This window comes from Streptomyces sp. NPDC004721 (genome assembly GCF_053601495.1).
On sequence record NZ_JBSGBZ010000006.1, the window covers coordinates 1 to 115,343 of the forward strand.

The 115,343-nt window shown below is 70.1% G+C and carries 92 protein-coding genes and 3 pseudogenes (1 of these 95 running past the window's edge); 36 read left to right on the plus strand and 59 right to left on the minus strand.

The features are described 5' to 3' along the window. The first annotated feature begins 595 nt into the window (after nucleotides 1–595). The 3 genes from ACWEK3_RS06760 to ACWEK3_RS06770 all read left to right on the plus strand — a co-directional run bounded on the left by ACWEK3_RS06760 (nucleotide 596) and on the right by ACWEK3_RS06770 (nucleotide 4,108). A complete protein-coding gene (locus ACWEK3_RS06760; protein WP_453249082.1) occupies nucleotides 596–1,078 on the plus strand; it encodes a hypothetical protein in 483 nt (160 codons plus the stop codon). 261 nt (nucleotides 1,079–1,339) lie between these two features. After that, complete coding sequence (locus tag ACWEK3_RS06765; protein ID WP_453249083.1) at nucleotides 1,340–2,143, plus strand: class I SAM-dependent methyltransferase; 804 nt, start codon at nucleotides 1,340–1,342, stop codon at nucleotides 2,141–2,143. A gap of 171 nt (nucleotides 2,144–2,314) precedes the next feature. Continuing rightward, nucleotides 2,315–4,108, plus strand: a complete 1,794-nt coding sequence (locus tag ACWEK3_RS06770) for an FAD-dependent oxidoreductase (RefSeq protein ID WP_453249084.1) — start codon at nucleotides 2,315–2,317, stop codon at nucleotides 4,106–4,108. Nucleotides 4,109–4,283: 175 nt separating this feature from the next. Here ACWEK3_RS06770 and ACWEK3_RS06775 read toward each other — a convergent pair whose 3' ends face one another. Further along, on the minus strand, nucleotides 4,284–5,312 hold the full coding sequence (locus ACWEK3_RS06775; RefSeq protein WP_453249085.1) for a nitronate monooxygenase: 1,029 nt from the start codon (nucleotides 5,310–5,312) through the stop codon (nucleotides 4,284–4,286). Between the two features lie 37 nt (nucleotides 5,313–5,349). Further along, nucleotides 5,350–6,537: a YbfB/YjiJ family MFS transporter gene (locus ACWEK3_RS06780; RefSeq protein ID WP_453249182.1), complete on the minus strand. Its 1,188-nt coding sequence runs from the start codon at nucleotides 6,535–6,537 to the stop codon at nucleotides 5,350–5,352. Between the two features lie 151 nt (nucleotides 6,538–6,688). Here ACWEK3_RS06780 and ACWEK3_RS06785 point away from each other — a divergent pair, with 151 nt between their 5' ends. The 3 genes from ACWEK3_RS06785 (at nucleotide 6,689) to ACWEK3_RS06795 (ending at nucleotide 10,511) form a co-directional block, all read left to right on the plus strand. Then, nucleotides 6,689–7,540: a LysR family transcriptional regulator gene (locus ACWEK3_RS06785; protein ID WP_453249086.1), complete on the plus strand. Its 852-nt coding sequence runs from the start codon at nucleotides 6,689–6,691 to the stop codon at nucleotides 7,538–7,540. Between the two features lie 129 nt (nucleotides 7,541–7,669). Further along, nucleotides 7,670–7,939 carry a hypothetical protein gene (locus ACWEK3_RS06790; protein WP_453249087.1) on the plus strand — a complete coding sequence of 90 codons (270 nt, stop codon included), beginning with the start codon at nucleotides 7,670–7,672 and terminating at the stop codon, nucleotides 7,937–7,939. A 277-nt stretch (nucleotides 7,940–8,216) separates the two neighbouring features. Then, nucleotides 8,217–10,511: an FUSC family protein gene (locus ACWEK3_RS06795; RefSeq protein ID WP_453249088.1), complete on the plus strand. Its 2,295-nt coding sequence runs from the start codon at nucleotides 8,217–8,219 to the stop codon at nucleotides 10,509–10,511. 143 nt (nucleotides 10,512–10,654) lie between these two features. On the opposite strand, the gene ACWEK3_RS06800 is transcribed toward ACWEK3_RS06795, so the two are convergent. Then, a complete protein-coding gene (locus tag ACWEK3_RS06800; protein WP_453249089.1) occupies nucleotides 10,655–14,320 on the minus strand; it encodes a S8 family serine peptidase in 3,666 nt (1,221 codons plus the stop codon). Between the two features lie 418 nt (nucleotides 14,321–14,738). Continuing rightward, nucleotides 14,739–14,933: a hypothetical protein gene (locus tag ACWEK3_RS06805; RefSeq protein ID WP_453249090.1), complete on the minus strand. Its 195-nt coding sequence runs from the start codon at nucleotides 14,931–14,933 to the stop codon at nucleotides 14,739–14,741. 289 nt (nucleotides 14,934–15,222) lie between these two features. Between ACWEK3_RS06805 and ACWEK3_RS06810 the strand changes: the two genes are divergently transcribed. Next, complete coding sequence (locus tag ACWEK3_RS06810; RefSeq protein WP_450540403.1) at nucleotides 15,223–16,464, plus strand: Ig-like domain-containing protein; 1,242 nt, start codon at nucleotides 15,223–15,225, stop codon at nucleotides 16,462–16,464. A 58-nt stretch (nucleotides 16,465–16,522) separates the two neighbouring features. Here ACWEK3_RS06810 and ACWEK3_RS06815 read toward each other — a convergent pair whose 3' ends face one another. Then, nucleotides 16,523–17,284, minus strand: a complete 762-nt coding sequence (locus ACWEK3_RS06815; RefSeq protein ID WP_453249091.1) for an ABC transporter permease — start codon at nucleotides 17,282–17,284, stop codon at nucleotides 16,523–16,525. Beyond that, complete coding sequence (locus tag ACWEK3_RS06820) at nucleotides 17,281–18,255, minus strand: ATP-binding cassette domain-containing protein (RefSeq protein ID WP_453249092.1); 975 nt, start codon at nucleotides 18,253–18,255, stop codon at nucleotides 17,281–17,283. The genes ACWEK3_RS06815 and ACWEK3_RS06820 overlap by 4 nt, the downstream gene beginning before the upstream one ends. Before the next feature lie 269 nt (nucleotides 18,256–18,524). On the opposite strand from ACWEK3_RS06820, the gene ACWEK3_RS06825 reads away from it, so the two are divergent. Continuing rightward, nucleotides 18,525–19,172: a class I SAM-dependent methyltransferase gene (locus ACWEK3_RS06825; protein WP_450540406.1), complete on the plus strand. Its 648-nt coding sequence runs from the start codon at nucleotides 18,525–18,527 to the stop codon at nucleotides 19,170–19,172. Between the two features lie 155 nt (nucleotides 19,173–19,327). On the opposite strand, the gene ACWEK3_RS06830 is transcribed toward ACWEK3_RS06825, so the two are convergent. From ACWEK3_RS06830 to ACWEK3_RS06855, 6 genes are all read right to left on the minus strand, one after another. Then, a complete protein-coding gene (locus ACWEK3_RS06830) occupies nucleotides 19,328–20,530 on the minus strand; it encodes a Gfo/Idh/MocA family protein (RefSeq protein WP_450540408.1) in 1,203 nt (400 codons plus the stop codon). Nucleotides 20,531–20,642: 112 nt separating this feature from the next. Continuing rightward, complete coding sequence (locus ACWEK3_RS06835; protein WP_450540410.1) at nucleotides 20,643–22,865, minus strand: right-handed parallel beta-helix repeat-containing protein; 2,223 nt, start codon at nucleotides 22,863–22,865, stop codon at nucleotides 20,643–20,645. A gap of 112 nt (nucleotides 22,866–22,977) precedes the next feature. After that, nucleotides 22,978–24,435, minus strand: coding sequence for a M1 family metallopeptidase (locus tag ACWEK3_RS06840; RefSeq protein WP_453249093.1), 1,458 nt, complete (start codon nucleotides 24,433–24,435; stop codon nucleotides 22,978–22,980). Further along, complete coding sequence (locus tag ACWEK3_RS06845; RefSeq protein ID WP_453249094.1) at nucleotides 24,432–26,105, minus strand: extracellular solute-binding protein; 1,674 nt, start codon at nucleotides 26,103–26,105, stop codon at nucleotides 24,432–24,434. Before ACWEK3_RS06845 ends, ACWEK3_RS06840 begins: the two co-directional genes overlap by 4 nt. 50 nt (nucleotides 26,106–26,155) lie before the next feature. Further along, nucleotides 26,156–27,016 (minus strand): carbohydrate ABC transporter permease, encoded by an 861-nt coding sequence (locus tag ACWEK3_RS06850; RefSeq protein WP_361413059.1) that lies wholly within the window; start codon nucleotides 27,014–27,016, stop codon nucleotides 26,156–26,158. A gap of 91 nt (nucleotides 27,017–27,107) precedes the next feature. After that, entirely contained in the window at nucleotides 27,108–28,067 is a 960-nt protein-coding gene (locus ACWEK3_RS06855) for an ABC transporter permease (protein ID WP_453249095.1), read from the minus strand. A gap of 258 nt (nucleotides 28,068–28,325) precedes the next feature. Here ACWEK3_RS06855 and ACWEK3_RS06860 point away from each other — a divergent pair, with 258 nt between their 5' ends. The 6 genes from ACWEK3_RS06860 (at nucleotide 28,326) to ACWEK3_RS06885 (ending at nucleotide 38,133) form a co-directional block, all read left to right on the plus strand. Beyond that, nucleotides 28,326–29,396 (plus strand): hydroxyacid dehydrogenase, encoded by a 1,071-nt coding sequence (locus ACWEK3_RS06860; protein WP_453249096.1) that lies wholly within the window; start codon nucleotides 28,326–28,328, stop codon nucleotides 29,394–29,396. 68 nt (nucleotides 29,397–29,464) lie between these two features. Beyond that, complete coding sequence (locus ACWEK3_RS06865; RefSeq protein ID WP_450540418.1) at nucleotides 29,465–30,625, plus strand: LacI family DNA-binding transcriptional regulator; 1,161 nt, start codon at nucleotides 29,465–29,467, stop codon at nucleotides 30,623–30,625. 175 nt (nucleotides 30,626–30,800) lie between these two features. Next, nucleotides 30,801–32,204, plus strand: coding sequence for a M60 family metallopeptidase (locus ACWEK3_RS06870; protein WP_450540420.1), 1,404 nt, complete (start codon nucleotides 30,801–30,803; stop codon nucleotides 32,202–32,204). Nucleotides 32,205–32,421: 217 nt separating this feature from the next. Beyond that, nucleotides 32,422–33,750, plus strand: a complete 1,329-nt coding sequence (locus tag ACWEK3_RS06875) for a M60 family metallopeptidase (protein WP_453249097.1) — start codon at nucleotides 32,422–32,424, stop codon at nucleotides 33,748–33,750. A 20-nt stretch (nucleotides 33,751–33,770) separates the two neighbouring features. Then, the gene (locus ACWEK3_RS06880; protein WP_450540424.1) at nucleotides 33,771–36,167 is read left to right on the plus strand and encodes a polysaccharide lyase 8 family protein; all 2,397 of its coding nucleotides are present in this window, start codon (nucleotides 33,771–33,773) and stop codon (nucleotides 36,165–36,167) included. A gap of 61 nt (nucleotides 36,168–36,228) precedes the next feature. Further along, the gene (locus ACWEK3_RS06885) at nucleotides 36,229–38,133 is read left to right on the plus strand and encodes a DUF2264 domain-containing protein (protein ID WP_453249098.1); all 1,905 of its coding nucleotides are present in this window, start codon (nucleotides 36,229–36,231) and stop codon (nucleotides 38,131–38,133) included. A 15-nt stretch (nucleotides 38,134–38,148) separates the two neighbouring features. Here ACWEK3_RS06885 and ACWEK3_RS06890 read toward each other — a convergent pair whose 3' ends face one another. Continuing rightward, nucleotides 38,149–38,232 (minus strand): 50S ribosomal protein bL37, encoded by an 84-nt coding sequence (locus tag ACWEK3_RS06890; protein ID WP_372496954.1) that lies wholly within the window; start codon nucleotides 38,230–38,232, stop codon nucleotides 38,149–38,151. A gap of 176 nt (nucleotides 38,233–38,408) precedes the next feature. Here ACWEK3_RS06890 and ACWEK3_RS06895 point away from each other — a divergent pair, with 176 nt between their 5' ends. Then, entirely contained in the window at nucleotides 38,409–38,951 is a 543-nt protein-coding gene (locus ACWEK3_RS06895) for a GNAT family N-acetyltransferase (protein WP_450540427.1), read from the plus strand. 111 nt (nucleotides 38,952–39,062) lie between these two features. Here ACWEK3_RS06895 and ACWEK3_RS06900 read toward each other — a convergent pair whose 3' ends face one another. Beyond that, nucleotides 39,063–39,605 carry a DUF4262 domain-containing protein gene (locus ACWEK3_RS06900; RefSeq protein ID WP_450540429.1) on the minus strand — a complete coding sequence of 181 codons (543 nt, stop codon included), beginning with the start codon at nucleotides 39,603–39,605 and terminating at the stop codon, nucleotides 39,063–39,065. Nucleotides 39,606–39,993: 388 nt separating this feature from the next. Here ACWEK3_RS06900 and ACWEK3_RS06905 point away from each other — a divergent pair, with 388 nt between their 5' ends. Further along, on the plus strand, nucleotides 39,994–41,295 hold the full coding sequence (locus ACWEK3_RS06905; RefSeq protein WP_453249183.1) for an MFS transporter: 1,302 nt from the start codon (nucleotides 39,994–39,996) through the stop codon (nucleotides 41,293–41,295). A gap of 130 nt (nucleotides 41,296–41,425) precedes the next feature. Here the strand turns inward: ACWEK3_RS06905 and ACWEK3_RS06910 are convergent, their stop codons facing one another. After that, nucleotides 41,426–43,228, minus strand: coding sequence for a CocE/NonD family hydrolase (locus ACWEK3_RS06910; protein ID WP_453249099.1), 1,803 nt, complete (start codon nucleotides 43,226–43,228; stop codon nucleotides 41,426–41,428). 503 nt (nucleotides 43,229–43,731) lie between these two features. Continuing rightward, nucleotides 43,732–44,568, minus strand: coding sequence for a TIGR02452 family protein (locus ACWEK3_RS06915; RefSeq protein WP_450540432.1), 837 nt, complete (start codon nucleotides 44,566–44,568; stop codon nucleotides 43,732–43,734). Nucleotides 44,569–44,978: 410 nt separating this feature from the next. Here ACWEK3_RS06915 and ACWEK3_RS06920 point away from each other — a divergent pair, with 410 nt between their 5' ends. The 3 genes from ACWEK3_RS06920 to ACWEK3_RS06930 all read left to right on the plus strand — a co-directional run bounded on the left by ACWEK3_RS06920 (nucleotide 44,979) and on the right by ACWEK3_RS06930 (nucleotide 50,037). Continuing rightward, on the plus strand, nucleotides 44,979–46,232 hold the full coding sequence (locus ACWEK3_RS06920; protein WP_450540434.1) for a cytochrome P450 family protein: 1,254 nt from the start codon (nucleotides 44,979–44,981) through the stop codon (nucleotides 46,230–46,232). Between the two features lie 186 nt (nucleotides 46,233–46,418). Next, nucleotides 46,419–46,598: a hypothetical protein gene (locus tag ACWEK3_RS06925; RefSeq protein ID WP_450540436.1), complete on the plus strand. Its 180-nt coding sequence runs from the start codon at nucleotides 46,419–46,421 to the stop codon at nucleotides 46,596–46,598. A gap of 223 nt (nucleotides 46,599–46,821) precedes the next feature. Beyond that, nucleotides 46,822–50,037 (plus strand): alpha-L-rhamnosidase, encoded by a 3,216-nt coding sequence (locus tag ACWEK3_RS06930; protein WP_453249100.1) that lies wholly within the window; start codon nucleotides 46,822–46,824, stop codon nucleotides 50,035–50,037. Between the two features lie 73 nt (nucleotides 50,038–50,110). Here the strand turns inward: ACWEK3_RS06930 and ACWEK3_RS06935 are convergent, their stop codons facing one another. From ACWEK3_RS06935 to ACWEK3_RS06945, 3 genes are read right to left on the minus strand one after another with little or no spacing between them, the layout of a single operon-like run. Next, nucleotides 50,111–50,896 carry a 3-oxoacyl-ACP reductase gene (locus ACWEK3_RS06935; RefSeq protein WP_365775287.1) on the minus strand — a complete coding sequence of 262 codons (786 nt, stop codon included), beginning with the start codon at nucleotides 50,894–50,896 and terminating at the stop codon, nucleotides 50,111–50,113. 6 nt (nucleotides 50,897–50,902) lie between these two features. After that, nucleotides 50,903–52,300, minus strand: coding sequence for an aldehyde dehydrogenase family protein (locus ACWEK3_RS06940; RefSeq protein ID WP_453249101.1), 1,398 nt, complete (start codon nucleotides 52,298–52,300; stop codon nucleotides 50,903–50,905). A gap of 38 nt (nucleotides 52,301–52,338) precedes the next feature. After that, nucleotides 52,339–53,703, minus strand: a complete 1,365-nt coding sequence (locus ACWEK3_RS06945; RefSeq protein ID WP_450540442.1) for a glutamine synthetase family protein — start codon at nucleotides 53,701–53,703, stop codon at nucleotides 52,339–52,341. A gap of 75 nt (nucleotides 53,704–53,778) precedes the next feature. Here ACWEK3_RS06945 and ACWEK3_RS06950 point away from each other — a divergent pair, with 75 nt between their 5' ends. Both ACWEK3_RS06950 and ACWEK3_RS06955 read left to right on the plus strand, forming a co-directional pair. Further along, nucleotides 53,779–54,522 carry a FadR/GntR family transcriptional regulator gene (locus tag ACWEK3_RS06950; protein ID WP_450540443.1) on the plus strand — a complete coding sequence of 248 codons (744 nt, stop codon included), beginning with the start codon at nucleotides 53,779–53,781 and terminating at the stop codon, nucleotides 54,520–54,522. Between the two features lie 136 nt (nucleotides 54,523–54,658). Further along, nucleotides 54,659–55,360, plus strand: a complete 702-nt coding sequence (locus ACWEK3_RS06955; protein ID WP_384432105.1) for a gamma-glutamyl-gamma-aminobutyrate hydrolase family protein — start codon at nucleotides 54,659–54,661, stop codon at nucleotides 55,358–55,360. Between the two features lie 261 nt (nucleotides 55,361–55,621). Here the strand turns inward: ACWEK3_RS06955 and ACWEK3_RS06960 are convergent, their stop codons facing one another. The 10 genes from ACWEK3_RS06960 to ACWEK3_RS07005 form a co-directional block, all read right to left on the minus strand. Further along, complete coding sequence (locus tag ACWEK3_RS06960; RefSeq protein ID WP_390723449.1) at nucleotides 55,622–56,314, minus strand: FadR/GntR family transcriptional regulator; 693 nt, start codon at nucleotides 56,312–56,314, stop codon at nucleotides 55,622–55,624. Nucleotides 56,315–56,411: 97 nt separating this feature from the next. Then, nucleotides 56,412–57,653, minus strand: a complete 1,242-nt coding sequence (locus ACWEK3_RS06965) for an amidohydrolase family protein (protein ID WP_453249102.1) — start codon at nucleotides 57,651–57,653, stop codon at nucleotides 56,412–56,414. After that, entirely contained in the window at nucleotides 57,654–58,358 is a 705-nt protein-coding gene (locus ACWEK3_RS06970; protein WP_384089577.1) for an ABC transporter ATP-binding protein, read from the minus strand. Next, on the minus strand, nucleotides 58,342–59,088 hold the full coding sequence (locus tag ACWEK3_RS06975) for an ABC transporter ATP-binding protein (RefSeq protein WP_384432096.1): 747 nt from the start codon (nucleotides 59,086–59,088) through the stop codon (nucleotides 58,342–58,344). Before ACWEK3_RS06975 ends, ACWEK3_RS06970 begins: the two co-directional genes overlap by 17 nt. Continuing rightward, nucleotides 59,085–60,206: a branched-chain amino acid ABC transporter permease gene (locus ACWEK3_RS06980; RefSeq protein WP_453249103.1), complete on the minus strand. Its 1,122-nt coding sequence runs from the start codon at nucleotides 60,204–60,206 to the stop codon at nucleotides 59,085–59,087. The genes ACWEK3_RS06975 and ACWEK3_RS06980 overlap by 4 nt, the downstream gene beginning before the upstream one ends. A gap of 9 nt (nucleotides 60,207–60,215) precedes the next feature. Beyond that, nucleotides 60,216–61,100: a branched-chain amino acid ABC transporter permease gene (locus tag ACWEK3_RS06985; protein WP_384432090.1), complete on the minus strand. Its 885-nt coding sequence runs from the start codon at nucleotides 61,098–61,100 to the stop codon at nucleotides 60,216–60,218. A gap of 57 nt (nucleotides 61,101–61,157) precedes the next feature. Next, the gene (locus ACWEK3_RS06990) at nucleotides 61,158–62,345 is read right to left on the minus strand and encodes an ABC transporter substrate-binding protein (protein WP_453249104.1); all 1,188 of its coding nucleotides are present in this window, start codon (nucleotides 62,343–62,345) and stop codon (nucleotides 61,158–61,160) included. Beyond that, nucleotides 62,342–63,385, minus strand: coding sequence for a sugar phosphate isomerase/epimerase family protein (locus ACWEK3_RS06995; protein ID WP_450540453.1), 1,044 nt, complete (start codon nucleotides 63,383–63,385; stop codon nucleotides 62,342–62,344). The genes ACWEK3_RS06990 and ACWEK3_RS06995 overlap by 4 nt, the downstream gene beginning before the upstream one ends. Further along, a complete protein-coding gene (locus ACWEK3_RS07000; RefSeq protein WP_450540455.1) occupies nucleotides 63,385–64,476 on the minus strand; it encodes a sugar phosphate isomerase/epimerase family protein in 1,092 nt (363 codons plus the stop codon). Before ACWEK3_RS07000 ends, ACWEK3_RS06995 begins: the two co-directional genes overlap by 1 nt. Before the next feature lie 26 nt (nucleotides 64,477–64,502). Continuing rightward, the gene (locus tag ACWEK3_RS07005; protein ID WP_450540457.1) at nucleotides 64,503–65,054 is read right to left on the minus strand and encodes a 2-oxo-4-hydroxy-4-carboxy-5-ureidoimidazoline decarboxylase; all 552 of its coding nucleotides are present in this window, start codon (nucleotides 65,052–65,054) and stop codon (nucleotides 64,503–64,505) included. An 81-nt stretch (nucleotides 65,055–65,135) separates the two neighbouring features. Between ACWEK3_RS07005 and ACWEK3_RS07010 the strand changes: the two genes are divergently transcribed. Beyond that, nucleotides 65,136–65,417: a hypothetical protein gene (locus ACWEK3_RS07010; protein WP_453249105.1), complete on the plus strand. Its 282-nt coding sequence runs from the start codon at nucleotides 65,136–65,138 to the stop codon at nucleotides 65,415–65,417. A 74-nt stretch (nucleotides 65,418–65,491) separates the two neighbouring features. Here the strand turns inward: ACWEK3_RS07010 and ACWEK3_RS07015 are convergent, their stop codons facing one another. Further along, nucleotides 65,492–65,782, minus strand: a complete 291-nt coding sequence (locus ACWEK3_RS07015; RefSeq protein ID WP_453249106.1) for a EutN/CcmL family microcompartment protein — start codon at nucleotides 65,780–65,782, stop codon at nucleotides 65,492–65,494. A 156-nt stretch (nucleotides 65,783–65,938) separates the two neighbouring features. On the opposite strand from ACWEK3_RS07015, the pseudogene ACWEK3_RS07020 reads away from it, so the two are divergent. Continuing rightward, nucleotides 65,939–66,194, plus strand: a pseudogene (locus ACWEK3_RS07020) (IS1380 family transposase); the annotation flags it as partial. A gap of 64 nt (nucleotides 66,195–66,258) precedes the next feature. On the opposite strand, the gene ACWEK3_RS07025 reads toward ACWEK3_RS07020, so the two are convergent. The 5 genes from ACWEK3_RS07025 to ACWEK3_RS07045 form a co-directional block, all read right to left on the minus strand. Next, nucleotides 66,259–67,053, minus strand: a complete 795-nt coding sequence (locus ACWEK3_RS07025) for a hypothetical protein (RefSeq protein ID WP_453249107.1) — start codon at nucleotides 67,051–67,053, stop codon at nucleotides 66,259–66,261. A gap of 120 nt (nucleotides 67,054–67,173) precedes the next feature. Beyond that, nucleotides 67,174–67,530 carry a hypothetical protein gene (locus tag ACWEK3_RS07030; protein WP_450540465.1) on the minus strand — a complete coding sequence of 119 codons (357 nt, stop codon included), beginning with the start codon at nucleotides 67,528–67,530 and terminating at the stop codon, nucleotides 67,174–67,176. Nucleotides 67,531–67,624: 94 nt separating this feature from the next. Continuing rightward, nucleotides 67,625–68,080, minus strand: coding sequence for a hypothetical protein (locus ACWEK3_RS07035; RefSeq protein WP_450540467.1), 456 nt, complete (start codon nucleotides 68,078–68,080; stop codon nucleotides 67,625–67,627). 26 nt (nucleotides 68,081–68,106) lie between these two features. Further along, on the minus strand, nucleotides 68,107–68,340 hold the full coding sequence (locus tag ACWEK3_RS07040) for a heavy-metal-associated domain-containing protein (RefSeq protein WP_453249108.1): 234 nt from the start codon (nucleotides 68,338–68,340) through the stop codon (nucleotides 68,107–68,109). Between the two features lie 367 nt (nucleotides 68,341–68,707). Continuing rightward, nucleotides 68,708–69,460 carry a hypothetical protein gene (locus ACWEK3_RS07045; protein WP_453249109.1) on the minus strand — a complete coding sequence of 251 codons (753 nt, stop codon included), beginning with the start codon at nucleotides 69,458–69,460 and terminating at the stop codon, nucleotides 68,708–68,710. A gap of 580 nt (nucleotides 69,461–70,040) precedes the next feature. On the opposite strand from ACWEK3_RS07045, the gene ACWEK3_RS07050 reads away from it, so the two are divergent. After that, nucleotides 70,041–72,755: an AAA family ATPase gene (locus ACWEK3_RS07050; protein WP_453249110.1), complete on the plus strand. Its 2,715-nt coding sequence runs from the start codon at nucleotides 70,041–70,043 to the stop codon at nucleotides 72,753–72,755. 81 nt (nucleotides 72,756–72,836) lie between these two features. Here the strand turns inward: ACWEK3_RS07050 and ACWEK3_RS07055 are convergent, their stop codons facing one another. Both ACWEK3_RS07055 and ACWEK3_RS07060 read right to left on the minus strand, forming a co-directional pair. Beyond that, nucleotides 72,837–74,741 (minus strand): SMI1/KNR4 family protein, encoded by a 1,905-nt coding sequence (locus tag ACWEK3_RS07055; protein ID WP_453249111.1) that lies wholly within the window; start codon nucleotides 74,739–74,741, stop codon nucleotides 72,837–72,839. Nucleotides 74,742–75,120: 379 nt separating this feature from the next. Beyond that, a pseudogene (locus ACWEK3_RS07060) lies at nucleotides 75,121–75,543 on the minus strand (helix-turn-helix transcriptional regulator); the annotation flags it as partial. A 52-nt stretch (nucleotides 75,544–75,595) separates the two neighbouring features. Here ACWEK3_RS07060 and ACWEK3_RS07065 point away from each other — a divergent pair. Both ACWEK3_RS07065 and ACWEK3_RS07070 read left to right on the plus strand, forming a co-directional pair. Further along, nucleotides 75,596–76,018, plus strand: coding sequence for a VOC family protein (locus ACWEK3_RS07065; protein ID WP_453249112.1), 423 nt, complete (start codon nucleotides 75,596–75,598; stop codon nucleotides 76,016–76,018). A gap of 83 nt (nucleotides 76,019–76,101) precedes the next feature. Further along, nucleotides 76,102–77,128: pseudogene (locus tag ACWEK3_RS07070) on the plus strand (winged helix DNA-binding domain-containing protein). A 150-nt stretch (nucleotides 77,129–77,278) separates the two neighbouring features. On the opposite strand, the gene ACWEK3_RS07075 reads toward ACWEK3_RS07070, so the two are convergent. Next, the gene (locus ACWEK3_RS07075; protein ID WP_453249113.1) at nucleotides 77,279–78,481 is read right to left on the minus strand and encodes a serpin family protein; all 1,203 of its coding nucleotides are present in this window, start codon (nucleotides 78,479–78,481) and stop codon (nucleotides 77,279–77,281) included. Nucleotides 78,482–78,646: 165 nt separating this feature from the next. Beyond that, on the minus strand, nucleotides 78,647–79,225 hold the full coding sequence (locus tag ACWEK3_RS07080; protein ID WP_450540479.1) for a TetR/AcrR family transcriptional regulator: 579 nt from the start codon (nucleotides 79,223–79,225) through the stop codon (nucleotides 78,647–78,649). Between the two features lie 71 nt (nucleotides 79,226–79,296). Between ACWEK3_RS07080 and ACWEK3_RS07085 the strand changes: the two genes are divergently transcribed. Further along, nucleotides 79,297–79,890 carry a dihydrofolate reductase family protein gene (locus ACWEK3_RS07085; protein WP_453249114.1) on the plus strand — a complete coding sequence of 198 codons (594 nt, stop codon included), beginning with the start codon at nucleotides 79,297–79,299 and terminating at the stop codon, nucleotides 79,888–79,890. A gap of 81 nt (nucleotides 79,891–79,971) precedes the next feature. Here ACWEK3_RS07085 and ACWEK3_RS07090 read toward each other — a convergent pair whose 3' ends face one another. From ACWEK3_RS07090 to ACWEK3_RS07115, 6 genes are all read right to left on the minus strand, one after another. Beyond that, nucleotides 79,972–80,244, minus strand: a complete 273-nt coding sequence (locus tag ACWEK3_RS07090; RefSeq protein WP_453249115.1) for a hypothetical protein — start codon at nucleotides 80,242–80,244, stop codon at nucleotides 79,972–79,974. Between the two features lie 311 nt (nucleotides 80,245–80,555). Continuing rightward, entirely contained in the window at nucleotides 80,556–82,394 is a 1,839-nt protein-coding gene (gene asnB, locus ACWEK3_RS07095; protein ID WP_453249116.1) for an asparagine synthase (glutamine-hydrolyzing), read from the minus strand. 550 nt (nucleotides 82,395–82,944) lie between these two features. Next, on the minus strand, nucleotides 82,945–83,781 hold the full coding sequence (locus ACWEK3_RS07100; RefSeq protein ID WP_453249117.1) for a DUF2877 domain-containing protein: 837 nt from the start codon (nucleotides 83,779–83,781) through the stop codon (nucleotides 82,945–82,947). Next, nucleotides 83,778–85,238, minus strand: a complete 1,461-nt coding sequence (locus ACWEK3_RS07105) for a DUF1116 domain-containing protein (RefSeq protein ID WP_453249118.1) — start codon at nucleotides 85,236–85,238, stop codon at nucleotides 83,778–83,780. Before ACWEK3_RS07105 ends, ACWEK3_RS07100 begins: the two co-directional genes overlap by 4 nt. Before the next feature lie 41 nt (nucleotides 85,239–85,279). Further along, complete coding sequence (locus ACWEK3_RS07110; RefSeq protein WP_453249119.1) at nucleotides 85,280–86,860, minus strand: acyl-CoA synthetase FdrA; 1,581 nt, start codon at nucleotides 86,858–86,860, stop codon at nucleotides 85,280–85,282. A gap of 235 nt (nucleotides 86,861–87,095) precedes the next feature. Then, on the minus strand, nucleotides 87,096–88,652 hold the full coding sequence (locus ACWEK3_RS07115) for a PucR family transcriptional regulator (RefSeq protein ID WP_453249120.1): 1,557 nt from the start codon (nucleotides 88,650–88,652) through the stop codon (nucleotides 87,096–87,098). Nucleotides 88,653–89,023: 371 nt separating this feature from the next. Here ACWEK3_RS07115 and ACWEK3_RS07120 point away from each other — a divergent pair, with 371 nt between their 5' ends. Beyond that, a complete protein-coding gene (locus ACWEK3_RS07120) occupies nucleotides 89,024–90,301 on the plus strand; it encodes an amidohydrolase family protein (protein WP_453249121.1) in 1,278 nt (425 codons plus the stop codon). Between the two features lies 1 nt (nucleotide 90,302). Then, entirely contained in the window at nucleotides 90,303–90,866 is a 564-nt protein-coding gene (locus tag ACWEK3_RS07125) for a DUF1097 domain-containing protein (protein WP_450547100.1), read from the plus strand. Between the two features lie 115 nt (nucleotides 90,867–90,981). Here the strand turns inward: ACWEK3_RS07125 and ACWEK3_RS07130 are convergent, their stop codons facing one another. The 8 genes from ACWEK3_RS07130 to ACWEK3_RS07165 form a co-directional block, all read right to left on the minus strand. Next, nucleotides 90,982–92,685, minus strand: coding sequence for an ABC-F family ATP-binding cassette domain-containing protein (locus ACWEK3_RS07130; protein ID WP_453249122.1), 1,704 nt, complete (start codon nucleotides 92,683–92,685; stop codon nucleotides 90,982–90,984). Nucleotides 92,686–92,766: 81 nt separating this feature from the next. After that, on the minus strand, nucleotides 92,767–94,401 hold the full coding sequence (gene abc-f, locus ACWEK3_RS07135; RefSeq protein WP_453249123.1) for a ribosomal protection-like ABC-F family protein: 1,635 nt from the start codon (nucleotides 94,399–94,401) through the stop codon (nucleotides 92,767–92,769). A gap of 540 nt (nucleotides 94,402–94,941) precedes the next feature. Further along, complete coding sequence (locus ACWEK3_RS07140) at nucleotides 94,942–95,958, minus strand: MASE1 domain-containing protein (protein ID WP_453249124.1); 1,017 nt, start codon at nucleotides 95,956–95,958, stop codon at nucleotides 94,942–94,944. Between the two features lie 185 nt (nucleotides 95,959–96,143). Beyond that, the gene (locus ACWEK3_RS07145; protein WP_453249125.1) at nucleotides 96,144–97,475 is read right to left on the minus strand and encodes a PP2C family protein-serine/threonine phosphatase; all 1,332 of its coding nucleotides are present in this window, start codon (nucleotides 97,473–97,475) and stop codon (nucleotides 96,144–96,146) included. After that, nucleotides 97,475–97,864, minus strand: coding sequence for an ATP-binding protein (locus ACWEK3_RS07150; protein WP_453249126.1), 390 nt, complete (start codon nucleotides 97,862–97,864; stop codon nucleotides 97,475–97,477). Before ACWEK3_RS07150 ends, ACWEK3_RS07145 begins: the two co-directional genes overlap by 1 nt. After that, nucleotides 97,861–98,274 carry a hypothetical protein gene (locus ACWEK3_RS07155; RefSeq protein WP_450544591.1) on the minus strand — a complete coding sequence of 138 codons (414 nt, stop codon included), beginning with the start codon at nucleotides 98,272–98,274 and terminating at the stop codon, nucleotides 97,861–97,863. Before ACWEK3_RS07155 ends, ACWEK3_RS07150 begins: the two co-directional genes overlap by 4 nt. Nucleotides 98,275–99,289: 1,015 nt before the next feature. Next, on the minus strand, nucleotides 99,290–100,267 hold the full coding sequence (locus ACWEK3_RS07160) for an amidohydrolase family protein (RefSeq protein WP_453249184.1): 978 nt from the start codon (nucleotides 100,265–100,267) through the stop codon (nucleotides 99,290–99,292). Nucleotides 100,268–100,406: 139 nt separating this feature from the next. Continuing rightward, the gene (locus ACWEK3_RS07165; protein ID WP_453249127.1) at nucleotides 100,407–102,026 is read right to left on the minus strand and encodes an FAD-dependent oxidoreductase; all 1,620 of its coding nucleotides are present in this window, start codon (nucleotides 102,024–102,026) and stop codon (nucleotides 100,407–100,409) included. A gap of 294 nt (nucleotides 102,027–102,320) precedes the next feature. Between ACWEK3_RS07165 and ACWEK3_RS07170 the strand changes: the two genes are divergently transcribed. Both ACWEK3_RS07170 and ACWEK3_RS07175 read left to right on the plus strand, forming a co-directional pair. Continuing rightward, nucleotides 102,321–103,580, plus strand: coding sequence for a cytochrome P450 family protein (locus ACWEK3_RS07170; protein ID WP_450544641.1), 1,260 nt, complete (start codon nucleotides 102,321–102,323; stop codon nucleotides 103,578–103,580). Nucleotides 103,581–104,026: 446 nt separating this feature from the next. Continuing rightward, nucleotides 104,027–107,110 carry an NPCBM/NEW2 domain-containing protein gene (locus ACWEK3_RS07175; protein ID WP_450544594.1) on the plus strand — a complete coding sequence of 1,028 codons (3,084 nt, stop codon included), beginning with the start codon at nucleotides 104,027–104,029 and terminating at the stop codon, nucleotides 107,108–107,110. 117 nt (nucleotides 107,111–107,227) lie between these two features. Here ACWEK3_RS07175 and ACWEK3_RS07180 read toward each other — a convergent pair whose 3' ends face one another. The 3 genes from ACWEK3_RS07180 to ACWEK3_RS07190 form a co-directional block, all read right to left on the minus strand. Further along, a complete protein-coding gene (locus ACWEK3_RS07180; protein WP_453249128.1) occupies nucleotides 107,228–107,662 on the minus strand; it encodes a VOC family protein in 435 nt (144 codons plus the stop codon). A gap of 187 nt (nucleotides 107,663–107,849) precedes the next feature. Then, the gene (locus tag ACWEK3_RS07185) at nucleotides 107,850–108,332 is read right to left on the minus strand and encodes an AAA family ATPase (RefSeq protein WP_453249129.1); all 483 of its coding nucleotides are present in this window, start codon (nucleotides 108,330–108,332) and stop codon (nucleotides 107,850–107,852) included. 461 nt (nucleotides 108,333–108,793) lie between these two features. Then, entirely contained in the window at nucleotides 108,794–110,779 is a 1,986-nt protein-coding gene (locus ACWEK3_RS07190; protein ID WP_450544599.1) for a BTAD domain-containing putative transcriptional regulator, read from the minus strand. 237 nt (nucleotides 110,780–111,016) lie between these two features. Here ACWEK3_RS07190 and ACWEK3_RS07195 point away from each other — a divergent pair, with 237 nt between their 5' ends. Next, nucleotides 111,017–111,895 (plus strand): alpha/beta fold hydrolase, encoded by an 879-nt coding sequence (locus ACWEK3_RS07195; protein WP_453249130.1) that lies wholly within the window; start codon nucleotides 111,017–111,019, stop codon nucleotides 111,893–111,895. Between the two features lie 35 nt (nucleotides 111,896–111,930). Here ACWEK3_RS07195 and ACWEK3_RS07200 read toward each other — a convergent pair whose 3' ends face one another. Beyond that, complete coding sequence (locus ACWEK3_RS07200; RefSeq protein ID WP_453249131.1) at nucleotides 111,931–112,278, minus strand: VOC family protein; 348 nt, start codon at nucleotides 112,276–112,278, stop codon at nucleotides 111,931–111,933. Nucleotides 112,279–112,331: 53 nt separating this feature from the next. Further along, a complete protein-coding gene (locus ACWEK3_RS07205) occupies nucleotides 112,332–112,766 on the minus strand; it encodes a GNAT family N-acetyltransferase (protein WP_453249132.1) in 435 nt (144 codons plus the stop codon). Between the two features lie 213 nt (nucleotides 112,767–112,979). Here ACWEK3_RS07205 and ACWEK3_RS07210 point away from each other — a divergent pair, with 213 nt between their 5' ends. Continuing rightward, complete coding sequence (locus ACWEK3_RS07210) at nucleotides 112,980–113,525, plus strand: AAA family ATPase (protein WP_450544605.1); 546 nt, start codon at nucleotides 112,980–112,982, stop codon at nucleotides 113,523–113,525. Between the two features lie 40 nt (nucleotides 113,526–113,565). Here the strand turns inward: ACWEK3_RS07210 and ACWEK3_RS07215 are convergent, their stop codons facing one another. Continuing rightward, the gene (locus tag ACWEK3_RS07215; protein WP_453249133.1) at nucleotides 113,566–114,186 is read right to left on the minus strand and encodes a TetR/AcrR family transcriptional regulator; all 621 of its coding nucleotides are present in this window, start codon (nucleotides 114,184–114,186) and stop codon (nucleotides 113,566–113,568) included. 48 nt (nucleotides 114,187–114,234) lie between these two features. Here ACWEK3_RS07215 and ACWEK3_RS07220 point away from each other — a divergent pair, with 48 nt between their 5' ends. The 3 genes from ACWEK3_RS07220 to ACWEK3_RS07230 form a co-directional block, all read left to right on the plus strand. Next, nucleotides 114,235–114,786, plus strand: coding sequence for a GNAT family N-acetyltransferase (locus ACWEK3_RS07220; RefSeq protein WP_453249134.1), 552 nt, complete (start codon nucleotides 114,235–114,237; stop codon nucleotides 114,784–114,786). Nucleotides 114,787–114,966: 180 nt separating this feature from the next. Continuing rightward, complete coding sequence (locus tag ACWEK3_RS07225) at nucleotides 114,967–115,302, plus strand: hypothetical protein (protein WP_450544611.1); 336 nt, start codon at nucleotides 114,967–114,969, stop codon at nucleotides 115,300–115,302. Beyond that, nucleotides 115,275–115,343, plus strand: the 5' portion of a protein-coding gene (locus tag ACWEK3_RS07230) for a hypothetical protein (protein WP_450544612.1). Its footprint extends 81 nt past the window's final position; 69 of the gene's 150 nt are visible here — the first part of the coding sequence; it begins with the start codon at nucleotides 115,275–115,277; its stop codon lies off the right edge, out of view. Before ACWEK3_RS07225 ends, ACWEK3_RS07230 begins: the two co-directional genes overlap by 28 nt.

The window sequence follows — 115,343 nt, forward strand, 5'->3', positions numbered from 1 at the left end:
AACGGCGCCCCCGTCGCCACCGTCGGCCCTCACAGCGAAGCCAACGGCGTCAAGGTGCACCACACCAGGGGCGTCCACGTCAAGGACGGAGTCGTAGGCAGCTTCCGGGTGGTCAAGCGCCACCACGGCGAAGACTTCGACTTCTAAACCCAACCGCACCATGCGAACCACATAGAACCCCGGCCCGCCGTAATCGGGCCGGGGTTCCGGCCTCAGACCCCCTGGGGCAGCCAGCACATGGTGCCCACACCCGCCCCTTGCCCAAATGGTCCACGCACCTTGCACGCCATCCTAAAACCCGCCAGAAGGCGCTGCGAGGCCGCCCACGCCGACGTCCCCCCGCTTCACCGGTTCACCCCCAAGGGAATTCCCGCTGGAACACCCCACTTGGCGGCATTGCCCAGCAACGGCCACCGGTCTCCTTCGCAGCAGTCGGGTGAGCCCGAACGGGTGACGAAAGCGAAAAGCGCACCTCCGGTGCGGCTGCCCTCACCCGGCCCGTGACCGCAAGCAAAGCACACGGACCCAGGACACAGCGGCAAGCCACGCGACCACAGGGCACATTCCCCACCCAAGACACCTCGGGAAGACTCCTATGAACAACCGCCTGGTGGAGGACGCAAGCGACGACAACTACGTCATGGACATCCTCGACATCACCTGCACCCCCGCGCTGCCGCGCCTCGGACACCCAGTCCGCTGGGACATGGAGTGCTACCTCAAAGAGACGGTCGACCTGACCCAGGTCACCTGCAGGGTCATCATGAAGATCGGCCCCATGAAAATACTCGACAAGAGCTACAAACTGCCCGACCTGCTGGCACGCATGGGCACAAGCCTGTCGGGCGACGCCCAACCACCCGCCGGACCGTGGAAACAGACCTGGCACCTCCACATCCCCCAGACCGTGCCCGTGGCCAGACACCGACTCCACCTACGCGCCCACACAGCAGACGGCAAGAACTTCCTCGCCCTGGACATCCCCCTCGCCTTCAGCCACAGATGGACCACCTCCAGCGACAACATCGGCTCACCCAACCACCACGACTTCGGCAGAGACCTCAGCCAAGCCGTGTGACCAAAGCTCACACCCCCTGCACACACCATCAGCCGCGTGGCCCGCAACCTCACGAAACCTGTGGCCGCTCAGCCCACTCCCGCCCCACCCGGTGAGGTCTTCTCAGCACGTCACGCACCCGCAGCCACCCAGAGCGCCGGCCACGCCCCCGTCACAGTCATCCCGGTCGTGGAGGCAAGCAGCGCCTCCACGACCGGGGCAACCGTCGATGCTCCTGCGGACTCCCGAGGGAAGGCACCGTTGCAGTACTAGGCTGCGCCGATGGAACGCGAAACCAACGTGGCCGAGAGCGTCGCCCTGCCTGCAGGTCCGGCCCAGGCGAATGACTACGACAGCTTCGCCGAGGCGTACTCGACGGAAACCGAGAGCAACCTCGTGAACGCGTACTACGCGCGTCCCGCGATGTTGGCCCTCGCCGGAGACGTGGCCGGCCGCCGGATCCTGGACGCCGGCTGCGGCTCCGGCCCCCTGTCCGCTGCACTACGCGACCGCGGTGCCGTCGTCACCGGTGTGGACGCCAGCGCCGGGATGCTCGCGTTGGCCAGGCGGCGGCTCGGCGACGACGTAGCCCTGCACCTGGCCGACCTGAGCGACCCCCTGCCGTTCGACGACGGCGCGTTCGACGACGTGGTCGCGTCGCTGGTGCTGCACTACCTGGAGGACTGGGAGCCGACGCTGGCCGAGATACGGCGAGTACTCAGGCCCGGCGGCCGACTGATCGCGTCGGTGGACCACCCTTTCGTGGCCTACACGATCCAGGATCCTCGGCCCGACTACTTCGCGACCACCAGCTATACCTTCGACTGGACGTTCAACGGGCAGTCCGTCCCGATGAGGTTCTGGCGCAGGCCGTTGCACGCGATGGCCGATGCCTTCACCATCGCCGGCTTCCGCCTTGCCGTCATCAGCGAGCCGCAGCCCGACCCGGCCGCCCGTGAACTGTTCCCCGACGACTTCCATGACCTTTCAACCAAAACCAACTTCCTGTTCTTCGTCGTCGAGGTACCGCCGTCGGCTGCGGGCTCGGACGAACAGAGCTGCAACGGCGCTTGCCGTGACGCATGATCAGGCAGCTCAAAAGGCCGATACCCTCCACATCGCGGCCACCATCCGGCACGACACCGTCGTCACCGTTGTGTTTCCTTTCGGGTGATTCCTGCACCATTGTGAGGATGCAGTGGGTGACCGAACCACGACCTGTCGCGGAGTCCCCGCTCTCCCTACCCTCCCGTATCCATGACAACAGAACACCGGAAAACAACCCGCAGACGGTTCCTCACGGGTGCCGGGGGCACGGTGGGCGCCCTCGCCTTATGGCCGGACGCCGCCGCTGCCACTGCCTCCACCGGCAAACACGTCGCCGTCCTCGGCGGCGGCGTCTCCGGACTCAGCGCCGCCCATGAACTCGCCGAACGCGGCTACTCGGTCACCGTCTACGAGTACTACGACGTGCTCGGCGGCAAGGCACGCTCGATGAACGTCCCCGGATCCGGCACGGGCGGCCGTAGACCCCTGCCCGGCGAACACGGCTTCCGCTTCTTCCCGGGCTTCTACCGGAACCTGCCCGACAGCATGCGCCGCATCCCCTTCCCCGGCAACGCAAACGGCGTCCACGACAACCTGCGCGGCGGCACCGAGGCACTCTTCGCCCGCGAGGCGGGCCGCCCCGACCTTCACTTCCCCCTACGACGGGTCACCACCCCGCCCGCGCCCGGCGACATCACCCCCTCGTGGATCCGCGACCAGATCCTCTCCGTCCTCGACCTGGGCAGCCGGCTCCCCGCGAACGAGGCCGCCTACTTCGCCGACCGTGTCCTCGTCCACCTCACCAGCTGCGACGCGCGCCGCGAGGACCAGTGGGAGAAGACCTCCTGGTGGGACTTCATCCGCGCTGAACGGATGAGCGAGGAGTACCGCACGCTCCTCGGCATCGGACAGACCCGCAACCTCGTCGCCACCCGCGCCCAGGTCGCCTCCACCCGCACCGTGGGCCGCGTCATCATCGAGGCGCTGCTGCTGTGGGGCCTGCTGGGCCGCGGCATGGACGGCGACGCGGACATCGACCGGGTCCTCAACGCCCCGACCAGCGAGGCGTGGATCGACCCCTGGTCAGCACACCTGCGCTCGCTGGGCGTTCGGTTCGTTCTCGGCACCCAGGTACAGGAGATGCTCTTCGAGGGCGGACGTGTCACCGGCGTGAAGGTCTCGGCCCGTGACGGCAGCAGCGAACGCACCATCACCGCCGACCACTACGTCTGCGCCATGCCCGTCGAGCACGCCCGGCGCACCTGGGGCACCGCCCTGCGCGCGGCCGACCCGCAACTCGCCCGGTGCGACGCACTGCAGACGGACTGGATGACCGGTGTCCAGTTCTACCTGCGCACCCCCACGCCCGTCGTCCACGGACACATCAACTGCCTCGACTCACCGTGGTCCGTGACAGGGATCGCACAGGCGCAGTTCTGGGACGTACGGAACTTCTCGCAGGACTACGGCGACGGACGCGCCCACGACTGCCTGTCAGTCATCGTCTCGGAGTGGGACAAGCCGGGGATCCTGTACGGCAAGAAAGCCCGTGACTGCACGCGCGAGGAGATCGTCGAGGAGTGCTGGGCGCAGCTGAAGGACGCCCTGAACGACTCCCGCAAGACGACACTCACCGACACCGACCGGGTCGGCTGGTTCATGGACCCGGCCGTGACAGGCCTCGGCAGCCCCGACCCGCACAATCGCGAGCCGCTCCTCATCCACCCCACCGGCACGCTCTACAACCGCCCGTCGGCGAAGACCGCCGTACCGAACTTCTTCCTCGCCGGCGACTACGTCCGCACCGACGTGGACCTGGCCACGATGGAAGGCGCCAATGAATCGGCACGACGGGCCGTCAACGCGCTGCTCGACCAGGACGGCTCGGACGCCGAACGCTGCCGGATCTGGGAACTGTACCGCCCCCAGGAACTGGAACCCCTCAAACGCATCGACAAGATCCGCTACCGACTCGGCCTGCCCAACACCTTCGACCTGGGATGAGGAGGAAGTCCGCTGTCGCCGGCCCAGTGACGGCGGTACCGATCCATCGGCGGGCGGCGCCGCTGTTGTACCCGGCCAGTGGGTCGTCGGCGTTCAAGCGTGGGACAGCTCGGGATGGCTGGTTCGAGGCCCGGGTCGGCGGTGCCTGCCCATGGGTTCGATGCTCTCAGCCGACTCATAGCTGGTCCAAGAGGCGGGCGTAGGTGTCGACGGCGCGTTCGGCCTTCGCGTGGCGGTGCCCTGTTCCTGCCCACAGGTGGATCAGGCGTGTGTCACCGGCAGCGGTGGCCGCTTTGCGGAGTGGGCCGGTGAGGTGGTGGAGGGCGGGGTACCCCTCGGGGGCGATGGCGTCGTACTGATCAATGAAGTGGTTGCGCAGGGCGCGTGCGGGCCGTCCTGTGAAGGCGCGGGTGGTGGCGGTGGTGGCGAAGGCGGGGTCGACCAGGGCCGCCTTGTGCGGTGCGGATGCTCCGCTCTCGTGGGTGCGCAGCAGGGCGGTGCCGATCATGGCGGCTTCGGCGCCTGCGGCCAGCGTGGCGGCCACGTCGTCGGCGGTGGTGATTCCGCCGGTGGCGATGACGGGCAGGGCGACGGCGTGGCGCACTGCGGTGATCAGGTCGGTGAGCCGGATGGACTGGGGCGGTCGTGCGGGGGTGAGCGTGGCCGAGTGCCCGCCGGCGGCCGCTGCCTGGACGATCAGCGCGTCGACGCCGGATTCAGCGGCCAAGCGCGCTTCTTCGGCCGAGGTGACGGTCTGCAGAACGGTGCTCCCGGCGGTGCGGAGAGCGCGGACGACGGCGGGGTCCGGAATGCCGAAAGTGAAGGCCACCCAGGGGACGGGTGCGGAGGTGAGCAGGTCGATCTTGTCCGTCCAGTGGTCGTCGTCCTCGATCGGCTCCTCGGGCAGCGTGAGGCCGTAGCGGTTGGCCTCCACCTGCACCGCCCGTGCGTAGCGCCGGTATGCCTCGTGAGGGACGGGGACCGGGTTGGGGACGAACAGGTTGACGCCGAAGGCGACGTCCTGGGCGCGCGTGGTGTGGATCTGCCCGGCGAGTGCCTGTGCGGTCTTGTATCCGCCGGCGAGGAACCCCAGCCCGCCCGCGCGGGCGGCGGCGGTGACCAGTGCGGGGGTGCTCGGTCCGCCGGCCATCGGCGCTGCGATGAGAGGAAGGTCTGCTCCGAGGTCGGACAGCAGGGTGCTCACGACAACTCCTTCTGGAGGTAAGGCAGCGGCAGGGGTGTCAGGACGCCGTGATCATGGGGCCGAGGTGGTGCGGGAAGCGGACGCAGACGGCGGTGGACGCGACTGCGGCGGCGACGACCGTCGCACTGCCGAGCAGGAGCGCCTGGTGGTAGCCGTGGCTGAGCAGCGGGGCGGCGAGCAGCGGGCCGAGGATCTGGCCGACGCTGTATCCGGCGGTCAGCAGGGCTACGGCCCGGGGCACTTGAAGATGGCTTCCGATGGACAGGGCGATCGTGCTGACGCCCATGAATGTGGCGCCGAACAGTACGGAGGACACGAGCGCGGGCGTGGTGCCGCCGAGCAGCGCCGGCAGGGCGATGCCGATGGCCTGGATGGTCAGCGCGGCCGGTAGGAGGGCCGGCCTGGACCAGCGGCGGGCCAGCCGGGTCCACAGGGCGCACGAGGGAAGAGCGGCGAGGCCGACCACGATCCAGGCTCCGCCGCCGAGCCAGCCTTTGGCACCCTGTTGGATCGCGGCGACCAGAAAGGTACCGGCGACGATGTAGCCGATGCCCTCGAAGGTGTAGCTGGCGAGCAGCGCGAGGAACCAGCGGTGGGTGCGCGGCCGTTCGGCCTGCGCGACTCTTGCGGAACTGACGGTTTCCGGCTGCGGGGCCAGGGGCCAGGCGAGTGCGGTGAGCACGGCCGCGAGCGCGGCGCAGGTCCACCAGGCGGCTTGCCAGGTGGACGCGGCCTGCACGGCGACAACCAGCAGGCTGGACAGGGCGATTCCGGCACCGACGCCGCCGAAGGCCCAGCCGACCAGGTGGTGGGCGTGTGCGCGAAGGCGGGAGAGCATCGCGCTGACGGCAATCACGAAGACCAGCGCGCTGGCGGCACCGGCGATGAGACGCAAGCCGAACCAGGCGGTTCCGTCGTGCGTGACCGGCATGAGTGCCAGCGTCAGCACCAGCACGACGAGCGAACCCCGCAGTGCCGCGGCCGACCGTACGACGGCGGGGGCGGCGATGCCGGCCAGAGCGCCTGCGAGGTAGCCGATGAAGTTCGCCGTGGCCAGGTTCGCCCCGAGTGCCGGGGAGAGTCCGGCCTGCTCGTGCATGAGGGGAAGGATGGGGGTGTAGACGAACCTGCCGACTCCCATTCCCGCGGCGAGGGCGGCCGCCGCCTGGACGGCGATCGTCCACGGCGACTGCGTTCGGGGACGGGGCGGGGCCGATGACTTCACGGCTGCTGATGCCTTCACGGCTTGGGCGCCTTCCTGAGCGGCGTTCACGGGCCGACTTCCACGCTAGGCAGCGCACGCACGACTGTGAAATGCCGGATACGCTGCCGCTATGCGCCGCAGGCATGGATGCGTGGAGAGGGGTGCCAGGGGCATGGATGTCGAATTCCGTCACCTGCGGGCCTTCACGTCCGTGGCCCGTCACCGATCGTTCTCCCGTGCCGCCGAGGAACTGCTGATCACGCAGCCGGCGCTGAGTCGTACGATCGCGCAGCTGGAGGGGAATCTGAGCGTCCGCCTGCTCGACCGCTCCTCGCGTCACGTCGAACTGACGGACACCGGCGCGGAGTTCCTCGTCCACGCGGAGCGGGTGCTCGCGACGCTGGACGAGGCCCTTGCCGTGGCGAGCCGCCATGTCATGCTGCGGCTCGGTTTCAGCTGGCTGCTGCCCGACCCCTGGGCTCAGCAGGCCGTCAGCCGCTTCGAGGAGAGCACGGGGGCGTCGGTCGTCCTGACGCGGACCGACGATCCTCTCCAGGCGCTGCGCCGGCGCACCGTCGACATCGCTCTGATCCGGGGTGACATCGACGTACCCAGAGGGGCGCGCGCCGTGCACCTGTGCGACGAGCTGCGCGTCGCGGTGTGCTCCGAGCATTGCGATCTGGCCCGCATCGGTCATCTGGACTGGTCCGACGTGCAGCACTGGCCGTTGGTCGTGAACACGGTCAGCGGCACCACCGGCCCCTGGTCGTGGCCGGTGAACCAGCGTCCGGCCCAGATCATCGAGACGTCGAACTACGACGAGTGGCTGGAGACGGTGGCCGCCAACCGCGGGATCGGCATCGTCCCCGAGGTCGCGCAGCGCCGCACCCAGCACCCCGCCCTCCGCTTCGTGCCCCTCACCGACGCTCCGCCGAGCCCGGTCAGCCTCGTCTACCTGCCCGACGTCCAGCGCACGCTGATCCGCCGGTTCCTGGACACAGCCCTCCGGATGAAGACGGAGTGACGCACGTGGCGTCCTGCCTTTGAGCTGCATCCATGCCTGATATGCACACATGCGTCGGCCCAGGCATTTCAGACAAAGCTGGGCGGTCATTGCTGTCGGCGGTGACCGGACCTTGCGGCGAGGACCACGATGACCACGACGCGACGGTCCCGGCAGGAACGCGCGATCACCATACGGGGCGGCCCGACCGCCGTCATCGACATCGGCGACCTGCGCATCGCCAGCGATCCGACCTTCGACGAGCGCGGCCGCGGCCGGCGGGAAGCTGTCTTTCACCGGGTTGACCAGGACGAGCAGGCCGACCAGGCCGGCGATGAGCACGGGACGTCGGATGATGTGCCGCGCAATAATCTTCAAGCGCTGGCGTCCGCGGGCGCGGGTGACTTGTTCCCACTCTGACGCTGCCATGTCATCAGCCGAACGAGCTCGTGCATGGCCGGGTGCTGGCGCATCCGGTGCTGCGGCGTTCCTTGTCCAGCAGGTGGCCGACGACGGCACCCATCTCGTCTACGACTCTGCCGCCGGCGCCCTATCCGGATGTCAAGACGGACACTCCGTGGCCGCTGCCTGTGGCGTCGCCCCCGAGGTTCTCGCCCTACTGCGGCGCATCTCGGCTCAGGATGGATGGAAGACACTGTTTGGTTGCTGTGCCACCACCTCACCGAGGCGGATTGCGATGATTCAGATGCGTCGGTTCACCGCGTGGTTGCGCCGCCGGGATCCGGGGCTCGCCGCCATGCGGCGGGCGGCCAGGACCGCGGTGGTGATGCCGTCCCTCTTCGCGCTGTGCACCCAGATCTTCCACGCGCCGGTCACGGGTACCTACGCCGCGTTCGGCGCGTTCGCGATGCTCTTGCTGGTCGAATCCTCCGGCCCCGTGGAGCAGCGGCTGCGCGCGCATGCGGCGCTCGGCGCGGCCTGGCTGGTGCTGGTCTCACTGGGCACCCTCGCGTCGCAGTCGGTCTGGATCACGATTGCTGCGACGCTGGTGGTGGGCTTCGTCGTGCTCTTCTCGGGCGTGGTCAGCTCGGTCCTGGCCGGCGCCTCGACGTCGCTGCTCTTGGCCTTCGTCCTGCCGGTATCTGCGCCCGCTCCCCTGACCCAGCTGCCCGACCGGCTGATCGGCGTGGTGCTGGCGGCCGGGACATCCGTGATCGCGGTCTGGCTGTTGTGGGCGAGGACGCAGCCCGATCCGCTCAGCGCGCCGGCCGCCCGGGTCTGCCGAGCTGCGGCAGTGCAGTTGCACACCGATGCGGACTACTTCACGGGCCGTGCCGCCGGCCCCGCCTTCGGGGAATGCCGTGCCTGCGCCCAAGAGACCAGGTCGAGCACACAGAAGCTGCAGCAGGCATTCACCGCCACCCCCTACCGGCCCACCAGCCTGTCCACCGGGTCCCGGGCACTGGTCCGCCTGATCGACGAGTTGACCTGGCTGAGCGCAATCCTCGCCGAGGCCGCCCCCGCCGTCGAGGACGGTTCGACGGGCACTCTGCAGTCCTCAGTGGTGCGCAGGGCCGCTGCCGGCGTACTGGATCTGGCGGCGGAGATGCTCGATGACCCGCGCATGACGCCGGGCCGCCTGCGCGCCGGGGTGGAGGAGCTCCGTCATGCATTGACCGCGCTGGAGGACGGGGCGGTCAACCGGCTGCCGATGCCGGACGGCGACGCCGGTGGCAGGCATGGCCTCGACACCTTGGTCGACAGTCTCGACGTCACCTTCCGGGCTCAGGAGGTGGCCTTCGTCGTCCTGCAGATCGCCCAGAACGTCGACATCGCCCGGACCGCCGATCACCGCGGCTGGCCGGACCGGCTGCTCGGCCGCGAGCCCGGCTCCCCGGCCGGTCGCCTGACCAGTGCCACGGAACGCGCCGCCGCACATGTCGAGCCGCACTCCGTATGGCTGCACAACAGCATCCGCGGCGCCATCGGCCTGGGCATCGGCATCGCGCTGGCCGACGCGACCGGCATCCAGCACGGCTTCTGGATCACGCTGGGCACCCTGGCCGTGCTGCGTTCCAACGCTCTCAGCACCGGGCAGAACGTCTTCCGTGCCCTCGGCGGCACCCTGGCCGGCTCGATCCTGGGCGCCGGTCTGCTCCAGCTCATCGGACACAACACGACCGTGCTGTGGATCCTGCTGCCCGTCGCCGTGATGGCCGCGGGTGTCGTCCCGGCCGCGATCTCGTTCGCCGCCGGGCAGGCGGCCTTCACGCTTACCCTGGTCATCCTGTTCGACATCGCCCAGCCCGCGGACCTGTCGGTCATCCTGTTCCGTATCGAGGACATCGCGCTCGGCTGTGCGGTGAGCCTGGTCGTCGGCCTGCTCTTCTGGCCGCGCGGCGCGTCCGCCGCCCTCGCCAGGGCGTTGGCGGAGGCGTACGTCGACAGCGCGCGTTACGTGCACGGGGCAGTGGGCTATGCGGTGTCCTGCTGCACTTTCAGGCCCGAAACCATCGAGCACCCGCAGGAGGGCCGCCGGGCGGCGGCCGCGGCGCGCCGGCTGGACGACGCCTTCAGGACCTACCTGGCCGAGCGCGGAGCGAAGGACGTCTCGTTGTGCGAGACGACGACTCTGATCACGGGTGTCGTAGGGCTCCGTCTGGCCGCCGACGCGGTCCTGGAGCTGTGGCGGCGGGCCCCGGGTGACCGGCCACTCGAAGACCGCGCCGCCGCGCAGAGGGAGCTACTGGTCATGGCGGAACGGGTCTTCCGGTGGTACGAGAGTCTGGCCGAGGGGCTGGAGAACAAAGGGCAGGTGCCGGAGCCGCTGGAGTCCGACCAGGAGCACAACGCCCGGCTGGTCGAGGCGGTCCGCCGGGACCTGCGTGATGCGGACGGGCGGGCGACGGGGACCGGCATCCGCATCATCTGGACCGGCGACCATCTGGAAGCAGTGCGGCGGCTCCAGTCGCCCATCGCGGCGGCAGCCGGTCATGCCGACGCGCGCGTTGCCGTGATGGGATCAGTTTGACTCCTCAGGTACCGACAACCCACTCAGTCGCGCTTGGTCGTATCGCAAAGTGAGACAGAGATGAGACGGAATGCGAAACAGCCGGGGCCCGGCGCGAAGGTGCTCCGCGCCGGGCCCCGGCCCGAACTCCCGCTCTCAGCAGGTCACTTCACGCCGACCGCCCGGACGATCTCCTGCGAGACGGTCGCGCCCTTGTCGTCGCTCGCGGAGGCCCGCAGCGAGACGGACGTCGCGTTCGCGGGCACCTGCAGCTCGCCCTTCCAGGAGGCGCCGCTGCCGGCGAGGCCGACGGACGACCAGGTCTTGCCGTCGTCGTAGGAGACCTCCAGCTTGCCGCCGCCGATGGTGCCGGTGCCGGTCGCGCCCTTGACGTACTCGGCGTAGAGCCCGACGGGCAGCTTCGTGCCCGCGCCGACCTTCCCGGCGAGGTCGGTGTCGACGTCGAAGCCGAGGTTGATCATCGGCAGGAAGATCTGCGCGTCGGTCGCGGGCCGCGCCGAGCGCACGGTCCACTCGGTGTGCCCCGTGGTGCCGAGGCTCCACTTGGCGGGGTCGAGCGCCGTGTCGGTGACGACCTTGTACGTCTTCTCGGCCGGGTCGGCCTCCCAGACGTAGCCGGCGGAGCTGACTCGGCGGCCCTGGCTGACCCCGTCGGCGAAGACCTCGGTGTACTGCTTCATGCCGCTCTCGGGGTCGTACGGGTCGCCGAAGCCGGTGTGGTCGGGCCCCGAGTCGCCCCAGCCCGGGGTGTTGAACTTGATCTGGTCGGCCCAGCGCTGCTGCCCCCAGCCGAGCCCGGAGCCCAGCCACGGGTGCCAGACCGGCTTGAACCAGTTCAGCTCGGTGCGCTTGCCGGGCTGGTAGGTGACCAGGCCCGAACGCTCCTCCAGGCTCGGGAGGTTGACGGACTCGTGCCACTTCTGGCCCGGCTCCATCGACACGTAGTCGGTGCGCTTGCCCGGGAACGTGTGGCGCTCCTGGAAGCCGACGCCGACCTTGAAGGTGTCGGTGAGCGAGAAGCGGAACTCGCCGCCCTCGGTCTTCTTGTCGCCGTAGTACGTGGTGTCGACGGTGGCGAGGTCCCGGCCGGCCGGGGCGTAGACGAGGCTGCGGTCGGGGATGGCGCCCGTGTAGCCCTTCGACACGTCGTACAGGTACGAGGCGTCGTCCGTGCCGGTCATGTCGATGACGCCGCCGCTGCGGGCGCGGGACTGGAGGCGGGCGAAGTCGGCCTGGGTGACGCTCGCGATCTGCAGCGGGCGGTTCTCGTGGTTGTCGTAGAAGAGGGTGTTGAGGCGGCCGGGCGCGTCGTCGGTGACGAACAGCGCCTTCGCGCCCGCGTCCTGGGCGGCCTGCGCGATCTGGGCCTCGGTCAGGGTGCCGTCGGCGTGCACGAGGACGGCCTTGCCCTTGACGTCCTTGCCCGCGTAGCCGGCGGGCGCGCCGTTGCCGGCGTCGATGACGCCGAGCCGGCTGTGGCCCTCGATCAACGTGGAGCCGGGCTGTTCGTACGTCTCGTCGATGCCGTCGACGGCGACCCGCGGCTGGCCCTGGCGCCAGACGGTGCGGTACTCGTAGCTGCCGTCCGTGACCTTCTTCGTCGGCGCGGCGAACAGCGAGTCGTACTTGATCGGGACCTGGACGATGCCGAGCACGTCGGCGCCGCCCGCCTTGCGGTCGTACTCCATGAGGCGCTGGCGCGGCTCGGTGTCCTTGGGCAGCCGGATCGCGGCCTCGCGCAGCGTGCGCCCGTCGAGGGTGATCTCGCGGTCTTGGTCGAGCTTGATCTCCGGGTCGGAGAGGTAGGCGAGGCCGAGCGAGTCCGGGCCGCTGGAGCCGCGTACGTCGAGGAAAGTGTCGGCGGTGTACGTGCCGGGCTTCAGGCGCAGCTTGACGGTGCCGGAGTCGCCGACCGTGACGACGCCCGGGTTGGTGCGCTGGGCGAGCTGCTGGAAGACGATGTTCGCGGGGGTCGGCTTGCCGTCGCGGTCCTTGACGTGGACGGTGAGCGTGTACCGCTCCTCCTCCTTGACCAGGCCGAACGCGGTGTGCGCGACCGGGATCCCGGCGGCGCCGGCCACGATCTGCCCGCTCACGGTGCCGACGGCGGCCTTGCTGCCGTCACCGGTGACGGTGGTGGAGGCGGTACCGTGCGCGGGCACGGTCAGTGTGCTGTCGGCGAGACTGACCACTCCGTCCGGCGCGCCTTCCGCGGCCAGCTTCAACTCCACGGGCTGCTCGGAGGAGTTGGAGTAGGTGACGGTCTTGGTGACCGGCTTGTTGCTCTCGTAGGGCCACTTGAAGAAGCCGAGGTCGGCGCTGCCGGTCGCGGTGATCTTCGCGGCGATGGCGTCGGGCACGGAGACGCGGCCCGAGCCGACCGCGTACGTCGTGTCGTCGAGCCGCTTCGAGGACGACATCAGGGCGTCCTTGAGCTGGGCGCCCGTCCAGTCCGGGTGGGCCTGGGCGAGCAGCGCGGCGACACCGGCGACGTGCGGCGTCGCCATCGACGTACCGCTCATCGTCGCGTACGAGCCCGAGCCGTTCGCGAGGGAGGAGCGGGCGGCGAGGATGTCGACGCCGGGGGCGGAGACGTCCGGCTTGAGGGCGTTGTCGCCGAGACGCGGGCCCTGGCTGGAGAAGTACGCGCGCTCGTCCTGACCGTCGACCGCGCCGACGGTGAGGGCGGCGTCGGCGGCACCGGGCGAGCCGATGGTACCGGGGCTGTAGGAGTTGCCGGCCGCGATCACGAACAGGGCGCCGGTCTCCGCGGAGAGGGAGTTGACGGCGGCGGCCATCGGGTCGGTGCCGTCGCTGCCCTCCTGCGAGCCGAGGGACATGGAGATGACCTTGGCCTTGATGTCCTTGGCGGCCCACTCCATACCGGCGATGATCTCGGACTCGGTACCGAAGCCCTCGTCGCTGAGCACCTTGCCGACGGCGAGGGTCGCGTCGGGGGCGACACCCTTCTCCTTGCCGTCGGACGCGGCACCCGAACCGCCGACCGTGGACGTCACATGCGTGCCGTGCCCTTGCCGGTCCGCGACCTCCTGCCCGGCGATGAACGACTTCGACTCACTCACCCGCGAGGCGAGATCGGGATGCGTCGCGTCGTAACCGGTGTCCAGCACTGCGACCTTCACACCCTTGCCGGTGAGCCCCGCCTCCCACGCCTTCGGCGAACCGATCTGCGCGTTCGACTGGTCCATGTCGGCCTTGACCCGGCCGTCCAGCCACACCTTTCCGATGCCGTCGGCGAAATGGCCCTTCTCCGTGGCCGCGTTCCAGAACGTACGGCCCTTATCGGCGGCGAGTGCGGCGCCGCCGACACTGTTCAGCTTACGCGTGCGCTTGGCGCCCTTCGGGGTGGCGGCCGCGGAGCGCGCGCTCTGGCCCTTGTACGTCACGATGAGCGGTGTCGCGTCGACCTTGCTGTCCGCGAGGCCCTGCTCGATCAGGGTGCTGACGTCGAAGAGCCGGGGGTCCAGGGTGCCAGAGGCCAGGTACTGCTGCGCCTCCTCGGGTATGACGGTGATCCGCCCGTCGGTCACCTGGGTGCGCACCGCGCCGGTGGCGCCCTGGGGACGCTTGACGTCGACGGTCTTGCGGCCGCCGCCGATCTCCGTGACGGTCACCTTGTCGCCGGTCACCAGCGTCACCGTGTGGGTGGCGCGGGCGGCCTTGGTGGTCTGCGCGGGCACGACGTCCTGCGCGGCCGGTGCGGCGCCCGCACCAGCCGTGGGCAGCAGCGCGAACGTGAGACCGGCCGACAGCAGGGCCGCGCAGCGTCGCGCGGTACCTCTGGTCATGGTTGCCTCTCCTCTACGGACCCCGGGCGCCGGTGGGGGGTGGGGCCGGACGCCCGGATGTAGCGAAGAGTCTGAAGGGACTTGTGAGGAACAGGCGTTGACCACCACTGGCGGGAATACGCCCCGACGGCTTCTCGCCAGACGCCCGGAGCCGGCCCCGGCCAACCGGAACGTCGCGCATGCGGGCGCTCCACATAGCCCCTGGTCAAGAGGGAGCCATCGCGCAACTCTCCGAGTAGCGGTGCTCGTTGAAGGGAGAGGTGGCGCAAAGGCCTTGTACGACTGGTTTTCGGTTCATAGCCAGTTGAGGTACTGGCCGTGTGGACCGGTCAACGCACAGGCTTCTGACGGCATCTCACCCTCAGAGCGGCGCCATGACCAGCTCACCGATGACCCGAAGACCGACCTGCGCAGCTAGCTACGGTGCGCGTTCGGCCTCGATCTGTTTGACATGGGCGAATACGGTGTGGACGTCGGCGGGAGTCTCCAGGTCCAGCCGGGCAGGCCTCAGCAACCGCCCCGCCGTGTTCGCAGCGAGGGGGCCCCGTTCGGACGGGGTGATGGGCTCGACCGGCTCGGGAGTGGGATCGGGTGTCCTGGCCGTCTCGGTCATCGACCACGTCGACGCTGTCCGGCCCAGAGGCGGCCGCGCTTCCGAGGTTCAAGCACCTCGTGCTCGAGGGGCGTCCCCGTCATGGTCGGCCCAGGACAGCGGGCGCGGAGCGACTACGCGCCATCCGGCCGTCGAGCAGGGCCTCGGCGACGCGCGCGATAGTGCGTGGCCTTCGCCACAAAATGCCCATTTCAGGATGGATGAATGCGTATAAGTGGTTCTACGGCAAGTTGCACTCCTGCGACGACCATCTCCAGGGATCCGAAAAGCAGTGGCATGGGAGAAGCGTTTGATCACGGTACGTAAACGACGCACCAGGCTGGTCGCCACGGCCGGCGTACTCGGCGGCGTACTCGCACTCACGGCCCTCGGCGGCACCAGCAACGCTGTCACCAGCGGCAACGCTGCCGGGGACCACCCGACCTCGCAGGCGCGGGAGGGTCAGGCGGCCGCCCAGGAGGCTTCCGAAGCCCGAGTAAAGATCACATCCCCACGAGGGGCCGACAGCGTCGGGGGCAGCAACCCCGTCAAGGTCACCGTCAGCAACGGCAAGCTCACCAAGGTGACGATGACCGCCGTCGCGACCGGTGCCGATATTCCGGGCACCCTGTCCGCGGACGGCACGTCCTGGAAGCCGAACGGCCAGCTGGAGCGGGCCACCAAGTATCAGGTCACCGCAGAGGCCGAGGACGCCAAGAGCCGCCCCGTCACCGGGAACGCCACGATCACCACGGCCTCCCCGGCCAAGGGCTTCATCGGGCACCTCTCCCCCGAGGACGGCTCGACCGTCGGCGTGGGCATGCCGGTGACAGTCAACTTCGACAAGGCGATCAGCAACAAGGCCGCCATACAGTCGAAGATCCAGATCAGCTCCAGCAGCGGCCAGCAAGTCGTCGGTCACTGGTTCAACGACAACCGTCTGGACTTCCGCCCCAAGAGCTACTGGAAGCCCGGCTCCACCGTCACCGTCAAGCTCTACGTCCACGGCGTCCAGAAGACGGTCACGTTCAAGATCGGCCGGAGCCAGATCAGCACCGTCGACGCCAAGACGAAGCAGATGACCGTCGTACGGGACGGCAAGACGATCAAGACCATCCCGATCTCGTCCGGCAGCCCCGAGCACCCGACGTACAACGGCCAGATGGTCATCTCCGAGAAGTTCAAGCAGATCCGCATGAACGGTGCGACCGTCGGCCTCACGAAGAAGGACGGCAAGCCCGCGTACGACATCGAGGACGTACCGCACGCCATGCGCCTGTCCGCCTCGGGCACGTTCATCCACGGCAACTACTGGGGTGCCGACTCGATCTTCGGCAAGGTCAACACCAGCCACGGCTGCGTGGGCCTGAAGGACGTCAAGGGCGGCGACGACGGCAAGCAGCCCGCCGCGTGGTTCTTCGACAACTCGATGATCGGTGACGTCGTGATCGTCAAGAACTCCGAGGACAACACCGTGCTGGCTCCGGACAACGGCCTCAGCGACTGGAACATGCCGTGGAGCCAGTGGGTCGCGGGCAGCACGACCCACTGACGCCACGTCACCACGGTTGCCACCACCAGGCGAGATCACCCAACGTAACGAAGCACTACTATTGGCTCAGCCGCGCGAATCTCCGCACCGCCAGCGGGAAGAACACGGCGAGCAGTGCCAGAGGCCAGGCGACGGCCGCCCACACGTGCCCCGGCTCGCCGCTGGGGCTGCCGAACAGGTCGCGTACGGCCGTGGCCGTGTGGGACATCGGGTTCCACTGGACGACCGTGCCGAGCCAGCCGGGCATTGACTCGGGCGCGGCGAAGGCGTTGGACAGGAAGCCGACCGGCCAGACCAGGATCTGCACCGCCTGCACCAGCTCGGGTTTCCCCGCCACCAGCGCCAGGTGGATGCCGATCCACAGCATCGCGAACCGGAACAGCAGGAGCAGTCCCACGGCGCCCAGGAATCCGGCCGGCCCGCCGCCGCTGCGCCAGCCGAGCGCGGCGGCGACGGCCAGGAGCACCGCCAGGCCGATCGCCGACTGCAGCATGTCGGCGGCGGAACGGCCCACCAGGACCGCGCCGTCGACCATGGGCATCGAGCGGAAGCGGTCGACGACGCCCTTGTTCAGGTCCTGTGTGACGGCGACCATCGTGCCCTCCAGACCGAAGGCCATGGTGAGCGCGAGCATGCCGGGGACCAGGTAGTCGAGGTAGTCGCCGCTCACGCCCCGGCCGCCGCCGACCAGGTAGCCGAACATCAGCAGCAACATCACGGGGAAGACCAGGTTCACCACCACCGCCACCGGCTGACGCCTCCAGCGGGCGAGTTCGCGGCGGGTCATGGTCCAGGAGTCGGTCAGTGCGTAGGTGGTCACGCGGTCTCCTTCACTCGGTCGTCGTGCCCGGTGAGCCGCAGGAACACCTCGTCGAGCGTCGGACGCCTGAGCGCGATGTCCTCGGCCTGGATACCCGCCTCTTCCAGAGCGCGGACGATCCCGGCCAGGGCCGCCATGCGGTCGGCGACCGGGGCGCTCAGCAGACGGCGGTCGGTGTCCACGGTGATTCGGTCCTTCGGTACGGGCAGCAGCGCGAGGGCCGCGCTCAACTGCCCGGCGTCGCGCAGGACGACGTCGACGCGGTCGCCGCCGATGGCCGCCTTGAGCGCGTCGGCCGAGCCGTCGGCGATGACACGGCCGGCGTCCACGACCGAGATGCGGTCGGCGAGCTGGTCGGCCTCCTCCAGGTACTGGGTGGTGAGCAGGACGGTGGTACCGCCGTCGACCAGGGAACGGACCGAGTCCCACACCTCCGCGCGGCCGCGCGGGTCCAGACCGGTGGTCGGTTCGTCCAGGAAGAGCACCTCCGGTTCGGTGATCAGGGAGGCGGCGAGGTCCAGGCGGCGCCGCATGCCTCCGCTGTACTGCCGTACCGCCTTGCCGCCGGTTTCGTCGAGGTCGAAGCGCACCAGGAGTTCATCGGCACGCGCGCGTGCGCGTCGCGCGCCAACGTGATGCAGGCGGCCGAACAGTTCGAGGTTCTGCCGGCCGCCGAGTTCCTCGTCGAGTGCCGCATGCTGGCCGAGCAGGCCGATGCGCAGACGTACCGCGTACGCCTCGCGCACCACGTCGTGGCCCGCCACCTCGATCCGGCCCGCGTCGGGCCGCAGCAGGGTGGCCAGGATCCGGACCAGGGTGGTCTTGCCCGCGCCGTTCGGGCCGAGCACTCCGTGCACCGTGCCGCGAGCGACCGTGAGGTCGAGCCCGTCCAGCGCGGGCCTGCCGTTCTTCGTGTTCTTCCCGCCGTACGTCTTGCGTGCTTCCTCGACGATGATCGCCGCGTCGGCCACTGAATCCCCCTCACTAGTCAAACTTGACTGCAGGGCTTCGAAGGTAGGCACTGTCGGGCCCATTAGTCAAACTTGATTAACGGGGTGCAGCGCGTGGTACGCCGTGACCGGGCGGGCCACATCGACGAGGTTCTCGGACCCCGCGACCTACCTCGCTCGCGCTCGCGCGTCCTGCGTTTCCCCGCTCCCCCGCAAGGGGAGACCGCTGCTGTTGTGGCACGCATTGGGCGGGTGCGACGATGCAGGCCGGCGAGCGAAGGGACACCGACGTGAGGCACGAAGACCAACGGCCGCCTGCCGCCGTGCTGTTCGACGCACTGGGCCCCGCGTACGAGAAGGCGTTCGCCCATGACCCCGCGCACCTGTCCGCGCTGGAGTGGCTGATCGAGCGACTGCCGCCCGCCGCGCGGACACTGGACGTGGGCAGCGGCACCGGGCGGCCCACCGCGGCCGCGCTCATCGAGGCAGGGCACTCGGTGCTGGGCGTCGACGTCTCCCCCGTCATGGTCGAACTCGCCGCCCGTCAGGTCCCCGAGGCCGAGTTCCGCTGCGGCGACATCCGTGATCTCCCGATCGAGGCGGACTCGTTCGACGGCGTGTGCGTGTTCTTCTCGCTGCTGCAGATGACCCGCGCCGAGCAGTCGGCTCTGACACGGCGGCTGGCCCTGGCCCTGAGGCCCGGCGGGCATCTGGTGCTGGCCACCGTGCCCGCGGACGTGGAGGACGTCGAGGTGGTCTTCATGGGCCGGCCGGTCCGCGCGACGAGCTTCGCGGAGGAGGACGTCACCGGCATGGTGGAGGCGGCAGGGCTGACGGTGCTGTCCCGGCACAGCACCGCCTTCACCCCGGACCACCCCGGCGCCGGGCCCGAGCCCCACCTCTTCCTGCACTGCCGCCGCGACGAGACCGTGCGCTGACGCTCGGGCACCTCGACGACAAGGCGGCGCCGAGCGCAGCGAGCCGTCCGCGCAGCACCTCTCGCGGCTCATCCAGGTGCTGTGCGGTACGCGAGAAATGAGGGGCCCGGGGCCGTCCGGGATCTCTCGAGCGTCGCCGCAGCCTTCCTGCAGGTCTATGCCGGACGGGTCTGCCCGTGCTCGAAGTACGCGATCAGCTCGGGGGCGAGTTCCGGGATCTCGCGGGGCGTGCCGCCGGCGCGCAGCGACTCGGTGGCCCGCACTCCGGCCGCGACGGCCATGCGCGCGGCGACCGGCGAGGTGTCCGTGACGCCGCCCTCGCGCACGAACCGCACGAACTCGTCGATCAGGAGCGGGTCGGCGCCGCCGTGACCGGCGTTGTCCTCGGCGTCCGGGACGGGGTACTCGGCGTCGGCCTCGGCCCGGTGGGTGGAGCGGCGGGAGTTCCACACCTTGACCACTCCCCCGGGCCCGTCTCCGAAGTTCTCCAGCCGGCCGGCGTCCCCGATGACGGTGTAGTTGCGCCAGTAGTCGGGCGTGAAGTGGCACTGCTGGTAGGCCGCGAGCACCCCGTTGTCGAGGCGCATGTTGACGAGCGACACGTCCTCGACGTCAATGACGGGGTTGAGAGCGCGCTGCGTGTGCGGCGGCCAGTGACCGTCCTTCGTGTACCAGTCCTCGTGCTTGGGCTCGCCGAGTGCGCGCCGGTGCGGATTGTCGCCGTAGACCATGAGGTCTCCGAGGGCCTGGACCTGCCGGGTGTAGCCGCTCGCGAGCCAGTGCAGCACGTCGATGTCGTGGGCGGCCTTCTGCAGCAACAGACCGGTAGTGTACTGCCGTTCGGCGTGCCAGTCCTTGAAGTACCAGTCGCCGCCGTAGCCGACGAAGTGCCGCACCCACACGGTCTTGACCTCGCCGATCTCGCCGCGCGCGATGATGTCGCGCATCAGCCGGACGACGGGCATGTGGCGCATGTTGTGGCCGACGTAGAGCCGTCTGCCGGTCTCGTAGGCGGTGCGCAGGAGGTCGTCGCAGCGCTCGATCGTGATGTCGAGCGGCTTCTCGACGAAGACCGGCTTGCCCGCCTCGAGCGCCTCTCGGGCGACGTCGGCGTGCGTGTGGTCGGGGGTGAGGACGAGGATCGCGTCGACCTCCGGGTCCCCGATCACCTTCTTGTGGTCGCCGGATATCACCGCGCCGGGGAACGCCAGGGCCGCCTCCGCTCGCGCGGCGGCGTCGTGGTCCGCGAGGGCGGTGACCCGGGAGCCGGCTGCCGGCCGGTGCGCGGTGCGCGCGAGGGAGCCGCGCAGTCCGTAACCGATGACGCCGAGGCGCAGGTCGCGGGAGGCGTCGGTCATGGCGTAACCGCCTTTCCTTTACGTGGTGTTGGTGTGGCGCGCGGAAGCATGGAAGCACGGGGACGCCGCAGACCCGCTGACCGGTCCGCGGCGTCCCCTCCGGTGCTCCGGGCTACGGGTGCACCAGGACGTGGGCGAGGGCCACCCGCCCGGTGCCGGTGAGCCGAATGCGGACGTAGCGGGCCTCGGTGTCGGTGTCGAGGAGGGTGGGGCGCAGTGCCTTGCCGGTGACGTGCACGGTGGTGCCGTCGGAGAAGTCGGCCGAGGTGGCGAGCTGCACGTCGAAGTCGGCGGTGGTCATGGAGGTGTCGTTCCAGACCTCGACCTGTCCGACGTGCTGGGCGGCGCCGAGGTCCACCTGCCACCAGGCGCCCGCCTCGGAGAGTGTGCGGGTGTCGGTGGAGGTGTCACCGTCGGTGGCCTTGGCCGCCGTGGCCGTGCCCTCCGTGGAGGACTGGCTGACGGTGCCGGTGCGGGCCAGGTCGGGGCGGAGCTGTTCGACGCTGCCGCGGCCGTTCGCGCCGGCGGCCTCGGCGATCTTGACGGCCTCGGCCGGGAGCCGGTCCAGCTTCGTGCGGTTGTCGGCCATGATCGAGCCGGTGCCCGCGAGGGCCGGGGCGTCGGTGTCGGTCCAGTTGCCGGTGGCGTGGTTGTCGATGCCGTAGTCGGCCCAGTTGGAGACCCACTTGTAGCCGATGCGCGTGATGACGTTCTTGGTGACGGCGATGTGGCTGGACTGTTCGTCGAGGTAGACGCCGTTGCCGTCGCGTTCGGTGTTCCCGTACGCGCTGCGGTTGACGTAGTTGCCGGAGATCACGGTGCCGGGCTGAGCACCCTGGGTGTAGATGGCGGCGCCATCGTGCTGCTCGTGCTCGACCCGCATGACGTCGGTGATCCGGTTGTTCGTGATGCGGTTGTCGCGGAGAACGGACTGCCGGGCCTCGGGCTGGTTCCAGCCCCAGCCGACGGAGATGCCGGAGTACGGCAGGTCGTCGAGGGTGTTGTGGTCGATGGCGGTTCCGGCTTCGTAGCCCGCCCAGATGCCGACGGCGTCCGTGTACTCGACGCCCGTGTGGCGGATGGTGTTGTACGAGACCGTGTTGCGGGCCCCGACGAGTTCGGGGGCCGGCATGGGTTCCGTGTCGCCGATGTACGCGGCGCCGGAGGAGAGGTCGGTGAAGCGGGAGCCGGTGAGCGTGGAGTCCTGGGTGCCCTGTTCGAAGATCACGCCCGCGCCGCCGAGGTGGGTGAAGGTGCTGTGGTCGACCACCACGTGGCGGCCACCGCGGACGCTGAGGGCGGCGGCGGGCTTGGTGTAGTAGCGGCCCGCGTGGTCGACGGGGCCGGTGGCGCCGGTCAGGGTCAGGCCTGCCTGCATGCCCGCGTAGCCCTCGTCCGTGTTCGGCTGCTGGTAGGCGGCATAGGCGAAGCCGATGCCGGTGACGCGGACGTCGTGGGCGCCGTCGAGCACGAGCAGCCCTTCCGTGACCGGGGTGACGGCCTTGGAGCGGCGCGGGTTCTCGCCCTTGCGGGGCCGGTATGTGACGGTGCGTGCGGCCGAATCCCAGACGAACTCGCCGGGCTCGTCGAGGAGTTCGCGGGCATTTTCGAAGAAGGCGACCTTGGAGTAGCGGGACGAGTCGACGGTCGTCGTGTCCCAGGCGGGTCCGGTGCGGTTGGTCCCGGAGGCCGAGTTGGTCCAGCAGGGCTGGGCGAAGGTCATGACGTCGCCGGTGACGGCGGCGATCCGGCAATGGTAGTTGCGCCAGCGGACGCTGATGACGGCCTCGGCGTCGGTGGGCCGGGTCCAGTCGGCGATGCCGGTCTTCTCGGCGCCGGTCATGCCGGCCTTGGTGGCGTCGCACACGGAGGCGGCGCAGGACCCGCCCCGGGCGCGCACGGCCCGTCGCCCGTCGACGAACAGCTGGCGCGGGGTGATGCCCTCGGGCACCTTCGCGGTCCAGGTTCCGTCGCCGTTCACGGTCCAGCCGGTCAGGGCCCGGCCGCCGGAGAGCACGGGCCGCGCGCCGCGGGCCGCGGCCCAGGTGACTCCGGAGTCCTTCGCGCCGAGTTGCAACGGAGCGCTCAACTCGTACGTTCCACCTGCGAGTTCGATGCGCACGTCACGTCCGGTGACGGCTCGGGCGGCGTCCCGCGCGCCCTCCACCGAGCAGGGATGCCCGAGGGTGCAGTGGGACCCGGATCCGTGCGGTGCGGCGTACAGGACCTTGGGGGCCGGGGCCGCCTCGGCGGCGGGCAGCGGGCTGAGGAGCAGCGCCGCGCCGACGAGGAACGCGGCTCCGGCGGTGCGAGTGGTGCGGGTGCGCGGTCTCATGCGATGACCTTCCGCTTGAACGGCCCGCCGCTCGGGGCGGGCCCGGGTTTGGGGGTGCGGCTCAGGTGCGGGGCTGATGTGTGCGGGGCGGCCGTGGTCCGGCCGCCCCCGGTCAAGCCGTGGCTGTCCAGTCCGGGTGGCCCGGCATCGGCGGGTTCTTCGCGCCGAACAGCCAGTCCCGCAGGAACGGGTCCAGCGAGCGGTCGCCCGCCACGGTGACGGCGTGGGTGATGAAGTCCTCGCTGGTGACCGTGCGGTCCTTGAAGCGGCGCGGCCACAGGCCCATGATTCGGTCGAACTTCTCCTGCCCAACGTGGAGTTGGAGTGCGTAGAGCACCAGCGCGCCGCCGTCGTAGATGTTGGTGCCGCCGAGGGCCTTGGGCAGCCCGGGCGGCCCGTCGGTCGCGCGGATCGCGTCGAGCTTGGCGTACGTCGCCTTCATCTTGTCGGCCATGACGGACCAGCCGCGCTCCTCGCTGTAGAGCGCGGCGTAGTACACGGCGGGGCCCTCGTTGAGCCAGGCCTGCTGCCAGTCGTTCGGCGTGACGCTGTCGCCGAACCACTGGTGGGTCAGCTCGTGCACCATGGTGTTCTCGTACGTCGGGTGGCCGTCGGTGCTGAGCTTGAACCAGTTGGTGCCCATCAGAGTGAGCGTCGTGTTCTCGAGGGCGTCGGTGTACCCGTCGTAGATGTGGAGGCCATACACGGAGAACGGGTAGCGGCCGAACTTGGCTTCCAGCCAGGCGAGATGGTCGGGAGTACGCGCGACGATCGGGGCGTACTTGTCCTCCTGGCCCTGCGGGACGATGTGCCGCAGCGGCAGCCAGGTGTGCGAAGTGCCGTACAGGTAGGTGCCCTTGACGACGGCGATGCCGAGCAGCTCCGTCGGCATCCGCTCGCGCAGCGCGAAGTGCCAGACCGTCGAGCCGTCGGCGCGCTTGTCCTTGCCGGTCAACTCACCGTTGGCGGCGGCGACATAGCCCTCAGGCGCGGAGATGTGGAAGGTCCAGGTGGCCTTGTCGGACGGCGTGTCGTTGCACGGCAGGAACGTGTCGGCCCGTGACGACTGCACGGCGGAGGCGAAGCCGCCGTCCGAGCCGAACCTCCAGCCGGTCAGTCCGGCCCGCGGCGCCTTGCCGTTGCCGCGGTAGGCGACGGTGACGTCGAACGGGGCGCCCTTGTGGAGCGGTGCCTCCGGGGTGACCGTCAGCTCCTGGCCGGACTGGCCCAGGGACAGGGCGTGGGACGCGGCGCGGCCGTTCACCGTGATCGAGTCGATGGTGTGGCCGTCGGTGTCCAGGTTGAACGCCGAAAGGTCCTGCGTGGCCCTTGCGTTCAGCTTCACCACGGCCGTGAAGTCGTACGTCACCGGAGTGAAGTCGAAGGTCAGGTCGTAGTGGACGACCTGGTAGCCGCCGTTGCCGAGGGTCGGGAACAGCGGGTCGCCGACCCCGTCGGAGCCGGGGCGCGGGTCGAACCCCGCGGCGCCGGCGGGCGAGCCCAGGACCGGTACGGTGATCGCGGCGGCGACCGCCGTCTTCGTGAGGAACGCGCGTCTGCTGGTGTTCACTTCTTCCCCTTCTGCGAGGCCTGCTCGAACTCGGCGCGACACTTTTCGCCCCCGGCGTTGCGCCACTGCTTGACGACCGAGTCGTACGCGGACAACGGCTTGCGTCCGGTGACCAGGTCCTTCAGACCGTCGAGGTGGATGGTGTAGAGGCTGCCGAGCCCCTTGGAGTCCCAGGTCGGCGAGGAGTAGCTGAGGGTCGGGTCCTCGATGAGCTTCGGGATCAGTACGGAGTACGCCTCGTGCACGTAGCGGGCGGCCTCCGGGTGCGTGGCGCTGAAGAACGCGGGTGTCGCGGAGGCGAGCTTGCCCCACGGCACGGTCACGTCCTGGGTGCCCTGCTTGGTGAGGACGGGCGTGCCGTTCCCGTCCCGCTGGTAGTCGACGTTCTCGACGCCGTAGTTGATGAGCGTGTATTCGAGCGATCCGAAGGGCGAGGCGGCGAAGTCGGCGAGCCGCAGCAGTTCCCTGACCCGCTCCTCGCCTGCCTCGCGGATGTAGCAGTTCTGCAGCGAGACGTTGTCGGTCCAGGTCACCGCGTCCTTGCCGACCGGGACCATGGGCCGTACGTCGAACGACTTGTCGATGGCCGCCATGGCGTCGACGTAGCCGGTGGCCGTGGTCAGGTACGCCGGCATGCCGTCGAAGACGTAGGCGGCCTTGCCGTTCTTGAAGAGATCCGTGTACTGGGCCTTCTGGGCTCCGGACATCTGCACGGTGCCCGGGTAGTAGCAGCCCGCCTTGTAGAGCTTGGCGGCGGTCTCGACCGCGTACCGGTACTTGTCGTCCTCCAGCTGGTACGTCCACTTGCCGGACCTGCGGTCGAACTTCCAGAAGTGCTGGGCGCCGGCCGACATGGCGAGCAGGGTGGTGGCGCCGCCGGAGAAGAAGTACTGCTTCTTCCCGGCGTCCGTGAGGTCCTTGGCCAGCTCGACGAACCGCTCGATGCTGTCGATCTGGTCGAGGCTGGTGACACCGGCCTGCTTGAACAGGTCGGCCCGGTAGAAGCCGGCGCCGGCGCTGCCCGAGCGGGCGATCGGGATGCCGTAGAGCTTGCCGCCCTTGATGGCGTCGCGCCAGGCGTACTGGGGGATGGCCGCGAGGTTGGGGTAGTCCTTGACCTTGTCGCCGGAGAGGTGGGGGCCCAGCTCGGCGCACTTGGCGGCGAGGAACGAGCCCATGTTGTCGACACCTCCCGTCTCCGGGTACATGAAGATGTCGGGCAACTGGTCACCGGCGACCATCGTCGAGAACTTCGCCGGGTAGTCGTCCGCGGGCACGGCCGTGAAGTCGACCTGGGTGCCGAGCAGCTTCTCGATCTCCCGCCAGGCGGCGTTCTTGCCCCGGCCGGGCGGCAGCGGCGCGAACGTCTCGGTGACCGCGGTGATCTTCTTGGCGCCCTTGAGGGGGGTGCCTTCGGTGGCGCGTGCCAGTTCGCCCGGGTACTTCAGGAAGGCGTTCGGGACGCCCGCCGAGGTGCCGGGCAGGTCGGCCTTGATGCCGATGTTGCGCACGGTGGTGGTCGGCAGCAGCTTGGCGTTCTTGGCCTCGGCCTTGGCGCCGGCGCCGCCGTCGCCGCAGGCGGCGAGCAGCGGCGCCGCGGCGACGGCGAGACCGGCGCCCGCACCCCAGCGGAGCAGGGTGCGGCGGTTGACGGATGTGGTGCCGGACATGGGGGGACTCCTCAATGCGAGGGGATATGGGGAGAGTTGGGGGGCGCGGGTCAGCCCTTGACGGCGCCGGTGAGGACGCCCTTGGTGAAGAACCGCTGGAGGAAGGGGTAGACGAGCAGGATCGGCACGACGGCGATGACGAGGACGGCCATCTGCACGGCCTGCTGCGGGGCGACCACCTCGCCGGCTGCCGCGGTGTCGAGGTTCTGGCCCTGGAGGATGAAAGTGCGCAGGACCATGGGCAGCGGCCACTTGTCGTTGTCGCCGAGATAGAGCAGGGCGTTGAAGTACGCGTTCCAGTACGCGACGGCGTAGAACAGGCCGACGACGGCGATGACCGCCTTGGACAGCGGCAGTACGACCCGGATCAGGGTCCGGAAGTCGCCCGCGCCGTCCACCTTCGCGGCGTCGTACAACTCCTCCGGCAGGTTCATGAAGAAGGCCCGCATCACGACGAGGTTGAAGGCGCTGACCATGGTGGGCAGGACGAGCGCGGCGAAGGTGTTGTAGAGGCCTAGCTCCTTCACCAGGAGGAAGTTGGGGATGACGCCCGCGTTGAAGAGCATCGTGAACAGGGAGGTCATGAGGATGAACCGGCCGCCGACGATGCCGCGCCGCGACAGCCCGTACGCCATGCCGATGGTGGCGAGGAGGCTGCAGGCGGTGCCGATGGCGGTGACACCGATGCTCACGAACAGGGCGCGGGTCACGCGCCCGCCGGTGAACGCGGTGCGATAGGCGTCGAAGTTGGGGTGGTCGGGCCACAGGACGAGCCCGTTGGACTTGATGATGTCGGTCTGCGAGGCGAAGCTCGTGCCGATCACGCCGATCAGCGGGTACGCCACCAGGCCCACGACGATCACGAGGGCGAGGCCCTTGAGCACGAGGCCGAGCCGGGTGGGCTTCTCCATCCACGGGGGCCGGACGCCGGAGGGGCGCAGTTCTCCCGCCGCGGGTGCGGGGCGGGTGGCGCTCCCACCGCGCGTCTTCACAGCGGACGTCTCAACGGTCAGCACCGCGGTACACCCCTTCATGTCCGAGCCGGTGGGCGAACTTGTTGGCGCCGATGACGAGGACGGTGCCGATCACCGCCTTCACCAGGCCCACGGCGGCCGCCGTGCCCCATTCGTTGTCCTTGATGCCGTGGAAGTAGACGTAGGTGTCAAGGACTTCACCGGCGTCGGGGCCGACGGCGTCGCGCTGGAGCAGGATCTGCTCGAAGCCGACGGTGAGGATGTTGCCGAGGTTGAGGATCAGCAGCAGGACGAGCACCGGGGACAGGCCGGGCAGGGTGACGTGCCAGAAGCGGCGCCACCTGGCCGCGCCGTCCATGGCCGCCGCCTCGTACAGGCCGCGGTCGATGGAGAGCAGTGCGGCGAGGATGATGATGGTGCCCCAGCCGGCGTCCTTCCACATGACCTGGAGCGCGAGCAGCCAGGGGAAGGCGTTCGGGTCGGTGGTCATGTCGTAGCGGGGCAGGCCGAGGGATGCGAGCAGATCGGGCACGACGCCGGCGCCGCCCAGGATCTGCTGGAAGATCGAGACGATGATGACCCAGCCGATGAAGTGGGGCAGGTAGACGACGCTCTGCACGAAGCGGCGCAGCTTGTCGCTGACGATGCTGTTGAGCAGCAGTGCGAGCGCGATCGGCACGGGGAAGAACAGGACGAGCTGGACGAGCGCGATCTCCAGGGTGTTGCCGGTCGCCGACCAGAAGTCGGGGTCGGCGAAGGCCGTCGTGAAGTTGGTGAAGCCGGTCCAGGCACTGTGCATGTAGCCCAGGTAGGGCTGGTAGTCCTGGAAGGCCACCATGTAGCCCAGCAGCGGTACGTAGTGGAACACCACGAAGTACAGGAAGCCGGGCAGGCAGAGCAGCAGCATCACTTTGTCGCGCTGGAGACGCTGCCAAAGGGTCTTGCGGGGAACGCGATCGACCGCGTTCGGTGGTGCGGAGACAGTCATGGAGCGGTCCTGTTCGGCCGGTTGGCGCAGGAACTGCGCTTCTGCGGCGGCAAGTTAGTAAGCGGTTAACCCCATCGTCAATAGATCCGGAGATTTGACCGAGCGAGGAAGCGCTGCGAACCGGCCACTTCAGCCCGTCATTTCCTGCTGTACCAGGGCAACTTGACCGCCATTCTTTCTTTGTGACCTTGACGGTCGAGCAACGTGCTCCCTAGCGTTCGGTAACGCCATAGAACACGTTTACTGTCCGGAGGCAGGGTGCGTACCACTGACGAGGCGCCGGTCGAGGCCGAGGCCACCGACGCCACACCGCCCCCGCGGCGGCCCCGTACGGTCCTCGCGATGGACTCCTCGGTCGTGGACGACGTCTTCCCGCCCACCGTGCGGGCGCGCCTGGAGGAGACCGCGGACATCCGGCCTCCGCGTGTCGTACGGGAGTTCACCAGCCCGCAGGCGCAGGCGGCCCTCGCCGAGTGCGAGGTCCTGCTCACCGGCTGGGGCTGCCCACCGGTCGACAGGGCCGCACTCGACCGGGCGCCCCGGCTGCGCGCGGTGATCCACGCGGCCGGCACCGTGAAGACGTTTTTGAGCCGGGAGGCCTACGAGCGCGGTATCGCGGTCTCCTCGGCTGCCGCGGCCAACGCCGTGCCGGTCGCCGAGTTCACGCTCGCCGCGATCATCCTGGGCGCCAAGCGGGCCTTCCCGCTCGCCCATCTCTTCCGCGGCCGGCGCACCCACCGCACCGACGCCGATCTGGAGCGCCACCACTGGCTCGGCACCCGCGGCATCACGGTCGGCGTGGTCGGCGCCTCGCGCATCGGCCGTCGTGTCGCGGAACTGCTGCGCACCCTCGACGCCGAGGTGCTCCTGTACGACCCGTACGTCGGGGACGCCGAGGCGGAGCTGCTCGGCGCCACCCGCACCGACCTGGACACCCTGGTGGCGACCAGCGACGTGGTGACCCTGCACGCGCCGGACACCGCGGAGACCCACCATCTTCTCGACGCCCGCCGGTTCGCGCTGATGCGCCCGGGCACACTGCTGGTGAACACCGCGCGCGGTCCGCTCGTGGACACGGAAGCCCTCACGGAACACCTGGTCAGCGGCCGGATCGACGCCGTGCTCGACGTCACGGACCCGGAACCGCTGCCCGCGGGACACCCGCTGTGGGACCTGCCCAACGTCTTCATCACCCCGCACATGGCGGGCGCCCAGGGCAACGAGGTGGGCAGGCTCGGCGCGCTCGCCGTCGACGAACTGGCCCGGTACGCGCGCGGGGTGCCGCTGGCGCACGCCGTGCTCCTGGAGGACCTGGAGCGGATCGCGTGACCAAACCACCGCCACACGCCATAGGCTCTGGGGACCGACCGCAGGCAGACCAGCACGACCATCAGGGGGTGGGCCGGATGTCCCAGCAGAGTGCCACGGCACCCGGGCCGGATGGGCACGGCGAACGGCAGGGCGACCGGAACGGGCAACGCCGCGCGACGGTCGTCGACGTCGCGAAGCGCGCCGGGGTGTCCACGGCGACCGTCTCCCGTGTGATGAACCGCAACTATCCGGTCTCCGCCGCCACGCGCGAGCGCGTCGAGGTGGCCATGCGCGAGCTCGGTTATGTGGTCAACGCCCATGCCCGAGCGCTGGCCGGCGCCTCCGGCCGCACCGTCGGCATCATCGTCAGCGAGCTGATCGATCCGTTCTACGCGTACATCGCGCGCGGCGTCGAACGCGAGGCCACCGACGGCGACCGGCTCTGCCTGGTGTGCTGCACCCAGGGCGACCCGCAGCGCGAGCTCGCCTTCATCGAGCTGATGCACGAGCGGCGGGCGGACGCGGTGGTCCTGGTCGGCGGCAGCGTCGAGGACCGCGCCTACAAGGCCGAACTGGCGCGCCGGGCCCGGGAGCTGGACGCGGGCGGATCGAAGCTCGTGCTGTGCGGGCGGCCCTCGCTCGGCGACGGCGTACCGACGGTCGGGGTCGAGTACGACAACGAGGGCGGCGCCTTCGCGATCACCGACCACCTGATCAGGCAGGGCCATGAGCGGATCCTCTACCTGGGCGGGCCGCCCGGCCTCTCCACGGCGCGGGACCGGCTCGCCGGACACCGGCGCGCGCTCGAACTGCGCGGCATCGCGCGGGATCCCGAGCTGGAACAGCCCGGCGCCTTCAGCCGCGCCTTCGGGTACCGCCGCATGGCCGAACTGCTGAACGGCGGACCGGAGTTCACCGCCGTGTTCGCCGCGAACGACATCGTGGCGGCGGGCGCGGCGCAGGCTCTGGAAGAGGCCGGGCTGCGCATCCCGCAGGACATGTCGCTGGTCGGGTACGACGACATCCCGGTGGCCCAGGAGCTGCGGCCCCGGCTGACGACCGTGCGGATCCCGCTGGAGGAGATGGGTCGGCAGGCGGTGCGGGTCGCACTCAACGGTGGCGACGAGGACGACTGGCGCGCCCCGACGACCGGCACGCTGCGCCTCGGCACGCACATCGTCGTGCGGGAGTCGGTGGCGGCACCGATGAGCACGCCCTCGGGGAACGGCAAGCCGCGCCGGAGCTGACACTGGGCACGGCTTGCTTGATTCTGCTCGCAAGAGCCCCGATCCGCATAGTAACGAACAGAAACTCGGCGAACCCTCTTGCGGCCGGATAGCAAACGCTTACATGCTGGCGCGCAGCCCCACCGCTCGTCCCGTCCATCGCTCCGACGTCGTCCGTCCCCATGGGAGTCCCTGGATGCGCCATGCCCACAAGCCTCTCCATGATCCCGCCACGCCGTCCGGCCCCGGCCGTCGCACCGTGCTCGCCGCACTGGCAGGTGCCGGTGCGGCCGTCGCACTCGGCACCGGAACCGCGACCGCCTCCGCCGCGTCGCCCGGCACCGCGAGCGGCGACACGCTGTTCGTCAAGGCGTTCCCGGACGCCGAGACGGAACGGCTGCGGCTCGACCGGTCGCTGCGGGCCGGCGACTTCATCCCCACCGGGCGCTACGCGGCACCGAGCACGCCCATCACCGTCCGGGTGCGGTCGGCCCACGGGGTGCTCCCGGTTCTGCACATCGGCACCTTCGACGACTACCACACGAACACCGACCTGAAAGCGCCGCGGACGTACCGGCTCCGGCCGGGCCTGAACGAGGTCGCGGACCTCTACGGCGGCCCGATGTACCTGAGTTTCGCCGGTCACGGTCAGAGTGCCGCCGTCACCTTCGTCTCCGGCGCCGAGCGGATGGCCGTCTTCGAGCTCGGCCGGACGAGCGAGACCGAGTTCCAGCGGCAGCTCGACACCGTCACCGGCGTCCCCTGGGTCGAACTCGTCACGGACCGGGCCATCCTGACGCTGACCCGCGAGGGTGCGCTGCTGTACCGCGGCGAGGACCACGCCGCGCTGATGTCGCTGTTCGACACCATCATCGACTCGCATGACCGGATCAGCGGCCTCGACAGCGGCCGGCCCCTCGACCGGCCCAAGGCGGGCCGCTACCACTTCATCGAGGTCAGCACCGTCCCCAAGGGCGTCACCGCGTACGCGTGGCACGGTTTCAACGGCTTCCCCCGCGCCTACATGGACCGGCTGTGCACGGTCGACGGCCTCACCACCCGCGGCTGGGGCCTGTACCACGAACTGGGGCACCTCAACCAGCAGGCCGCTTACCAGGCCGGCAGCCTCACCGAAGTCACGGTGAACATCTACTCGCTGGCGGCACAGCGCACTTTGGGCCGCCCCTCGAACCTCCTCACGGTCGACGCGAAGACGGGCCTCAACTGGTTCCAGTCCGCCCGGGCCAAGCTCGGCACCCCCGGCCTCTCCTACGTCGACGACTTCGGCGCCTACGAACAGCTCGTCCCCCTGCGGCAGCTGGAACTCGCCTTCGGTGACGACTTCTGGCCGCGCCTGCACCGGCTGGTCCGCGCGGAACACCAGCACGACGCCCCGGTGGAGGACTACGACCACCCGCCGGAGGTCGAAGCGCGCCAGTATCGCGCCCTCGGCACCTACGCCTCGCGCACGGCGGGCCGCGATCTGACGGAGTTCCTCGTCGACAAGTGGTCGATGCCGATCGACGCGCAGGGCGTCGCGGAGATCGCCGCCCTGAACCTCCCGAAGCCGGACACGGACCCGAGCACGCTCACGGACTGACCGCGCGGACATACCGCCGGTCCTCCGGCTGCCCCGGCCGGTCAGAGCGGTGACGTCCGCCGACGACACGGTGAGGGTCGAGCGAGGCCCGCGCCCCGCCGTCACCGGCGGCTCGCGCCGCCGCACGCACACCACAGCACTCGTCCTCGGCCGACCCCGCTCGCTCAGGCCGCAGCCCCCCATCAGCGTACGGACCGCCCAAAGGAGACGACGCCTCATGCGCACCCCCGCATCCCCGTCCCGCCGTACCGTCCTCGCCACCGCCGCGGCCACGGGCGCCGCACTCGCCGTCGGCGGCCTAGGCGCCGGCACCGCGCAGGCCGCCGGCGACCTCACCGTGCCGCTCGTCGCCCGCCCCTCCGCCGAGGCGGAGCGGCTCCGCCTCGGCCAGGCCCTGCGCGGCTCCGAGTTCCAGACGACCGGCCGCTACGTCCCACCGGCCACCCCCCTCCGCTTCGACGTGCTGCCCTACGACGGCGTGGTGCCGACCCTCTGGATCGGGCAGTGGGACTATTACGGCACCGTCACCGAACCGCGCAGCCATCAGCTGAAGCCCGGTGCGAACACCGTGACCGATCCGTACGGCGGACCCGTCTACTTCACCCTGGAGGGCCACGGGCAGCGCGCCGCGATCCGGTTCAAGAGCGGCTCCGTACCGATGCCGGTCTTCACGCTCGGGCGCACCACCGGGGCCGACTACCAAGGCCAGTTGGACACGTACACCGATGTCCCGGTCGTCGAGTTGCACGGGCCGCGCTCCATCGTGACGCTCACCCGGGACGGCGCGCTGCTGTACCGGGAGGAGGACCACGCCGCACTGCTGCGCCTCCTGGAGCAGATCATCGAGGCCGAGTCCGACATCAGCGGCCTGGACGGTTCGAAGCCGGTGCACCGGTCCAAGGCCGGCGGCTACCACTTCACCGAGGTGTCGGTGGTGCCGTCCGGCGTCGGCGCGTACGCGACGCACGGCTACAACGGGTTCCCGCGCGCCTATCTCGACCGGGCCACCACGGTGGAGGGGCTGCGCACCCGCGGCTGGGGGCTGTACCACGAACTCGGCCATCTGCACCAACAGATGGCGTACAAGCCGTCGGGGCTGACCGAGGTCACGGTGAACATCTACTCGCTGGCCGTGCAGCGTGCCCTCGGCCAGCCCTCCAACCTGCTCAGCGTCGACCCGAAGACGGGCCTGAACTACTTCCAGTCCGCCCGGGCCAAGTTCGGCACGGCGGGGCTGACGTACGAGAAGTCCTTCAGCGCGTACGAGAAGCTCGTGCCGCTGCGACAGCTGGAGGTGGCCTTCGGTGACGACTTCTGGCCCAGGATGCACAAGCTGGTGCGCGAGGAGAACCCCCAGTCGGACTACACCGAGACGGCCAAGCGGTACCGGGCGCTGGCCACGTACGCGAGCCGTGTCGCGGAGCGCGACCTCACCGACTTCTTCGTCACCACCTGGGCGTTCCCCATCGACGCCGCGGGACGGGCCGAACTGGCCGCACTCCATCTGCCGAAGCCGACGACCGACCCCGCCACGCTGACCGACTGACCCGGAGGACGAGACCCACCATGGACCTGAGCAGACGCCAGACCCTCGCGCTCGCCGGAGCGGGCGCCGTCGCCACCCTCGTCGCCCGCCCGGGCGTCGCGAGTGCCGCCACCGGTTCCGCCGACGACCCGTACGAGCCCCTGCTCGCCCGCGCCGCACAGCAGTTGACCGGCGGCGCCTTCGACCCCGAGGACCCGGACTTCGCGGCCGCGCTCACCGCCCTGGACACACAGGCCTCCGCCTGGTGGCGGCAGATCGACACCTCCACGGGCCGCAAGGCGCTGTGGGCCGATCTGTCCCCGGCCTCCGATCCCGGCATGTTCGGCCAGAGCTATCCGCGACTGCGCACGCTCGCGACCGCGTGGGCCACCCCCGGCACCTCCCTCACCGGGCAGGCGGCCGTGCGCGACGGGATCCTCGACGCGCTGCGCTTCCTGCACACCGTGGGCTACAACGCCTCTCGCCCCGAGACCGGCAACTGGTGGTTCTGGGAGATCGGCGCGCCGCGCGCGCTGATGGACATCTGCGTGCTGCTGCGCGCCGATCTCCCGGCGGAGGACCGCGATGCCTATGTGAAGACGGTGGCCAGGTTCGTCCCCAATGCGGATCGCCGCACCAACTCCCCGACGCTCGCCGAGACCGGCGCGAACCGCTCCGACAAGGCCGTCATCGTCGCCCTGCGCGGGCTGCTCGCGCGCGACCCCGCCGCGCTCGTCCTGGCCCGTGACGCCCTGTCCGACGTCCGCGACAGCGGGAAGAACAGCCTGTTCCAGTACGTCACTTCGGGTGATGGGTTCTACCGGGACGGCTCGTTCGTACAGCACTCCAACGTCGCGTACACGGGCACGTACGGCAGCGTCCTGCTGGGTGGCGCCGGCCAGCTGATCGCGCTGCTCGCCGGCTCCGACTGGGCCGTCACCGACCCCTCGGTCGAGGTGCTGTACGAGGCTGTCGAGCGGAGCTTCGAGCCCTTCCTGTTCGACGGTCTGATGATGGACGCGGTGCGCGGCCGTGCCATCTCCCGCGAGTCCGCCCGCGACCACAACGACGGTGCGGCCGCGGTCTCGCACATCCTCCAACTCGCCGACGGGGCACCGCAGGCGTACGCGGACCGCTGGCGCGCGGCGGCCAAGGGCTGGATCCTGCGCAACACGAGGACGCCGTACAAGGAACTCATCGGGATCCCCGCCCTGGCCCGCGCGAAGGCCCTCCTCGACGATCCGGCGGTGCGGCCCGCGGACCGCCTCACCGGGCACCTCGTCCTCGCAGACATGGACCGCGTGGTGCATCGGCGCCCGTCCTGGGCGTGCGCGCTGTCGCTGTCGTCGAAGCGCATCGCCGCCTACGAGATGGGCAACGGCGAGAATCTGCACGGCTGGTACACCGGCGACGGCATGACATACCTGTACGACGGCGACGACCCGGACGCCTTCGGTGACTCCTTCTGGCCGACCGTCGACCCGTACCGGCTGCCGGGCACGACGGTGGACACCCGCGCGCGGGCCGATCTCGGGACCGGCGGCGGGACCGGCACCTTCCGCCCGAAGAACGCGGTCGCGGGCGGCGCCGTGCTCGACGCCCGCTTCGGTGCCGCCGCGATGGAGCTGTTGGCGGACGGGTCGACGCTGCGGGCCAAGAAGGCGTGGTTCTTCCTGGACAACGCGGTCCTCGCGCTCGGCGCCGGGATCACGGCGAGCGACGGCAGGACGATCGAGACGGTGGTGGAGAACCGGAACCTGCACGCCGAAGGGGCGCCGCTGCTCATCGTCGACGGGCATCGGCAGCCCACGGAGCAGGGGTGGTCGGCCGAACTGGACGACGCACGCTGGGCCCACCTGGAAGGCACGGGCGGCTATGTCTTCCCCTCCGGCGGACCGCTGCGCGCCCTGCGCGAGGAGCGGACCGGCACGTGGAGCGCCCTCAACACCGGTGCGGACACCGGCGGCAGCACCACCCCGGTGAGCCGCCGCTACGCCACCCTCTGGTTCGACCACGGCCCCTCCCCCACGTCCGCCTCCTACGCCTACGTCCTGCTGCCGGGCGCGACCCCTGCCGCGACCCTGGCCTGGTCCCGCTCCCTCCCGGCGCGCGTACTCGCCAACGACGCCACCGTCCAGGCCGTCGCCTCGCCCCGTCTCGGCCTGCTCGCGGCACACTTCTGGGCGGCCGGCTCGGTCGACGGGCTGAGCGCGGACGGCCCCGGAACCGTCCTGGTGTGCCGCCGCGACGAGGGCATATCGGTGGCGGTGGCGGATCCGGGCCGCACGGCGACGACCCTGACCGTCCGGCTCCCCTTCCCCGTGAGCACGGTGGTCAGCGCCGACGACACGGTGTCCGTCACTCCGGGCCGACAGCCCGTGCTCACCGTCCGCGTGGGCGGCTCACGGGGTCATACGCACACTGCCCGGCTGCGCTGAGCCTGCCGCCACCGACCCACCCGTACCGCCCGCCGCCCGCCGAAGGAGCCAGCGAACCACCATGCCCGCCCCGCACTTCCCCCTGCCGCCCACCGACCGCGTCCGCTCCCCCCTGACCGGCTGGACCCGGGCGCACTGGGAGGCCCTGGCCGACTGGCAACTGTCGGCCCTGCTGCCCTACGCCACACCGGGTTTCGCGCAGTACCGGCTGCCGGGGCGGGCCAGCTGGTCCGGGGTCGTCTCGGACGGGCTCGAAGGGTTCGCTCGGACATTCCTGCTGGCCTCCTTCCGGATCGCGGGCGCGGGCGGCAGCGACGGAACGGATTCCGCGGCCATCTCCCACCTCATCGAAAGGTACACGCAGGGTCTGACAACGGGCACGGACCGTGACAGCGGCGAGGCCTGGCCCGAACTCACGAACTGTTCCCAGCAGATGGTCGAGGCCGCCTCGATCGCGCTCGGCCTGCACGAGACCCGCCCCTGGATCTGGGACCGGCTCGACACCCGGGTCCAGGAGCGGGTCGTCGACTGGTTCTCCGGGTTCATCGGCGCGAAGACCTGGGACAACAACTGGCGCCTGTTCCAAGTGGTGTCGGAGCAGTTCCTCGCCTCGGTCGGCGCACCGTACGACCAGGGCGACATCGATGCGGGCCTCGACCGGATCGAGGACTGGTACGTCGGCGACGGCTGGTACACGGACGGCGACGGCCGCAACTTCGACTACTACATCGGCTGGGCCATGCACCTGTACCCGCTGCTGTGGGCCCGCATGGCGGGGCCGGACGGGGACGGCGGGCGGGGCGCCGTCTACCGGGAGCGGCTGGCCCAGTTCCTCGCCACGTACCCGCAGTTCTTCGGCGCGGACGGCGCGCCGGTGCACCAGGGCCGGTCGCTGACGTACCGCATCGCGGCGACGGCTCCGGTGTGGCTGGGCGCGCTCGCCGACTGCACCCCGCTCGCGCCGGGCCTGACCCGGCGCCTCGCCTCCGGCGCGGCCCGGCACTTCGCCGAGCGCGGGGTGCCGGACGAGCGGGGGCTGCTGCCGCTGGGCTGGTACGACACGTTCCTGCCCGCGACACAGCCGTACTCGGGGCCCGCGTCGCCGTACTGGGCGAGCAAGGGGTTCCTCGGTCTGCTGCTTCCCGCCGACCACCCGGTGTGGACGGACAGGGAACTCCCGCTGCCCGTCGAGCAGTCCACGCAGTACACGGCGCTTCGCGCGCCCGGCTGGCTACTGCACGGCACCCCGCACGACGGTGTCGTCCGCCTGGTCAACCACGGCAGCGACCACAACCCGCCGGACGGCCCGGCGAGCGACGACCCGCACTACGCCAAGTTCGCCTACTCCACGGCCACCGCCCCGGAGTCCGCGCCGCACGCCTGGGCCCGCGCAGTCGACAACCACATCGCGCTGCTCACCGCGGACGGCACCCCGTCGCGCCGCCGCCGCATCCACCCCCTCGGCTGCCAGGGGCGCCGCGCGTCGTCCCGTCACGACGTGCAACTCCCGGGCAGGGACGACGAGTTCCCTATCGAGTCGACGAGCGTGCTGCACGGGCCGTGGGAGCTGCGCGTGCACCGGGTGCGGGCACCTGAGGGCGCGACGGTGCGCGAGGGCGGGTACGCGGTCGCCGACAGGGTGCGGCCGCACTCCGAGCAGGGGCCCGGCTGGGCGCTGACCCGTACGGAGTCGGGGCTGACCAGCGCCGTGGCCGCGCTGTACGGATGGGACGAGGACACGGGCGTCGCGCGCGAGGTCGAGGCGAACGCCTACGGCCCGCACTCGGCGACCCCGTACCTGCGAGCCGTGCGCCATCCGGGCGGTGAGAGTGTCCACGTCACCTTGGTGGTGCTCACCCGCGACGTCGTCCACCCCTGGGCCCTGCGCGAGTCGATCACGTGCACGCGCGAGGACGACGGGCGGGTGACGGTCACGTTCCCGGACGGCGAGACGGTGACGGTTTGACCGGCTCAGGTCGGCTCAGGCGTTGGGACGCTTGCCGTGATTGGCCTTCTTCTTCTTACGGCCGCGTCGCTTGTTCCCTCGTTTGGCCACGGTGCACATCTCCCTAATCCAGGACTTTCTACGCCTCGCTCAGTCTAGATTCGGCCCGGAGTGTCCGCATCAGCGGTGGCGCGGGCACAACGCGCACAGACCGGCGTTCCGCCGTCCCGGCGCAATCCCTCGCCTGCACCCAGTTATCCTGCCTTGTCCTGAACAAGCCAGGGAGGTCCCCCAGCATGAGCAGCGCCACGTCGTCCTTTCCCGAGCGGATCGAGCTCACAGGAGAGGGTCTCGTCCTCCGCGACTGGACGGAGGCGGACCTGGCCGCGATGCCGGAGCTGTTCGACCACCCCGACATCGCGTACTGGACACCGATCGTGTCCCCCTTCGACGAAGCGGCCGCCCGCGCACGACTGGACCGGGACCGGCAGCTGCGGGCCGAGGGCACGACCATCCTGCTCGCCATCACCGTCGACGGCGGCGCACCGCTCGGCGAGGTGATGCTGCGGCGTGCGCCCGAGGGCACAGAGCTGGGCTACGCGGTCGGCCCGGCGCACCGCGGCCAGGGGCTGGCGGCGCGTGCGGTGCGGGTGATGGCCGCGTACGCCTTCGAGCAGCTGAGCGCGGGGCAGGTGATCCTGGAACTGGAGGCCGAGAACGCCGCGAGTGTCGCCGTGGCCACCAGGGCGGGCTTCAGACTGCTCGACGTGCCGCTGATCAGGGGTGAGGAGAAGGGGCGGCCCTACGCCCTGCAGACGTGGGGCCTGAACCGCCCCTGACCCTCAGCCTCATGGTCGTCTGGGGCTGCTCGAACCAGCACTACTGCTGGAAGCGGGCTGAGCGGCCGTTGGCCCCCACCAGGCCACGCCGCCCAGGACCGGGCGTCGGCCTCAGTCGAGATCGGCCCACGGTCCGCTGGCCTCCTCCTTCGAGATCCACAGCAGAGGCTGGCTCGCGCGGCAGTATTCATCGACCTGGTCGTCCCAGGGGAAGCGGCCTTCCTTGTCCGGCCAGAACAGCTGCATGACCGGAAGCGGATGGGCCTGGTAGTAGTCGATCCCGGCACCGAAGAAGTCCCGGTACCAGCTCGGGTGGACCGGCCGGACGGTCACCGGGTAGCCGTTCAGGATGTCGTCACGCACCTGGTCGGCTTCCAGCCGGTGACCGTTGCGGATCTCTCCGCCCGCGACGTTGAGGATGGGCATCATCGTCTCGATCCGCAGGCCGAAGACGCAGACCTCGGGGCTGCGCAGGGTGTGCCACAGACCGATCGAGTAGGCCCAGTCCGCCGACGCATCGCCCCCTGCTCCGACGCCCATCACGTGCCAGCCGAACTCGGAAACGCTTGCGGCTATGCGGCCATCACGCTCCTCCCAGGCCGGACCATCCGGAGGAGGGGCGCACAGGAGGCAGAAGCAAGAGGAGTCGTTCACCCGAGGAGGTTACGACGCCTGCTTCTTCTCCTTGCCTCAGCGGTGGCGGCGGCGATGCCGGACTTCTCCAGCCCCCTGCCCACTTCACCTCCGAACTGCCGCTGACCTGCACAAACACGCCCCACCGAACCAGACGGGGCCCCACTTTTGCCCAGGACCCTCGGCACCAAACGCTATGTGATGCAGATCACATCCCCCCGGCTTTTTTGCGCATACCCGCGCTTGATACAAATTGCCTCGCGTTCCTGTCCGTCGACGGTCGCCCATCCCCCTCTTTTTCTTTCTCCACCCCTCCCCCCTGTCGTTTTCGCATGCCCTGGGAACGCCCGTGTCCTCCCCCGCGCCCGCGCTCTCGCGCGGTTCCTCCTGGCCCCTCGTCGCCCTTTTCATGGCGGGCTACCTCGCGCCCTATCTGCTGCCCACCATCGTCGGCCGCCTCGGCGACCGGCTGGGCCTAGGGCCCGCGCAAGCGGGGCTCGTCGGCAGTGCGCTGCTGCTGAGTTCTGCCGCGGCGGGCTTCACGCTCGCGGCGCGCGTCGAGCGGTTCGGGCCACGGCGTCTGGCCCGCTCCGGACTGCTGCTCGCGGCGCTCGGCTACGGCTGCGCGGCCCTGTCGGACAGTGTACCGGCGGTGGTCGCCGGGGCGATGGCGGGCGGCTTCGGCTCGGGCACGGCGACGACGGTCGCCGCGTCGGGCATCGCGGCCCAGCGCGACCCGCACCGCACCTCGACCTTCGGGCTGCTGAGCGTCTCCGCACTCGCCGGCGCCGTGTACCTGACGATCCCTCACCTCGGGCCCGGACACGGGCTGCCGTTCGCTGCGATCGCACTGACCGCGCTGCTGGTGTGGCCCGCGACGGGCCGACTCGCCGGTGCCGTGGCGCCTGGTCACACGGCGGCGCCGCGCGGCCCGCTCCCCTACCTCCGCTCGGGGCTCGTCCTCGCGGGCTCGATGCTGTTCTGGTCCATGGCGCAGAACTCGCTGTGGGGCGTGAGCGGCCGCATCGGCCTGCATCAGGCAGGGCTGAGCGAGGTCACCGTCGGCGCGGTCTTCGCCACAGCCCTGGGCACCGGGCTGCTCGGCGTCATCGGCGCGAGCGCGCTCGGCGCGCGGCTCGGACGGGCACTGCCGATCGGAGCGGGCACCGCACTGATCGCCTGCTGCATCGCTGTCAGCGCCTCGGCGGACGACCTGCCGTCGTTCGCGACCGGCGAGATCGCCTGGAACACCGTCTACCCGATCGTCCTCTCCTACCTCATCGGACTGGCGGCCTCACTCGACCCGCGCGGCCGCTGGGCGGTGCTGGCCGGATCCGCGTCCTCGCTGGGCACCGCATGCGGCCCGCTCGTCGGAAGCCTGCTGTCCGCGGGCGCCGGCTACCCGGCGATGGGCCTGGTACTGGGCGCCGGGCTGCTCCTGCTGGCGCTGCCGCTGACGGCGGTCGCCCTGCACGCCGGCGGCCGGCCGCTCGTCCCCGGTGCGGTCCGGCGCCGGGGCGGCGCCCCGGCCGCGGTGGTCGCGGCCACAACGGGCACCGCGTCCGGCACGGTGCCCCAGGTGGGCGCCCCGGAACAGCCGGTCGTCGAGATCGAGGTGCCGGTCGCCGGACCGGCGCCGGACCGGCAGGCGTTCGGCACCGCGGGCCCTCGAGGACTCGCCCCCGCGGAGGCGGCCCCGGGCGCCCACTGAGGCGTGGTCGAGGGACGCCGGCTGTCGCCGGCGTCCCTCGACACCCTGCTTGGTGGCGCGGCGGCGCCCGATGTACCCGGCGACCACGCTGCCCGGCACCCGCATGGGCGGGTGCCGGGCAGCCGCTGGGTCATCCGTTCTTTGAGATGCTCAGCGGGAAGGTGGGGGTGCCGACGTTGTTCAGCGTGATGGTGTTCGCCCGCACGTACGTGTCCAGGTACGGCGAGCGGTCGCCCTGGGTCGGCGAGTCGAACCGCGGGTCCTGCACCTCAAGGGCGAGCCGCGCGTCGGAGACCGTGATCGTCTCCCCCGAGGGAACGCTCCGCCAGCCGTTTGAGGTGATGGTTCCGATCTGGACCCCCAACTGGTGCCCTTGCTCGAAGGTCCAGTCCGTCGCCTTCAGGGCGAAGGAGGTTGATCCGCTGCTCTCCAGCAGTGCGACGTTCTCGTTGAACATCGTCGCCTTGCCGTCCGGAGCGACGTCCCACAACCGTGCCCAGACATTGCCCTGACCCCGGGTCTTCAGCGTGATCTCCGGGCTGCCCGTGATCCGCACCTGCTCAGCGGCGGGCGTGGACCAGGTCCAGTAGCTGTTGGCGGGTGCGTCGGCGCTGAGCGCACTCGTCCGGTCAGTCGTCAGCGAGCCGGCCCCCGGCGCGTCCTCGATGTCCAAGCCCCGAGACTCCGGCGCCGTCATCGACAGGCCGGCCTTCTGTGCCTTGCCGCCGTCGTCGACGTACTGCCCGGGCGCCAACCGCACCTTGTACGAGTCGTTGGTCACCGGCCAGGTCGGCTGGGCACGCCAGTGGCCGAGACTGTCCTCGAGGGAGAACGCCGGGTCGGTCACCGACGGTTCGATGCCGCGGAGGTACTGGTCGTAGAACCGCATCACCTCGTCGAACCAGCCCGCCCGGCCCATCTTGAGCTGGCCCTTGGCATTGGTCTCGTTACCGCGCACGTGCTCCCACTGGCCGATCCAACCGCGTTGCGGACCCTGATGGTTGGCCAGGTACTTCTGCATCTGCTCGGGCTTGGTGTTGTCCTCGATGAAGCCCGACGTGACGAACAGCGGCGTCTGGGATCCGGCGGCGCGGGAGGCAAAATCACGGGCACGCCAGAACGGCGACTTCGGGTCGGGGTTCTGGGTGTTGGTGAGGTTGTCGCTCTCGCACTCGGGGTGGTTCTTCTCGTACCCCGCGTTCGCCTTGTAGTGGTCGCTGTCGTCGGCCAGCGGCGCCATCGTCGCGATCGAGTAGTAACCCCGCGGGGTGCTGGTCACGTTGGAACGCGGCACCCCGTTGCTGTACAGGTAGTTGTACCTGTTCCAGGTCGGTTCTTGGGAAACGATCGCCCGCAGAGGCTTGAGCTTGAGGGTATTGGCCGCCAGCCCGGTGTTGGCGTCGTACGACTTGCCGTACATGCCGACCTTGCCGGTCGACCACGGCTGGCTCGCTGCCCACTCGACGGCCGCCTTGACGTCGGCCTGCTCCCCCGGGCCGAGGAAGTCCAGGCAGCCGGTGCTGCCGCCGAAGCCGCGCAGGTCGACCATCACGAAGGTGTATCCGCGTTCCATGAGGTGCGCACCGTCGATGAAGTCCTGGAATCGTGCCGATGGCCCGACATGGTTCCACCCCGCGGGGGAGCTCTCTCCCGCGTGGGAGAAGTACGGGCCCACCGACAGGATCACCGGCGTCTTCGCATCCGCCGGCAGGCCTGCCGGGCGCAGCACGTCGGCGTGCAACTCGACCCCGCTGTCGTCCGAGGAGGGGAAGTAGTGCTGCGTCCAGAGCGAGCCCTCCGGGACGCGGTCGTTCTCCTCGTGCGTGACGGGGTCGGTCGCGGTGGCCACCTCCGACCGGGCCTGCCCTGCGGTGGCGGACTCGGATGTGGTGTCGGGTGCTGCGGTGGCGGGTCCGGCGAGTGTGCCGGTCAATGCGAGGGTGGTGATGGCGACTGAGGCGGCCCAAGGGGCCGTGCGTCGTCTTCTCACTTGCTCCTCCCGGAGTTGTCGGTACGGGGCGGTGCAGGTGGCGCTGTCGAGCTACGGCCCCGGACCCGTCGTCGACGGGTCGACGAGGGGCAACCGCGCGCAGACGGACGGAATCTGGATTCCGGGTGCGCGCCGGAGCCGACGGCGAGGGAGCCTATGATCATCATTGACACGCGTCAACAGGGCGGTGTGAGCAACGTGTTGCTGGTGTGGCCGCAGATGTCCCGACCGGGGCTGGTCACGGCGGCTCAGGGGAGCGCGTAAAGCGACGGAGCCCGGACATGCCGGAGGGCAGGACCCTCGCACGTGATCGGAGTTCGACCGGCGTTCGCCCGTCCGGCGCACCCTCCCTCACCACACGGCCGGCACGTGCCCGGCACGGCACTCGCAGCAGCCGACGCGGGACCGGCCTGTGCCGCCGTGGCAAACCGCCCGCGGCGGCCCGGCTATCCGCCGAACCGGGCGGCGAAGGCGGCCCGGTTCGGCGACCGCGGCGTGCGGTCCCAGACCGCGAACACGACCTTCGCGAACACGTCCCGGTACGCGCCCGTGTCGGCCGCCAGGTGCGCGTGGAAGGCGTCGGCGACCTGTTCCGGATCGTTGCGGAACACGCCGCAGCCCCACGCACCCAGCACCAACTCGCACACCCCGTGGTGGGCGGCGACCGCGAGTACCAGCCCGGCGCGCTCGCGCAGCACCCGGGCGATCTCCTCGCCCGCGCCCGGGTCGCGCCGCAGCGCCTGCCCTGCGTTGGGCGCCGGGCAGGTCAAGAACGACACGGGGTAGGGCTCGGTCAGCAACTCACCGCGGTCGCCGCGGTGCACGGGGACCGCGGGCGACCAGATCACGCGGTGACTGTAGAGCAGGTCCGCGGACGCCCGGTGTGCCGCGTAGTAGTCGGGAGCCTCGAGCAGGCACGGATAGAGCAGAGAGGTGCGGCACAGGTCCTCCTCCTGCGCGCGGGCGCCGCCGAGGTAACCGCCGCCGGGATTGCGGGCGGAGGCGAAGTTGAGTACCGCGATATGTCCGGACCCGGCCAGATGCAGTCGGCGTGCCGCCTGCAGGCTGCTCTCCGCCGTGACCGTGAAGGCGGTGCCGTGCGTCAGCGCGAAGCGCTCGGCGGCGAGGTCCCGCAAGGCGGCGGGGGCGTAGCTGACGGTCCCGGAGCGGGCGGCGGCGAGCGTCTCACGCACCTCGACCCTGCGGCCATCCTCCAGCTGGTAGGAACCTTCTTCGGCGATGCGCGCGTTGCGCGCCGCGACCTCACGGAATCTGCTGCTCACAGCCACGGACGGTAACGGACACGCGAGGCGTCCGTCGACCGCGTTTCCAGGCGAGGCCATCCGGGACGCGAACCCACCGCCGCCGGCCGCGATCGCCTGCACCAGATGCCCGGCGTGCCCGGTGACGGTGAACCAGTCACGCACCGCTGCCGCCATACAAGCCGGCGGTTCAGGGCCAGGACAGCGACCTCCACTCCGGGCCGGACCGGCCAGCAGCAGGGCGAGGCCCATTCCCGCGGGGGCCGCCGCCCACCACACCGCACGCGGTCCACCCCATCGGGCCCTTTCAGCGCGAATCGCAGAGTCGCCATACTGGGACATATGCACTCAAGATCTACTGAATCCGCCGCGTAATCCGTGGCGAACCCAGACGTTCTGTGAAGCACTTCGACGTACTTCGGGAGACGACGATGAGCGAGCAGCCGTTCTTGCTTCCGTATGCCGATCCGGCCTTCGTGGCAGACCCGTTCCCGTTCTACCGACAGCTGTGCGAGGAGGGCCCGGTGCGGCGCGCGGTCATCGTCGGCGGCTTTGAGGCCTGGCTTGTCACGCGTTACGAGGACGGCCTCGCCGCGCTGCGCGACCCGCGCCTGAGCAGCGATGTCCGCGACGCGTCGGACCCCCGGCTCCTCCGACAGCTGCCCGCGACGGAGCGCGAGTCCATGTTGAACACCATGCTCCGGGCGGACCCGCCCGACCACGCCCGCCTGCGTCGCCTGGTCTCGAAGGCGTTCACCGCGCGCCGCGTGGCCGAGCTGCGGCCCCGTGTCCAGGCCATCACCGACGACCTGCTCGACACGATCGTGCAGGCCGGCCGCGCGGACCTCGTCGCCGACTTCGCGCTGCCGCTTCCGGTCGCCGTGATCAGCGAGCTGCTCGGGGTGCCCACTACGGACCGGTACGACTTCCAGCGGTGGACCGACGACATGATCCTCCGGGGACCCGAGCCGCCGGACCCGGCCGTGAGCGACGGTGCCTGGCAGCACATGCGCGCGTACCTGATCAGGCTTCTGGAAGCCAAACGAGCCAACGCCGGAGACGACCTGCTCAGCGCTTTGATCATCGCTCGGGACGAGGAGAAGCGGCTGGACGAGGACGAGCTGATCGCCATGGCGTTCCTGCTGCTGGTGGCCGGATACATCACCACCGTCAAACTGATCAGCGGCGGCATCGCCGCACTGCTCGCCCATCCCGACCAGCTTCGGCTACTGCGGGACGATCCGGCGCTGCTGCCGGACGCGATCGAGGAGTTCCTGCGCTACGACGGACCGGTAAACCCCGGCATCGCCCGCTTCGCGCGGGAGAACGTCGAGATCGCGGGCGTGAGGATCCCGCGCGGCGCCACCGTGCTGGTGGCCTCCGCCATCGCCGACCGGGATCCGGCGCGGTTCCCGGACCCCGATCGTCTGGACATCACCCGTGGGGACAACGCCCACCTCGCGTTCGGGCACGGAATCCACTACTGCCTGGGCGCCCCGCTGGCCCGGCTGGAGGGTCAGATCGCCATCGGGACCGCCCTGCGTCGCCTTCCCGGTCTCGCCTTGGCCGTACCGCCGGGCGAGCTGCGGTGGAGTCCAGGCGGTCTGCGCGGCCCCGAACGCCTGCCCGTCACGTTCACGCCCGGTTTCACGCCCGACGGTACGGGCCCGGCCGCTGCGGCGTAATACGGACCGGGCTTGCCCGCCCGGCCGAGCGTGCCAGGCTCCAGGCCCTGGCCGACGCGGCGGGGCTGACGCTGGACTCCTACCTGGCACAGGTCGCCGAGGAGAAGCAGCGCGAGCGCGCGCTGGCCGAAGGCGCCGAGATCTTCCGCCGGGTGACCGGCAACCCGGAGACGGTCGCCGCCTTCGATGCCGAGTACGGCGGACCCGGCTCGGAACGAGCTGTACGGCCACGGCCTGGCCGTCGCGTACCTGGGAATGCACGGAGAGCGGGTGGACACGAAGTTCGAGGTCTGGCGTGAGCTGATCGCCGACATCCGCACCCCGCGAGTGAACTCGTACGACATCGCCGAGCGCCTGCGCTCCTAGCGGGTCGGGTGACCTGAACGTCCTCAGACTTTCGGGGTCCTGATTGAAACCGTTCAATCACCTCGCGCCCGCTTCACGCGCCGGCTTCGCTCGGAGTGGCGACGGAAACTGGGGCGCTTGCGAAAGTACCTGCACACTGATTGACCTTCGCCCCGCTCGCCCTTACGTTACCCACACTCACCGGCACTGAATCGATTCATCCAATCCTGGGCGAGGAGTCGTAGTGATCAGTAGGAGGAGTGTTCTGGCGGGAGCGGCCGCCACAGTCGCGGCGGCGGCCCTGGACGCGGTACCAGCGGCGGCCTTACCAGCATCCGAACCTGTCCAGGCGCAGGCGGCCGCAGGGCACGACGGCCTGCGCGTCACGGCGCCGAGCGTGGAGTACGTCCAGCACCCCCTCGGTCTCGATGCACAACGCCCCCGGCTGAGCTGGCCGTTGGCCTCCCACAAGCCGGGTATGCGGCAGAGCGCCTATCAGATCCGCGTCGCCACCACCGCAAAGGGCCTGTCCCGTCCGGACGTCTGGGACAGCGGGAAGGTCGCGTCCGACGAGTCCGTCCTCGTACCCTACGGGGGTCCTGGGCTCGAACCCCGGACACGCTACTTCTGGTCCGTACGCGTGTGGGACGCCGATGGCCGGGCCTCCGGCTGGAGCGAGCCCTCGTGGTGGGAGACCGGCCTCATGGCTGCCGGGGAGTGGACGGCCGACTGGATCTCGGCTCCGGCGAGCCTCACGGACGTGCCGTCCCTCGAGGGCAGTTCCTGGATCTGGTTCCCCGAGGGTGATCCGACGAGCAGTGTTCCGGCGGTCACCCGTTGGTTCCGCCGCATCGCGGAGCTGCCCGACGGGATCACCGCGGCGACGCTCGCCATCAGCGTGGACAACGTGTACACCGTCTCCGTGAACGGGGTCGAGGTGGCCCGTACCGACCTGGAGACCGACAACGAGGGCTGGCGCCGACCGGCCGTGATCGACGTGCTGGACCGGGTGCGCGCCGGTGACAACGTCATCGCCGTCTCCGCCACCAACGCGTCCCCGGGCCCGGCGGGGCTCATCGCCGTTCTCACGGTCCGTACCGCCTCCGGCGAGCAGAGGACGGTCACCGATGCCTCCTGGAAGGCCGCGAACACAGAACCTCCCGCCGACTGGCGCGGGCTCGGCTTCGACGACGCCGGCTGGCCGGCGGCGAGGGTGGCGGCACCGTGGGGCGGCGGGCCCTGGGGAAGGATCGTCCCGGTGACGTACGCCGTCACCCAGCTGCGCCACGAGTTCCGGCTCCGGAGCCGGAAGGTGTCCCGGGCGCGGCTGTACGCCACGGCGCTCGGTCTCTACGAGGCCCATCTCAACGGCAGCCGCGTGGGTCGCGACCAGCTCGCTCCCGGGTGGACGGACTACCGCACCCGTCTCTCGTACCAGACGTACGACGTCACCGCTCTTCTGCGGCCCGGCGCGAACGCCATCGGTGTGTATCTCGCACCCGGCTGGTACGCGGGCGACGTCGGCATGTTCGGTCCTCACCAGTACGGCGAACGCCCGGCGCTGCTGGCACAGTTGGAGGTGGAGTACGCGGACGGGACGAGCGAGCGCATCACATCGGACGCCGGCTGGCGGGCCGCCTCCGGGGCGATCGTCGCCGCCGACCTCCACGGTGGCGAGACGTACGACGCGCGCAAGGAGACCCCCGGCTGGACCTCACCCGGCTTCGACGACGGGAGTTGGCTCGGCGTACGCGGCGCCGGCGACGTCGGCCCCCGTCTGATCGTCGCGCAGGAGGCCGGTCCGGTCCGTGTGACCGAGGAACTGACACCGAAGAAGGTGACCGAACCCAGGCCCGGTGTCTTCGTGTTCGACCTGGGCCAGAACATGGTCGGTTCGGCACGCCTGCGCGTGTCGGGAGCCGCGGGAACGACCGTCCGGCTCAGACACGCCGAGGTGCTCAACCCCGACGGCACCGTCTACACGGCGAACCTGCGGAGCGCGTCGGCGACAGACTCGTACACCCTCAAGGGCCGCGGGGAGGAGAGCTACGAGCCCCGCTTCACCGTCCACGGTTTCCGCTATGTCGAGGTGACCGGATTCCCCGGCACTCCCTCGGCGAGAGCCGTCACCGGACGTGTCATGCATACGTCAGCGCCGTCCACGCTCGACTTCGAGACCGACGTACCGATGCTCAACCAACTGCACCGCAACATCACCTGGGGGCAGCGCGGGAACTTCCTCTCCGTTCCGACGGACACGCCCGCGCGCGACGAGCGCCTGGGGTGGACCGGGGACATCAACGTCTTCGCGCCCACGGCCGCCTACACGATGGAGTCGGCCCGCTTCCTGTCCAAGTGGCTCGTCGACCTCCGGGACTCCCAGACCGCGGAGGGCGCTTTCACGGACGTGGCGCCGGCGGTCGGCGGACTCGGCAGCGGCACCGCCGGCTGGGGCGACGCGGGCGTCACCGTCCCCTGGTCCCTCTACCAGGCATACGGCGACCGCCAGGTCCTGGCGGACGCCTGGCCGTCCGTCCAGGCGTGGCTGAAGTACCTGGAGAAGAACAGCAACCGACTGCTGCGCCCCGCTCAGGGATACGGCGACTGGCTGAACGTCGACGACGAGACGCCCAAGGACGTCATCGCCACCGCGTACTTCGCGCACAGCGCCGACCTCGCGGCTCGGATGGCCGCCGAACTCGGCAAGGATCCTGCCTCCTACCTCGCTCTCTTCGAACAAGTACGAGAGGCGTTCCGGAACGCTTATGTCACCTCCGACGGCAGGGTCAAGGGTGATACACAAACGGCTTATGTCCTCGCGCTGTCGATGGACCTGATGCCGGACGGATTGCGGAAGGCCGCGGCCGGCCGGCTCGTCGCCCTGATCGAGGCCAGGGACTGGCACCTCTCAACAGGTTTCCTCGGCACGCCCCGGCTGCTGCCCGTCCTGACCGACACGGGGCACACCGACGTCGCCTATCGCCTGCTGCAGCAGCGCTCCTACCCCAGTTGGGGCTACCAGATCGACAAGGGCTCCACGACGATGTGGGAACGCTGGGACTCCATACGGCCCGACGGCAGTTTCCAGGACCCGGGCATGAACTCCTTCAACCACTACGCGTACGGCTCGGTGGGAGAGTGGGTGTACGCGAACATCGCCGGCATCTCTGCGGGCCGGCCCGGCTACCGCGAGATCGTCATACGCCCCCGTCCGGGCGGTGCCGTCACCTCCTCCCGCGCCACGTTCACCTCGGTCTACGGGCCTGTCTCCACACAGTGGCGGCAGCAGGGCGGCCGCTTCAATCTGACCTGCACGGTGCCGCCCAACACGGCTGCCGAGGTGTGGATCCCCGCATCCACTCCGGAGGCGGTCACCCACACGCACGGGACGTTCCTGCGCCAGCAGGACGGCTGCACGGTCTATCAGGTCGGCTCCGGCACGCACCACTTCACCGCCTGACCGCGGTGCCTCATTACCGACGGCCGGGCGCCTTGCGACACCCGGCTGTCGGGGTGGTGGCGAGGAGGGGGGACTACAGCGGCGTGACGTACGCGCCCGAGATCCCGCCGTCGACGAGGAAGTCGGTGGCGTTGACGAACGACGAGTCGTCGCTCGCGAGGAACGCGACCGCGGCCGCGATCTCGTCGGCCTCCGCGAACCGCCCGACCGGGATGTGCACGAGGCGTCGCGCCGCGCGCTCCGGGTCCTTCGCGAACAGCTCCTGGAGAAGCGGGGTGTTCACGGGCCCCGGGCAGAGCGCGTTCACCCGGATACCCTCGCGGGCGAACTGCACGCCCAGCTCGCGCGACATGGCGAGCACGCCGCCCTTGGACGCGGTGTAGGAGATCTGCGAGGTGGCGGCGCCCATGATGGCCACGAACGAGGCGGTGTTGATGATGGAACCGCGGCCCTGACGCTGCATATAGGGGATGGCGGCCTTGCAGCACAGGTACACCGAGGTCAGGTTGACCTCTTGGACCCGCCTCCAGGCGTCCAGGCCGGTCTCCAGGATCGAGTCGTCGTCCGGCGGCGAGATGCCCGCGTTGTTGAAGGCGATGTCGACGGAGCCGTAGGTGTCGAACGCGGCCTTGAACAGCGCCTCGACCTGCTCGGCGTCGGTCACGTCCACCTTCACGAAGGTGCCCCCGACCTCCTCGGCGGCGGCCTTGCCCGCGGTGTCGTCGATGTCGCCGCAGACGACGTTCGCGCCCTCGGAGGCGAGCCGGCGCGCGGTGGCGAGGCCGATGCCGCTGCCTGCGCCGGTGATGACGGCGGTACGGCCGACGAGGCGGCGGCAGACGTTGCTGGTGTCGGTCATGAGTGCTCAGCCCTCCGTGCTGTTCGTGCTGGTGGAAACGTTGCTGATGAAGACGTTCTTGGTCTCGGTGAAAGCGGCGAGCGCGTCCGGACCGAGTTCGCGGCCGAGCCCCGACTGCTTGTAGCCGCCGAACGGGGTCCAGTAGCGAACGCTGGAGTGGGAGTTGACGGAGAGGTTCCCGGCCGCGACGGCGCCGGACACGCGCAGCGCACGGCCCACGTCCCGTGTCCAGATCGACCCGGACAGGCCGTACTCGGTCGCGTTGGCGAGCCGTACCGCGTCGGCCTCGTCCTCGAAGGGCAGGACGACCGCGACCGGGCCGAAGACCTCTTGGGCGGCGATGGGCGCGGCCGGGTCGACGTCGGTGACGACGGTCGGCGGGAACCAGAAGCCGGACCCTTCGGGCGCGCTGCCACGGATCGCCTTCAGGTCGTCGGTGACATACGACCGTACGCGCTCCAGTTGGACCTTCGAGATCAGCGGGCCCATCTGGGTGCGCTCGTCGTTCGGGTCGCCGACGACGACGGACTCGATGCCGGGCGTGAGCAGGTCCAGGAAGCGGTCGTAGACGGAGCGCTGGACGAGGATGCGGGTGCGGGCGCAGCAGTCCTGCCCCGCGTTGTCGAGGAACGACATGGGCGCGGCAGCGGCGGCGGCCTCGATGTCGGCGTCGGCGAAGACGATGTTGGGGCTCTTGCCGCCGAGTTCGAGGGTCACGCGCTTCACGCGGGCGGCGCACTTGGCCATGATCGCCTTGCCCACCCGGGTGGATCCGGTGAACACGATCTTGGCGACGCCGGGGTGCTCGACGAGTGCGTTGCCCGCCACGTCGCCCGTGCCGGGCAGCACCTGGAAGAGGTGTTCGGGAAGGCCTGAGTCCAGGGCGAGTTCGGCGAGCCGGAGGGCGGTCAGCGGGGTCGTCTCCGCGGGCTTGAGGAGGACGGCGTTGCCGGCCGCGAGTGCGGGTGCGGTCCCCCACGCGGCGATCGGCACCGGGAAGTTCCACGGCGCGATGACACCGACGACTCCGAGGGGTTCGAGGAACGTGATGTCGAGCCCGCCGGGGACGGGGATCTGCCGGCCGGACAGGCGTTCCACTCCCCCGGCGGCGAAGTCGAGCAGATCGCGGGCGTTGCCCGCCTCCCAGCGCGCGTTGCCGATGACGTGCCCGGCCTCGCGTACCTCCAACTGGGCGAGTTCTTGGAGGTGTTCGTCTACGGTGGTGGCGAAGCGGCGCAGCAGCCTGGCCCGGTCGGCGGGCGCGAGGGCGGCCCAGCGGGTCTGGGCCGCAGCCGCGCGGGCGACGGCCGCGTCGACGTCCTCGGGAGTCGCGGCGGGGACGGTCGCGATGACTTCTTCCGTCGCCGGGTTCAGTACCTGGTGCTCGTGCACGTACGTGTCCATTTCCTCGTGGTACTCGTGCTCGTACGACAAGAAGGGCCTCACATGCGTTCGAAGGAGCGGCGGAGTTCCCAGTCGGTGACCGCGGCGTCGAAGGCGTCGAGTTCGACGCGGGCCATGTTGCGGTAGTGCGCGACCACTTCGTCACCGAAGGCGGCCTTGGCGATCGGGCTGTTCTCCCAGAGCTCGGCGGCCTCGCGCAGGGTGGTGGGGACGTGTTCGTAGTGGGCGGTGTATGCGTTGCCCGGACATTCGTCGGGCAGCTCCAGCCGCTGCTCGATTCCGTGGAGACCGGCGGCGATCAGGCCGGCGACCGCGAGATGCGGGTTGACGTCGCCGCCAGGCAGCCGGTTCTCGAAGCGCAGCGAACGGCCGTGGCCGACGACGCGCAGCGCGCAGGTGCGGTTGTCGTATCCCCAGGCGACGGCGGTCGGCGCGAAGGAGCCGGGCTGGAAGCGCTTGTAGGAGTTGATGTTGGGGGCGTAGAGGAGGGAGAAGTCCCGCAGCGCGGCCAGTTGCCCGGCGAGGAAGTGCCGCATCACCGGGGACATGCCGCCTGGTCCGTCCCCGGCCATGAGGCTGTTGCCGGCCGCGTCGGCGAGGGAGAGGTGGATGTGGCAGGAGTTTCCCTCGCGCTCGTTGTACTTCGCCATGAAGGTGAGGGCGTAGCCCTCCTGCGCTGCGATCTCCTTGGCCCCGGTCTTGTAGACGGCATGCTGGTCGCAGGTGACCAGGGCTTCGTCGTAGCGGAACACGATCTCGTGCTGCCCGGGATTGCACTCGCCCTTCGCGGATTCGACGGTCAGGCCCGCCGCGCTCATCTCGTTGCAGATGCGGCGCAGCAGCGGCTCGATGCGGCCGGTGCCGAGGACCGAGTAGTCGACGTTGTACTGGTTGACCGGGGTGAGGCCCTGGTAGCCGGCGTCCCAGGCCTGTTCGTACGAGTCCTTGAAGACGATGAACTCGAGCTCCGTGCCGACCTTGGCCGTGTAGCCGAGCTCGGCGAGCCGTTCGAGCTGGCGGCGCAGGATCTGGCGGGGCGCGGCCACGACCGGTGATCGGTCCTCCCAGGCGAGGTCGGCCATCAGCATCGCGGTGGCCTGGTTCCAGGGCACCCGGCGCAGGGTGGCCAGGTCGGGGAGCATGGCGAAGTCGCCGTAGCCGCGGTCCCAGGAGGACATCTCGTAGCCTTCGACGGTGTTCATCTCCGCGTCGACGGCGAGGAGGTAGTTGCAGCACTCCGTACCGTGCCGGAGGACTTCGTCGAGGAAGAAGCGTGCGGCGAACCGCTTGCCCTGGAGCCGCCCTTGCATATCGGGGAAGGCGAGGACAACAGTATCAATCTCGCCGCTCGCGACGAGGGCACGAAGCTCCTCGACGCTGAGCGGGGGTGTGCGGTCTGCCACGGGAAAGCCTCCTTCGGTCAGCCGAGGCCTATAAGGTATTGCCGAGAACCATTGCTTGGGAAGGGGTGCGGCCAGATGTCGCAGACGGACGCGGGCGAGAGTGCCTTCACGGACGACCCGCTGACTCCGGTGCTGCGGCCGGTGCGGGCGGGGAACGGTTTCGAGGAGGCTCTTGAACAGATACTCCAGGTCGTACGGCTGGGCCTGGTGCCCGGCGGCGAGCGACTGCCGTCCGAACGGGAGCTGGCGGACCGGCTCGGCATCAGCCGGGTGACGCTGCGCGAGGTGCTGAAGGTCCTCCAGGACCAGGGCCTGGTGGAGTCGCGGCGCGGCCGCTACGGCGGAACGTTCGTCCTGCCGAAGGCGGCCGCCCCCGGTGAGGACGAGCTGCGCCGCCGTATCGAGGAGGTCGACGTCGAGGACGTCCTGCGGTTCCGGGAGGTGCTGGAAGTGGGCGCGGCCGGGCTGTGCGCGGCACACGGGCTCACCGACGAGCAGGCGGAGCGGCTGCGGGACGCGCTCGCCCGCACGCACGACGCGCCGCTCACCGAGTACCGCCGGCTCGACACGCTGCTGCACCTCACACTCGCCGAGCTGTCCGGATCACCGACGCTCACCGCGCAGTACGCGGCTGTGCGCGCGACCGTGAACGACCTGCTGGACTGCATCCCGCTGCTGGTGCGGAACCTGGAGCACTCACAGCGCCAGCACATCGCCCTGGTCGAGGCCGTGCTGGACGGGGACGCCGACGGCGCGCGGGAGATGATGCGCGAGCACTGCGCGGGCACGGCCGCGTTGCTGCGCGGCTTCCTGACGTGAGCGGGCGATTCACGGCGACGTCACCGCACGGGTCTTGATTTCTCGCCACCTTCGACACAAAGGTATGAATCCGTTCCATGGAGCGTCTTGTGGCGCTCGCCGCGGCGGAAGCCGAGTCGGAACGCGACTGAGGACCATGAAGGAGCACACAGTGGGCAAGCCGCTCATCGGCGTCAGCACCTATCTGGAATCCCGGGCGTCCTGGGGGGTCTGGGAGCTGCCCGCGGCGCTGCTGCCCGCCGTCTACCCGCGGCTGGTGCAGGCCGCGGGCGGGCTCGCGGCCATGCTGCCGCCGGACGATCCGTCCCACGCGGCGTCGGTGGTCGCCCGCCTCGACGGGCTGGTCGTCGCGGGCGGCCCGGACGTCGAGCCGGAGCGCTACGGCGCCGAGCGCGAACCGCGCACCGGGCCGCCCTCGCGAGAGCGTGACACGTGGGAACTCGCCCTGATCCGGGCGGCGTTGGACTCCGGCACACCGCTGCTCGGCATCTGCCGCGGCATGCAGCTGCTGAACGTCGCGCTCGGCGGCACCCTCGTCCAGCACATCGACGGCCACACCGAGGACGTCGGCGTCTTCGGCTCCCACCCGGTGACCCCGGTGGCGGGCACGCGGTACGCGGCCGTGGTCCCGGAGGAGACATACGTCCCGACGTACCACCACCAGGCGGTGGCGCGCCTGGGCGAGGGTCTGCGCACCTCGGCCCACGCGACGGACGGCACGGTGGAGGCGGTGGAACTGCCCGGCGACCGTTTCGTGCTGGGCGTGCAGTGGCACCCGGAGATGGGCGAGGACGTACGGGTGATGGCCGCGCTGGTGCGCGCGGCGTCGGGGGGCTGAGTCCGGGCGCCGGGCCCCTGCGCGTCAGCGCGAGCAGGGCGCGCGCCGCGCCGGGGCCCGTGGGCCGATGTCCCGTCGGCCACACGGCTCGCAGCGCGTGCCACAGGCCCTCCACCGGTACCTCCACAAGGGGGCCCGCACCGCCCGCGCGCCCTGGCCACGCAGCCGTGTGCCCTGCTCCTCGACGGGCCCGCGCACCGCGGTCCGCTCGTCCAGCAGCGCGCGAATTCGATCAACGATGCAGGAACAGTGGTGCCGAGGTCAGCTGTCCTGTTTCTGTCTCACGGGCTCGCTCGCGGTCTCGACCTCCCAAATGCTGGCATCGACAAGACCGAACGCGGTGTCAACGGCCTTGTCGACCTCTCGATCGCGGATCGCTCTGAACAGCTCCTCGTGCAGCACCTCGCCGTCCGCGGCTTCCTCCGTCTCGAGGCATGAGCCTCGACGCATGGCTTCGGCCAACGCGCCCACCAGGCTGCCGTACAGGTCCGAAAGGACCGGGTTGTGTGTCGCCACGGCCACCTTCAGATGAAAGGCGACATCAGCGGCGACGAATGCCTCGACATCGCGCGTGGCGAAGGCTGCTACGCGCGCCTCGAGGTCGGCCGTCATGCCGCGCAGATCGCGCTCGGTACGGTTGAGCGCCGCGAGCCGCGCGGCAGCGACATCGAGCGCGTACCGCACCTGCAGAACGTGCTCCTGCCTGGCCTTCTCCAACCGCCTGCGCAGCGCCACGTCGGTCACGTCTGTGGCGACGACGAAGGTCCCGTCCCCTTGGCGGGTGACCAGGAGGCCGGCATGCACCAGTGACTGCACGCCCGCACGTACGGACACACGGCTCACGCCCAGCAGGTTGACCAGCTCCGACTCCGGCGGGATCCGGTCGCCGACCTTCCAGCGACCCGACTTGATCTCCGCATGGAGTTCGTTGACCACAATGTCGACGAGTGACATGCGCGAAGCCCTCTGCATGGTCAACCTTTCCTCTGTGTGTGACGTCCGATGAATGCACGTGTGCGCCAGGCTAGCCAACTGCTGCTTGCCTGTTGGCTCAACTTCGGACCATCCTGGCGATGGTCTCCCGGTGGGCGACTACCCGGCCCCTCTTGAGGGTGGTGCGCGTACCGGGGGCGCCTCGCATGACGTCGTTGAGGTTGTCCGCACTGAACATCACGAGATCCGCGTCATTGCCCGGAGCGATGCCGTAGCCGCCGAGGCCCATGTAGGCCGCCGCTCGGCCGGTCACCATGGCGAAGCCGTCGAGCACTTCCTGGTCGGTGCGCAGACCAGCGGCCAGGCACGTGATCCGGCTCGTCTCCACGGGGTCGAGGTTCCCGAAGCGGAACCACATGTCGTGCAGGTTGTCGGTTCCGGCGGCCACATTGACGCCGGCGGCCAGCAGCTCCTTGGGACGCGAGCTTCCTCGACCGCGCGGCGTGACGTCTCCCCCGACAAGCTGAAGGTTGCCGATCGGGCAGATGCAGATCTGAATGCCCGCTTGCGCGACCTGGTCGATGACACGGTGGGCGAGGTCGTCCGGGTACGCCGCGAGCGCACAGCAGTGCACGGCGTTCACTCGGCCTTGCCGGCCATGGGCGAGTGTTCGCTCCGCGATCAGCTCCAGCGCGCGCCTGCTGGGGTCCTCGTCCATGTCGGCGTGCAGGTCGAGGTCGACGTCGAACTCTGCCGCCAGCTCGAACAGCTGGTCCAGATGGGGCCGGTGGAGCGCCGGGTCGCCCTCGTTGTCGGGACCGCCTCCCAGGACGTCCGCCCCCATGGTGAGCGCCTCTCGCAGCAGGTCGAGGGCACCAGGATCACGGACGACTCCCTCTTGGGGAAAGGCGACGATCTGGAGGTCGATCACGTCGTGGAGGTCCGCCTTGACCTTGAGGATGCCCTGGAGGCCCGCCAGCCCGATGGCGGAGTCGACGTCCACCTGTGCTCGAATCGCTCCGACCCCGTTCGTGACGGCCGCTTCTATGCCCCTTCTGGCCCGATCGGTGACGTCGTCGACCGTGAAGGCTGCCTTTATACGTGCGCCGACGGCCAGGGAGTCGACCGGGGAATCCTGCCCCATGGGCCCCACCCGAGGGAACGTCAAGGCCTTGTCCGGATGAAAGTGCGCGTCGACGAAGGACGGCGTCACCAAACCGCCCTGTGCGTCGAGTTCATCAGTGGCGCCGCCCCCTTCCCCTGCCGGCGTGATGCGGCGGATGCGGCCTGCCTCGATTTCGATGTCGTGCTGACCCGGCTCGTCGACGAAACGGGCGTTCCTCACCACTACCGCGTTCATTCAGCCTCCCAGGTATAGCGAGATCAGGTCCGTCCGGCTCAGGATTGCGTCCCGGCTGCCCTGGTCGGCGATCTTGCCGAGCCTGAGCACGTAGGTGAAGTCGGCGAGTTCGATGGCTCGCGTCGCGTTCTGTTCCACGAGCAGCACGGTCACACCACGGTCACGAAGCCCGTCGATGACGTCGAAGACCAGGTCGACCACTTGGGGAGCGAGACCGAGCGACGGCTCGTCGAGGAGCAGCACACGGGGGTTGGACAGCAGGGCCCGTGCGATGGCGAGTTGCTGCTGTTCGCCTCCGGAGAGCTTCCCGGCCGAGGACTTGAGGTATTTCCGGAGCACCGGGAACTGCTCGAGTACCTCCTCGGTGGCTTCCTTGGCACTGCCACGGTCGCCCCGTCCCAATGTGCCCAGATGGAGGTTCTCCTCGACCGTGAGGCTCGCGAAGATCTCGCGACCCTCGGGAACCAGCGCGATCCCCCTGCGTACGACGGTCTCGGGCGACAGTCGCAACAGCTGTTCCCCGTCGAGTTCAACGCTGCCGCTCTCCGCCTTCACCAGACCGGAAATCGCTGCCAGCGTCGATGACTTGCCGGCGCCGTTGACTCCGACGAGGGCGATGACCTTGCCCTCGGGAACCTCGAGCGACACGCGGTCGACAGCGGTGACCGCGCCGTATCGGACCGTCAGGTCATTCACCCTGAGCATGTGGCACCTCCACGGGGCGTCCGAAGTACGCACGCTGTACCTCGGGGTTGAGCTTGATCTCTTCGGGAGTGCCCACAGCAAGGGTCTTGCCGAAGTCGAGCACGTGGATTCGCTGGCTGACGGACATGACGACATGCATGTCGTGCTCGATCAGAAGGAGCCCCACTCCGAATTCCGCGGGCATCATCTTGAGGATCTCGACGAGGTCCGCGCTCTCGCTGTCATTGAGGCCGGCGGCCGGCTCGTCGAGGAGGACGAACCGCGGTCGTGTCGCAAGGGCCCGGGCGATGCCGAGCCGCCTCGCCGCGCCGTAGGGCAGGGCGCGGGCCTCCGTGCGCGCCCAGTTCGTCAGGTGAGCGGACTCGAGCAGAGATGTGGCCAGGCGCAGTCCCTCGGCTGTCCTCCGTCCGGTGCCGAGAGCCCCGAGCAGGATGTTGTCCAGAACCGACAGTTCAGGAAAGAGCCGCACGTTCTGGAACGTCCGGACCAGGCCTTCCTTGGCGCGGCGTGCGGGCCGGCGGCGTGTGAGGTCGGTGCTGTTGAGCCAGACCCGCCCTGTGGTGGGATTCTGGTAACCGGAGAGCACGTTGACCAACGTGGTCTTCCCGGCGCCGTTGGGCCCGATCAGGCCCAGGATTTCGCCCTGGGCGAGCTCGAGGTCGACGTCCTGGAGCGCCTTGACTCCGGCGAAGTGCACGCTGACCGCTTCCGTGCGAACCGTGGCGTTCATGCCTTTGCCTCCGCGTCGCTGTTGCTCCTGGTCTCGTCGGCATGCCGGCTCGTTGCGTCGTCTCGGCGCCGGACAAGGCCTCGGACCGGGCGCCAGAGGGAACTCGTACCCATGTGCAGGATCTCCCGTCCTTCGGTCAGGCCGCGGGGTCTCAGCAGGAGCACCAGGAGAAGAACCACGGCGGTGCCGAGCTGCTGCAGCCCCTCGAACCGCGGGATCGTCACCCCTCCGACTGCGACGCCGCGTTCGACCATGCGAAGCAACTCGCGGAGCGCGGAGACGAAGATCGCTCCGAGGACGGCGCCCGACAGGGATGTCACGCCACCGACGACGAGCATGGCCAGCATGATCAGCGTGATCGAGAGGTAGAACGCGTCCGGGTTGAACGACCCCAGGTACATGGCCATCAGTGAGCCGGAGATCCCGGTGAGGAAGGCGCTCAGGATGAAGGCGCCCAGTCTTTCCCAGAGCACGTCGATGCCGATCGACCTGGCGGCGACCTCGTCCTCTCTGGAAGCCCTCAGCCGGAGGCACAACCGGGTCTGGGCGAATGCCCAGGCCACCAGGATGGAGAACAGGACCCAGGGCAGGACGGTGAGCGAGTTGCTTGTCTGCGGGACGCCGAAGACGCCGCTGACGCCACCGGTGACCTTGCGCGTGTTCGACGCGACGACGTACACGATCGAGAGCAGGGCGAAGGTGGACAGACCCGCCGCGAGGCCGTTGAGTCGCATCAGCACCAGGCCCACGGTGAACGCGACGACCGCTGCCGCGAGTCCGCCCAGCAGGACGGCCAGAAACGGTGTCGTCTGCGGGCCCGGCAGGTCGGGAAGCATCGCCTGTTTGGCGGCCGTCGGAACCCTGACGGCCGCCGTCACGTACGCCCCGATGGCGAGGAACGCGGCGTGCCCGAACGAGGCCACGCCGGAATTCCCGATGAAGACGTGCAGACCGACCACGGCGATCAGGCTCACCATACCGAGCGCAACCGCTCGATTGAGCGAGTCGTTGCCCAGGGCGACCGAGCCGTAGACGGCAATGGTCACGATGGCGCACAGTGCCACCAACGTCGTGAGTGGGACAAGCGGCTGCCGCTTGATAGTGGTCAGATTGCTCATGTGCGCTCCTTAGACTCGCTGCTCCGTCGCGACTGCCCGCAACAGTCCGTTCGGCCGTGCGACCAGCACGAGAAGCAGGGCGCCGAACACGAATGCGTCGCGGTAGGAACGGGGGCCTACCGGCAGGAGGGCCTGGAAGGCGACCGTCAGGCTGGCCAGGAGGTACGAGCCGAGCACGGCCCCGCTCAAGCGCCCGAGACCACCGATGATGTTCGCGACGAAGGCCGCGAACACGGGTGTCACACCCATGACCGGCGAAGTCAGACCGGTGCGGGTGACCATCATGACCGCGCCGAACGCAGCCAGCAGACCACTGATCGCGAACGCGGTGGCGATGACCCGGTTGGCGGGAACACCCAGGCACCGGGCCATCCGGAAGTTCTCGGCCGACGCACGCATCTGGATCCCCAGCGACGACCGCGTCAGGAACAGCGTCAAAGCCGCGAGGCTGAGGAAGGTGACCATGATCGTGGCGGCGTCGAGCTTGCCGATGGAGACCCCGAGGACGTTGAACGAGGAACCGAGAGAGGGGAGTAGCAGGGTGCCCTGGGGCAGCGCCCCGAACATGACGATGAACAGGTTCTGCAAGAAGAAGCTCACCGCGAACGACGTGATCAGCAATGTGTCGTCCTTGGCACCTCGGACGGGCCGAAACGCCAGCCGCTCCATCAAGACGGCTGCGATCAAAGCGGCCACACAGGCCGCGGCCAGCCGGAGAGGCAGAGGCCAGCCGTCGAGTAGCAGCAGGGTGAAGCCGGCGATCATGATGAGTTCGCCGTGCGCGAAATTGATGAGCCTGGCGATGCCGAAGACAACGGCAATACCCAACGCGTACAGGGCGTAGAGGCTGCCGAGGCTCAATGTGTCCACAACGTACTGGAGTATCTGGGTCACAACTTCTCCGTCCTTCCGCGTGGGCCGGGCCGGCGCCCGGCGCACGCGAATGCGTTTCTAGTTGCCCGCGGTCTTGACTGTGGTCACGAACTTCGGACGCCCGTTCACGACCTGCAGGATGCGGTACTCCCGCGTTCGGTCCATGTGGAAGTCCTTGTCGAAGGTGAGGGGAATGCCCACGTCCTCGTGCTTGAAGGAGTTGAGCGCCTCGGCCACCTTGGCGCCGTCGGTGGAACCGGCCTTCTTCATGGCCGCCGCGATGGCCTTCACCGCGATGTAGCCCGTGACACCGAACTGGTTCTGCGGTTGGCTGCCCTGCGCCTTGGCCAGGTCCTTGACGAGCTTGTTGACGCCAGGCGCCGGGTCATCGCCCCAGACCGAGGCCCAGTCCACCGTGTAGACACCGGACAGCTTCGGCATGGAGTTCTTGAACCAGAAGTCTCCGTCCATTCCGTTGCTCGAGATCAACGGCGAGTTGATGCCCGCATCGCGGAGCTGCTTGACCATCAAGGCGCCACCAGGAGGAAACGAGCAGTTGGCGATGATGCCCGGCTGCGGTGCGGCCGACTTCATCCGGGTGATCTGGGCGCCGAGTGAGGTGTCCTTGTTGTTGAACGTGTCGCTCCCCAGGATCTTGCCACCGAGCTCTTTGAACCGTGTCTTGAAGCCGTCGCAGAGCTCCTGACTGAAGTCCGAGATGGTGTCGACCATGAGGTAGGCGTCCTTGATCCCCTTGTCGTGGGCGAACTGCGCCATCGCCGCACCGTCCGAGGTCGCCGTGGTGCCGACGTTGTAGACGAGCGGACCGAACTTCGCCCACTGGGTGCTGCCACCCCCGACCGACATCGCGACCTTGCCGGCACCTTGGATGACCTGCGCGGCTCCTCCGCCGTAGTTGAGGTCCACGGGAACAAGGGAGGCGACTGCTCCGTCGTCGAGGATCGCCTGTCCGGCACGCGCGCTCTCGTTGATGTCCGACTTGTTGTCCTCGGTGACCAGCTTGAGCTGGCGACCGTCGACACCCCCAGCAGCATTGATCTCCTTGACGGCCAGTTTGGCGCCGTCGAGGGCCGGCTTCTCGTACGGCGCGAACACACCGCTCATGCCGCCGATGAAGCCGATGGTGATCGGCCCGGTCCCGTCGTGTTGGCTCGAGGCGGTGTCCGTGCTCATGGTGCAGGCCGACAGCGCGAGGCAGAGAGTGACCATCACCCCCGCCGCACGCTTGCGCGTTCCACGAATCATCCTTGTACTCCCTCATAGGTGCCACCGCCGCCAAGGGGGCGGCCGGTCTCTCGCCCGGCCGCTGTCATGCGGTCGGTCCTGCTGCTTTCTGCGAGCACAAGGCGGAGGTGATCCGCGCTGAGCCGAAGGTGTTCCAAGAACTCCTGCTCCCCTCGCGCTTGTGGCTCCTGGGAGAGCTGCAACCACGTCCCGTCCCTGTCCTGACGGGCACTGCGCACCGCCTCGGCCACGAGCGCGAGCACTCCGGCCGGCTCGAGATCGGGATGCGCGTCGACCCAGGTGGGGTCGAAGACTTCGATGTCGAACTGGCCCCTGTGCTGTTCGACAGTGAGGTTCGGCGGTTCTGCCAGTCCGCCGAGTACGTCGATGACCTCGGCCCAGTCGGTGATGCCACCGCCGCAGGGCGCAAGGTGCCGTCTCAGACCCTTCTTCGTCAGACTGAGGGTCACGTCCTCGAGCTGTGTCTGACGCACGTAGGGCGCGAGCTGTTCGAGCACATGCAGCGGGTGCTCGCCGCGTACGACTGCGTTGGCCAGGTCGAAGGTCACGCCCGCCACGTCCGGGCCTACGGCCTGCACCACCCGGAGCACATCGGTGGACGTGAGGTCCTCGTGCGTCTCGAGGTTGAGGTGTGCATGTGCGTTCCGTGCTTTTGCGGCGAGCCCCGTGAGGAGGGTGACGACGCCATCCAGCTGAACCGGGAACGCGTGCCCGGGGTCGAAGCGATCGAGCTTCGTGTACGCCGTGATCTCGGTGCTGCCCAGGACCAGACAAGCATCGAGCAGTGACTCGGCCTCGCTCGCCGGGATCACACGGTCCGGTGTCGCAATGGCACCGATACCGACCTCGAGATACAGGCCGAGATCGGCCGCCAAGTCACGTATCGCCGTCAGTTCACAACGATCCAGCCGGCTGCTCACCATGAGGGGGCTCGCGAACGCGACGCCGTCCAGGCCTTCCTCCGCCGCTCGATGCAAGGTGGCACGAGCTGAGCGGTCCTGGCTGCCCGGGAAGTACTCACAGGAAAGTCCGACCCTCATCAGCCGTCGCCTCTCCCCGCCACCTTCGCCAGCGTTTCGCGGATGAACGCCGCACTCTCGGTGATGAAGGCGAGCTGGTCTTCCGACTCGCACGGCGCGGCGTACACCTGTTCGCGGGTGGGCGCCAACCCGTCGCGGATCCTGTTCTCGTGAGCGACCGTCATCTGAACGATCGCCGCGAGCTCGTCGGTCGTGAGGTCGGGGTGCGCCGCGCGCCAGGTCGGGTCATAGATGTGCAGCGGCATCTCGAAGCGCAGCTGGGGATTCTCGATGGAGAGGTTGACGTGTGGCGCTTCGAGCCACAGAACGCCGAACACGCCTTCCCAGTCGATGACACCTTGGCCCACGGGAACGAGTTGATGGCCGATCCCGAAGTCGGTGAAGTACAGGCCGGCGTCCTTGACATGGCTCATCCGCACATACGGCGCGACGCGCTGGGCGGCCTGCACCGGGTCCTCTGCCCGGACCAGCACGTTTCCGATGTCGAAGGTGATGCCGACGGTGTCAGGGCCCACCTCCTCGACGATGCGCACCAGCTCGAAACTGGTGATCTCCTCGTGGGTCTCGAGGTTGAGATGCGAGCCTGTCGCGTTCAGCACCGGGGCCAGGCTCTTGAGCACCTTGACGGTCGCGGTGAGCTGGTCGGGCCACGGGGCATCGGTGCGGAACCGGTCGAACACGAAGTAGCCGGGCAACCCGAACTTGTAGTTGGCGGTTCCGGTCCAGAGCTCGTGAATGCCGATGTCTGCCGCCGCCTGGATCATGTGCTCCATGCCGCGCAGGTAATCCCCGTCCCCGAGGATCCGGATCTCCGGCGTCTCGGGAGTTGCGTACGGGTTGACCTTCCCCACCCCGGCTTCCAGGTAGAGGCCGAGCTCGTCGGCGAGCGCGCGCACCTCGCGCAGCTCGCCCGGATCGAGTGTCTCGCTCATTTCGAACATCGAGCGGAAAAAGACCCCGTCGAGGCCGAGTTCGGCAGCGTGACGCAGCCGGCCGAGCCCACCGGGTTCGGCTCCCTCAGGCAGTTTTCGTCCGTCGACTCCGACCTTGGGGCTCGTGCGAAGGATGGTTGATGCGTTCACGGTTGACATCGGTCCATTCCTCTCTTCGATCAGGGTCAGTGGGAGGTGCCCGGCTCGGCCAGCTCATGCAGCAGCTTCGGAAGACGGATCGCCATGAGCTTCTTGAGCTCGCTCTTGATCTGCTCCGTCTCGGCTGCATCGTCGTTTTCCAGGCGTGCCCGTATGGCTTCGACGATGTCCCATCCGGAGAGGCCGGTGGCGCTGATGAGAAACACGTGGCCGAAGCGCTCCTCGTATGCCTCATTGGCCGCCGCCAGGCTTGCGAGCAGTTCCGTTTCGGTTCCCACGCCTGCTGACTCCGAGCGTGACCAGCGAGCCTCAGCGTCGGTACCGGCGATCGGGGCGCCGATCCGGGTCAGGCCGGTGTGTGCGGCGACCACTTCCTCCTGGCTGAGTCCGTCGACTGCGCTCGTGGCGCGGCTGAGCAGACCCTCAACGGTGTCGTAGGGCCGCGCGGCTTCGACGTTCTCAGCCCATGCGAGTACCGGTAGGTGGCAGGAGTCGAAGAGTGTCTGAACGAGTTCCTCACTCGGCATCGAGTTCACGATGGCCAAGCCGCTGTCGGTGATGCCGGCCGCGCTATTCATGACTGGCTCCTTGCTTGACGAAAGGTGTCGGAAGGGGATGGGGGCGGGCACGCCGTCGAGAGCCTCGTCGATACCCGTGGCATGAGGGCCGAGTTGGGCTCACAGGGGTGGAGGAACGAGCCGACGCAGTGCGGCTGCAGCCAGGCCTTGACGATCCGGTTCCCGGAGAAGGAGGTCGAGCGCCGGCGGCCGGTCCGCACCGGTGCCGGAGTACCGACGGCGTTCGTGACGACGAAGCGCCTCTTGAGTTCAGCCCCAGCCATCGCCGTTCTACAGAGCGTCGACGGCGGCGTCGCGCGTGATCAGAAGGTCGGCCTCAGAGCCGGCTGCCCAGCGGCAGCCAAGGACGGGCGGCTGAGGTGACGTGTATGAGGTTGACAGCTACAGCGGTCTCGGCCTCGATCACGGCCGGATTGGTGTAGGCGGTCGGTGTGTGATCAGGGACGAGCACGGAGACGTTGCTTACCGAGTCGTCGCGGAGGTTGATGTGGACCGCTCTGCCGACCCGCGTGAGCTTCGGCCGCACGGGCGGCACTTGCTGGGGCGACGAACGCCGTCTGTCCGGCTCGGGAGCCACCGGCGATGACGGGTTTGCCCGACGGTTTGCGCTTGACGTCAGAGTCGTACACGAGCATGTAATTTGAGCCATGCAGGCCCGACACTTTGAGCGTGGAGATCGCAAAGCCGATCACCTTGGCGATCACCGTGACAGCCCGGCGATTCATCATGTGACATGATTAGCAGACGTCTAACATCTGTGGGAAGACCTTTGGCGCGAGCGGGTGTATCAACTTGGCCTCGCACTCTCATGAAGCGGACTGCCCAACGGGCGGTCGGCTAGCAAAAAGCGCCTCTGACCAGTGGCAATGAGTATTGCCCAGGTCGAGGCCATCTCCGCGGCGCTCGCCCCCTGGCGGCAGCCGCGGACCGTCCACGACCCGGGCAGGATCCCCCTGGATCTCGCGCCGGCGGTCGCACTCGGCGGGAACTGTCTCACCGGCGTCGCACTGCTGCGGGCTGGCCGGCCGTGCCCGGACCGGTCGCCACCGACCCGATGGTTTCCAGCCTGATCGACATGACCTCGCCACCGCTGGCGAGAAGGCACTGACGGCGATCCGCGCGGCATTGGCCGAAACCCGCAGCACGTCCGGAAGTTGGCTGCAGGCTCGGCCCTGTTCCCCGCGGATGCCGTGCGCGGCTGGGTTCAGTCGTCTTCCCGGTAGTTCATGAACCAGTGGGTGTCGAAATAGCGGGCCATCGTGAACGGGTGGTGCAGCTCGATCAGGATGCGGCAGACGAACTCCGCGGCCTGGCAGTCGAAGGAGTCCTCGTCGTCGAAGGACTGGACCACGACGGGCCAACGGTCGGGGTCGTCGCCGTCGACCCTCCAGCAGTACAGGTACTCGTCCTCAGTACCCGCCCAGATGAGGAGACCGTCCTCCCTGAGAGACGTCCACGGCTCCTGGTTCAGGTGCAGATATCCGTCGAAGGCGCCCTCGCCGAACGTCTCGACCATGCGCTTGTAGTCGCTCGGCAGCGCGGTGCCCAGGCGCGACTCCACCTCCGCCCAGTCCACGTCCGGCCGCCGGGCGGGCTGTGTCCAGCCGGTGATCCGGATGAGCCGCTCCATCCAGTCGACGTCCTCGTCCGGAGCGACCGCCAAGGGCTCGGGCACCTCCCTGTGAGCGACCACCAGCACCGGCCGCTCGATCCCCTCGGCGTCCCGCGCCGTACCCGTGCCGACCCACTGATCCCCGTACGCCCACGCCCGTATCGTGACGGCCCGGTCCTCGAAGGGGACGAGGAGAGCGGCGCCCCCGGACTCGTCGACCGTCGGATCGGTGAAGCCGCCAAGGACGAGGGTGCGCGGGGCGCCGTACCTGTCGCCGAGCAGATCGGTCAGGTCCTGCGAATCCAGGTCGAGGGGCAGGTACATGTAACCGTCCCTCGAGCCGAGCTGGGCCAGCAGGTCGTTGACGGTCGCTTGTGTGAGCTCCATGGCGGACAGTGAAACGCACCGCACTGACACTGGACATGCTCACAGGTGTATCTGTCGTCGACGGGAGGTGCGTCGGACCCAACACCTCCCCCAGATTCGTTGCCCGGGCCGCGGGCCCGGTCAGCCGGCTTGGACGGTGAACGGCACGGTGACCACGTCACCGTCGACGAGCCCGAACTGCGCCCACAATTGGTAGGTCCCGGCGGTGAGGAACTCCGCGTGCACGTCGAGTTCGGGGCCGAAGGTCTGGGCGGGCAGGGCGAAGACCGGGAGGCTGTCGGCGCCGGTGGCCTCGGCGTGCTCGTGGGCGAAGGTCCGCCCATCGGCGCGCATGACCACGATGTGGCCGGCGGAGGCCAGGTAGGACTGCAGGTCGTCAACCGGGCGGCCCGTGGCGGCGTCGCTGAACATGTAGTGCAAGTCGCAGCGCCCGCCGACCTTGGCATCGCCGTCGAGCCGCACGCGGACGCCGTTCACGACGGTGCTGCGTGGACCTTCGGTGAGGGTCACCGGCGCGGGGGCGGCGTGTCGACGCCGGTGTCAACGACGTCGCCGGGCCAGGGCAGGGGCCTCAGCAGTGGGCGTACTCGTGCGGGCGCAGCAGCATGGCCACGGCCATGGCCGGGAGCATGAGCAGGTGGCCCCACAGCATCAGGGCGCCGGTGTCGATGAGCTCGAGCGCCAACGGCACGAACAACACCAGGAAGGGCACGTACATGGCCGCGCCCATTTCGGCGATGGGCTGCCAGCGGTGGCCGCGGAACCTCATCCACGCGGACATGGCCACCGTCATGTTCGTCGCCATGATCAGCGCGCCGGTGTACGGGTTGTGCATCAGGGCGGCGGCGCCGAGGGCGTCGAGGACGAACATCCATACCGGGTGCAGGACGACCATGCCGACGGCCATCGCCACGGTCATCTCGGCGAAGTGCAGGGCGAACTTCTTGGCGCTCAGGCGGTGGTCGTTGTGTGTCACGGCGTCGGTGGGCGCGAGGGCAGCGCTCGGGGGTGTGGCTTCGATGTGCACGGTGTGTCTCCAGGGATAGGCGCGGGTCACGGGACGAGGGCGTAGCCGGCCTCGTCGACTGCGGCAGAGACGTCGGCGCGGTCGACCGGCTGGGAGGCGGTGACGGTGACGCTGCCGGTGGCCAGGTCGACGGCGACGGACTCGACGCCGGCGACGCTGGAGATCTCCTCGATGACGGAGCGGACGCCATGCACGCAGGTCATACCGCTGACCTCGAAGGTGGTCGAGCCGATGAAGGTGCGGGGGGTACCGGAGAGCAAGGGGAACTCCTCGATTTGCGTGGTGGTGGTGCGGTCAGGTAGAAGAGTCCGCCCCGGAGCGGGTGTGTCTCACCGGGGAAATCGCCGGGATCGGGCCGGGCCGGTGGCCCTGTCCGCCGGGGCCGTGGCCGGGGACGCCGTGCCGGTTCTGAGCGTTCGCCGGTGTTGAGGTGGGCTTCCTGCGTCGCATCGGCCGCCGCGGGTGGGGCGGATGAGACGGCCATCGCGGTCCGTGGCTGGTCGAAGGCAGGGAGTGGGCTCAGTCATGGCTGTCATGTACGGCGTGCTGCGATGAAGCGATCTCCGCCTCGCGTTGGCGCGCTCGCCGGCGATGTCGGAGGTGGCCGGCGCCGCGCGGCCCACGCGTTCATCGGCCGGGCGACGGGGCCAGCGCATCCCGCATCCGCCAGGCGACCACGGCCAGCCAGCTCATCCACGCCACGTCCAGGACGAAGGCCAGCACGATTGCGATCGTCTCCGTTCCCGAGAAGCCCGCGGAGCCGACCACCCAGCCCTGCACCAGATAGGCGAGGCCGGAAAACCCCATCAGGTGGCCGATTGGCCGCGGGACCCAAGCCGTCCGCATGACCGCGGCCGCGAACAGGAGCAAAGCGAGGCCCAGGGCGAAGTTGTGGTAGCTCCTCACCCCCCACTCAAGCCAGCGGATCGCCTCGGCGCCCGCGAAGCGCGTCGGCTTCTCGGCGTACGGGGCGCTCGCCCACGCGTTCACCGCCTGTTTGAGGGCCACCCCGTCCACGGCCTGGAGGACGCCGTACAGCGCCAGTGCCGCCACCGCCGAAGCGGCACCGAATCGCCCCGCCCATCTGGCTGTTGCGGCCTGGAGGTCCAGGGCGAAGAACAGGGCGAGCAGCCCCGCGAGGAGCACCGCCATGCCCGCGAACTGGCCGAGGTGCACGACCGTCCAGATCCCGCTGTCGGCGTACTCGGTGAACACGGCGGGGTGATCGTTCGCGTCCCCATCGGTGTGGAACTGGGTGACCACGATGTACAGGAGTTGTCCCACGAGCAGCAGCGTGGCGGACAGACGCAGCGACGAGCGGTGCGCCAGGGTTTCGGTGTGCGCGGGGGTGGCGCTGAGAGCGGGCAGTGTACTGGGCACGGCAGTCCTCCAGGTGGCGTGCGGAATGGGCGGAGTCATGGGACGAGGGCGTATCCCGCCTCGTCGACGGCGGCAGCGATGGCGTCGCGGTCCAGGGGGCGAGAGGCGGTGACGGTGACGGTGACCAGCGTCGGCCCGAGGGTGGGTGCGTCTCACCGGGGAAATCGCCGGGTTTTCCGCCAGGGTCGGCCCGGTCGGTGACGGTGCGCTCCGTGGCTGCCAGACGACGTCGATGGCGACGGACATGGGCCCGACGCCGGCGCCGACGAGCAAGAAGCCGGGCAGCCCGAAGCGGCGTCGGAGGTGCGGCCGGCACAGGCGGCCGGCAGCACGCCTGCGGCCGACCAGGGCACCGAGGATCAGGGCGCGGGCGCCGGCGGCCGAGTTGTGTGCGGCCGGCGCATGGGGCGACCGGTGCCTGTGCGAGGGGGCGCCGGTTCGCGGCGAGGTGGGTGGGTTCGGCGGCGAGGTGGGTCGACAGGGATCCTCCTCGACCGGGAGTGGTGGCCGGTTGCCACGCTCGCCGCACGTGATCACTCGCGCCGGTGTTTTCGCCAGCACGTTCGGTACCGTTGGGCTCGTGCTGGCCGGACGGGATCCTGAACGCGCGGCGATCGCCGCCCTGCTCGACGCCGCCCGCACCGGCAGCGGCGGCACGCTGGTGGTGCGTGGCGTCGCCGGCGTCGGCAAGTCGGCGCTGCTGGACGACGCGTTGGCAACCGCGTTGGACCTGCGGGTGCTGCGCACCTCCGGTGTGGAGTCCGAATCGCCGCTGGCCTTCGCCGCCCTGCAACGGCTGCTGTGGCCGCTGCGCACCCGCATCGATGCCCTACCGGCGCCGCAGGCCGCGGCACTGCGCGCGGCGATGGGTGAGACCGAGGGCGAGGGCGACCGCTTCCGGGCGTTCCTCGGCACACTGAGCCTCCTCGCCGACGCTGCCGAAGAGGCCCCGCTGCTGGTCGTCGTCGACGACGCGCACTGGCTCGACGACGCGTCGGCCGCGGCGCTGCTGTTCGCCGCCCGCCGACTGCAGGCGGAACGCGTGGCGCTGCTGTTCGCCGCCCGCGACGGCGACGCCCGCCGCTTCGACGCGGGCGACCTGCCCACCATCGTGCTCGGCGGCGTGACCGGTGCCGACGCCCAGGCGCTGCTGTCCGAACACACCGGGACCGACATCGATCCGGCGGCTCGCGACCACCTGGTGGCGGGCACCGGCGGCAATCCGCTCGCGCTGGTCGAACTGGCCGGGGTGCTCACCGCCGACCAACTGACCGGCCGGGCGCCGCTGCCCACCCCGCTGCCGCTGACCGGCGGCGTGCAGCGCGCCTTCCTCGACCGCTACCGCCGCCTCGGCGAGACCGCGCAGCGGTTCCTGCTGGTCGCAGCGACCGACGACACCACCCGCCTGACTGTGGTCCGCGACGCCGCCGAACGCCTCGGCGCCGCTGATACCGCCCTCGACGCGGTGGAGCTGTCCGGGTTGCTGCGCGTCGACGGCGACGCCGTCTCCCTCTACCACCCGCTGGTGCGCTCGGCGGTCTACCGGGCGGCCACCAGCGCGCAGCGCCGCGCCGCGCACCGTGCCCTCGCCGACGTGCTGACCGGCGACCCCGAGCGGCGTGCCTGGCACCTGGCCGCCGCCGCCGACCGGCCGGACGAGGATGTCGTCACCGCCCTCGACGGGGTCGCCGAGCGCGCTGCGGCCCGCGGTGGCCACGAGGCGTCGGCCGCCGCGTGGGCCCGCGCCGCCGAGCTCACCGCCGGGGGTGAGGCCCGCGGCCGGAGGCTGTACCTGGCCGCGTCCTCGGCCTGGCTGGGCGCGCACCCCTCGCGCGCCTCGGCACTCGCCCAGGCCGCCGCGGCGGACGTGACCGATCCGTCGGCGCGTGCGCAACTGCTGGCGCTGCAGGGGCAGATCGAGTGGAACGCCCGCTCGCTGAACGACGGCTACGACCTCATCCTGCAGGCCGCCGGGGTCGCCGCCGACGGGGACGCTGCACTGGTGGCTCAGCTGGCGATGCTCGCCGCGTCGCTGGCGGCGTTCGGCGCCCGATCCCCGCGCGCGGTGGACGCGACCGCGCTGGTGGCCGAGCCCGCGCCGGACGCGCCGCCCCGGGTGCGGGCCGCCTGGGTGCTCCTGCACGGCTTCGGCGCCGTCGCCCGCAGCGACTGGGCGGCCGCCGCGGAATCCTTCCGGTCCGCGTTCGGCCTCACCGACGCCGTCCCGGTCGAGGACCACCTGCTGCAACCCAACCTGGGCATCGCCGCAATGCTGATCGACGATGACGAACGAGGACTGCGGCTGCACGAACAGCAACTGACCGCTGCCCGCCGTGCCGGCGCGCTGAACATGGTCGAGCACGCCCTCACCCGCGGCGCCCACTTCCAGATCGCGACCGGCGCCTGGCCGAAGGCCGCCGGTGCCGCCGCCGAGGCGCTGCCGCTGGCCGTCGGCACCGGCCACCCGGGGCTGACCGCACTGCCCACCGCGCAACTCGCCCTGGTCGCGGCGCTGCGCGGAGACGACGTCACCGACCGCCACCTGGACAAGGTCACCGAGATCCGGGACAAGCACCCGGTCGGCATCACCGACGGCCTCGTCGCCGACCTGACGCACTGGACCCGCGGGCTGCGCGCGGCCACGCAGCCGGCGACCGCGCTGCACCACCTCGAGCAAATCGAAGGGCCGGCCTACCGCCGCCTGGCCGCCCTCGACCTGTTCGACGCCGCCATCCGCGGCAACCGCCCCGGACTCGCCCGCACCTGGCTGGCCGAGCTGGAGCAGTTCGCCGCGGGCACCGGGCTGCAGGGCGCGACCGCGGTCGTCGAACACGGCCGTGCCCTGCTCGCAGCCGACAGCGACGCCGAGGCCCACTTCCAGCGAGCACTCGCCGCGCACACCGGCTCGCCGCGGCTGCCCAACCGGGCCCGCACCCATCTGGCCTTCGGCGAACACCTGCGCCGTGCCCGCCGCAGGGTTGACGCCCGCGAGCACCTGCGCACCGCGCTGGCGCTGTTCGAGGGCCTCGGCGCCACCTCATGGGCTCAGCGGGCCGCGCAAGAGCTGCGCGCCTCCGGCGAGAGCGTCCGCCGCCGCGACGTCGCCACCGCCACCGAGCTGACCCCCCAGGAACGCCAGGTCGCCGCCCTGGTCCGGCAGGGCCTGTCGAACCGGGACGCGGCCGCGCAGCTGTTCGTCAGTTCACGTACCGTCGACTTCCACTTGCGAAACTGCTACGCCAAGTTGGGCGTCACCTCCCGCGCCGAGCTCACCGCTCTCCCACTCGACCTCTGACCGGCACGGACCCGCACCTGAGCCACAGCCGGTCGTCGGCGGCGGGCCCGCCTTCCACCGGGGATGCGGGCCCGCCCGAGTTCAGGGCCGGTGCCGCACGAAACCGACGTAGGCGTAGGCGAAGCCCTCGCCCGCGCGTGGCGCCCGGGTCCAGGACCGGGTGGTGAAGGTCCGGAGCCGGCCTTCGGTCAGCGCGAAGCGGGGCAGCGAGAGCCCGAGTTCGGTGTGCAGAGCCTCCAACACGCGCCGTTCGCGGTCCTGTTCGGTGTCCTCCAAGCGGAACAGCCGTGCGGGGTCCAGGGCCTCGGGTATCGCGCCGGAGCGCTGGATCTCCGAACCCCGCACGGTGAACGCGTAGAGCTCCTCGCCCTGTTCGGCCACCGACAGGTGGAACGCGGCCGGGTGGTCGCCCGGGGTCGAGCGCCTCGGGTCGCGCCACACCACCACCGCACGGCCGGACGAGGAGGCGGCCGGAGCGGGAGACAGGAACAGCTTGTTCAGGTGGCGGTGGGAGTGGCCGTCGAAGGCGAAGGCCCACGCGTCGGCGGTCCGGCCGGCGGCGACCACGGGCCGGTCCTCCCAGAGTTTCACGCCCTCCCGCTCGTGGGGCTGGGGTGCCCGCCAGGACGCCTTGCGCAGATCCGTGGGCGCGGTCAGTTCGGCGCCTTCCTCGCCGATCAGGGCGGGCAGGCGGGCGGGGTCGATCCCCTCGACCCAGACACAGCGGTATCCGTCGAGCGGCTGCCGGTTCGCCGCGGGCTCCGTCAGCCAGGCGAGGCCCGGCGGGTCGAGATCGGGCACCGGTTCTGGAGCTGGTCCCGTCTCCCCGGCCCTCGGTGTCGCGAGGATTTCCCGTCCGCGCTCCGGGGTGATCAGCGGACCCAGGACCGGATCGGCGAGCAGGCCGATCGGGGCGATCAGCGAGGGCCCGGGCGCCTCCCAGAGCGGCAGCGCGTCCCGCAGCACCCGCCACGCGGCGTCGGTCGACCCCCAACGGGCCGACTCCCGGGCCTCGGCGACGGCCCGTCCCCATGGACCGGGAGGCGCGTAGCGATGGGTGCCGTCCCGCATCGTGCTCAGTACGGCTTCGGCGGTCTTCCGGGCGGCCCCGCGGGCGGTCATCATCCCGAGCCAGTGGTCGTCCCCGCCCAGCCGCCATTCACCGCGTGCCGGTGTCATGGCCTCCACGGGCAGAATCTCGGGCGTATAGCGCGGGTCGGCCACCAGGTTGCCGTACCCCCGGGAGCTGTGCGGAGCCAGCAGATGCCGGAGCTGGTTCAGCAGGACGGCGCTCCGCGGCCGTCCGAAGGACAGCGCCTCCTCGAGCAGGGGAAGGGCCTCCTCGTACTGTCCGCTCAGGGCCAGCAGCCGGGCCTCCTCCACATGGGCGTCCTGGGCGCGCGTGGTCGCGTTCACGAAGTCGGGTCTCTCCACTCGGTCGGAGTGGAAGCCGCGGTACATGGCCTCCATGTACGCGCGGAACGACGGGTAACGGTCCGGCAGTTCACCACTCCAGCCCTTGTAGACGTACAGCGCCCACTCACCGTCCTGGTCACTGTCGCCCGGGTCGAGCAGGACGTACGACATGTCGGAGTCCGTCTCCAGCTGTAGCGCCCGTCGCCACATCCCGGCCAGCAGGACGTCCTCCTTGCGCGGGTCGTCGCCCAGGTTCTCCTCGTACATCGGGGTCATGCCGAACGGATCCTGGAACCAGTCGATGTCCGCGGCGCCGCCGAGCTGATAGACCCCGGCCGTCTGCTCCACGTGCCACCCGTCACTCACGGCCAGGAACTCCCGGTACGAGGGCGGCAGCCGCCGCCCCAGCCGCTCCTCGACCGCGGCGATCGCCGCCTCGTCCGCCCCGGGCCTGCCCAGGGGAACGACGGTCTGCCCGCCGTCCTCGTCTTCGTCCCCGCCCGCGCGCGGAACCCACTCCTCCTGCCAACGTCCAAGGAAATCGTGCCAGTTGAAAGACTCGCCACTCATGGCCGGATGGTGTCATCCGGCACTGACAACGGGTCCGGCGAGGCGCCTCGCCCATGGCCACGATTACTCCGGGCGAGCTGTCGCTCCGGTACGGCAGAGACCGGGAGCCGACCCGGGGAGCCTGGCTCATGGCGTCGCGAGCGCGGCCGGTGGCGCCTCGCTCTGAGAGAAGCCGTGGCCAGCACTCACTCGGCCGACACACCGGAGGAGCGAAGCCGGGGACTGGGTTCTAGCGTTCGAAGAGTGCCCCGCGCTGACAGGACGCGAGGCTCGGGCGGCCCCGCACTCTGCGCCCTGGGTAGGGGCCGCCCTCGACTCTGCGCGCACGCGCGTCCTTCTCCCATCGTGATGGCGAGCAAGGAGCTTTCGCAGTCGACCATCATGTGGTGCTGGTGTTCGCCTGTGCTGCGCGTGCGTAGCGCTTGGCGAGGAGGGCGAAAGCGGTGGCGAGTTGGGTTGGGCTTACGTCTTCGATTGCGGCGTCGTAGCGGCCGAGGATGGCGGCGAGTCCGGTCCATGACCAGGAGCCGAGGATGACACGGCATCGGTTGGGGCCGAGTTCTTCGACGATGCCGTCGGGCGTGAAGGGGGCGACGGCGTGTGCGGACAGGTGGAGGATGGCCTCGCCTCGGCACGGCCAGTCGGCGGTTGTGCCGTCCGTGCCGCGGAAGCGGCCGGTGATGAAGGCGGATACGTCGTCGTTGGGGAGCGGCCTGGGAGTGAAGCGTGGTCCGTTGGGGGTGCGGACGCTGATGCGGTCGGCGCGGAAGGTGCGCCAGTCCTCTCGGTCGAGGTCCCAGGCGGGCGGCGGCTGCCCGGTCGCGCCCGCGCCATCGGTTGCGAGGAGAAGCGCCATGTCTGTCACGACCACCACTCACCTGAACTTCCGGGGCCAGGCACGCGAGGCGCTGGTTTTCTACCAGTCCGTGTTCGGCGGCCGGTCCGTCGCCGTGACCTACAAGGACGCGGGTGCGGTACAGAACGAGAGCGAGGCGGACTGGGTGATGTGGGGTGAGGTGGCCGGCGGCAACGGATTCCACGTCATGGCCTACGACGTGCCCTCCCAGCTGCCCTGGGACCAGGGGAAAAACCAGTTCTTCGTCTCTGTGCGCGGGGACGACGCCGACGAGGTCAGCGCCCTGTGGGACAAGCTCGCCCAGGGCTCCACCATCGTGCGCCCGCTGGACAGGGCCCAGTGGGCGCCGCTGTATGGGATGCTCACCGACCGCTTCGGCGTGACCTGGGTTCTGGACGTCACCCCGCCCTACAACGGCTGACCCATCCCCGCCGACACGTCCCCCGGGCCGCGCATGTACCGCTCGCGGCCCGGGGGCTGTTGCCTGCCGGGGCGGTAGTTCCCATGGCCGTTCTCACCCGACGCGATCTCAACCGGGCCACCCTCGCCCGCAAGGACCTGCTCGAACGCAGCGCCGCGACGGTCACCGACGCCGTGGCTCACCTGTGCGGGCTCCAGGCACAAGAACCACAAGAGCCCTTCATCGGGCTGTGGTCACGGATGCAGGACTTCGCCCCCCGACCAACTCGACCACGCACTGACCCGGCGGCATGTCGTGCGCACGCATCTGATGCGCCGCACGATCCACCTGGTCACCGCCACGGACGCACTCCACTGGCGCTCCCGCCACGACACCATGCTGCGGCAGCGGGTACTGGGCACCTACCGCCGCGATCTGGCAGGCATCGACCTGGACGAACTCGCCGCTGCGGGGCTGACCGCCATGGCCGACGGCCGGCCTCGCACGATGGCCGAACTCGTGTCCGCCCTGGAGGACCGCTGGCCCCAGCCGCCCCGCCGCGCGCTGGGCGAACTGCTGATCGCGGCCCTGATCCCCATGGCGCAACTGCCCCCGCGTGGCCTGTGGCAGACCAGGGCGGGTGTCCGCAATGTGCCACTGACCACATGGCTCGGCAAGAACATCGCGCCCCTTTCCGGTGACGACGCCGACCTCGTCGGCCAGCAGCTGGTACGCCGCTACCTCGCCGCCTACGGCCCTGCCGCCACGGCCCACATCCGCGCCTGGAGCGGTCTGGCCGGCCTGCCCAGAGCGGTCAAGGCCATCCGCGAGGAACTCGTCGGTTTCCGAGATGAACGCGGACGTGAACTGCTCGACCTGCCCGACGCCCCACGACCGGACGCCGACACCCCCGCACCCATTCGCTTCCTGCCCGCCTTCGACAACGCGATCCTCGGCTACGACGACCGCAGCCGCATCATCGACGACGCACACCTCGGCCTCTCCGTAGCCGGCCGGCGCGTCGTGCTCGTCGACGGACGAGTCGCTGCAACCTGGGCCACGGACGGCGAACGCGTACGGGTCACACCGCTGAGAGCCCTGTCGCCCCAGGAAAACTCCATGATGAGGTAGGAAGCCGGGCTGCTGGCGGATTTCCTTGCCACCGCCAAGTCCGTCGAGGCCGTGCCGTAGCTCCGCCCCAAGCGGCGATCCTGCCCTGGTAACGACATACACCTCGGTGTACTCCTTGCCGCGCGCCTCCCTGTCCGGACGCGGCCCCGTTCACCGCTCGTCGTCCCAGTCGTACTGGGGCGACGGCAGCGGATCCGTGACCCAGCCCGCCGCCAGCACGAGCCGCGTGTGGCGGTGCAGGACGAGGAAGCCGAAGGGCCGGTCGAAGTCGGCGCTGATCCTGGTGGTGACGTAGCGGCGGTCGGGCACGCCCCCGCCGGCCACGGCGAACGCCGTCACCGCGGCGGCCTCGAAACCCAACGCGCCGAACTTCGCCATCGTGCTCTGCTCGGCCGACCCGATGGCGAGCGGTGAGCCGCTGATGCCGGGGAAGTGCCCGCGCGAGGTGTCCCGTACCTCCGTGAGTCCGAACAACCGGTGCAGCCCCAGCAGATCGTGGCTCGCCTTCAGGTCATACGCCACGGTCGTCACGTCCAGCGACGGCGGCTGGGGCCGCGTGCGGCGCACCTTGTCCACGCGCAGACCGGGTCCGACGTTCCCGTAGGGCAGCCCTGTCCCCGGGAGGACCACGCACCGGTTGGCGAGGATATCGATCCCCGCTCCCAGCACTCGCCCCCGCGTCATGCCCTCCTCACCGAGCAGCAGGTGCACGTCCAGGGCGTTGCTCCCCAGCACCTTCAGCTCGGTGACGTGCCCGTCGGGCGTGTCCGCCAACCCGACCCGGTCCAGCACGGCACTGGAGCGCCGCAGGCCCAGCCGCGGCTTGGTCGCCCAGGGCTCGTACGCCGTCTCCAACTCCACCTCGTGGAAGGGGCTCAGCCACTCCGTACGCATGGCCAGCGCACTTGCCAGCACCATGTCGGTGCGCTCGGACAGCGTGACCGGCATACGGTCGATCAGCCCGCCGGTCCGCTTCACGGTCCAGGCGTTCAGCGCCCGGTGGTCGGCCGCGAGGTCCCCCGTGAGCACCCCGTGGGCGTCGGCCGGCAGGCCCGCCTCCCACTCCTCCCGCAGTTCCAGCGTGCGCTTCGTCCACAGTCCCAGGGCAGTGTGCAGTCCCCGCATGGCACCCAAGGCGCCAAGCAACTCGCGTGCGGCGTCCGCCGCCTGCCCGGCGGGCAGCCCGAGAGCCTCCGCCAGCTCGGCCCGCGCAGCACCCGCGGCCCCGTCGGCCAGGTGGGCCAGCAACGGCCACACTCCCGCCGCCGAGAACGCGGTGGCGTCCTCCGAGACAGCCGCCCACCGCGCGGTCAGCCCGTTCACCGCACGGACCGTCGCCGTCGCGACGCCCATTCCGCTCCCCCATCGTCAGCGCACTCACAATGTGCCCAGTCGTACGCCAGTTCAGCGTCGCCGCCGCCCGCAAGGAGCACGGTACCGGTGTCCATGAACACCGCGCTCGGAAAAAGAACTCGGCCCGGCTCGGGACGCGTTGAGGGATCTGTGCGTGTCCGCCGCCTACTCCGCCGCCACGATGCGTTCGACCGCGGCCGTCACCAGTTGTTCACGCTCTGCTTCCGTGAAGACGTCCGGCAGGGTGAGCTGCTCGACGATCAGCCAGTTCATAGCCAGAATGAGCAGCTTGACGGCCATGGCGTCGCCGGGGAGGCCGGAGGCCTCGTGGTAGGCGACGTTGGCGTCGACGTCGGCCCGGACCCGCTCGGTGAGGACCTTGCGCAATTCGGGGCGGCGGGTGGCCTCAAGGCGGAGTTCGAGCAGCGCGAGGTAGCCGGTGCGGAAGCGGGCGACGCGGCCGACGAGTTCACGCATCAACTCCGCGTAGGTCTCCCGGTCGCGGCCGGCCGTCTGCTGGCGGGCGATCGTGGCCTCGTCGGGCTGGAGCCGCTCGTACACGCGGGCGCCGGCCTGGGTGAGCAGGTCGTCGCGGCTGGTGAAGTAGTTGGACGCGGTGCCAGCGGGTACGGCGGCCTCGGTGTCCACCGCCCGGAACGTCAGACCTCGCGCGCCTTCCCTGGCCAGCACCTCGATCGCGGCGTCGACGAGGGCGGCACGCCGCTGGTCGTTTCGCCTCACCATTGACATCACTCCATCTGTAGTACTACGTTCAAACCACTTCACATAGAGTACTACGTATGGAGCCATCAGAGATGCGAAAGCTCGTGTACTACGTCGGTGTCACGCTCGATGGCCGCATCGCCGGCCCCGGAGGCGAGTACGACTTCTTCCCCGCCGGTGACGAACAGCAGACCGCCGCCTACTTCTCCTGGACCAACACGCTGTACCCCGAGACCGTCCCGACCGCCCACCGCGCCGCCGTGGGCCTCACCGACGTGCCCAACCGGCGCTTCGACACGGTCGTCATGGGCCTCGGCACCTACCGCCCCGCCTTCGACGCGGGGATCACCAATCCGTACGCGCACCTGCGCCAGTACGTCGTATCCAGCACCCTCAAGCCCGACACCGACCCGGCCGTCACCGTCGTCCCGGGCGACCCACTCGCCCTCGTCCGCGAACTCAAGCGGCAGGAGGACACCGGCTTGGACATCTGGCTCTGCGGCGGCGGCAAGCTCGCAGGCGCCCTCCTGCCCGAGATCGACGAACTGGTCGTCAAGAACTACCCGGTGGTCGTCGGCGCCGGAATCCCGGCCTTCGACGGCGCCTTCAACCCCACCGTCTTCCATGTCGCCGAGCGCACCGCCTTCCCCAACGGCGTCACCCTCACCCGCCTCACCCGCCGCTGACTGTCTTGCCCATCCAGAGAAACGAGTGTCGGCGGACGTTTGCCGGCACTGAGCGTCGAAGGTGAGGTGCCGGGCAAGCCCTCAGCCCGGGATGAGGGCATCCCACTGATCCCGGGTCGGGCCGTCGTGTTTCGGCGTGAAGTCCGGATGGGCTGCCAGCCAGGCGGTGACGTGTCGGTCCACTTCGTCGGTGCCGTAGGCGTCGTCGGCTGGTCGCAGGAGATGGCGCACCCGGGCTCGGGCTCGCATGACGACGGGATCGTCAAAGGCGCATGCGGCCACGGCGGCAGCCCGCCGATCTGCGGGTGGTGAGCCCTCGGCGAGGCGTTGCTCGTCGGCGCGGTCGGCGGTCACCTGCGCGTCAAATCACGGGCGGAGGGCCTTCGCCGTCCAGCACCAGGTTCACCGCGAAGGTGTCGTTGTCGGAAGGGAAGACGCCGGCGAGCGCGAACGGCGCGGCCGAGCCGGTCTTCACCCGTCCGGGCCACGCGGGCCGTCGGCGCGCAGGCGGTACCAACGACACAGATAAGCGATCCCGGTGCGGTGGCTGTCGACCACGGGCGAACGGCAGCCGGCCGCGATCAGCCAGGGCGGCGCCCGATGGCACACCGCGGGCCGGTCCCGCCGGTGGGCGCCGGCGGGACCGGCCCGCGGTGTGCCCGGCGTCAGGTGAGTGTCAGCTCCGGCTTGTACAGGTCCAGCCACAGTGCCAGGTTCACGGTGCGTTCGAGACCGCGCCGCGACGCCAGCGTCACCTGCGGGGCGTCCCGGTGGGCTGCTTGGTGCACCCGGTCCCGGTCGAGCAGGTCGAAGACCGGGTGGGACGGGCGGGCGAGGATGTCCCTGACGTGTTCCTGGATGGCGACGGCGTACTTCGGGTCCTGGGTCGACGGGTAGGGGCTCTTGGTCCTGTCGTACACGGACCGCGGAATCAGGTCGGCGGTCGCCTCCCTGAGCAGGCTCTTCTCCCTCCCGTCGAACGACTTCAGCGACCAGGGGGCGTTGTACACGTACTCGACCAGCCTGTGGTCGCAGAACGGCACCCGCACCTCCAGCCCGACCGCCATGCTCAGGCGGTCCTTGCGGTCCAGCAGGACCCGTACGAAGCGGGTGAGGTGCAGATGGCAGATCTTCCGCATCCGATACTCGAAGTCGCTCTCCCCGTCGAGGCGGCGGATGTCCGAGACGGCGGTGCCGTAGCTGTCGGCGATGTACGTCTTCAGGTCCAGGGCTTTGGTGAGAGCGGGGCTCAGGACGCCTGAGTCGCTGCCGAAGCGCTGGGCCTGGGCCATCCATGGGAAGGTGTCGGCGCGCCGGGCCTCCTCGTCGAAGAACTGGAGGTAGCCGCCGAAGACCTCGTCGGCCGACTCGCCGGACAGCGCGACCGTGGAGTGCTCGCGGATCGCCCGGAGGAGCAGGTAGAGCGAGGAGTCCAAATCGCCGATACCCACGGGCAGGTCGCGCGCCCGGATCGTATCCGCCCGTACGTCGAGGTCGGCGAGGGCCTGCGCGTCGAGGACGATGTCCTGGTGCTCGGTGCCGGAGGCTTGGGCGACGTCGTGCACGTACGGGCTGTCGGGTGTGGCGCGCAGCTCGTCGGCGACGAAGTCGTCGGCGTGTCCCACGAAGTCCACGGCGAAGCTGCGCACCTTCTCGCCGTGCTCGGCCAGTTGGCGGGCGGCCAGGGCGGTCAGCGCGGAGGAGTCCAAGCCTCCCGACAGCAGCATGCAGCGGGGGACGTCGGCGACGAGCTGGCGGCGGACGATGTCGTCGAGCAGTGAGCGTACGGTGGCGATGGTGGTGGCGCGGTCGTCGGTGTGCGGACGGGTCTGAAGTTGCCAGTAGACGCGTCGGCGCATCCCCTGCCGGTCGACGGTGACGACGGTGCCGGGCTCCAGTTCGCGCATGCCGTCCCATACGGCGTGTCCGGGCGTCTTGACCATCGCGAACATTTCCCGCAGTCCGTCGAGGCGGACCCGGGCGGGGGCCAGCGGATTGGCGAGGATGGCCTTGGGCTCGGAGCCGAACAGCACGCCGTCGGAGGTCGGGTAGTAGTAGAACGGCTTGATCCCCATACGGTCGCGGACCATCACGAGCCGGTTGTGGCGGCCGTCCCACACCGCGAAGGCGAACATGCCGTTGAGTCGCCTGGCGAGCCCCTCCTCCCATTCGAGGTAGGCGTGCAGGACCACCTCGGTGTCCGAGTCGGTCGTGAAGCGGTGGCCCAGACCGGTCAGCTCGCGGCGCAGTTCGGTGAAGTTGTAGGTCTCGCCCGAGTAGACGAGCACGACGGTGCCCTCGGGTGTCCGGACGCTCATCGGCTGCCGCCCGCCGGGAAGGTCGATGATCGCGAGCCTGCGGTGGCCGAGGGCCACGGGACCCTCGGCCCAGGTGCCGCGGTCGTCAGGACCCCGGCAGGACATGGTCTCGGTCATCGCGTCCAAGGTCGCGCTCTCGGACCGCAGATCACGGTCGAAGGACACCCAGCCGGTGATTCCGCACATGTGTTACCTCCCGCGTCCGGCCTCCGGGTCGAGCCCGCTCACCTGCGGCTTCTCGCAGCCAGTCCCGGCGAACCAGTTTGTATTCAGCTATGGGACGAGCGTGTGTCAGGTGCGGAATACGGTCGGCCCGTCCGCACCCACGTCGGCGCCGTCCGCCCCGTCGGTTCGAGCCGGCTTCGCCTTCCGTGTACACACCTACGGGCCTCGCCCTGACCGCGACCGCCGGGTTCCGGGCCGCGGCCGTCGGCTCTCGGCCCGCTGCAAAGAATTACCCAAGATCGCGCGCCGCCTGTCCGGCCCAGTGGCTTTCGCCTCCTTTCGGGTGGAGTGACTGTCCAGCGAATGGCTCTGCCCCGAAATCGGTGGTCGCGCCGCGTGGCGGTCACCGCAGGAGGATGCGAAGGCGGAGGAGGGCCAGGGTCTTTCGTTTGGATCATGAACCGTTCGGTGCGGGCGTTGAGCGGCATCGGCCGCGGGCCCCTCGGGCGGCGCCAAGCCCTCCCGGTACGGGCGCGAGCCGTCGGACCACGGCATCAAGGGGTCCTGAACATCACGACGGTGTGGACCCCGGCCCGACCCCGTCGCGGGCGCGCGTCGCCAGGCGCGCTCCCGCGCACAGGCCGTGCAGCAGGTCGCACCCCGAACTGTGGCCGACGGCAAGCAGGGCGGTGACCGGGCCGGACGAGTCGCTGCCGGTCGCGGCGGACCGCAGCAGCACCGCGACCTGGGGGATGCACAGGCCTTCGGCGGCATGCCGGAGAAGGGCCGCGGAGACCGGCGGCGTCAGCGCGTCCGTCTCTGCCGCGACGTGTGCGAGTGCCGCGAGCCAGTCCGGCGGCCGCGGCTGCACCTGGGCGGCGAGCAGCAGCCCGCACAGAAAGTCGTCCCCGGAGGGGGTCGCGCCGGGGCCGAGGCCGAGCAGGGCGTGGGCCGCGCGCCGCCGGGCCACGGTGCCGCCGTGCGCGAGCATGCGCACGAGGGCACGGGCGGCGGGGCGGACCTCGGCCGGCAGCGGCCGGGGCGGGCGGAGCGTCGCGAGCCGGTCGAGGACCGGGCCGGGTGGGGTGTCCTGGGCGCGGGGCGGCGCCCAGAACTCCCCCGCGGTCAGGCACAGGGATCCGATCGCGATCCGGCCGGCCCCGACGCGTCCCGTACGGCCGGGGGTCAGCCCGTGGAAGGGCCGTTCCCCCGCGGCGCGCGGCAGGACGACGGCGGCCGGCACCCGCACGGCACCGGGCACCACCAGGGCGAGCGGTTCCCGCTGTCCGTGCGGGAGCAGATACAGCGCCTGCCGGGCGACGGCGATGACGCGGGCGGGACGGGCGGGGCCCGCCAGGACGTCGCGGGCCAGTTCGCTGACCAGGCCCGGCAGGGTGGTCGGGCTCATGGCGTCCGGGTGTCCTCCGGCTCCTCGTCCCGCGGTACGGGGAAGGCGGCGAGCGCCTTGACGAAGCACTCCATCGGGGCGTGCACGAGTCCGGCACCGATCTGCCCGATGCCCGGTTCGCGGTGGGCGATGCCGGTGGTGACGACGGGTTCGATGCCGGTGTCGACGACGGCACGCAGGTCGATCCCCACGGGCGAACCGAGACCGCCGAGCGCGGGCAGCCGGTACGCCTCGTGCCGGGCGAGGGTGATGCGGGCCATGTCGCGGCTGGTGCGCAGCGCCTGGTCGACGGTGCCGCCGACGAACCCGGTGATCGCGGGGGCGGCGGCGAGCGAGAAGCCGCCGAGGCCGTTGGTCTCGGTGATGGCGCTGTCGCCGATGTCGGGGTTGGCGTCCTCGGGCCCGTATCCGGCGAAGTAGAGCCCCTCGATGCGGGCGGCGGGCGCGGTGAACCAGGCGTCGCCGAGGCCGCTGACACGGATGCCGACCTCGACGCCGTTGCGGGCGAACGTGGTGACGAGGGTGGAGTGGGACACGCCGTGCGCGGCGGACGTGGCGAGCTTGGAGGCGGCCATGGAGAAGTTCAGGAACCAGTAATGGTTCGCGGCGAGGAACTCCAGGACGTCCGGGCCGTGCTCCGTCCGGGACAGCGGGGCGGCGATCTCCCGCAGGAGCAGCGCGGACGCGGCCGTGTTGCGGCTGTGGCACTCGTCGCCCATCTGGAGGGCCTGTGCGGTGATCGCGCGCAGGTCGACCCCCTCGGGCAGGGTGCCCAGGACGGTGTCCAGGGTGGGGGCGAGCACGTCGGTCATCCAGCGCAGCCGCTCCATGACGTCGTCGCCGAGGGCGCCGTAGCGCAGACAGCGTCCGGCGCCTTCGTTGAGGTTGGCGTACGCGCGGCGCCCGGTGGCCGGGTCCTCGACGACGAGCACCGGCATGGACGGGGACGTGATGCCGCCCATCGGCCCGACGGCCTCGTGGTGGTGACACGGCTCGAAGCGCAACGCACCGGAGTCCGCGAGGAGTTCGGCCTTCTCCGGGGTGTCGGCCCAGCCTTCCAGTAAGGCGGCGCCGATCACGCCGGCGCGCATCGGCCCGCACATGTCGGACCAGCCGATGGGGGGTCCGGCGTGCAGCAGGACACGTTCGCCGGTGGCGCGGTCGTCGAGGACGGGCAGTACCTCGCGGGCCGGGCGGACGTCGCGCCACAGCGGCCGGGCGGCCAGCAGGCGTGCCACGGCGGTGCGGTTGGCCTCCTCGACGAGCGGGTGGGCGGTGAGCTCGGCGAGGTTCCAGCCGGCGTCCGGGTCGCCGCCGGCCGGGGGACGCCAGTCGAGGCCGTCGACCCGGGCGCCCGCGGTGCGCGGGACGTCGGCGAAGTCGGCGACGCCGACGGCGGCGATCCGGGCCGGGGTGTCGCCCGCGCCGAGCAGGGCGGGCGTGGTGGGAGCGTTCACGTGGGGTCTCCTGACGTGGTCTTGCCGAAACGGGCGGTGGGTCATCCGGTCGACGTCAAGTCCCGTGTCCCTACGGGGCCGTGTGCCGCCGAGCCGATCAGGGCCACGGCCCATTCGGCCGCGTCCGTACTGGTCGGCGCGAGGTGGGCGCCCGCCTGCGTGAGGCGGCTCCGCTGGGTGGCGGTGCCCTGCGGGTCGCGCTCGGTGCCGACGACGAACGCGAGCACGGGGGGCCGTTCGGACGCCGGGACCCGGTCCAGTTCGGCGGCGAGGGCGGCGGCCGGGTCGGGGCCCGCGCCGTGGCCGAGGACCACGTCGAGGACGACTGCGGCGGTGTTCGGGTCGTGCAGCGCGGCGCGCAGGTGGGCGGCGCGGACCGTCGGGTCGATCATCGGGTGCGGGCGGCCGGCGGTGTAGGCGTCGTCGCCGAGGTCGAGCACCAAGTGCCGTGCCAGCAGGGAGATTTCGCCGCCCGGAGCGAAGGGCCGGACTGCGGTGACCGCGTCGGGCAGCAACTGCCGTGCCTCGTACGCGAAGGTGCCGCCCGCGTACAGGGCGCGCAGGTGGCGGCCTCGGCCCGGGCTCACCGAGGGCGGCGTCCAGGCGGGCGGCGGGGTGGCGCCGAGGGCGGTCAGCACGGCGCGGGCCGCGTCCCGCAGGGTGCCGACGACGGTGACCCGGCCGCGGGAGGCCGCCCGGTCGGGGCCGAGGAACGCGGCGACGACGGGCTTATCCGCGCGTGCGGCGCGGGCCAGGACGCGTTCGGCGACGTCCGGCGCGGGCGGTTTGGAGACCAGGACGATCAGAGCGCAGCCGGGATCGGCGTCGAGCAGGTCGAGTGCGTCGAGGGTGGTGCGCGCGCCGACCTCGGCGCTCAGGTCGCGCCCGCCGGTCCCGATCATCTGCCGGACGCCTTCGCCGGCGGCGTCCAGGAGGCACGACACCTGTTGAAGTCCCGTGCCGGAGGCGCCGATCAGACCGATGCGGCCGGGGCGCAGGGCATTGGTGAAGCCGAGCGGAATCCCGTCGAGGAGCGAGGTGCCGCAGTCGGGTCCCATGGCGAGCAGTCCCTGCCGGTGGGCCTCCTGCTTGATCCGGATCTCCTGGGCGAGCGGCACGTTGTCGCTGAAGACGAAGGCGTGCATGCCGAGCCGCAGCGCCTTGAGTGCCTCGGCGGCGGCGTACGGCCCGGGGGTGGAGATCAGGGCGAGGCTGGTCGCGGGGTCCGCCTCGACCAGCGCACGCGGCACCATCTCCCCCACCCCTAACCCGGGTTGCGCGTCCTGGGCCGGCTGATCGAGGAGTGCGGGCACCTCGTCGAGGGCGTGCTCGACGGCTTCGACGGTGCCGCGCAGGGCGACGACGAGATCTGCGGGGCGGGCGGCGCGGCCTTCGTCGGTGAGCAGCCCGGCATCGGCGAGCAGCCGGAGATTGGGCTCGGTCGCCATGACGAGGCTGGCGGCGTCGATGCCGGCCAGGCCGGTGAGGTGCTGAGCGGCACGCATCAGGGCGACGGAGTCGGCATAGGCGTCGCGGCGTACGGAGTTGGTCGTGTGCGTCGCGGTCGACGCGGCGGACTTGGGGGCGGTTCGGGCGGCGGTTGCGCTCGGGGTCGGCTCCATGAGTCGACCGTACGGCCGCCCCCGGGGGTGCTGTCTTCGGCGACCGGTGCCAGCGGGAGGGCGCCGATCACCGGCAGCAGCTGACAGTGCCTGCGTACGCGGCTCGCCTTGATGTGCTGCTCTCGTTCGGTCTCGGCGGCCGCCTGTGGCACGTCCTGCCGCTGACCGGTGCTGCTGTGTCTGCTGTTCTGGCTGCCGCGATGGCGTGCCTTGCGGGCGGCCGTCGCGGCGCCGGTCAGCGTGCGCGCGCGCTGAGCAACCGGTGTGCGTGCACGGCCAGTTCCGTCTGCAGGCGGCGCATCGGGTCCTTGTCCGGGGTGCCGGTGAGCCGTTCGATCTGCTTGAGGCGGTAGCGCAGCGTGTTGTAGTGGATGTGGAGTTCCTCGGCGGCCTCCACGCCGTTGCGGTCGTGCCGCAGGTACACGGCGAGGCTGTGCACGAGGCTGCCGTCGTTCCCGGCGTCGTAGCGCAGCAACGGGCCGAGCGTCTCCTCGACCAGGGCCTGGAGTTCCGGCGCGGGCAACTGGTCGAGCAGCCGGTAGACGCCGCTCTCCTCGTGGAGGCGGACGAACGACCGTGCGAGGCCGTCGAGTTCGCGGCCGAGGGCGAGCGCGGACAGGGCCTCGCTGTGGCTGAGGTGCAGATCGGCGAAGTCGTCGCGGACGGTGCCCGCGGCGACGGCCACGATCCGCCCCGGGCAGGCGGCGGCGACGGCGCGGCGCAGCGCGGTGCGGTCCGGCTCACCCGGGGCCACCAGCAGGGTGAGGCCGCCAGGGGTTCCCCAGGCCGGGGTGTCCGCGCCGAGGGCGGTGCGGGCCGCGGCGAGCAGCCGGTCCTCGGTGAGGCGGGCGCCGCCGCCCTCGGCGGCCGACGCGGTCTCCACGACGACGGCGGCGCGGGGGCGTTCCAGGTCCCAGCCGAGGGCCGCTGCCCGGCGCGCCGACTCGGCGCGGTCGCGCGGCGGGTGGGAGACGAGCTCGGTCGACAGCAGGGTGCGGTAGCGGCGTTCACGTTCGGCCAGCACCCGCTCCTGCACGGCGAGCATGGCCGCGAGACTCGCCACGTGCTCCACGGCGGTGGCCTGCTCCGGGTCGGGTTCCTGGCCGTCCGCCGTCCACAGGGCAACGTCACCGCTGGGCCGGTGGCCGACCGTGATGGGCCGGGTGAGAGGCGCCACGGCGTGCTGCGGTACGTCACCGACCGCCGCGAGGATCGTCCCGTCGGCGCCGCGGATGGCGGCGGTGCAGTCGGTCTCGCCCGCGAGCAGAGCGACGAGTTCACGGTAGGAACCGCCGTCGAGGACGGCCCGCGCGAGCCGGTCCCGCAGTGCCTGGGACCGTTCGAGGCTGAGGGCCTGGCGGTTGACGACGGTGCCGATGACTTCGGAGAGAATGTCGTTGAGCATCACGCACCCGGGCAACTCGACCACGGGGAAGGCAAGTTCGTCGGCACGGCGCAGCAGCCGGGCGGGCAGCCGCGGCAGATACGGGCCGACCTTCACGCCGAGGGCGGCGAGGCCGCGGGCGGCCAGTTCGGGAACGAGGTCCGCCAGCGCCTGTTCGTCGTCGCGCACCGCGTAGGCGGTGGTGAGCAGAAACTCGCCACCGCGCATCCAGCGGATGATGTCCGGCACTTCCATGATGTTGGCGACCCTGATCGCGCGCCCGGCGCCGGCCCGGCCGGCCGCCAGGCGGGCGCCCGCGAGAGCGGGCAGTTCCAGCGCCCCTGCCACGGTCAGGACTCCGGCAGGGGTGCGGGCGGGCAGCGCCGAGGCGGCGCGGACTGAGGCCACGCAGCTCACTATGAGCGGCCGCCCTGCCGCTGTAAACGGCCAGGACGCGAGTGTGTATACAATTCGCGGCAGCCGCCGACGGCTTCTGTCGTCATGCCCACGGACACTGTCAGCGAGCGTCAACGCGCCCGCGTCCACACTGGCGATCGCCGCCAATGACCCTCGGCGCCGGTGTTCCTATCGTCCTGGTGTGACTCCTGGACCCTTACCTCCTCCAAGCCCGGCCCGTGCCCCGTCGCCGCGCGGCGGCCAGCATGATCCGCAAAGCGGACTTCCCCGCCGGCACCTGACCTGACCCGCCGCAAGCACCGCCCCCGCACTCCCCGCACGTACGGTCCCCAACCGCCACGACCACGTGAGGAGAACCCCTCGTGAGCGCTCTGCTGCTGCGTCACGCACGCGTCGAGGACTCCCCGGACCCGGCAGACATCCGGATCCGGGACGGACGCATCGAGACCATCGGCCAGGACCTTCAGCCGCCCGGCCGCGCCGAGGTGCTCGACTGCGCGGGACGGGTGGTGATCCCGGGGCTCATCGAGGCGCATCTGCACCCCGACAAGGCGCTGCTCGACTCCGTGCGGCCCAATCCCACCGGGACGCTCGCCGACGCCATCCGCGTCACCGCCGAACTCAAGGCCGGCTTCACCCGTGACGACGTGCGGGCGCGCGCCGAGCGGGTGCTGCGGATGTGCGTCCTGAACGGGACCACGACCGTCCGTGCCCACCCCGACGTCGATCCGGTGGCCGGCCTTGTCGGCTTCGAGGTGCTGCTCGAACTGCGGAAGTCCTGGGCCGACTTGGTCACCCTGCAGGTCGTCGCGTTCCCGCAGGAGGGCGTCTTCCGGGCGCCCGGCACGGAGAAGCTGCTGCGCAAGGCGCTGGACGCGGGCGCCGACGCCGTCGGCGGCTGCACCTACTCGGAGGCGTCGGTCGCCGACTGCCACCGGCAGGTGGAGCTGGTGCTCGACCTCGCCGCCGAGTACGGGGTGCCCGCCGATCTCCACGCGGACTTCGCGGACGACTGCGGCGACGAGCGGTTCGCGCTGGCCGAGTTCATCGCGGCCCGCACGGTCGCACGTGGCCTGTCCGGGCGCGTCACCCTGGGCCACGCCACCTCCCTGGGCGGCCGCCCGCCCGCCGAGCGCCGCGCCGTGCTGGCCGAACTCGCCGCGGCGGGTGTGGCCGTGGTGCCACTGCCGGCGACGGATCTGTTCCTCGGCGGGCGCGGCGACGACACGGCGGTACGCCGTGGCATCGCCCCGGTGCGGGAACTGTGGGAGGCGGGCGTGCTCACGGCGTGCGCCACCAACAACATCCGCAACGCGTTCACCCCGTACGGAACCGGTGACGTCCTGGAGGCGGCGCTGCTGCTGGCCCGGCTCGGGCATCTGTCGGGCCCGGCGGACCTGCGCCGGGTGCTGCGCATGGTGACGTACGACGCCGCGCGGGTGATCGGGCTCCCGGAGGCGGACTACGGGGTACGCGAGGGCGCGGTCGCGGACCTCGTCGTGCTCGACACGGACGACTACGACTCGGTGCTCCTGGAGCGGCCCGTCCGTACCGCGGTGGTCAAGTCGGGCCGTGTCGTGAGCCGTTCGACGTTCTCCGCGGAACTCGACAGCTCCCTCGTGACCCGTCGGAGGGCCTGACATGGCCGAGACGACCGCAGGCCGGCAGACGACGTCGGTCGAGGCCCCGCCGAGGCGCGAGCGGATACCCCACGAGATCGCGGCGTCGCTGCTGGCGGCCACGACCGCGTTCATCGGTGGCACCGTATGGCATCTGCCGCCGTGGGCCATCTTCATCCCCTGGGCAGGGATGTTCCTGCGCGGCGGGCCGAACCTCCCCGACGCCAAGCGGCTGTGGCTGGCCATGCCGATGGGCTCGACGTACGCCCTGGTGATCGTGTTATTGGAGACCCATCAGGGCACGGCCTTCGGCGAGGGCCAACTCGCCCGCAACGCGTTCGGGGCGCTGTGCGTCCTCGTCGTGAACTCCGCGCTGATGTACACGGGCAAGCTCAAGCTGTTCTCGCTGATCCCCGGCATGTTCTTCGGCTTCGCCAGCTATTTCGCGACGTTCTTCGGCGGGTTCGGCTACGACGTCGGCAACCCGTGGGCGGCGTGGGTGTCCGTGATCGCCATGAACGCGCTGGGACCGGTGTACGCATGGCTGTCGATGTCGCTGACGTTCCCGGTGAAGAGACGGTCCTGACGCCTTCGACACCATCGCCCGCGCCCTCCCCCTGGTCCGCCGCGAAGTCCTCTCCACCGCCGCGGCGGCCGGGGCCGCTTTCACCGTTGCCTGACTGTGCCGTCCCTTCCGACCGTTATCTGGCCAACCCAACCCCCTGCCCGGTCTGGCGGTGTCCACCGGCGCGAAGCCTGTGACCCGTACTGCCCGAGCGCTCGAGGTCGGAGCCGAGCCGGATTTCCCGTCCCTGCCAGCGCTCCCGCAGCCAGCGGTCGTGGCTGGCCAGCACGATCGCGCCGGGGCCGGTGCCCAGCGCCACCTCCAATTCGTCGCACAGGCTCGGCGACAGGTGGTTGGTGGGTTCGTCAAGCAGCAGCAACTGCGGCGGTCGCGCCACCAGCAGCGCCAGCGCGAGCCGCCTGCGCTGTCCGACCGAGAGTCGGCCGACGGGCTTGTCCAGGTCCGCTTCGTGCATCAGACCGAGCGAGCCCAGCGGTACTGCTTCGGCCCGCTCGGCTCCCAGCACCAGCTCATAGGTGTCCCGGACGGACCGGCCCGGCCGGTCGAAGACGGTGTCCTGGGCGAGCAGGCCCACGGTCAGTCCGCGCCGCCGCCGCACCTCGCCCTCGGGCGCGAGCCGCCCGGCGAGCACGGCCAGCAGAGTCGACTTCCCGGCCCCGTTCCCACCGGTGACCAGCAGACGGTCGGTCGCCGAAACCTGCGCACTCACCCGTGCAAGCCGGCCAGGTACCCGTACGTCGTCCAGGGACACCAGCGGACCGTCGCCCTCCGCCCCCGGTGCCGCGAGCGCCGTGCTCTTGAACCGCAGCGGCTTCGGTGGCTCACCGACCTGGGAGCGCTCCAGCTCCTCCAGGCGGCGGATGGCGTTGCGCACCCGCCGGGAGATCTGGCTCTGGACCCGGCCCGCACGGTGGCCGTAGCCCATCTTCTCGTTGTCGCGCGGTCCCCGGTCCGGTGCGACGCGGTGCGCGGTGACCTGAGCGGAGACCCGCAGCGCGGCCAGTTCCTCCTGTTCCTCGGCCCAGCGTCGCTCCCAGCGGTCCCGCTCGGCACGCTTCTCGGCCAGGTAGGCGCTGTAGTTGCCGCCATAGCGGACCGGACCGTCCATCGCCGGGTCGAGGTCGATCAAGTCCGTGCACACGGCGTCCAGAAAGGCCCGGTCGTGGCTGGCCACCACAACGACCCCGGGCAGGGTGCGTACCTGGTCCTCGACGAAGGCGGCGGCACCGTCGTCGAGATGGTTGGTGGGTTCGTCCAGCAGCAGCGCGGAGGGCCGCCGGACCAGCAGCCCGGCCAGCGCGAGCCGGCCGCGCTGCCCGCCGGACAGCGACCCGAGCGTCCGGTCATGTCCGAAGGCGCCGAGGCCGAGGCCGTCGAGCACGAGCGCGGCACGCCGGTCGGCGTCCCAGGCCTCCCGTTCCTGGGCCTGTTCGAGCCGGACGCCGTACGCGTCGAGCAGGCCGGCGTACTCGGGCGCATCCTGCGCGGTCCGCGCGAGCTGCTCGGTGAGCCGTTCCAGCTCAGCAAGGTCGTCCCTGGCTTCGCGCAGGGCGTCGTCGAGTACGTCGGCGATCGTCGCGTCGGTGTCGTAGGGCATCTCTTGCTGAAGAAAGCCCAGGTCGGGCGGGCGCGTGACGCTGCCGGCGTCGGGCTCGTCCGTCCCGGCCAGCAGGCGCAGCAGGGTCGACTTGCCGACGCCGTTCTCCCCGATCAGCCCGATGCGGTGCCCGGGCGAGGCGGTCAGGGAGACACCGTCGAGCAGCCGTCGGTCGCCGAGGGTGTGGACGAGGTCGTGGGTGAGCAGAGCGGGCTGAGGCATGTGGGGTCCGTTCAACGTGATCGGTGTTCGGCCCGCGGGGCGGCATGCCTCGGACACGGGCCAGGTCGACACGTCGGCGGCTCACACCTCAGGGGCCCCTGTCTCCTTCAACTCGCCGTCAGCCAGCCGCAGCCACCGGTTCACGCCGATCTCGCGCAGGAACCGCTCGTCGTGGCTGACCACCACGAAGGCCCCCTGGTAGGAGTTCAGGGCGCTCTCCAACTGGCCTGCGCTGACCAGATCGAGGTTGTTCGTCGGCTCGTCCAGGAGCAGCAGGTGCGGAGCGGGCTCCGCACACAGCACACAGGCCAGGGTGGCGCGCAGCCGCTCGCCTCCGGAGAGCACCCCGACGGGCAGATGGGCGCGAGGCCCCCGGAAGAGGAAGCGGGCGAGCAGGTTCATCCGCTCGGCCTCCGGCCGCTCCGGGGCGTAGTCGGCGAAGTTCTCGGCGACCGTGCGGTCCAGGTCCAGCAGGTCGAGGCGCTGCGAGAGGTAGGCGATGCGGCCGTCGGCCCGCTTGATCTCGCCGCTCTGTGGTGTCAGGTCGCCGTTGAGCAGACGCAGCAGCGTGCTCTTGCCGGCACCGTTGGGACCGGTCAGCGCGATGCGCTCCGGACCCCGGATGGTCAGGTCGACACCCTGGCCGGCGAACACGTCCTTGTCGCCGAGCCTGACGCAGAGCTGCTCGCCGAGGAACAGGTTGCGTCCGGCGGGCACATTGGTGTCCGGGAGGTCCAGCGTGATGCGCTGCTCCTCGCGCAGCGCGCGCCCGGCCTCGTCCAGCCGGGCCTTCGCCTCGCTGACCCGGCCGGCGTGCATCTGGCCCGCCCGGCCCGCGGACTCCTGCGCGCCCCGCTTCATGTTGCCGGCGAAGATACGAGGCAGACCGGCGCTCTTCAGGTTACGGGCGGCATTGCTTTGCCGGCGTTCGGCGCGTTCGCGGGCCTGCTGCATCTCCCGCTTCTCCCGCTTCAGCTCCTGCTCGGCGTTGCGGACGTTCTTCTCGGCGACTTCCTGCTCGGCCCGCACGGCCTCTTCGTACTCGGTGAAGTTGCCGCCGTAGAAGCGCAGTTCGCCGCGGTCGAGTTCGGCGACGCGTTCCATGCGGTCGAGCAGGGCGCGGTCGTGGCTGACCAGGAGCAGGCAGCCGTTGAAGTCCTCCAGCACGTCGTAGAGCTTGTGCCGGGCGTCGAGGTCGAGGTTGTTGGTGGGCTCGTCGAGCAGCAGCACGTCGGGCCGCTTCAGCAACTGGGCAGCGAGACCCAGAGAGATGACCTGGCCGCCGCTGAGGGTGCTCAGGCTGCGATCCAGGGTGAGGTCGGCCAGACCGAGGCGGTCGAGTTGAGCGCGGGTGCGTTCCTCGATGTCCCAGTCGTCGCCGATGGTGGTGAAGTGTTCTTCGTCGACGTCCCCGGACTCCACGGCGTCGATAGCCCGGATGATCGCGGCGACGTCCAGCACCTCGGCGACCGTGAGGTCGCCGGTCAGGGGGAGGCTCTGCGGGAGGTAGCCGAGGGTGCCGGCCACGGAGACCGACCCGGTGCCGGGCCGCAGTTCACCGGCGATGAGCTTGAGCAGCGTGCTCTTGCCGGCACCGTTGGGCGCGACGAGGCCAGTGCGGCCGGAGCCGACGGTGAAGGACAGGTCCTGGAAGACGAGAGTGTCGTCGGGCCAGGTGAAGGACAGGTTCGAGCAGACGACGGAAGCGTCGGACATGGAGGTGACCTCGTGGGGAGGGGGCAGGGAAGACACTTCTGCCCCGGCAGCAGACAGAGGGAAAGAGGGGACGACAGCGAGGCCACGTCGGCGGCGCTTCCACGCACCGGCCGGTGGCCTGTCGGGTCCGGATATCACCCGGAGATGTCGTCGTCCACCACCATGTCTGGGCTCCTCAACAAACGATCAACGTCTCTACCAGTCTAACAACAAGTTGCGTTGGACCGGAGACACGAAAGGATCACCCGGTCCGGACCTCGGTCGGCCCCCGCGCCCAGGGCTTGGTGGGCGGCGGTCAGAAGTACGGCTGGACCGCCAACGTGCTCTTCGAACGTCGAGGCGGCCAAGCGGTGGGCCGGCGGCGCGATCACCGCCGACGCCGTGATGCCGGGCGCGACCCGCACCAAACTCCTGCGCTACCAGCTCGAGGCGCGGCGTGTGGCCCCACGCACTGGACGAGGAGGACGCGGCCCATCTGTGGGCAGTGTCAGAGACGACGCTCCGACCCACCAGGTAGTACTCGCGCGAATTGCTGATTGATCACGATGCCCGGGTCTGTCCGCCGTTCTCTCCCTCGTCGCCCTGGTGGTTGGGAAGCGCTAGCGGGCCGCCGGTGTCCGGTGCGGCTCTCGCCACCATCTCGGAGAGTCGCCTGCAGGCCTCTTCGATCTTTTCCTGGGTCTGGTTTCGCTCAGTGATGGCCGCGGCGAGCAACAGCGCGGTCAGCGCGGCGGCGCCGTTGAAGGCCTGCAGTGAAATCATGTTGGTGAGCAGCGTGTGACCGGCGAACGGGCCTGCCCTGTGCGTGACGGCGAGGATGGCGAAGGTGGATACGGCCAGCGCGCAGGGCGTGGCTCCGGCGCGCTGGAAGCGGAAGGCTGCCCAGGTCAGCAGCGGGAAGCCAAGGAAGAGCAGCGGTGCGGGGAAGGTTTCGAGGAGCCCGACGCCGATGGTGGCCGCGACAAGCAGCGATGCCTCCGCCCATCGGGATGGCGGTGTGCCCTTCGGCCAGTGCGCCGAGCGGAGGACGAGCAGCAGCGGCGCGACCAGCAGGACGCCCATGGCGTCGCCGGTCCACCAGATCCACCAGGTGAGCCAGAACCCGCCGGGGGGCAGCGCGTGAGCGACGCTCAGGATGCTGCTGCCCACGGTCGCGCTGATGAGCGTGCCGGTGAGCGCGCCGAGGAAGACCAGTGCGAGCGCGTCCTGGAGGCGGTTCATCTGGGTGCGGAACCCGCTGCGGCGAAGGAGTGCGTAGGAGCAGAGGGGGGCGAGTGTGTTGCCTGTCGTGATGGCGAGCACGGCGGGGGTTGACGGTCCCAGTGGGATGTCGATCAGGAGGGCGCCTAGCGCGATCCCGGGCCAGACCCGCAGGCCGATGAGGAGCAGGCCGGCCAGGGCGATGCCGGTCGGAGGCCACAGCGGCGTGACCTGGCCGCGCATGAACTGCTGGAAGAGTCCCAGCTTGCCGGAGGCGCAGTACAGCGCGGCGACTGCGCCGATCTGCAGGGCCGTCAGGCCACCGATCCGGAGCTTGTCGCGGCTCACAACGGTCATCGGGAAGTTTTCCCCTCGGCTCTGCTCCCTCGTCCACCGTTGGCTGACCCTCCCGGATCCACGACACCGCCGCTCATCTGTATGACCTTTCGCAATGTGCTCTGCCGGGATTGCTTCGGGTGACCACTCGGAGGGATGTGTGACCCGAGGGATCTGCCTCTTGGCCGCAGTGGGTCCGGGCGGCTTCAGCGCGGGGTGCGCAAGGCGAGGATGGCCATGTCGTCGTGCGCATCGCTGGGGTGGTGGTCGGCCAGGGCCTGCACGAAGTCCTGCAGGGGCAGGGCCGCGTGTGTGGTGGCGAGTTCGGCGAGTTCGTCCAGGCTCTCGTCGAGGGGGTGGTCGGGGTGTTCGATGAGGCCGTCGGTGAAGAAGACCACGGTGGTGTCCGGGGGCAGGGGGTGGGTGTGGTCGGGGCGGGGCTGCCCGACGTCGACGTTCAGTGGTAGTCCGGGCTCCATGAACAGGTATTCCGCCCGGCCCCCCGGGGCGATCAGCAAGGGCGGGACGTGGCCCGCAGAGCTCCAGTGCAGCCTCCAGGCAGCCCCCTCGGGTTCGATGCGCGCCAGGCTGGTGGTGGTGACGGGGTTGTCGGTGATGGCCTCCAGGGTGCGATCGAGCTGGGCGAGGACCGCACTGGGCGGAGTCCGCAGGGTGAACAGCAGAGCGCGCAGCATATTGCGGGTGGAGGCCATGGCGGCGGCGGCATGCAGATCGTGACCGACCACGTCACCGATGACGACCGCCACCGCGCCGTCCGGAAGCAGGATGGCGTCGTACCAGTCGCCGCCCAGATGGTGGGGTTTGGCGGCGGGCCGGTAGATGGCGGCGGCGTCCAAGGGTCGCACGTCGGGCAGCTCCGGCAGCAGACGCCGCTGGAACTGCTCGGACCCGGTACGAACCTGTTCGAAGAGCCGGACGTTGTCAATCGCGATACCGGCGGCGCGCGCAAGGGCGATGACGATGGTCTCGTCGTGCACGTCGAAGGGCCGTCCGTCGCGTCGCTCGGAGAGGTAGAGGTCGCCGTAGATGTCACCGCGGACGCTGACGGCGACGCCCAGCAGGGTGCGCATGGGCGGGTGGCCGGGCGGAAACCCGACTGAGGACGGATGGGAGGAGATCTCGTCCACCCGCAAGGGTTCGGGGTGGCGGATCAGGTGCCCGAGCACGCCCCGACCGCGAGGAAACCCCACCTCTGCCAGGGCCGACCGTTCCTCCTCGGACAGGCCGCCGACGATGAACTGCTCCAGGAACTCGCCGGACGCGTCGAGCACTCCCAGTGCCCCGTACCGGGCACCGACCAGGTCCATGGCGGTGGTCACGATGCGGTGCAGCACCGCGGGCAGCTCCACCTCCCTGGTGATGGCCACCACCGCCTCCAGCAGGCCCTGAACCCGGTCCTTGGCGGCGGCCAGAGCGTGCAGCTGCTCATCGATCCGGCCCAGCTCGGCGTCCAGACGCGCCAGCAGGTCAGGGCGGGGCGACCGCTCCGCCCCTTCCCCCTTCTTTCCCGCCACCATCACGATCGCCTGCTGAACAGGTGCTCGCTCTCGGCGGTCTTCAACCGGTAGGAGTCAGTGCCCGTCTGGATCAGCGTGCTCTTCCGGCGGAGCCGGTCGGCGATCGCCGCGCATCGACGAGGGCCGACGTAGGTCTTGCCCCACGCGCCGCAGGGGGCGTGGGAAGCCACCGCGGTGGCCTTGGGCTCCTCCCGCTCGGTGAAGACCTGGAACAGCGGCTTGGAGCCCCCTGCTTCGGTGATCGCAGTGCCCGCCTTCGGAAGGACGTCGGGGTCGATGATCGCGTCCTCCGGTTCCGTCTCCGGCAGCGGCATCCGCCGTGGCGGCACCTGATATTCAAAGCCGGCCTCGGCGTCCCTATCGGTGGGGGCGGTCTTCGCGGGGCTCATGCGCTCGTGTCCTTCTTCGAGGTGGTGCTGGTGACCCGCTTCAGCAGCCGGTCGTACGTGCTCATGTCCGGAATCGGACGCGGATCGGGCGGCAACGGCAGGGCGTGCCGCGAGACGACGACCTTCGCCCCCTCGGCCGGACTGCCGCCCGTCTCCTCACAGACGGCGTCACACTGGCGGGCCTCGATGGCCACCAGGTCGATGCGGACCGAGCCGAGGCCGAGAGCAGCCTGCATGCCGCCGATGACCGCCGCGACCGGCAACTGCCGGTGCGACAGCAGCGCCTCGATCAGCACCCGGGTGCCCTCATGTTCACCGACCTTGGTCTTCGCCGCCGAACGGAACGCCTCATGAGTGGCAGTGAAGCCGTCCTGAGCCCAGGCCTGCGCCAGAGCGGCGGCCCGGCCCACGCACCGGGCTTGACCAGGAGAATCTCCAGGATGTCGTGGCAGGCGTAGCGGCGAGTGAGCCTGAGGTGCCGGGCGACGAGCCGCCGCCCGCCCAGGGCCGGCGCCTCGTTCGCTCGCGGCACGGTGATCCGGCCATTGCGGTGCGCCGCCGACACCAGGTCCTGCCCGCGGTCGTAAACCCGTGCCGAAACCGTAGGATCCGCCGGGCCGCCACGGCGGATCCGTTCGTACAGCCACACACGCGAGCGGTACACCCCGGCCTCCCGGCACGACCGTGATCAAACAAGACCACAGGCTGACACGGCCGAAGAGCCCGACCAGCTCATTACGCCAAAAGCGGCATGCCGCACCCGGACGAAGGAGGCGGGAGGTCATTCCCCTGGACCGCGTGGGCGGGCAGTCGGCATCGACGCCGACGTCGTAGGACGCGGCATCGGCCGGCGCTTGGCGACGGCGGCTCGCGAACGGCGGAGGCCGGTGCGAGGGTCAGGCTTCGGAGCACATGCCGCACGGTCCGCTCGATCGCTGCCAGGGCCGCATGAAGGTCCTCGTCGCTCACGTCCTTGTGCGTGACGAGTCGAACCCACCGGCCGCCGTATGTCTTCGCGCGGACTCCGTTGCGGGCGAGGCTTCCCACGGTCGCATGGGTGATCTCCAGAGCGACCGCTGCCGAACGCGGGCTGTGGTCGTCGCCGGGCCGCAGCGCCGCCGACAACGCGTCCGGGTCGATCAGCGGACCACGGGTGGCGAGGCTGCCGGGCGCTCGCCTACCGGTTGGCCAGGTCGGCCAGCAGGTGATCATCGGTTCACGCCGCGCCGACCGTGCCAAGGCCACCGCCGCAAAAAGGCCCACGCCGGCCTGCGCATCACCGACGTCTGACCCCCTGGAAGCTCGTCGGCGCCCTGCGACCAGGAGCCTGCCGGAGGCGCCGGCACGTGGGCCCCGGACCGATCACGGTCCGGGGCCAGGTCACCGGTCCTCCGCCGCACTGCCGGTGTCCCCTCCTCGAAGCCGCTATCGGCGAGTGGCAAGCGCCGGAAGAAGACGATGCGCGTTGTCGCGGTTGATGCAGCGGCGCTGTTGTTCGTCGAGGGCGGGATCGTTGTCGAGCGCGGGAGCGGTGACACCCGTGACCAGATGAGCCGGGGTGGGGGGCCAGTCACTGCCGTAGAGGATCCGGGAGGGATCCACGGTGGACAGCAGACTCGGCGTGGCCGAAGGGGACATGGGGCCGGCCGTGTCGTAGTAGAAGCGGTGCAGGTAGTCACGGACCCGGGCGCGTTCCACCTTGGGTGTCAGGAAGTCGCTGAACACCTCTACGCGGCCGGCGATGTAGGGCAGGAAACCGCCTCCGTGCGGCAGGATGAAGCTGAGGTTCGAGTAGCGGTCCAAGGTCCCGTTGATGATGAGACTGATCGCCGCGCGCGTCGTGTCCATCAGGAAGTCGCACAGGAACGGCGGCACGCCCTCCAGCTCCGCACCGCCTCCGGGGACGTCCATCGGGTGCGTACTGACCACGGCCGAGCGCTCGTTCAGCTCCGCCAGGATTCTGTCCTGGTCGGGGTGGCCGAGATAGACCCCCTTGGCGCTGGTCCGCACACTGACGCCGATCGCCCCGAGGTCGTCCATTCCATGGGTGAGCGACCACATCGACAGGTCCGGGCTGTCCAGGAACAGCGGCGTGTAGAAGGCGAAGCGATCGGGATGGCTCTGGACAAGGTCACTGGCGGCTTCCAGTGCGACACGCGCGCTTTCCTTGCGCACCTTCGGATCCTGGAGGCGGCCCAGCATCGCGACGGTGAACACGCTGGTCCGGATACCCGCCTCGTCCATCATCCGAAGTGCTGTGCCGAGGTCCCACCGGGTCCACGGCGGCAGGCTCCGCCGTTGGACGATCTCCTGCTTCTCCGCCCAGTCGAGCCATTCCGGAGCGGTGTAGTGGTGGTGTACGTCCACACGCTCCCGGCGTGCGTCGCCCTCGCCCGCATCCATCGGCCCGCTGTCGCCTATGCCGGCCAGTGGGGCCGTGCCCGCAGCCGTCTCTAGTGGTGTCATGGACAGGCTCCCATTTCTGTGGTGACGCCGGAGAAGTCGCTCTTGTGAGGCTCGGGTTGCCGAGCCGCGGTGCCGTTCAGCGCCCGAGGACCTGAAGAAGAACGCCGGTCAGTTCCTTTTCCATGTCCGCCGTCCCGGCCTCGGCCCGCCAGGCCACGAAGCCGTCCGGCCGTACCAGCACCGCGCCTTCCGGTGCGACGCCGTGCACCGAGGACCAGTCCGCAGCGCCCCCGGTGTCCAGGTCGTACTCCGCTCCGTCGCCAATCGAGTAGACGTCGAGCGGTACGTTGAGCCGCGCGCCCACGGTGCCGGCCGCGGTGCGCCAGCCGGGACCCCCGCAGAGCAGGACGAAAGAGCGCTCGTAGAGGTCAACGGTGGAAACCTTCACCCCGTCGCGTGTGACCCAGAGATGCGGTGCACGGCTTCCGGGCTCGCCGTTCAGGCACAGGACGTCGGGGATGACGGGGTCCTCCGCGTTCGCGCCGACCACCGCCCGCGAGGCGTATCGGTAGCCCAGCGCCACGGTCATCAGATCCGCGGAGTCGTTCGACGCCGTCCGGGCGGAGTAGCCGGGGTGCTGTTCACGAGCGGCCTGAAGGGTCGCTCGCGCGCTGGTGGTCTGAGCCACTGGCCGACGCTCGGCCTCAAAGCTGTCCAGCAGCGTCGAGCCCGCCCAGCCGCGGAGGACCGCGGCGATCTTCCAGGCGAGATTGTGCGCGTCCTGGATACCGGTGTTGGACCCGAACGCGCCGGTCGGCGGCATCTCGTGGGCGGAGTCACCGATGAGGAACACACGCCCGTCCCGATAGCTGTTCGCCACGCGGTCCGCCGCATGCCACGGTGCTCTCCCGGTGATCTCCACGTCCAGATCGCGCATTCCGGCCGCTGCCCGGATGTGCTCGATGATCCGGGCATCGGTGAAGTGCTCCAGCGTCTGCCCGCGCTCCGGGAACCAGGGCACATGGAAAACCCACTGCTCCTCGTTGTCCACGGGCAGCAGCACGCCTTCGCCGGTGGGGTCGGTGACGTAGCAGACGACGAACTTCTGCTCCCCCGCGACCTCGCGCAGCAGCTTGCTGCGGAAGGTGACGCTGACGTTGTGGAACAGATCTCCCGATCCCGAGTGCTCGATCCCGAGCCTCTGGCGGACGGGACTGCGGGGACCGTCGGCGGCGAGCAGGTAGTCCGACCTCACCGTGTACGTCTCACCGGTGTCCCTGGTTTGCAGAACGGCCTGCACCCCGCCGTCATCCTGACTGAAGGACAGCAGTTCCGTGCTGAAGCGCACGTCCCCGCCCAGGTCGCGGGCGCCTTGCAGCAGGACCGGTTCCAGATCGTTCTGGCTGCACGCGCAGCGGATCGTCGAGCACAGGTCCGCCTCCGGCGGCCTGCCCGTGATCCGCGCCGAGAGCCAGCGCCGGTTCTCGCCGCGCAGGGTGTCGACCTGGAGGATTCCATGGTTCTTCGACAGCGTGGTCGCGGCCTTCCGGATGTCCGGCTCAAGGCCGGCGGTCCGGAACAGTTCCATCGTCCGCATGTTGTTGCCGCGTCCGCGCGGATGCGCCGACGTGGCGGCATGGCGCTCGACGACACAGTGCTCGACGCCAAGGCGCCCGAGGAACACGGATGCGGACAAGCCCACGAGTGAGCCCCCCACGACCAGGACGGGCACATACTCGTTGCCGCGATCGTTCATCGCGTTTTCTCCTCTGGGGTCAGCATCTCCGCAGCGCGGTGGCCGATGGATTCCGTGACTCGCTCTCAGTTCTTTTGCCATGCGCGGCGAGCCGATAAGCAGCGATCACCCGATCAGCGGCAAATCCGCCTCGCCGCGGCCCATGGACACGGGCTCCAACGACCGTGCGGAAGGCCCGTAGGTGCGATCGGGCGAATTGCGTTACGTACGGGACCCTTCCGGGGACCGGTGGATCGTAAGTCGTACATCTGCTGTCCCGTGGCCGGGGCGGAAGCTGTGAGAAAGGCCGGGATGATGACTCAGCTCGACGAACGGGACACGACGGACTCGACAGCGGACGCGATCGCGGCGGCCTCGCGTGGTTCAGCGGCGTATCGCGCCAACCCCTATCCGGTGTACGCGTGCCTGCGCGAGTCGGCCCCGGTGTGCCGTCTGTCTCCCCCGCACGGGGTGGAGACCTATCTGATCACCCGGTACGACGACGCCAAGGCCGCCCTAACGGATCCGCGCATCAGCAAGGACATGTACGCGGCGATGGACGCGTACCACACCATTTTCGGTGACTCGTCCATCGCGCTCGACGACAACATGCTCTTCTCGGACCCGCCCAAGCACACGCGGCTGCGGCGCATCGTCAACCGCGCGTTCAGTCCGCGTCGAATCGAGTCGTTGGGTCCTCGTATTCAGCAGATCACCGACGAACTGCTGGACGGCTGTGCCACCGACGCACCCATCGACCTGCTGTCGTCCTTCGCCTTCCCGCTCCCGCTCATCGTGATCTGCGAGCTCATCGGAATTCCCGAGAGCGAGCGCGCGGAAGCTCAGAAATGGTGCACCACCGTCGCGCGCACCGGATTCAGCAAAAAGGACAAGGAAAAACTGGCGGAGGCCGAGGGAGCGCTGCGGGACTACTTCGCCGATCTCATCCTGCGGAAGCGCAAGAACGCGTCCGACGACCTGCTCAGCGACCTGATCCGGACGCAGGACGAGCAAGGCGCCATGACTGACGGCGAGCTTCTGTCGACCCTGTGGGTGCTGCTCTTCGCCGGCCACAAGACGACCGCGTACCTCATCGGCAACGCCGTGTTCAACCTGTTGACCCACCGCGATCAGCTGCAGGAGGTCCTGGAGGATCCGGAACTTCTTCCGAACGCCATCGAGGAGGTCATCCGCTTCGAGGGATCGGTCGAGAACGCGACGTTCCGGCATGCGCTGGAGGACATCGAGATCAGAGGCACGCTCATTCCGAAGGGTTCCCTCGTACAGATCGCGGTCGCCTCCGCGAACCGGGACCCGGAGAGGTTCGCCTGCCCCGACACCTTCGATGTGAAGCGGGAAGGTCTGCAGAGCGCGCACCTCGGCTTCGGCGGCGGGGCGCACTATTGCCTCGGTGCGCCATTGGCCAGAATGGAAATGCGTACGGCGTTGACCACGCTCTTCCAGAGGTTCCCGAAGGTCGAACTCGATTTCCCGGCGTCCGAGGCCGAATGGCTCAAGGTCCCGTTCCCCGCCTTCCGGGGACTTGAGAGGCTCCCTGTCGCACTGGTTCCGTGACAGGCCGTCAGGTCCTCCACGACCGGGCTCGCTGAAGGGACTTCGGGCGGGCGTACCACCACACAGCGACGGGCCTTCGGCGCGCACCATGCCGAAGGCCCGTCGCTTCGACATGTTTCGACATGTGCGGAAAGCCCCTGGACGGCGTTCAGGCCAGTGCGCACGCCCGGTCGCAGGTCGACGAGTGATGTCTCCGCGCCGGCGGAGGTGAGCCGATCTGCCGCAGCCGCGACCGGCGCAGAGCCGCATGCGTGCCATCCAGCCGCCGGCGCCGTGCCGCCGTGCCATCCGGCATCCACCTTCACCTCACCCGGTACGCGCTCTGGTCACAGGCGTTCCCTGTGCGCTATACCTTCTCCGCGTGATTGGTTGTGCTTGATTCAGCGGCGTATCAAGCAAGTTCAAGCAACCGCCCCACGCCGATCGACGTGTGCGAAGGGATCGACATGAGCGCTCCATCCCGCAGACGCAAGGCTTTCCGTTCCAGAGGGGCGGTTCTGGCCGCCACGGCTCTGTTCGCCGTCCTGGCGGCCGAGGTCGGACCGGCCGTGCCGGCCGGAGCGGCGGCGGCGAGCGCCGCCGGGACCCCGACTGTCATCGGGGCGGTGACCGGGTTCTCGCAGTCCGGCGCCGCCTACACCTTCACGGCGGGCACGGCGAAGGCCCGGGTCAGTTTCGTCTCGGCCGACACCTTCCGCATCGAGGTGGCCCCCGATGGCACGTTCACCGACCCCGTCGGCGGTGACATCGTGCTGCCTCAGGGCGATCCGCCGGCCACCCGCTGGACCGACCGCGGCGACCGCTACGAGCTGTCGACGAACAAGGTGACCCTGCGGGTGTACAAGTCGTCACTGCGGTTCGCCCTGTACCGCGCCGACGGCACCCGCCTGTGGGAGGAGACCCGCGGCATCAGCTGGGACGGCACCGCCACCACCCAGACGCTCACGCGCGGCGCCGACGAGCAGTTCTACGGCACGGGCGAGCAGAACGGCAGCGGCAGCACCTCGCATCGCGGGAAGACGCTCAAGGTGGGCGTCGACTACAACTGGAACGAGGGCGGGCACCCCAACTCGGTGCCGTTCTACCTCTCCTCGGCGGGCTACGGCGTCTACCGCAACACCTACGCCCCGGGCACCTATGCCTTCGCCGACCCGGTCACCGCCACCGAGCAGGAGAACCGCTTCGACGCCTACTACTTCGCCGGCGATTCCTCCAAGGACGTCATCGGCCAGTACACCAAGCTCACCGGGCGCCCCATGCTTCCCCCGATCTACGGCCTGGAGGTCGGCGACTCCGACTGCTATCTGCACAACGCCAACCGTGGCGAGCGGCGCACCCTGGACGCCCTCAAGGTCGCAGACGACTACGTCAAGAACGACATGCCGCTGGGCTGGATGCTCGTCAACGACGGCTACGGCTGCGGCTACGAGAACCTCGACGAGACCGCCAAGGGCCTCAACGACCGCAAGATGCAGATGGGCCTGTGGACCCAGGACGGTCTGGACAAGCTGGCCGACCAGGTCAAGTCGGGCCAGCGGGTGGCCAAGCTGGACGTTGCCTGGGTGGGCTCCGGTTACAAGTTCGCCCTGGACGGATGCAAGGCCGCCTACCGCGGCATCGAGGAAAACAGCGACGCGCGCGGCTTCACCTGGGCCCCGGAGAGCTGGGCCGGCGCCCAGCGCTGCGGCGTGCAGTGGAGCGGTGACCAGTCCGGCAGCTGGGACTACATCCGCTGGCAGATACCCACCTACGCCGGCGCCACCATGTCGGGTCTCGCCTACACCAGCGGCGACATCGACGGCATCTTCGGTGGCAGCGCCAAGACCTACACCCGCGACCTGCAGTGGAAGTCGTTCCTGCCGGCCGTGATGACGATGGACGGCTGGGCCGCCAAGGACAAGCAGCCCTACCAGTACGGGGAGCCGTACACCACCATCAACCGCAAGTACCTCAAGCTGAAGGAATCCCTGCTGCCGTACATGTACACCTACGCGGCGCAGGCCAACCGCACCGGTGTCGGCGCCGTACGGCCGCTGGCACTGGAGTACCCCGACGACCCGAAGGCGGCGAGTGACGCCGCCAAGTACGAGTTCCTCACCGGTGAGGACTTCCTGGTGGCGCCCGTCTATCGCGACACCACCGTCCGAGACGGCATCTACCTGCCCAAGGGCGACTGGATCGACTACTGGTCCGGGCGCACCTACCACGGTCCGACCACGGTCGACGGCTACCAGGCTCCGCTGGACACGCTGCCGCTGTTCGTCAAGGCAGGGGCGTCGATTCCGATGTGGCCCGGCATCAACTCCTACCAGGACCGCACCGCGGACTCCCCGCTCGCCTGGGACGTCTACCCGCAGGGCCGCACCTCCTTCACCCTGTACGAGGACGACGGTGTCACCCGGCAGCACCGGCAGGGCAAGTACGCCGAGCAGCGGGTGACGGTGACCGCCCCGGACAGCGGAGCGGGAGCGGTGCGCATCGCGGTCGGCGCCGACGCCGGTGACTTCGCCGGCAAGCAGAAGAGCCGCCCGTACCGGTTCACCGTGCACACCGGCTCCGCCCCGCACCACGTGGGCCTGGACGACGGTACGCTGCCCCGGTTCACCTCCAAGGCCGCCTTCGACGCCGCCGACCAGGGCTGGTGGTACGACACCTCCGACCGGGGCGGGGTCGTCCAGATCAAGACCCGCAGCATCAGCACCGACCGGGCCTTCCAGGTCGACGTGGACGGCGCGAGCGCGGTGGGTGGCAAGGTCCCCGGGGCGACGGGCACGGTCTCGGTCACGCCGCCCGAGGAGATCGGCGCCGGTGTGTCCGAGGAGGTCACGGTCGGTTTCACCGCGGGTGGCACGGGCGCCGGGGCCACCGAGCTGTCCGTGAGCGCACCCGACGGCTGGACCGTCTCGCCGGCGCGGACGGTCGGCCGTCTGGAGCCTGGGGAACGGACGAGCGCGGAGTTCACCGTGACCGCGCCGGCCGACGCCGGTGTGAGCGAGGCCGTGCTGACCGGCACCGCCCGCTACCGGGCGGCGGGTGAGGACACGGTCGCCACGCAACGGACGGCGGTGCGCACCATGCCGGCCCCGCCCAAGGGTGACGCCTGGGCCAGTGATCTGCCCTGGCTGAACGCCACCAACGGCTGGGGGCCGCCCGAACGCGACCGCAGCAACGGGGAGTCGGCGGCCAATGACGGCCACACGCTCACCCTGAACGGCACCACCTACGCCAAGGGCATCGGCGCACACGCCAACTCCGACATCGAGTTCTGGCTCGGCGGCCAGTGCTCCTCGTTCACCGCCACCGTCGGCATCGACGACGAGATCAACGGCTACGGCGGCGTCTCCTTCTCCGTCGTCGCCGACGGAAAAACGCTGTGGTCCTCCCCCACCGTCAGCGGCAAGTCCGACCCCGTGCCGGTGAACGTGCCGCTGGACGGCGGCCGTCACGTCCATCTCGTCATCACCGACACCGACGGCACGAAGTCCGGCGACCACGGCGACTGGGCGGACGCGAAGTTCCACTGCGCCTGACGCCGCGGCCGTGGCGCCCGACCAGTCGGCCCCCGGCCCTCCGAGACGCTGTTGGCTGATCCGGAGTCCTGCGTGACGTCGGCCGTCAAGACCGAGTTGTGGTCTTGACGGCCGACGTCACGCCGAGGTCGCGGCGACGCAGAACTCATTGCCCTCCGGGTCGGCCATCACCATATGGTGCCCCTCAAACTCCTCCAGGACGACTCCGCCCGCCTTCACCAACCGCTCGGCCTCAGCCTTGATCCGCGCCCACCGCTCACCGAGGCTGCCGTGTCCTGGCACCCGGACGTCGATATGGAGTCGGTTCTTCGCGGTCTTCGGCTCAGGGACCTTGAGGATGCAGAGCCGGGGCCCGGCGCCATCGGGATCGCAGAGCCACGCACCATCGTCCGCGGAGTCGTCCTCCGGAAGATCGAACTGCGCGAGCCACTCCTCGCGGGTTCTGAAGGGCGCGGGCGGCGGCTCGTCCACATATCCCAGGGCCGCCTTCCAAAACTCGGCGAGAAGCTTCGCGTCCGCGCAATCAAGGGTCAGATCGATTCTGGCTGCCATAGCAGGACCGTACTGTGCACCTCTGACAGTCGCGGCTGCGCCGAAGGAGAGTCGACAGCCGCACGCCGTTTCGCTCTGGCGGAATGCACTGGTGCTGTCTGGCCCCTGGTGCGCGCGTGGCGCTCTGACGCACTTGCTTCCCCAGCAGTAACAGCGACTACTACCCACGCAGAACGGAATGTTGCCCTCAGATACCGGCCGATCGCCCGGCGAGTTCTTCCAGTTGCTGAACGACGCTTTCGATGGGTGCGGTGGCGTCGATCTCGACGGTCGCGGTAGCACGCAGCAGCGGTTCGACGGTGGTCAGGTGGTGGAGGACGGCGTCTCGTTCTTCGGGCCGCTTGCCGTACGAGTTGGTGGTCCGGGTTGCGATCCGGGCCAGCAGCGTTTCGGCCGGTGCGCTCAACAGCACGATGTGTTCGAACAGGGGGTAGAACCGCCCTTGGTTGGTCTTGCAGCCGGCCACGAAGAGGTTGCCCTTGTGGTGGCTGCTGAGCAGGTTGGTGATGGCCTGCTCACGCCAGATCCAGTCGGCGGAGCCGTCGGGTAGCGTCACCCATTGACTCCAGGTGTCGGTATCGGTGTCCACTGCCCTGTGCCCTCGCAAGCGCAGCAGATGGAGTGCTGTCGACTTGCCGGTGCCCGACATTCCAGTGATCAGGACCTTCACGGAGCAAGCCTATTCAGGCCGCCTCCTTCCGGGCACGGCTGCCGCAAGGAATAGCTGACAGCCACTCAAGCTACCTTTCGACGCTGATCATGCAGATCATCGGGAATTGCCGGACCGCCGACACACGTTGTCCGATGTGGCCGGTCAGCTTCGCCACCAGGTCGTCCCGCCCACGCAGCCGGTCCGGGGCGACCCGTCGCCCCAGACTTGCGCAGCGATCCGAGCGAGGTCCCGCGTGTTTTCTTCGGCGAGCGCTACGTCCTGGTACGGCTCACACCCACGGACCGACCAACGCCGTTCGGCCGCCCAGGCGCTGATCGCCAAGACCGTCGATGCGGAACCGTGTCTGCGACGAAGGAGTGTAGAGGACGCGCACGGGTCAACTCGCCGCGCGCTCGGTGCAGCGCGCGACGGCGTCGGTGACATGACTACGCGCATCATCGTGTGCCTGCCCGCCGGGGTCAGCGCAGTGCCTCCTCCAGCGCGGCCAGTTGCTCCGCCACCGGCCCCAGGGTGATCAGTCCGCTCCCGGCGCCCGCCACCTCGGTGGACGCGGGTACCAGTTGCGTATGGGCCCGCGCCATCATGTCCCGGGCCCCCACGGCGACCGCCGCTCGGGCGATCAGACACCACAGCGCCTCGAACATCAGGTCGCGCGGTGGTGACGAGATGGCGCGCAGCGCCGCACCGGCCTCCTCGGTCCGGCCGCCCTCCGCCAGCAGCAGGGGGCGGATCCACGGCTCGTACGGACCCCAGTCGGCCTTCTCGTCCACGCCGGTCGGCGGTGCCCCGTGCCGCAAGCGCACGCACAGCCGGGCCAGCGGCAGCAGTCCGCGTTCCAGCCCGGGCATCCCCGCGCCGCGCAGCGACCCGGCGGCCTCCTCGTAGGCGTCCTCGGCGGCCTCACGCGAGCCGGACGTGGCAGTGCGCAGCGCGCGGTACCAGGTCGTGAACACCGATGCCAGCGGCAGCCCGTGGCGATCTGCCAGCACACCCACCGCGCTCGCGTGCCGGTCGGCCGAAGCCAGGTCCGCCAGCGCACACCGCGCCTGGAGCCGGATCAGACGGCCGAGCACCTCGTACCGCACCAGGCCGTGATGGGCGGAGAGCGCCACGATCTCGGTGCCGATCGCGTCGCGGCGGGCAGCGAGCCCGGCCTGCCAGAACGACTGCATGAACGTCCCGTTGAGGGCGAACGCCAGCAGCGCGGCGTCATCGAGACACCGGGCGATCTCCTCCGCCTGCCTGGCGGCCTGGAGTGGGCGGGCAGGCGCCCCGGACGCCGGTTCGTCGACGGGCAGAGTGCCGCGCGACTCCACCGCGATGGTCGCCAGCAGGCGGCAGCGCGCCGCGTCGTGCGTACCCGGGGTCAGCGAGCGCAGGGTGCGCTCCGCGGAGTCCACCAGCCATCGGGCCTGCTCCGGATCGTCGGAGCGGGTCCAGACCGCGGGGACGTCGTAGACCCCGATGACGCGCGCCGTCAGCTCCGGATCGTCGAGTTGCTCCGCGGCCGCGACGGCGGCCACCCGGTGGCGGCGGGCGGCCTCCAGACCGCCCCCTCCGGTGACCGCGAGGTCCCGCATCAGACCCACGGTGGACTCCAGCCGGGTGCGGGCCCGCGAGCCCAGTGTGCTCTCGTACGCGGCCGTCGCCTGCGCCCACACCCGGTCCACCGAGGCGCCGGCGTCGGGGTCCAGGTGGTCGGCCTGACGCAGTACGTCCTCCTCCAGCCGTCGCAGCCGTGGGCCGGGGTCCACGCTCAACTGGTCGCGGAGCATGTCGCGGGCCCGGCGCAGCACCGACAACGCGTCGGCCTGCCGGCCCGACCGGTACAGGGCCAGCGCCAGCAGCCGCCAGGCGTCCTCGCGCCACGGGTGGTCGGTCACGTGCGCGTCGAGATCGGGCACCGCCTCGGCCGCCCGGCCCAGGGCGATGTGCGCGTCCGCCCGGCGCTCGACGGCCTGCAGGCGCAGCTCGGTCAGCCGGGAGCGCTCCGAGCGCAGCCACCGCTCGTCGCCGAAGTCGGCGAACGCGGGACCCCGCCACCAGCCGAGCGCCTCGTCCAGGCCCTCCGCCACCCTGGTGGGACCGGCTTCCGCAAGGGACACCACGGCCTGCTCGAACCGCCACGCGTCGACGTCCTCCTTCGGTACGCGTAGCACGTAGCCGGATCCCTCTGTGATCAGCAGGCGCGGCGGCGTGCGGGGTGGCCGGTCGGGTTCCAGGGCGCGCCGCAGATCACCGACGAAGGTACGCAGCGAGCCGACGGCGTTGCCGGGCGGCTCCGCCCACAGGTCCTCCGCGAGCACGGAGACCGGGACGACACGTCGTCGGGCGACGATCAGCCGGGCCAGTACCGCGCGGTGCCGCGGCCCCTTGAGACGCAGGGGCTCCCCGGCCTCGTTCCAGGCGGTCACCGCACCCAGAACGCCGAATTCCACACGCACCTTCCGCCCCGTTCCTCTCACTCACTCTCGCTGACCAGGCCAAACCTACAAGCGTTCATTCGTTGCTGATCCGCGGCGCACATGCTGGTGACACCGGCCGGGGCGCACGCCACCAGGGCCGAGGGCATGCAGGACGTGTCACGCGGATGCAGGGACCGGTCCACCCGGGGCCGGCCTGGCGCGTCACCGAAGCGGGCCCCGCCGAGCGTGCGGGGCCCGGGAAAGAAAGGCACCACCATGACATTCGGCATCACGGGATTCGACTACCAGCGCGTGGAGGTGGCGGACGACGTGGAGTTGAACGTCGCCGTCGGAGGCTCCGGAACCCCCGTCGTGCTGCTGCACGGCTTCCCGCAGACGCACCTGATGTGGCGGCACGTCGCCGAGGACCTGGCCGCCGATCACACCGTCATCTGCCCCGACCTGCGCGGATACGGCGACAGCGACAAGCCTGCCGAGGACGGGCCGGACGTCTACTCCAAACGAACGATGGCGAGCGACATCGTCGCCCTGGCCCGGGCGCTGGGGCACGACCGGTTTGCGCTCGCCGGGCACGACAGGGGCGCCCTGGTGGCCTTCCGTGCCGGACTCGACCACCCGGGCACCATCACCCACGTGGCCTGCCTGGACGTCCTGCCGACCCTGGACATGTGGGAGGCGCTGCACGGCGTGCGGGCGGCCGTGGGCTTCCACCTCTACCTCATGGCTCAGCCGCCCGGCCTGCCGGAGCGGATGATCGAGGCGAGCGCGGACACGTTCTTCTCCTACTTCCTGGACATCTGGGCGAACGAGCCCGAAGCCGTCCCGCCGGCCATCCGACAGGTGTATCTGGACGCGTGCCGCGCGGCCGTGCCGTCCATCGTCGCGGACTACCGGGCCTCTGCGGGCATCGACATCGAGCACGACAGGGCCGACCGCGCCGAGGGCCGCAGGCTGACCATGCCCGTCTCGGTGCTCCAGCAGGACTGGGGCGCGGCCCTCGGGTACGAGGCCGCCGCCCTGTGGGGCGCCTGGGCCGACGACCTGAACCACTCGACCGTCTCCTGCGGGCACTTCATGGCCGAAGAGGCCCCCGACGCGATCGCGAGGTCGCTGCGCGACCTGCTGGCACGCTGAGCCCTCGACCGGGTCGAGCGTGCGGTGGCCCCGCGTCAGCGGTGGCTCAGGACGTTGACCACACGGCCGTTGGGGTCGCGGACGAAGAACCGCCGTACGCCCCACTCCTCGTCCTGCAGGGGGTGAACGATCTCCGCGCCGCTGTCCCGCATGATCGCGTAAGCCGCCTCCACGTCGTCGACTTCGACGCTCAGATCGGGGGTAACCGGGGCGGTCTTGTCACCGCTCATCACGCTGACCTGGGCCGACGGACTGGACGACGAGGCAAGCGTCATGATCCAGCCGAGATTCATGACTTCTTCGAAGCCCAGCAGGCCATAGAAATCCCGGCTCTCCTCCGCAGCCTCTGACTGGATGATGGGCATGACACGGCGAACGGCCATCGACGACTCCCGAGGAGAACAGACAGACACGGATCCTGGACTGTCCAGGGGTACTACGGCCGGTCCGTCACCGCACGCACTTCCGCGACACGACCCTGGCCCCCGGTCTTGATGAGCGGCACGTCTCGTGTGAACTCCCGGAATCCGACGCTGTAGTACAGCCCGCGCGCCTGGGGGTGCCCTGGCGCCCCCAGACAGGCGACCGTCATGTGATGGGCTCCGGCCTCCCGTGCCAGACGCATCCCGTGCAGCAGCATCGCCCTGCCCAACCCGAGCCGCCGGTAGTCCGGATGCGTTCCGGCCGGCTCGAATTCGGCGGTCTTGTTCGCCTTGTCGAGCCACATGATCGTCGATGCGGCCACTGTTCCGTCCGGCGCCTCCACCAGGACGTGCAGGTCGCCGCGATACGGCGGTGTCCGGCGGACACCCTCGTAGCCCTCGGCTGTATACGGTGACGGAGCCCAGGCGTCCACAACCGAGTCCGCCAACAGCCTGGAGACCATGTTCGGCGATAGGGACCTGGAGCGAATGATCGAATTCTTCGCCTCCCACCAGGAAGCCGAGTGACTCCTCGACCGGATTCCCGCGTGGGGTGAAGCCGTCGTCGTCACTCCCTGCGGCGCCTGGCACCGGTGTCGACCGTTGGTCGTCCAGGCATAGCGTGTGAGCCAGTTGACGGTGATCAAAGACGGGAGACGTGCGTGATCATCTGGGTGAACGGTGCCTTCGGGAGCGGGAAGTCCACTCTGGTCGACGAGTTGCACCGGCGCTGGCCTGCTGCTTTGGTCTACGACCCCGAGCAGATCGGATACGTATTGCGTGGCATCGTCGACGTGCCGACGGGGAACTTCCAGGACTTGCGCCTGTGGCGGCGGCAGGTGGTCAGCACGGCCGTGGGGCTGCTGGAGGAGTACGAACGTCCGGTCCTGGCCCCCATGACGCTGGCCAACCCGCAGTACGTTGCCGAGATCTTCGGCGCGTTGGAGGAAGCGGGAGTGGCCATCCACCACTTCTTCCTCAAGGTCCCCGCCGAAGTTCTGGCGCGACGGATCGACGCCCGGAGTGTGGCCCCGCACGATCCTGAACGTGACGAGGCTGTCCGTCAGTGGTGCAAGGCTCAGATTGAGCAGTGCGTGGCCGCAGCGGATACCTTGCCGGCGGACACGGTCTTCTTGGACGGCGAGCGTCCCTGCCGGGAACTGGCGGACGAGGTCTTGACTCGTGTCGGTGTGAGCGTGAACTCATAGGGGCGGTTACCCACTTGATCGCCGGCCTCGGTCCGCGGCATCAGCATGAGGCCGCGTCGCCGTCACCGGACGGGGGCGGGGAGGCCAGCGTCGCCAGGTAGTCGTCGAGGAGCTCGATCTGGCGGTGGGGTGGGAACGCCTCGGGGTCGAAGAGGGCCTGTACCACCAGACCGAGCACGTAGGACTGGGCCCCGGCTGCGATGCGGGCCGGGTCTCCGGTGGGCAGTTCGTCCAGATGTTGGGCTGCGGCGACCAGGTCGCGCAGCTTGTCGCGGCTTCGCGCGTACTTACGGGCGTAGTCGACGCTCAGCTCGGGGTCGGCGAGCGCGGCGTCCCAGGAGGACACCCAGATCCGGTTGCCGACAGTGGCCTCGCCGGTCAGCGGCAGGATGTCCAGCAGAGCGGCCCTCACGGCGGACATCCCTTCCCCCGCGGTACGCCGAAGGCGGGATTCGCTGCGCACTTCGAGCAGGTCGAGGGCGTATGCGACCAGGTCGCGCTTGGTGGGGAAGTAGTGGGTGAGCAGGCCGGTGGTCGCGTCGAGTTCGGCGGCGACGGCGCGCATCGTCAGTCCGCGGAAGCCGTGCGCGGCCAGCACCCGCCAGACCGCTTCGGAGACGTCGCGGCGGCGGGCCTCGTGGTCCCCCTTGGTGCGTGGCATGCTGCTACCGTACATAACCATAACGCTTGTTGTGCGAATGGGGTCACCATGTTCTCCCTCCCGCTGCGGGACAACGCCCACCTGCGTCCGCTCGAGATATGGCACGCCGAGGAGTTCGCCGCCCACATGGACCGGGCTCGCGAGCACATCCGGCCGTGGGTCGGGCCGGCGTTCGTCACCTACGATCTCGACGGCGCGCGGGCCACGTTGCGCCGGTACGCCGAACGCCAGGCCGCGGACGGCGCCCGCCTCTACGGAATCTGGCTCGACGACGTGCTGGTCGGCGGCGTGATGTTCGTGACCTTCGACGCCGCCTGGGGTTCGTGCGAGATCGGCTGCTGGCTGGAGCCGGCCGCCGAGGGCCACGGCCTGGTGACGGAGGCGTGCCGCACCTTGCTGGAGTGGGCGTTCACCACTCGGGGGATACACCGGGCTGAGTGGCACTGCCGGGCCGACAACGAGCGCAGCTCCGCCGTGGCCAAGCGGCTCGGCATGACGCACGAGGGCGTGCGGCGCGAGTACTGGCCCTACGGCGGCACCCGTCACGACAAGGAGATCTGGGCGGTCCTCGCCCGCGATTGGCGCGCCCATCGCCAGTGACCGTGAACCGCGCACCTATCGGCGGTGGCCTCTGGTCACCGCCGTGGGCGCTCACTCACGCGCGGAAGCCTGGGGAACTGCGCAGGGAGCGCGGGGCAGGCCGGCGCCCGACCCGGTCATGGCCGGGCGCCGAGCGGTTACCGCTTCGGCGGTGGTGCGCGTCATCCCGACTCCAACCTGGTGGTCACCGTCGCGCTCACCTGCTACATCGCCATCATCCCCTGCACCGCGGTGCTGTCGGACCGGTTCGGCCGCAGAAGGATGCTCCTTGCTGCATCCGTCCTCCTGACCGTGCTCAGCTATCCGCTGATGATGGTGATGTCCCTGGGCGGGATCGCCGTCTCGACCGTGGTGCTCGTCGTCTTCCTCGCCATCTTCTCGCTCAACGACGCAGTCTTCCCGGCCTTCTTCGCCGAGACCTTCACCACCGGCTCCCGCTACCTCGGCTTCGCCCTCCCCTTCAACGTCGGCACCCGCTCTTCGGCGGAGTGGCACCCTACGCCGGGACATGGCTGATCTCCTGGACCGGCAGCCCCTACTCCCCCGCCTACTTCCTC

Coding starts and splice junctions, on each gene's coding strand:
- ACWEK3_RS06990 (WP_453249104.1), bottom strand. CDS start 62,345: ATGATTCGTGGAACGCGCAAGCGTGCGGCGGGGGTGATGGTCACTCTC.
- ACWEK3_RS07130 (WP_453249122.1), bottom strand. CDS start 92,685: ATGCCTCAGCCCGCTCTGCTCACCCACGACCTCGTCCACACCCTCGGC.
- ACWEK3_RS07160 (WP_453249184.1), bottom strand. CDS start 100,267: ATGGATGCGGGCGAGGGCGACGCACGCCGGGAGCGTGTGGACGTACAC.
- ACWEK3_RS06905 (WP_453249183.1), top strand. CDS start 39,994: ATGGCGGGCTACCTCGCGCCCTATCTGCTGCCCACCATCGTCGGCCGC.
- ACWEK3_RS06980 (WP_453249103.1), bottom strand. CDS start 60,206: ATGAGCAATCTGACCACTATCAAGCGGCAGCCGCTTGTCCCACTCACG.
- ACWEK3_RS07195 (WP_453249130.1), top strand. CDS start 111,017: ATGACATTCGGCATCACGGGATTCGACTACCAGCGCGTGGAGGTGGCG.
- ACWEK3_RS07180 (WP_453249128.1), bottom strand. CDS start 107,662: ATGGCAGCCAGAATCGATCTGACCCTTGATTGCGCGGACGCGAAGCTT.
- ACWEK3_RS06805 (WP_453249090.1), bottom strand. CDS start 14,933: ATGACCGAGACGGCCAGGACACCCGATCCCACTCCCGAGCCGGTCGAG.
- ACWEK3_RS06875 (WP_453249097.1), top strand. CDS start 32,422: ATGCGCACCCCCGCATCCCCGTCCCGCCGTACCGTCCTCGCCACCGCC.
- ACWEK3_RS07110 (WP_453249119.1), bottom strand. CDS start 86,860: ATGGAGCCGACCCCGAGCGCAACCGCCGCCCGAACCGCCCCCAAGTCC.
- ACWEK3_RS07010 (WP_453249105.1), top strand. CDS start 65,136: ATGAGGGCCGAGTTGGGCTCACAGGGGTGGAGGAACGAGCCGACGCAG.
- ACWEK3_RS06925 (WP_450540436.1), top strand. CDS start 46,419: ATGCCGAGTACGGCGGACCCGGCTCGGAACGAGCTGTACGGCCACGGC.
- ACWEK3_RS06920 (WP_450540434.1), top strand. CDS start 44,979: ATGAGCGAGCAGCCGTTCTTGCTTCCGTATGCCGATCCGGCCTTCGTG.
- ACWEK3_RS06790 (WP_453249087.1), top strand. CDS start 7,670: ATGACCACGACGCGACGGTCCCGGCAGGAACGCGCGATCACCATACGG.
- ACWEK3_RS07165 (WP_453249127.1), bottom strand. CDS start 102,026: ATGAACGATCGCGGCAACGAGTATGTGCCCGTCCTGGTCGTGGGGGGC.
- ACWEK3_RS06830 (WP_450540408.1), bottom strand. CDS start 20,530: ATGACCGACGCCTCCCGCGACCTGCGCCTCGGCGTCATCGGTTACGGA.
- ACWEK3_RS06975 (WP_384432096.1), bottom strand. CDS start 59,088: ATGAACGCCACGGTTCGCACGGAAGCGGTCAGCGTGCACTTCGCCGGA.
- ACWEK3_RS07220 (WP_453249134.1), top strand. CDS start 114,235: ATGTTCTCCCTCCCGCTGCGGGACAACGCCCACCTGCGTCCGCTCGAG.
- ACWEK3_RS07145 (WP_453249125.1), bottom strand. CDS start 97,475: ATGGTGGCGGGAAAGAAGGGGGAAGGGGCGGAGCGGTCGCCCCGCCCT.
- ACWEK3_RS07000 (WP_450540455.1), bottom strand. CDS start 64,476: ATGTCAACCGTGAACGCATCAACCATCCTTCGCACGAGCCCCAAGGTC.
- ACWEK3_RS06955 (WP_384432105.1), top strand. CDS start 54,659: ATGAAGGAGCACACAGTGGGCAAGCCGCTCATCGGCGTCAGCACCTAT.
- ACWEK3_RS06885 (WP_453249098.1), top strand. CDS start 36,229: ATGCCCGCCCCGCACTTCCCCCTGCCGCCCACCGACCGCGTCCGCTCC.
- ACWEK3_RS07100 (WP_453249117.1), bottom strand. CDS start 83,781: ATGAGCCCGACCACCCTGCCGGGCCTGGTCAGCGAACTGGCCCGCGAC.
- ACWEK3_RS06870 (WP_450540420.1), top strand. CDS start 30,801: ATGCGCCATGCCCACAAGCCTCTCCATGATCCCGCCACGCCGTCCGGC.
- ACWEK3_RS06800 (WP_453249089.1), bottom strand. CDS start 14,320: ATGACCAGAGGTACCGCGCGACGCTGCGCGGCCCTGCTGTCGGCCGGT.
- ACWEK3_RS07005 (WP_450540457.1), bottom strand. CDS start 65,054: ATGAATAGCGCGGCCGGCATCACCGACAGCGGCTTGGCCATCGTGAAC.
- ACWEK3_RS06935 (WP_365775287.1), bottom strand. CDS start 50,896: ATGACCGACACCAGCAACGTCTGCCGCCGCCTCGTCGGCCGTACCGCC.
- asnB (WP_453249116.1), bottom strand. CDS start 82,394: ATGTGCGGAATCACCGGCTGGGTGTCCTTCGACCGTGATCTGCGGTCC.
- ACWEK3_RS06890 (WP_372496954.1), bottom strand. CDS start 38,232: ATGTGCACCGTGGCCAAACGAGGGAACAAGCGACGCGGCCGTAAGAAG.
- ACWEK3_RS07065 (WP_453249112.1), top strand. CDS start 75,596: ATGTCTGTCACGACCACCACTCACCTGAACTTCCGGGGCCAGGCACGC.
- ACWEK3_RS06845 (WP_453249094.1), bottom strand. CDS start 26,105: ATGTCCGGCACCACATCCGTCAACCGCCGCACCCTGCTCCGCTGGGGT.
- ACWEK3_RS07025 (WP_453249107.1), bottom strand. CDS start 67,053: ATGGAGCTCACACAAGCGACCGTCAACGACCTGCTGGCCCAGCTCGGC.
- ACWEK3_RS07200 (WP_453249131.1), bottom strand. CDS start 112,278: ATGGCCGTTCGCCGTGTCATGCCCATCATCCAGTCAGAGGCTGCGGAG.
- ACWEK3_RS07085 (WP_453249114.1), top strand. CDS start 79,297: ATGCGAAAGCTCGTGTACTACGTCGGTGTCACGCTCGATGGCCGCATC.
- ACWEK3_RS07015 (WP_453249106.1), bottom strand. CDS start 65,782: ATGATGAATCGCCGGGCTGTCACGGTGATCGCCAAGGTGATCGGCTTT.
- ACWEK3_RS07075 (WP_453249113.1), bottom strand. CDS start 78,481: ATGGGCGTCGCGACGGCGACGGTCCGTGCGGTGAACGGGCTGACCGCG.
- ACWEK3_RS07175 (WP_450544594.1), top strand. CDS start 104,027: ATGAGCGCTCCATCCCGCAGACGCAAGGCTTTCCGTTCCAGAGGGGCG.
- ACWEK3_RS06785 (WP_453249086.1), top strand. CDS start 6,689: ATGGATGTCGAATTCCGTCACCTGCGGGCCTTCACGTCCGTGGCCCGT.
- ACWEK3_RS06835 (WP_450540410.1), bottom strand. CDS start 22,865: ATGAGACCGCGCACCCGCACCACTCGCACCGCCGGAGCCGCGTTCCTC.
- ACWEK3_RS07150 (WP_453249126.1), bottom strand. CDS start 97,864: ATGAGCCCCGCGAAGACCGCCCCCACCGATAGGGACGCCGAGGCCGGC.
- ACWEK3_RS07140 (WP_453249124.1), bottom strand. CDS start 95,958: ATGACCGTTGTGAGCCGCGACAAGCTCCGGATCGGTGGCCTGACGGCC.
- ACWEK3_RS07125 (WP_450547100.1), top strand. CDS start 90,303: ATGGCCGAGACGACCGCAGGCCGGCAGACGACGTCGGTCGAGGCCCCG.
- ACWEK3_RS07170 (WP_450544641.1), top strand. CDS start 102,321: ATGACTCAGCTCGACGAACGGGACACGACGGACTCGACAGCGGACGCG.
- ACWEK3_RS06960 (WP_390723449.1), bottom strand. CDS start 56,314: ATGTCACTCGTCGACATTGTGGTCAACGAACTCCATGCGGAGATCAAG.
- abc-f (WP_453249123.1), bottom strand. CDS start 94,401: ATGTCCGACGCTTCCGTCGTCTGCTCGAACCTGTCCTTCACCTGGCCC.
- ACWEK3_RS06880 (WP_450540424.1), top strand. CDS start 33,771: ATGGACCTGAGCAGACGCCAGACCCTCGCGCTCGCCGGAGCGGGCGCC.
- ACWEK3_RS06765 (WP_453249083.1), top strand. CDS start 1,340: ATGGAACGCGAAACCAACGTGGCCGAGAGCGTCGCCCTGCCTGCAGGT.
- ACWEK3_RS06760 (WP_453249082.1), top strand. CDS start 596: ATGAACAACCGCCTGGTGGAGGACGCAAGCGACGACAACTACGTCATG.
- ACWEK3_RS06895 (WP_450540427.1), top strand. CDS start 38,409: ATGAGCAGCGCCACGTCGTCCTTTCCCGAGCGGATCGAGCTCACAGGA.
- ACWEK3_RS07055 (WP_453249111.1), bottom strand. CDS start 74,741: ATGAGTGGCGAGTCTTTCAACTGGCACGATTTCCTTGGACGTTGGCAG.
- ACWEK3_RS06970 (WP_384089577.1), bottom strand. CDS start 58,358: ATGCTCAGGGTGAATGACCTGACGGTCCGATACGGCGCGGTCACCGCT.
- ACWEK3_RS06795 (WP_453249088.1), top strand. CDS start 8,217: ATGATTCAGATGCGTCGGTTCACCGCGTGGTTGCGCCGCCGGGATCCG.
- ACWEK3_RS07215 (WP_453249133.1), bottom strand. CDS start 114,186: ATGCCACGCACCAAGGGGGACCACGAGGCCCGCCGCCGCGACGTCTCC.
- ACWEK3_RS07080 (WP_450540479.1), bottom strand. CDS start 79,225: ATGGTGAGGCGAAACGACCAGCGGCGTGCCGCCCTCGTCGACGCCGCG.
- ACWEK3_RS06770 (WP_453249084.1), top strand. CDS start 2,315: ATGACAACAGAACACCGGAAAACAACCCGCAGACGGTTCCTCACGGGT.
- ACWEK3_RS06995 (WP_450540453.1), bottom strand. CDS start 63,385: ATGAGGGTCGGACTTTCCTGTGAGTACTTCCCGGGCAGCCAGGACCGC.
- ACWEK3_RS06965 (WP_453249102.1), bottom strand. CDS start 57,653: ATGAACGCGGTAGTGGTGAGGAACGCCCGTTTCGTCGACGAGCCGGGT.
- ACWEK3_RS06850 (WP_361413059.1), bottom strand. CDS start 27,016: ATGGAGAAGCCCACCCGGCTCGGCCTCGTGCTCAAGGGCCTCGCCCTC.
- ACWEK3_RS06855 (WP_453249095.1), bottom strand. CDS start 28,067: ATGACTGTCTCCGCACCACCGAACGCGGTCGATCGCGTTCCCCGCAAG.
- ACWEK3_RS06950 (WP_450540443.1), top strand. CDS start 53,779: ATGTCGCAGACGGACGCGGGCGAGAGTGCCTTCACGGACGACCCGCTG.
- ACWEK3_RS06940 (WP_453249101.1), bottom strand. CDS start 52,300: ATGGACACGTACGTGCACGAGCACCAGGTACTGAACCCGGCGACGGAA.